The sequence below is a fragment of the Metaclostridioides mangenotii genome (assembly GCF_017873185.1).
GTDB lineage: Bacteria > Bacillota > Clostridia > Peptostreptococcales > Peptostreptococcaceae > Metaclostridioides > Metaclostridioides mangenotii.
In genome coordinates this window covers 346,030-461,372 of sequence record NZ_JAGGJX010000002.1, presented here as the reverse complement: position 1 = coordinate 461,372, position 115,343 = coordinate 346,030, and the positions used below count along the sequence as shown (strand labels likewise).

Here is a 115,343-nt window from a genome sequence, read left to right as displayed (position 1 = left end):
TTGATTATTTTGTAAACTGTTTGCTCTCACTAAAATCTCTCCTCTTACATATATTCATGTCTATTATTTTCTTTTAATTGATTTACAATCTCTTTGACATCTTGAGCTTTATCTTTTCTACAAACCATAACTGCATCATTTGTAGAAACTACTATTAAATCGTTTATCCCGATTGTGGTTATAAGCTTATCATCAGAATAAATTATAGAATTGCAAGTATTTATAGTGATGTTATCTCCTCTTTTGATATTGCCTTCTTCATCAGTAGGGTATATTGCCCCAAGTGAATCCCAAGAACCAACATCACTCCATCCAAAATCTCCAGGAACCACTGCAACATCATTGCTTCTTTCCATAATACCATAATCTATAGAAATTGATGGTATTGTAGGATAAATTTCTTTAATTTTTTTTGATTCTTCTTCTGTTCCTATATACTGAGATATCTCTTCAAGCTTTTCGTAAACTTTCGGAAGGTATCTTTTGAAATCTTCAAGTATTTTAGATACTCTCCATACGAACATGCCGCTATTCCAAACGTATTTTTTTGAATCAACATATTCTTTAGCTTTCTCAAAATTTGGCTTTTCTACAAATTCACATACTTCAAAAGCTCCATCCCCGATTTTAATTTCTCTATTGAAGTTTATATATCCGTATCCAGTTGATGGAAAAGTAGGTTTTATTCCTATTGTAACTAATTTATCGTTATTTTCAGCTACATTTATAGCTTTAATAAGTATTCTATTGAATTCTTCCTCATCCTTAATATAGTGATCTGCGGGATAAACACACATAACACCATCGCCGTATTTCTTCATTATATTAAATGCTGCAAAACCAACTGCTGCTGCAGTGTTTCTAGCTGAAGGCTCAAGTAAAATATTATCATACACACATTTGTTTTTAACTATATCTTTTAAAGCACCCACTTGTCTATCATTAGTAACTATAAATAAATTCTTCTTTGGCGCTAAAGTCTCTATTCTATTAATAGTTTCATTGATAAGGGCATCTTGTCCACTTAAATTGATAAGTTGTTTAGGTACTTCTTGTCTACTAAGTGGCCAAAATCTAGTTCCGCCACCACCAGCCATTATGACATTGTATATCTTCATCTACATTCTCTCCTCATCACTATATAGCATTCACTATATTAAGCACATCTTCAACTAATTTATTTAGCTTGTCGTCTGTCTTTGTTTCACTTTCTGAGTTTACTCCAAAATAGAACTTGATCTTTGGCTCGGTCCCAGAAGGTCTAATTGCTACCCAAGATCCATCTTCTAATATGTATTTTAACACATTAGATTTAGGAAGGTCGTCAATTCCTTTGTTGTAGTCATTTGATTTTTCCACTTTTATATTTGATAAAGTTTCTATATTTGAATTTCTAAAGTACTCCATAATTTCTTTTATCTTTTCAACACCCTCGATACCTTTAAGTGTAAAAGATTTTAGATCTTCTTTATAGTAACCGAATTTATTGTATGTATCAATTAAAGCATCGTACAAACTCATGCCTTTAGATAAATAATAGGCAGTCATTTCACATATCATCATAGATGCAACTACTGCATCTTTATCCCTTGCATGTGTTCCAATAAGATATCCATAGCTCTCTTCATATCCCATTATAAATGTTCTATTTCTATCTGCTTCAAATTCATTTATTTTTTCACCTATAAATTTAAATCCTGTAAGAGTATTTAAACAGTCAACCCCATAGCTATTTGCTATCTTAGCACCTAATTCTGAAGTTACGATAGTTTTTATTATTGTAGGATTATTTGTAGGAAGTTTGTTTTCTTCTACTAGCCCTTCTATTATATACCTAACTAGAAGCGATCCTGTTTGATTTCCATTTAATACAATATACTCTCCGCTCAAATCCTTTACTACAACACCAACTCTATCACAGTCGGGATCTGTTCCAATAATTAAATCAGCTCCATCTCTTTTAGCCATATCTATAGCTATATCAAATGCAGATCTTTCCTCTGGGTTTGGATATTTTACTGTAGAAAAACTTGGGTCTGGAAGCTCTTGCTCTTTTACAACAGAAACATTTTTAAATCCAACCTCTTTAAGTATCTCTCTTACCGGAATGTTTCCTGTACCGTGAATCGGTGTATATATAACTTTCAGATTTTCACTGTATTTGTCTATTATATCTTGTCTTAAAACTTGTTTTTTAACTGCATCTAAAAAAGCTTTATCAATATTCTCTTTAAGTACTATTATTGACCCATTTTCTAATGAAGCACGAAAATCTACAGTGCGAATTTCACTGTAGTCTTTTATTTTATCAACTTCTGATATTATTTCATTTGCTACATCAAGACAAACTTGTCCCCCATTACTATCGTACACTTTGTATCCATTGTACTCTTTTGGGTTGTGACTAGCTGTTATAACTATTCCCATAATGCAGTTTAACTCTCTTACAGAAAAAGATAGCTGTGGTGTAGATCTTAAATCGTCAAATAAATACGCCTTTACTCCGTAGGCTGCTAAAGTAGTAGCAACCTCAATAGAAAACTCCTTTGACATAAATCTACAGTCGTGAGCAATCACAACTCCCATCTCTTTTCCTCTGTCACCTGCAGTCTTGAGGATATAGTTAAGCACGCCAAGAGTGGCACGTCTAACAGTGTATATATTCATTCTGTTAGTACCTGCACCTACTACACCTCTTAGACCTCCTGTTCCAAACTCAAGGTCTTTATAAAATCTATCTTCAATTTCTTTATCGTCGCTTTTAATAGCAACTAACTCTTCTTTAGTATCTATATCGATAAAAGGAGAATTGATCCACTCCTCATATTTAGCTCTGTAGTTCATCATATCATCCTTTCAAATTATCTTTTAATCAGCTTGTCTTTACCTTTTTTAACCATATCAAAAACTAAGTCAACTTCTTCAACTTTCATAAGTGTAATCATTATCAAGTATAATATTGCTCCACTTATTGCAGCTGCAGAAACAGATAATATCTCATTTACTAATCCTCCACCGAGAATTACACCCAGTTCTTTGTATATAAACCAAGCTACTACCCCCATAACAGCTGAAGCTACAAGACTCTTTAGTCCAGTCTTTACTATCTTCATTCCACCAAAGTGACCTTTCTTTCTCCTTAAAGAAAAGAATAAAAGGCTCGCTGTAATTATTGATGAAATACTAGTAGAAAGTGCTAGTCCAGCATGTCCTAAAGGTTTAATCAATATTAGGTTTAGTACTATATTTATAGTAAGTGCAATACTGCTATTGATCATCGGAGTCTTTGTATCGGTCATAGAATAAAATACTCTGTAGAGCACATCCCTAATACCACAAGCTAAAAGCCCCAACGAGAACAATTGTAGAGCTATAGTAGTAAGCTCAGTTGATGTAGCATCAAACTTACCTCTTTCAAATAATATTCTAACTATTGGCTCTGCCAAAATAATAAATCCAACAGATATCGGCAACACCACTAAAATAACACAGTTAGAAGACTTCACTATAGTACTTATAAATCCTTCTTGGTTATCATCATTAGTTAGTTTAGCCAGTTTTGGATAAATAACAGTTATAATCGAAGTAACAAATAGCGCTAAAACAAAGTCATTTAATTTACTTGCATAGTTTAAAGCTGCTAGTCTACCATCGCTTAAAGTTGTGGCAAGAAGTCTATCGACGTAAGTATTTATCTGTCCAATAGAAACACCGAGTAACATAGGCATTACTAAAATACCAAGTTTTTTAATCGATTCATCTTTTACATTTATATATGCCTGATACTTGTAGGACTTTTTCTTAGCAAATGGAATTTGAAAAATCAGCTGACTCGCCATCGCAATAAGAGCTCCTATAGGCAAAATGTATATCTTTTGAGTAACACCACTTATTATTATAGCTGAGATTAGTATAATATTGTAAGGTAAACCTATCAAACTCGGAACGGTAAAACTATCATTTACTTGTAAATACGATCCGATTACCTTACTTCCACTTATGAAAAGTACTCCTGATATCATAATTTTTGTGAAAGTCACTGCCGCTTGGAACTTTTCTGGATTTCCTGCAAACCCTGCAGCAAACACTGTTACAAACTGCTCTGTAAATACAAGTCCTAGTATAGCTATTATAATAGCTAAAACATAGCATAGGTTTAGCACGTTGTTTGTAAACTTCAAAGCTCTTTCTTGACCGTGTTTCTCTCTAGTTTCAACGTACAATGGTATATATGTTGTAGCAACTGCAGACCCAATTATGGCAATTATTAATCCCGGTATATTTAATGTAAGTACAAATACATCGGCATATGCTCCAGTACCATAAAAGTTTGCAAATATTTGCTCTCTAAAAAAACCTAATACTTTAGAAAGCATCGTAGCAATCATAATCCACGCTGCTGCCTTAGCTGTTTTTGACATCTTATTTCTCCTTATCTAAGTTAAACTCTCAATAACACTTCAAACTGTCAACTAAATGTCTTGAAAGCTTAAAGGGTCCCTCAACTCTATTTTGTTTCATACTTAATACCTCTAAATGTAACTATTAATAATAATAACGTTAGTATTGCCGAAGAAATAAAAGTTCTGCTTATAAATACGTTTAAAATACTATAAGGACCTACCTCTTCACCAACTTGGATTATTTCATCAACTTTATTGTCTTTTAAAAATTTCTCTTGTACATAACTAAAGTTTTCATTGCAAATAAGAATAGGCGTATTCTCCTTTGCAGCTACCACACCAAGAGATATGTATTCGTTTACATCTGCACGACTACCAAACTCTAAGTTAGCAGTATACACCTTTTTAATATCTTCCTCTTTATAAAATCTATTGATTAAGTCAACATTAGTATCAGACTTATTTATCTCTCCAAGTATATCAAGATTTTTAAATCTATTTTCTAGATCAGCAGTAAACTTTTCAGATTCACCTACTGCATATATCTCTTTGAGTTTTTTACCCTCTAAAAAATCCATTACATTATCAAAGTTTTTGTCATCCGCCCAGATTATAGGATAATGGTTTTTAGCTGCATAAGAATATATAGATAGTGCATTTTCTAGCCCTGTACTAGAACTAACTATAAAAGCCTTATCGAAATCTTTAGTTCTATATATTTCTCTAGCCATTTTAAGAGAAGTATCATATCTATCTTTTCCTCTAATTCTCTCAACATTCATTCCCATCTTTTCCAAGCTTTTTTCAGCATCCCTAGATACAGCATTTAAACCACCAATAATAGTAATGTTCTCTGCTCCAAGTTGCTTTATATAGCTTCTAGTTACACGCCCAATATTACCATTTTTAGTTACAACTATCGGAGCATCTTTAGCATATGCTAGAGGAGTCGCACCGATACTGTCTACTATAGATCTCTCATTTACAAGAATAACCTCTTTAGATTTTTTAAATACTTTCTTATTTAGATCAGCAGATATATCTTGCACTTTTCCATCTATCACTTCTTTTTTAGCTGCATCATATGCATTGATACACGTTCCCGTAAATATAAAAATCGATAAAGCTATAGATAATGTAGCAGAAAGTTTTTTTATCATAAATTCTCAAATCCTTTTCTAATTAGTCTCATTTTTAGCAATAAAAAAGCTCTTTTTAAAAGAGCTCAATCACTGATTGTAATCTAATATTTAAAATTATCTAGCTCCGTCTCCTGTAAAAATTACTTTAACAGTTCTAAGGAGTATTTTTAAATCAAGCAGTACACTCCTATTTTTTATATAGTAGATATCCTCTATAAGTTTTTCTTCAGGAGTAACTTCGTACCCGCCATTTACTTGAGCCCATCCTGTAAGTCCTGGTTTAATTGCAAGCCTATTGATAAATCCAGGTATTTCTTCATTGAACTGAGCAGTAAAGTTTGGTCTTTCCGGTCTCGGCCCTATAAGACCCATATCTCCCTTTAGTATGTTAAATAGCTGTGGAATCTCATCAATTCTAGTTTTTCTAATAAATTTTCCAACCTTTGTAATTCTAGGATCATCTTTCTCTGCCCACTGAGCACCATATTTTTCCGCATCTAACCTCATAGATCTTAATTTATATATATAGAAGCTTTTGCCGCATTTTCCTAGTCTCTCTTGTTTATAAGTAATTGGTCCTTTGTCATCTATCTTAATAAGAATTCCAAATATCGCTATTATAGGTATACCTATTACAAGTCCTAATAAAGATAAGACCACATCTAGTATTCTTTGATACACATCAAAAAGAATCGATCCCCTAACCATACTGTAGTCAATCTCACTTGCAATCTCTTTATCTGCTCCTGGATAGTTCTGTAATTCAGCTATTTCATAATCTTCATTAGTATATCCAGACATCGCTACCTCCATCATTGGAATATTGTTTTTACATTTAACTTATTCATACATTATACTCAAATTTCTACACTTAATCAATATAAGAAACAGCATTGTAAATAAATTTTTTCTTTAAAAAAATACGTCGTTATAGGCAATTCATCACGTTCAAGCCTAAAACGACATATTTTCACTTTATTTTTTTAACTTTTTCGGCGTTTTTTTTTACATAACTTAACAAAAATATACTAAATTTTTTTCTTATTTTAAAGTATTAACTATCCCTTTACCTACTTGAGTTCCCATTTGTTTTACTTTAGCGCTAGTATTAAGTTTTGACATATCATTATAATTGTCTATAAAAGCACATTCTATTATTCTACTCATATCTTCCTCCTAAGTTTCCAAATTATAATTTATTATAGAAATACAATATAATAAATTATATTGTATTTCTATAATAAATTAGGAGAAAAGTAACATCTTTTGTAAAAGATGTTACCCTCCTCCTATTTATACTTATAGCAAGATATATATTAATAATGATTTTGCAATTACGCACTCATTAATTTAATGTCTTAACGATTCCTTTACCTACTTGAGTACCCATTTTTTTAACTTGTTCCTTAGTTTTTAATTGACCCATATCTTTAGCACTATCTATAAAAGCACATTCAACTAATATTGATGGATAGTTATTGTTTCTAAGAACATACAGGTAATCTGTATTAGGGCTATTGCTTAAAGCTCTAGTTTTTATTCCTCTGTTTAAATAATCAAACTCAGCTAAAATACTGTTTAGTATATTTGTAGCAGCAGTTTTTGTAGGACCGCCGTTTTTATCTTTAAGTTGGTAGAATACCTCAACTCCACTTGCTGATGCATTGAAAGAGTTGTAGTGAATACTTGTAAACAAGTCTGGTTTAACTTGATTAGATATAGCTGTTCTTTCACCTAGAGCCATTGTTTTATCAGTGTCTCTAGTCATTACAACATTTATACCTTGACTTCTCAAGTACTCTGTAGTTGCTAAAGCTGTGTTAAGAGTGTATTCTTTTTCTTTAGCTACACCATTTTGATTACTTACTGCCCCTGAATCACTTCCACCGTGTCCTGGATCTATTACTACTGTCTTGCTACCTGTACCAGGGTCTGGATTAGTAGTATGTTTAGAAAGACTTGTAGCTATCGATTGGATAACACTATCTCTCATTCCTCCACCTATTTGGTAAACTTTGTTTGCTTTTTTAGCGTTTAAGTTATTTGTATGGTAAGCAGAAATATAAGTTTTTGGAGTTATAAGTATAGGAGAATTTAACTTCGCTGCTAGTGGTCCAGCTGCGAGAGCATCAACTATTACATCTGATTTTGCAACTAGCATTGAATTGTACTCCTCTTGTGGATAAAAATAACTTATAACTTTTGCATTAGTCTCATGTCTATCACTACCTGAAACTCTGTGCTTGTATATATTTTGGTCAGAATTTGTAGGGTATGATGGAGTTATAGATGACATTTGATGGATAACATTTGTATCTATACTAGCCTCTCCACCTATAAAGTAAGCTGTCTCTAAAGCTTCACCCCTTAACCAAGTTAAAGTTTCAGCTGGTATTGCTTCTTTATTTGTAAGTATAATAGGCTGTTTATCTTGTCCTGATTTTGAAGCTATATTTAAAGCATCATACTCTTGGTATCCATTAGCTATGTACGCTTTTTTTACGTCAACAGTTTTGTCTAACTCTTTTGCAATCAATAATGATGTTGCCATTCTATCTTTTCCACCTAAACGTGTGCTCGTAACATTTACCGTAGATTTTATATCTGAAAGTGCCTTAGCAGAAACAGAACCCTCATCACCGATTATTATTACTTTACTAGGATTTAATCTCTTAATCTCTGTTTTAGTGGTGCTTGGTAAACCGTTTTTGTATGTTAGAAGTATTGGAGCATCATTAGCTGTAGCCAATGGAGTCGCTGCTATCCCGTCTGCACTAAGCTCTCCATTTACTATTATTACTGTCTTAGCTCCATTTGGATAAGTTTCTTTACTTATAGCAGAAGCTGTTTCGTATCTATCTACACCAGATAATTGAGTTATCGGTGCTGATGTTTTTTGCGTATATGAACGAAGGGCTTTTGGTGAATTTGCATCACTTATTATAAACTCTTGAGTGACATCGTAGTCGCTAAGTTTTAGACCCATATTTTGAAGATCTTTTTTATTTAAAACCTCAGATTTCTCTGGGTTGTTTATTTTTATGCTTTGTAGTTCCCAAACATTTAAGTACTCTGGATCTTTATTGTATTCGATCACGCCCTCATATTCACCAGTCGACTCATTGTAGTTTAGAGTTGCTTCAAGCTCCATATCATAACACAAGAAATTAAGCGTTATGCTGTCTGCATTTGGCTTTTCTTTAAATTTAACACTAGCATTTGACTTCGTTCCTAGAAGTACACTTTTCTTTTCTAAATTTATGTTTAAGTCTGAGTTGTTATTCTCAACTGTACTAGCATTAGCTACTATAGCTATATTTGGTGTAACCAACGCCATAGATAACATTCCGGTTGCAAATATTTTGTTTAATTTTCTCATAGAACCCCCTCCTAAATTACTCAACAATTTTCAATCTTTTTACATTATAGCACAACGAAATACAAATTGTAACATTTTTGTAATATCTTAAGAAAAAAAGTAACAATTTTTACAATACTTGTTAATATTTCCCGAAACTACTCGAGTTCAGCATATTTACCATAAATTACCACTTGTATTTATTAACTATATTTTGATAACTATATCCTTTTTATACATAAACATCATCACTATCATCCAAATAATTAAGTAGCCAATAGCAAACACTAACGAATCCCAAGTCGATCCTGCCCAAGGCGTTATATATGTATAAGTAAAGTCCTCAATAAAATACAAAGAATTATAAGGCGGCGTACTCGATGTCACCACTCTGCACCAAAACAAAATCGCCAAACTTTCTGTGGCAACATAAACAAAAATTGGACTACTTCCAAGAGCGATAATAGGGGTAAATATCTTATTTACATTTAAAATATCACAAATAAAATACAGTATCGATAGAAATACACCATAGCTACCAGCTGTAAGCAATACAAAAGAGCTCGACCATAGTCTCTTATTGTACGGAAAATAGTTATTGAAGTATTTAGATAACAACAGCAAAACTATCCCAAATGCTAATATCAATAAAAATTTCTTGTATTCTCCTAGCTTTTTATTATTTACAATACTTCCTATACTGCATCCGAGCATACCCGACGCTATCGCTACAAAACTAGTAAGAAATCCGTCTGGTTCAAATTCAGGTTTGTACAAATGACCTTTAAAGAAGTACATGTCCACTCTTTGAGCTAGAGATCCTTCCATTTGGAAACCATAAGGCTTTGCTATAAAATAATAGCCAACTACAATAAAAGCAGATATAGCAATCATAGACGTGATTATAAACAAATCTTTCTTTTTAGCTTTTCTCATAAAAAGATAGACAAAGCTAGTTACAAAGTACACTAGTCCCATTCTCTGAAGCACACCTAATATTCTAATAGTGTTTAAATCCTGATTCTTTAAGTAATTCAAAAATATACCGAATAGAATAAGCATCACGCTTCTTCTGATTATACTTAGAGAAATCGTAAGTGTAGAATCATTCCTCTTCAATCTGCTATCTATAGATATAGGAATAGTAACCCCTAATGATATTACGAAGAACGGAAATGCAAAGTCCGCCAAAGTAACCCCGTTCCATACTGCATGTCTAAGTGGTGGATAAACCCTCTGCCAGATCGCTTGATTATTACCCACTATCATAAGGCCAATAGCCAAGCCCCTTATTACATCTATTGATTTAACTCTTTTTCTAGTTTTAGAGTCTTTGTTAGACTTTCTAGAATAACCCGTTTTTTTAGTTTTATTTGATCCTTTATCCTTATTCTGATATTTATCATTATCTTGATACTTATCTTTAGTTTGATTCTTGTCTTTATTCGAATTGCTACCTTGCTTTTTATTCTTGCTTCCAGTACTGCTTCCTTCTTCGTAATCCAGACTGTTTAGATCTTTAAGAACATCTCTACCATCAACTGATTTTCTTGTTCTCCCGAAATTGGTTAACGCATAACTCATAAAACCACCACCACAAATAAATTTATATAAAGTCTAAAAGGCCCACTGAAAATACAAATTAATTTTCAATGAGCCTTTGTTTTTCTAATTTGGAGCATGTATATACTGTATCTTATTGCTTTCAAGAGAATCGAACAATGGCTTTACTGAATGGTACCCTATCGCATATCTACGATCTTTTGGATCCCATTTCTTATACGCCTTTATTGCTTTGAATAACTTCTCTTCATCATTATTTAAAACATTCCAAGATTTTATATCTGGTTTGTCTTGTTTAAATTCTTCATATTTATATGGCTCTATATAGAATCTTAAATCTTTTATCTTTCCTTCTTCATACAGCTCTAATGCTGCTTCGCCCAAAGCTCTGTGGTCATTTTGAGTCATCATATCACCAAAAGGACTGACAGTCTTGACCTTTGCATTCGGATATTTTTCTAGATAAGATAAAATCATCTTTCGAGCCTTTTCTTTTGTCAAACTTCCATCTACTGCTCTATCATTATCAGCGTGGATGTTTTCTTTTTTTACACCTAAAGCCTCACAGCTTTCTTTGAACTCAGTATCTCTATAACTAGAGAACTCTTTTTCTGTAAGGTAGTATCCATGAAATCCTAAGTGGAAAGAACATGTACCATCTTCTTTAAGTACTTTTCTAACAGATGACTTAGATCCATCAGAGCAAAGTATAACATGGGTATCGCTAATTTTTGCGTGCTCAATTATAGCATTTCCCATACTAAGAACTTCATCATCTTGATGAGGTGTAAAAAATAAAGTTGTATCCATCATCATTTTTTATTACCACCCTAAAATACTTGCTAATTTTGTGTAAACAGCTGATTTTATTCCATTACCTATTTGTACAACTGTCCCCGGTTTATTTTCTTTAGACTTTATAGCCTTCTCTTGAGAATCAGTCATTTGATCTGTCGCAAGAAGTATTGGTCCATTATTCGCAGCTAAAGGTCCTGCTGCTAGAGCATCTATAAGCATATTATCATTACCATATCCATCTTTAGCTACATACAGTGTATTTATATCAGTATAGTAGTTTTCTATAACTTTAGCATTGGTATCGTGTCTAGTCTCTCCTTCAACTCTATCCACTTTGCTATCTTTAGCAACTAACTTAAGGTCGTTTTCAAGATCTGAAGAAACGTTACTAGTTCCACCGATTATATCTATCTCTTTGTCTTTAAGCATAGTCATAGAGTCCTTAGATAATCCTGTCCAACCATTAACTATTATTGGAGAATAATCTTCAGCAGCCTTTGCAGCTATACTCATAGCATCTGCTTCACCTTTTGCTCCGACAACATAAGCTTTTGTAGGTTCTGATACCTCACCCATAACTTTAGCAACTTCTAGTGAAGTAGTATGTCTATCATCACCTGCTAATCTCTCAACATTTTTAGTTATGCTTGTAAGTTGTTTTTCAGCTTGCTTAGAAACGGCTGACTCTCCACCAACAATGTATATGTTAGCAGATGGATTAGATTTTATTACTGATTTTATGTAATCTAAAGTAACTTGTGGCACCTCAGTATCTGAAGCTAGAAGTATTGGTGCAGATTTCATTTTTGCAAATGGAGTTGCTGCAAGTCCATCAACTATCTTACTTGAGTTAACTATTACTATATTATCTTTAAGTCCAGATTCTTTAGCAATCTCTATAGCTGTTGAATATCTGTCATCTCCTGCTAATACGTTTACTTTAACATCATTATTAAGTAAAGCATTTCTTGATTTTTCAAGAGTTGTTAAGTTTGTACTCTCTATAGTTAATTCTATAGGGTTTCCTTCTGCATCTATGTATTTAACTACGTAGTTGTATTTCCCTGTTTTCTCGTCTTTTTCTGAGATATCACTTATTTTTTTGTCTTTGTCTTTTACTATCTCAACACCTTTTGCTGATAGTCTGTATCCATCGTATATATCTGAAGCTGGTAAAACTGCTAGTTCTCCATTTTTGATAGTTACTTCTTTTATTATTTTCGATGGTATCTTAACTGGGTCAGCATCTCCTAGTTCAACTATATTCTCAACTTTAAATTTATCATCAAATTCTATCTTATTACCTGCTTTATCTAAAGGTTGAGCTTCTAAATTAACTTTGTTGTCCCCAACTTTTAAAGTTATAGTCTTTGTAGTCTTTCCTGTTTCTGTTTTATCCACTAAAGTTATTTCTAATATTTCTTTAGCTTCATCTAAAGATACTGTTACAGTTGCTTTTCCATATAGGCCATTAGTATTTTCTTTAATTAAACTCTCTATATTTTTAGCTTCTTCTGATAAATCAGCTAGAGTTTCATATTCTTCAACTGCTTTTGAAGTTATCTTACCATTTACTTTGGCATGACCTTTATCAGTTATTCTAACAACCAATTGAGCATTGTTTGGAATAGCTGCTATTTTCTTTTTAAGGTCTTCTGTATCTTTCATAACTGCTCCATCTGCCTTAATTTCATAAACTGGCAGAACTGTTTCTCCTGGAGCATTGTATTCTAAGTTTATATACTTTGATTTAATCTCTGATATAAAACCCTCTGATTCATTTACTGTTATTGTCTCTTTGTCAAACTCTGGCTTTTCCTCTGCGGCAAACACTGGTGCTACTGATGTAGCTACTGTTGCTCCCGCCATTACTATTGCAAGGTATTTTTTATTCATACGCTTACCTCCTTATATTAGATTAGTTCTAATTCATTCATTATATTACATTTTATAGTAGCTTTCAACATTTTTGGGACTATTAACCTTATATGAGAAAAAAAGGTTACAAATTTGTAATATTTTTCAACCTTAAGTGAATTATTCAATAGACATTTAAAAATCTTTATAGTATAATAGCTAATAGGAAGAAAGAAATTTCAAACATCTCTTTTTTTCCGTATTACTCACACGAAAAAAGAGACCGATCATTCGGTCTCTTTTTTTTATTTGTATTTATATTTTAAGTCGGCTTTTAAAGCCGACTATTTTTTATTTTTCTACTTATTCAACCTCATCAAACTTATACAAGTATTTTATAGTGTTTATTCTTATATTGTCATTTAATTCATCAAACATTTGGAAGCCTTCGACCTCGTATTCTTTAACTGGATCTTTTTGTCCTATAGCTCTAAGCCCTATATACTGTCTCAACTGATCCATAGCATCTATATGTTCAACCCAATATGAATCAACTACCTGAAGTAATACTTTCTTCTCAAGTTCTTTTACTCTATCTATACCAGTAACCATCTTTTTAAAATCGTAAACTTTCTTAGATATATCATAAGTATACTCTACAAGCTCGTCCACACTCATGCTGTCCATATCTGGAATCAGTATAGTGTTTATTGGCATAAAGGCATTGTAAAGATATTTTAAATATCTAACGTAATCTCTATTTTTAGTTAAGTACTTCTCAGCAGCTTCTTCAATTATGCTTCTAACCATCTTTTGAATTTCTTCTGATAAGTCTATATCATCAAGGACTTTATCTCTCTCTCCATAGATTATCTTTCTCTGCTGATTTATAACATTGTCGTACTTAAGTACATTTTTTCTTATCTCAAAGTTTTTACCTTCTATTCCTCTTTGAGCTCTCTCAATATTTTTAGATAGATTTTTACTTTCAAGAGCTTCATTTTCATCGCCTTTCATTCTAGACATTATCTTCTCTATACTCTTACCACCGTACAGTTTGATAACCTCATCTTCAAGACTCACGAAGAATCTAGATGTACCAGGGTCACCTTGACGACCTGAACGACCTCTCAACTGATTGTCTATTCTCCTAGTCTCATGTCTCTCTGTACCAATTACATAAAGTCCCCCAAGAGCCTTTACTTGTTCCTCTTCTTCTTTATCACCAGCACCTAGAGAAATATCAGTCCCTCTACCAGCCATATTAGTGGCAATAGTTACCGTATCTAATTTACCTGCCTTTGCAATTATAGCAGCTTCTTTATCATGTTGTTTTGCATTAAGCACTTGATGTTTAACGCCTTTTTTCTTCAACATCTCTGAAAGCATTTCTGATTTATCTATAGAAACCGTACCAACTAGTATAGGTTGTCTAGTTTTATGTATTTTTATTATCTCTTCAACTACTGCATTGTATTTAGCTTTTTCTGTTCTAAATACTTTTTCCTGCAAATCTGCTCTAAGAATAGGTTTGTTTGTAGGTATTTGGATAACGTTCATATTGTATGTAGATTCAAATTCAGTCTCTTCTGTTTTGGCAGTACCTGTCATTCCTGATAGCTTTTTATACAATCTAAAGAAATTTTGGAATGTAACAGTAGCCATTGTCTTAGACTCATTTTTAATCTCTACTCTCTCTTTAGCTTCAACAGCTTGATGAAGACCGTCAGAATATCTACGTCCATCCATGATTCTTCCTGTGAACTCGTCAACTATAAGTATCTCTCCATCTTTAATTACATAATCAACATCTTTATCCATAAGCTTGTGAGCTCTAAGAGCTTGGTTGATATGATGGTATATCTCTAAGTTATCTATATGTGTTAAATTTGTTAGACCAAAGAACGATTCAGCCTTCTTCATACCAGTTTCAGTCAAGTTAGCATAGTTGTCCTTTTTATCTATTTCGTAATCTTCTTCTTTTAATGTTTCGATAAGTACATTTGCTTGTTGATAAAGAGCTGTACTTTCATCACCTTGTCCAGAAATTATAAGTGGAGTCCTAGCTTCATCTATAAGTATTGAATCTACCTCATCGACTATTGCAAAGTTAAGCTCTCTTTGAACTTTATCATCTTTTCTAGTAACCATGTTGTCTCTCAAGTAGTCGAAACCAAACTCATTATTTGTACCGTATACAATATCACAGTTGTATTGTGCTTTTCTAAGAGATGGGTCCTGATCTTGAATTATAACGCCAACGGACATGCCTAAGAATTCATAAACCGGTTGCATTTGCTCTTTATCACGTTGTGCAAGATAATCGTTAACTGTAATTACATGTGCACCTTTTCCTTCTAAAGCATTTAAGTATACTGGAGCTATGGCAACTAATGTTTTACCTTCACCTGTTTTCATCTCTGCAATTTTACCTTGGTGAAGAACTATACCACCAATAAGTTGAACCTTGTACTGTCTCATTCCAAGAATTCTTCTACTAGCTTCTCTAGCAACAGCAAAAGCTTCAACCATAATATCATCAAGTGTTTCACCTTTATTTAATCTATCTTTGAAGATAGCGGTCATACCTTTTAACTCTTCATCAGTCATCGCCTGAATCTTTTCTTCAATATCTTCTATCTTATCTACTATATGATTAAGTGATTTAATTTCTATTTTATCCGACTTATCTACAATTTTATCTAATATTGACATATTCATTCCTCCTGTTAAAAATCTACAGTATCTATTATACATTAAATCAATAAATAAATCTTCTTTTTGGTTGAAGGAAAACGTGTTCTTATTTAAGGATTTAATTAATAGACATTTTCTGGAAAATATAGTATAATCGTCTTACTTGAAATAAAGTGGTTACATCTTATATTTCAGGTATTTCTCACAGAAAAAGGAACTAATATCGACAACGATATTAGTTCCTTTTTTATTTCTTTGCAATAAAAATAAATAAAGATTAGGTATTAACCTAATCTTTATTATTAAATATATATAATTTTCTAGTCTATATCGTTTATAGCATCCCAAACTTTATCGGCTATTCCGTATCCGATTTGGTATTTTTCATAATCTAATGTACCAACTTTTTTATCAAGAGATTTTAACGCTGATATTTGCTCACTGTTTAATGCATCAGTAGCTAATACAACAGGGTTTGCACCAGCTATTGCTCCAGCTGGTAAAGCATCAACTAATCCATTGTTGTCAGATTTAGCAACATATACTTTAGTAAATGCACTTGTTTTATAGAATTCATTTAAAACTTTAGCATTTGTACCTTGTCTATCGTCTCCAGCTAATCTTTTTACTTTACTAGTTATTTTTCTAAGTTGAGTTTCAACACTAGTTGGAACACTGTTATTACCACCAGCTATATATGCATCTGATACATTTTCTTGGCGCTTTAACCATGATTCTTGATCAGCAGTTAAACCATTTTCATCAGTCAATAATATAGGACTATTTTCATTAGCTGCAATTCCTGATACTGACATAGCATCCGCTTCTGCACGTCCACCTGCTACAAATACTCCATCAACAGCAGTCATTTTTTTAGCAACTTTCAGTGAAGTCTCCATTCTGTCACTTCCTGAAATTCTTTCAAAACTTATAAATTTATTATCTAATTGTTTTTCAACATCTTTAGATACTGAAGAAGTACCACCCACTATAAATACTTTTCCACCAAGTGCTTGTATCTCATCCATAGTATCTTCTGATATTGAATCTTTACCTGCAAATAATATAGAAGCACTATTAGCTTTTGCAAATGGAGTTGCAGATAAACCATCGGCTATTGCATATCCAGAAACTAATACAACATTTTTAATAGCTGGAGTATCTTTTCTATTTTGCTTACTTATTTCTATTGCTGTTGCTTCTCTGTCTAAACCAGCTAAAGTATTTATATCTAAACCTTCAACTGCAGATAAATCGTCAACTATTGAAGCACCATTTGCTTTGAACACTTTTGCTAATGCTTTAAGTTCTGAAGAAGTTCCTTTAATTGTTAAGTTAGTAAATAAAGATTTTACATCACTTTTTTCAGTAGGTACATTTAATCTTAATTCACTAGTAGTTAATGTACCGCCAACATCTCCACCTGGTTTAGTTGACTCATGATATTCTTTTATAAACTTAGCTATTTCGTTACCCTCTTTAGTAAGCATTTTAAGATCTTTGTTATATAAAGTATTAGCATTTACATTTTCTGCTACATCTTTATTAACAATTGTAAATTCTTTTGGATCTTCTTTATCATCATCATCTATATTAGATTTACTATATTTTAATCCTTCAATAACAAAGTCATCAGGATTAGTAACTATTTTACCGTTTGCATCTAACTTATTTTTGTTACTGTCTTCTTTAAAATCTATATCAACTTTTAAATCAGCTCCATCTGTAACTAATGTTTTTAATTCATCTTTCTTTATTTTAATTGTTTTATTTCCTGAATTATTTAAAGTTAATAGTATATAATCTTTTCCTGATTCTACACCAGTATCTACAGTTTTAAACAGAGCTTTTGATACTACTCCGTCTTCCTTATTTTGCTTAAGGTCTCCTTTTGCATCAAAGTGTAGTGCTTTTATAGCATCAATTTTTGTTTTAAGTTCTGTCATTTCAGCAGTGTCATATTTTTCAACTGTATAGTCAACAATTTTATCGTCAACTTTTGTATGACCAATTTTATCTACAACAGATAAAGTAAATGTATCTGCATCTGTATCTAATGCATTTACTACTTTTTCAAAGTCTCTTATCTTAGCTATAGTAGCTATTTTCTTAGCATTTTCATCATCTTTTATATCTAATCCAGTTAAAGCACTTTGATTTGATATATCTGTAACATCTGCTGTAACAGTATAGACACTTTTTCCAGCTAATCCCGGAGTATTTAACTCATCTTCATCGTTTACATATCTTGTATCAAGATATCCTTCTACTTCGTTCTTTAGGTCTGACATTTTTGCGCTATCTTTAGCACTTATTGTTTCACCATCTAATGATTTTGCAGTATCTGCGAATACTGGAGCAACAGAAGTTGCAACTGTAGCTGCAGCCATTAATACTGCTAAATTTCTTTTTTTGCTCATAATTTTATTTCCTCCCGACAATTATATTAATTACATCTCTTTTTATGTAAATTAACCGTTGTTTCTCGTATTTCTCACATATCTATCATATACTAAATTTTTCAGTATTTCAATAGATTTTACCATTTTTATTTCCTTAAATATGAAATATAATTAAATTTTACTAATTGTTTTTCCTTTTTTAACCACTCTTACTTTGCTATTTTTTATTCTTTATGATCTTTCTAACATTAGTCTCTGACATATGAAATTCCCTTGCTAATTCTCCATAGTTTTTTCCGTTAAATCCCTTTAAAATCAACCTATCACGTGATTCTCTCAAAATACACTCTTGTGTCGGTAGATATATATGCCCTCCTCCCCATTTCTTACTTAATTTTAGTAGATCCTCAATTCCCAAAACTTTTAATATTTCTCTAATATTTGTTTTCACATCTTCTTCTCTAAATTCTTTTATTAAATCTCTAATATCGTTCATATCTATCCCCTCCTAAGTATATTATTTCTTATATGTTTCTATTACATATTATTTTTAAATAACTTAAATTGTTGATAGTATTTTACGTCATTTGTTGCTAACGATATACATTTGATTTTAATTTAGTATTCAAACTTCACCTTTAATAACTACATTATACATTATCTATAGCCGATTTTTTTGTATACATGTCCCTCATATTCCTATTTACTTATATTTCGCACAATTCTTTTTACACTGTTACTGCTTATCCCGTACTTTAGTGCCAATTGATTTGAATTAACACCATTGTATTTTTCTATTATCTCTCTATTTCTAGCCTCTCTAATTATACAACTGTATATAGGTATGTACATATTTATACCTCCATAAAGCTTAGATAATTCTAAAAATTTTTCTATACCTATAACCACTATCATTGCATGAAAATTTTCTGGTATATCATCTAATCTTACTAACATATAATTCCCTCCAATCTATTTTATTGATTATATTTTAGCCCTATATATCCAATAGTTAAATATAAATTAATTGGACAAACTTTTTTAAAATATATTTTAATAACTAGTGTTTTAACTACATAAACACATATCTTGCTATCATAAAGTTACAAAGTAATTGTGCACATACTTTGAATAAAATTAGGAGGTAATTTTATGGCTATTGTTTCAACTAAAAATTCATCTAGTATAAAACTCAGTTTGGATTGTGGTATTGATGAGAAAGGAAAGACTATAGTTAGTAGTAAATCATTTAATAACCTTAAATTAGATGCTCTTGATGATGATATTTACGAAATCGTTGAATCTATTATGTCTTTACAGGATTTCAAATTATTACAAGTTAATAAAATAGATAATGCAACTTTATCTAAGTAGTTTAAATATAAAATTATATTATGGAGGTATTGTATGGAAACTAAAAGAAAGTTAGTTCTGAGTTTTAAGACTTCTGCTGATAAGTCTGCATCAATTTCAATTGATAATCCTAAGAGTGATATAACTGAGGAAGAGATAAAGTCTACTATGGGGTTGATACTTAGTAAAAATATATTTGCTGTTGATGGAAAGGATTTCGTTTCTTTAGTTAGCGCTAAGGTTACTGAGACTGATACTACTGTTTATGAGTTAGTTTAGGTAGGTGATTCTATGTTTGATGATATTCAATTTCTGATCACGAATGTTGGCTTTCCTATCGCTTTGTGTATGTACTTGCTTATTAGGATAGAGGGTAAGTTGGTAGGTCTTAGCGATAGTATTGATAAGTTGGCTATGAGTATATTGGAAATAAAATGAAAATATATAAAGCCATTGAGGAAAATCCTCAATGGCTTTAATTTTAACTATATTTCAACATTTACTTCTATAGTATATGTTTCAAATGGATTCCCACTATCAGCAGCACCATTATATACTTTCACTATTATGTGTCCTTTTGTTATTTTTTTATTAGGTATATTAACTTTTCCACCTGATACAGTTGCTCCAAAATCAGTCTCAACTTTCACTTTCGCAAGTGGTGTTGCACCTATATTAAATGATCCAGACGCTTCTTCTTCACCTGGGGTATATATAACTTTACCACTTTTACCAGATATAGTTAAACCTTCTACAACGTTTTCGCTATTTTCATTTGTAATGTTAAACAAATTATTTATAACATCATATTCACCAGGTGCTTTATCTTTATCATAGTTCAAAGTACCTATAGAATTTGCACTTATTTTTGTTATTTTAGGAGTACTATCTTTAACTACTACGTTAAAAGTATCTTTTAATGATCCCTTGTAATATAGCTTTATACTAGTGCTTGTGCTCTCACTATTACTAGTATTTTTAACTGCTGTCACTGTTATTTTCCCACCACTTTGTGATACTGTTGCAACATCTTCGTTAGAAGACGCTACATAATATCCATTTTCAGGTATTGAAGTCGCAGTTGTATCGATATCAGATACAACTGTATCGTAGAAATAATTTGAATTGTATCTATTTAAATCAAGATCTACAGTTTTATCTCCTACTACATCATATACATCAATTTGATTATCTTTACTAACGCTGTCAACTTGATCAATTTCAAGTTTCCATCTATCAACATCGTTATCCTCTAATTTCTTAGTATTTACATTTAAAGTTGCATATGTTTTATTAGTATCTTTTACAGTAAATGATCCTGATCCTGAATTGACTGCATCAGCTTTTACTTTTACATTTAATTTTCCTTCTTCATTAGTAACTTGTGATTCTTTTTCCACTGGTAATACAATAGTTGCTATTTCTTTTCCATCAGATAAAACTTTTTCTGAACCTTTAAATATTCTTTCACCTTTAATCAGATCGCCATATTGATCTTTAGCTGTTGCTACTACAGTAACCTCTTTATCTAAACCTACATAAACTGTAGATGGTGAAAATGTGAGTGTATTGAATTTTCTAGCTTCTGATGATACTGTTAAATTTATTGTTTTACTTACATTCCCATTTGATACAGTTATAGTTGCAGAACCAGTTGATTGAGCTTTTAGCTCTTTTGTAGTTTGGTTAACACTTATAACTGAACTATTAGATGAAGTCACTTTAAAGTTATCACTTTTTAGAGTATCATTTGATATATCAACAACATTCCCATCAGTATCTTTACCTTTAATATCCACAAGATTAGCAGTTTCATCTACGACTAATTTTGTGCTATCTAATTTTACCAAATTACCTGTTTGAACTTTAAAAGATGTTATTTCACTGTATAAGTTACTTTTATCAACTACCTCAAAGAACAGCTTGTTACTCTTTAACACTTTAGATCCATTTGTTAGAGTTACCTCATAACTATATATCTTTCCTAATTCAAAAGCTTTTTTACCTTCTTCTCCAGAACTAGTTCTTAATTTTCCATTTTCAGATGTCATTGAATTATCAATTGCTAATCCAGTTTTATCATAGAATACCTTGTCATTCGCTTTAAACTCTATTTTCCATCCTAAAGATTTTAACTCATCAATAGATTTTGTTTGAGATCCGTTAACTGTGAATTTAAGGTATTGGATACCTCCCACTGATATTTCTGAAGTAGTAGTTTGAACACTATTTACTTCTGAGCTGTATGTAAATGACAACTCCATAATTTTTCCTAAATTACTTGTAACTTTAACAGAATTAGTTCCACTAAATGCATTATTAAATACTATAGTAGCTTCTGTACCATCAGAATTAACTGTGTAAGAACTAACTGTATTTCCTGATAATGATACTTTAGATTTATCTATAAGATTTAAGTTTGAACCTTTTATTTTAATAGTTTTATAATCTACTACTGATACACTTGTTGCATTAGATTCTGCATCAGCTTGAGTAGCTTTTATTTGATTTACAGAATTAGCAGGTATACCCATACCAATTTGAGTCATCTTACTAAACTTCTTGCTAGCTAATAAAGATTGTTGAGAAGTGTTTATGCTGTTTCCAACTAAAACAATTGGATTACCATTTTTAGCTGCTAAAACACCTGCTGCTAAAGCATCAACTATCTCGTCATTAGTCTTAACAAATCCTGACTTAGCTACATATACATTGTTCCATGAAGCTGCTGTGTAGAATTCTTTTATAACTGCAGCATTAGTGTCGTGTCTGTCTGCTCCACCAAGTCTAGTTTTAGTTCCTGGTAATGTGTTCATAACTGTATCAGACACTGAGTTATTTGATCCTATTACATAAGATTTTGAAACACTTTCTCCGTTTACAAAATCTTTACTTGCTGAACTTAATCCACTATTTTCAGCTAAAAGTATTGGCATTTTTTTGCTTGCCGCTGGTGCTGCAACACTTACAGCGTCAGGAATACCTTTGTCCCCATTTACTACCGCTATTTCAGATACATCTTGTATCTTGTCCAATTCTTTAGCTACAGCTAAACTTGTGTCGTATCTAGATGCTCCACTTATTCTGTTTACTGTTATTCCCATAGCCTTTAGGTCGTTTACTACTTGGTTAGATACTGAATTTACTCCACCAACTATGTCGACATTTTTAACATCCATAGCTTTAAGTCTGTTAGCTGTTGCTGGTGATAGTTTTCCAGCTGCTGTTATTAGTATTGGCGCATTTTTTGAATATGCGTAAGGAGTAGCTGTTAAAGCATCAACTAAGCCTTTTTCCCCATTGATAAGTATCGCACGATCAGATTTTGACCATCCGTTTTCACTTATTTTTATAGCTGTTTCATATCTATCATTTCCACCGATAGTTGTTGACGTTACTTCTGCTGCACTAGCATTAACTGTAAACGATGTTAATACCATCGTAGTGGCAAGTAACTTCGATACGATTTTTTTTCTTTTCAACATTAATTTTCACCCCATATATTAAGATTTTACTTCTTTTACATATTTATTCCATCATGGAATATTATAACTTATTTGGTTGTACATAGCAACAATTCCATATTTTTTCCCTTTTATTTTTGTGGAATTTTAGTGTTTTTGAAAAAACTTTTAAATATTTTACATATGTTCCTGTAACTACCACTGACTTTATTTCTCTTATACATTTTTCTGCAACATGGTATAATTAAAGTAAATAATGGAAAATACCAAATGTTTAGATTATATTTAAAATTGGAGGGATTTGTATGTTTAAAGAAATGAGAAGAAAAGACAGAATGTTAAGTGTTGATGAGGCAAAAGATATCCTAAAGAATTGCGAGTATGGAGTTCTTTCTTCAATAAGCGATAACGGTTATCCATACGGTGTTCCTGTTAGTTATGTTTATTTCAATGATGCTATATATTTCCACAGTGCTAAAACTGGTCACAAAATCGAAAATATTAAAAACAACGACAAAGTATCATTTAATGCAGTCGGTAATACTGAGATACTTCCAGGTGAATTCACTACCAATTACGAAAGTGTAATTGTTTTTGGTACAGCTAGTGAGGCTTTAGATGATGAAAAATACGCTGCTCTAATGGAGCTTATCAATAAATACGATCCTGATTCTAATATTACAGACAAAGGTAAAAAATACATAACAGCTTTAACTGAGCAAACTTATGTGGTAAAAATAACTGTAGATCATATTACTGGAAAATCTAGACGCTAACTTTTAATTATCCTTAAGCTTTTAAAGCTTTTGATTTTAATTAAATACATTAAATTACTTCATAAAATCGTATACTATAAATGATAATTAAAAAGCTGTATCTTAAATATGTAACTTTATTTAGGATACAGCTTCTTAAAATTTAATACTTTCTATTTCCGTTTTTCTTTCTATTTCTTCTATATAGAACTAACCCTGTTGCCGATACGCCTATAACGCCTGCTCCAATTGCCCCATTAGTTTTTGCATCTTCTTTTCCTCTGTCGTATTCCTCTTTAAGGTATTCTTTTGCTCCAAGCACTGCTGTTTCTACTTGGAATTCCTCTCCTTTTAAACCTTTTTGGTAAGCTTTTTCGAGCTCTTTATCTAATCTCTTTTTACCGTTTTCGTACCCGGCTTTATACCATTTAGAGTGTTTTTCATTTTTTATAGAACTTTCTTCTGATTTAGCCTTCTTGATTGCAGCTTTAAATCCTCTTTCGTTAAATTCTTTTTCTATTACTTTTTGGGAACTGTTGTACCCATCTATGTACGCAGCTTTAATTTCTTTATTTATATCCTCTTCAAACTCCATCATAGGTTTGTCTTCAGCGCCGTCTTGCTTTCCAATTGCCTTATACTCTTCTTTTTTCTTAGACTTGTACTCTCCAAAACCTTTCTCGTAACCTTCTTTAAATGATTCTAATAATATCTCTTTTGAATAAGGATTTTCTATATCTTCTCCTGTAACTCCAAGGTTGTACCCTTTTTCAGAAGCTTCTTTAGCGTCCTCTTCTACTTGTTCAAGACCTCTGTTGTACCCTTCATTGTATCCGTTATTATAATTATCTACATAACTTCCTGAATACGACGAAGTGTCACGGCCAGCTCTAGAGTATCCATTTTCATACCCTTTATCAATTCCCTCTTTTTTAACTCTTTCTTTATCTTTTTCCTCTTGTCTGGCTTTAGCTTCTGCTTCCCTCATTGCAGTTTCTTCAGCTCTTCTTTGTTCTGATTCTCTCGAGCTTGCTGAATTTCCAGAAGAACTAGATGATCCAGATGAACTAGATCCGCCGCCTCCATAAGGACATCCATTAGTATGTAAATGTGGACCATAACCATGATGGTAATGATAGCTTCCAAGACCAGACTTGTTCTTATAGTCGTGATGTCCTCCTGAAGAATCTGTCCTTCCAGAGTGAGCAAAAGATATACTTCCAAAACTCATCAAAGAAACAGTCAAGATTACAGCAAAACACCTATTTTTAGATTTTCTCCTCAAAAAATTCACAAAAACTCCCCCAATTCATCCTTAAATTATCTCAAATCATCTCAGATTATACCAATAATTGGTATCCGTTACAAATAAATCGGAAAATATTTAATATACGTAACTCTAATACGGCTAGCTATTATAGCTATAGAAATTACTATATAAAAAATTCATCATTGACAATTAGATAATAAAGCAATATCATAAAATTGACATAAATAAATTATTAACAAACAGTTCTATAAATTAACCAATTGAAGAGGAGATTGTCTATATGAAGATGAAAGGCTTTGCAATGTTGGGAATAGGAAATGTTGGTTGGATCGAAAAAGATGTTCCAAAGTGTGGTAATTTAGATGCAATTGTAAAACCGCTAGCCGTTTCACCATGTACATCTGATATACATACAGTATGGGAAGGTGCAATAGGTGAACGTTCTGATATGATTTTAGGTCATGAAGCTGTGGGTGAAGTTGTAGAGGTCGGAAGTGAAGTTAAGTCCTTTAAAGCTGGGGATAAAGTAATAGTTCCTGCTATTACACCTGATTGGGGATCTCTAGAAGCTCAAGCAGGGTATTCAATGCATTCAGGCGGTATGCTAGCTGGTTGGAAATTTTCTAATTTTAAAGATGGAGTTTTTAGTGAATACTTTCATGTTAATGAAGCTGATGCAAATCTAGCTCTAATTCCTGAAGGTGTTGATGTAGCAGACGCTGTTATGCTAAGTGATATGGTTCCAACTGGATTTCATGGTGTAGAATTAGCTGATGTCCAATTTGGAGATTCAGTTTGTGTAATAGGAATCGGGCCTGTTGGTCTTATGGCTGTTGCTGGAGCAGCGCTTAGAGGTGCTTCTCATTTATATGGAGTAGGTTCACGTGCAAACTGTGTAGCTGCTGCTAAAGAATATGGTGCTACAGATATACTAAACTATAAAGAAGGTGACATAGTTACTCAAATTATGGAAAAAACACATGGTAAAGGTGTTGATAAAGTTATAATTGCAGGAGGAGATAATGATACTTTTGCACAAGCTATAGAAATGCTAAAACCAGGCGGTAGAATAGGTAATGTAAATTATTTAGGTAGTGGCGACTATATAAAAATTCCAAGAGTTGAGTGGGGTTGCGGCATGGGCCATAAAGTAATAGCAGGAGGTTTAATGCCTGGTGGTAGATTACGTATGGAAAAACTAGTATCTTTAATGGAAACAGGAAAGCTTGACACAAGCAAGTTATTAACACATAAATTCAATGGCTTTGACCACATGGAAGAAGCTCTTATGTTAATGAAAGACAAGCCTAAAGATTTAATTAAACCTGTAGTTATACTATAGATTTAATTAAACAAAAAATATAAAACAATATATTTAAGCTATCTAATGTTATAGTTTACAAATAAGTGAACATAACTTAATAATAAAATCATTTAAATTTTTAAGGCGATAGCTATTTAAGCAATCGCCTTTGTTTTTACCCATATTCTTTTATTTATATTTTCCTATCCTATCAATCTAAGTTTACACCTAAATTACGTTCTAATTCATTCCACACATCGATTAATGTATTATCCTCATAAATCAATCGATCCAGCTCATCAATTCTAAGATCTATCTCATTTCGTTCTTTTTCTGACATAAGATTTTCTGGAACGGTGCCTGCTTCTATTTCTAATTCATTAACCGATTCTTCAACACCGAATTCTCTAATCTTCGTTTCTAATTCGTCTCTCTCTTTGAAATTATTTGATTTATCGATAAATATTTTAATCAATTTATCATGAATTTTATTGGTTTCTTCATCCTTACTTCTAAACTTAGAAAATTTCTCTCCCATTTCTTTATACTTTTTTTCATTGATTTTATAACTCTCTAATAGTTTTTGATACTCCTCATTTTCTGGGGTCTTCTCAACGTATTCTTCTTCATCATGTACATACGTATAATCACTAATGTATTTTCTCGATTCATCAAGTACTAAATTGATTCTCTCTTTATATTTCTTATTAGATAATATCTCTACATTTTTGTCTTTTTGATTATTTCCTGTATCATTTTTACTATTACATCCTACCGTAAATACCAACAACAACATCGATGCAACTATTAATATTTTTCTCATAAAAATGCTCCCTCACAATTTAAATTTGTACAAATTCATCTCATTTCACTAAAATTATACCAATGATTGGTATCTATTTCAATTTGATCGGCAAAATTTTCAAAAACGTAAAAAAGAATAGCATGTGTATTGGTGGTCATTTTAAATCTACTTATGACCACCAATACATATGCTATTCTCACTATTCTCTATTTCTATAATTTCAAATACGAATCTCTTTTTTATTAACCATGTACTTTTTAAAATCAAACCTTCTCATACTCACAAGTCTGTATACCTTTTTCTTTGAACTTTCTTTTTTTACTTGTTTAATATGGATCACAAGTGTAATAAGAGCACTCAATGCTACAAATGCGTAGAAGTTTAAAATTCTACTTATAAGCATCGCTGGTATCAGCATACTTCCGGCAAAGAACACCTTGAACATATTCAAAAATCCAGTTTCAGATGCTCCTACTGCTCCTGGAAGTGGAAGTGATGATACAGCAAGCGTTAGTATAGCTTGAACAGCTATTATATCTAATACTCCATATCCTGATAAGTTAAATGCCTTGTAAACGAAGTAAGGTACTAAGAACATCGATGTTACTTGAACTATAGTTATAACACAGACTTTAAACATCAAAGCAGGGTTTTCCTTGATATGCTCTGCTCCTTTTTGGTACTCCAATATCTGCTTATCTACAGCATCCATTGCTTTATCTATATTTTTTACTATCTTAACTTTAGCAAGTATTTTTACTAAAAATATAATTGATGTATTTACAAATTTCTTAGAAAACACTATCCCTATCATTCCACCAATTAGGATTACATTTGAAACTACTCCGTATATTATAAGTATCTTCATAGCTCCAATATCCTCTTTTACAAATGAGTATCTCACTAAAAACATTATTCCGGCGTATAGTAGAGCTACTAGTTGGTGAAAAACAGATAGTATTAAGAGTGTAAGCGATGAATAGGATATATTTATCTTATCCTTATTCATATAATAGACTTGAGCTGGCTGACCTCCAGATGCTGAAGGTGTTATTGCACTGAAGTAAAACCCTACAAATGAATATCCTAGTCCTTTAAACAGTGATACTTTTTGTCCTAGTGATTTCATAATTATATTGATTCCTACAGCTTCACAAGCTAGGTACAAAAACATCATAGAAAATCCGATCAATATATAAACCGGGTTTATTTTTTGAATAACACCTATTAGCGATGCGAATGACTGATCCTTAAAGATGTAATAACTTGTTATCGCCATAAGCAATACCATAAATGTAAGACTTCCTATATATTTATTGTTATTGTTTTTGTTATTTTTTTTAGTAATTGCTTTTGAGATTATATATTTTTTCTTCTTTTCTACTTTTTTGTTCATACTTAGCTCCTTTCTGGTGTAACAAATCTAAATCCAGATGCCTTGAGTTCAGGTAGAGCTATTTTTAAAGCTTCAATCATCCTTCTAGGTGCTCCTTCAGCTCCTCCTGAATTTTCTCCAGCATCGTGGAGACATATTATTGAGTTTCCTTTAATTCTTTTTTTAAGTCTTTCAACTATTACTTCTACTGTTGCATCTTTTTCCCAATCTTCTGCCATTACATCCCAAAGTATAACTTTTAAGTTGTGTTTGTCTGCAAAACTCATTGAAAATATATTTGTATGTCCCCATGGTGGTCTGTAATATTTTACATTAACACCTAATTTTTTCATTATATCTAAACTTTCATAAAAATCTTTTTTAGTATACGAGTAGCTGTACAGCCAAGCATTTTTATGCTCTAAAGAATGTATTGCTACTTCGTGACTTTCATTTAGCATCCTCTCAATTATATCCGGATTTGATTTTGCGTTGTTTGCAACTACAAAGAAAGTTGCCCTCACATTTTGTTCATTTAAAAGATCTAGTAAATCGCTTGTATACCTCGGATCAGGTCCATCATCAAATGTAAGCATGATCTTCTTTTTACCTTTAGTCTTTTTTACTATGTTATTATTATAATGCTTATTGTAGTATGTTGGTAGTACCGAATGTAGTAAAAATATAATAAATATTATAATACATCCTATCGATATAAATTCAATTATATACATCTAGTGCACTCTCCTTGTGACTCGCTATCTAGATAATCCAACATCTCTATTAATCTAAAATCGTCCAAGTCTTCTTTTATAGATTTTAAATTTTTCTTAAATGTATTTAAAAGCTCGTCATCGTAAATAATCTCTTTTATATTATCTATATGTTCTTTTGGATTTTTGCTTAATACTCTTCCTATGTTCTTATCTAGAATAAAAGCTGCGTTATTAATCTCATGTAGTAAAAATGGAGAAAATACAAGTAGAGGAAGTTCGGAATGTATTGTCTCAAACAATGTAATTCCCCCTGGTTTTGTTATTATAAGGTCTGCATCTTCCATATATTTATCTACATGGTTAGTGTACCCTAATACTTCTATGTTTTTGTACATAGAGTGTAACTTGTAGTACATTTTCTCATTATTTCCTGTTATTACTGTTGTTTTTACACCTTCTAAATCGTTTAGATCTTCATAAAATTTATTTAATTTTGGAAGAATTCCAAGTCCGCCTCCCATTATAAGTATGTTTTTTTCGTTTTGGTCTTTATCTTTTCTGTCTGTATTCTTAAATTCTCTTCTAACTGGTATTCCGGTTACTAGTATTTTAGAAATATCTATTCCTTTTTCAATTAATTCATCTTTAGTATATTCATCTGCAACTAAATAGCAATCTGTATTTTTGCTGAGCCATTCTGAATGACTACTTAGATCTGTTATACATGTAAGCAGTGGTCTTTTATCTCCTGTCTTATCTTTGTATTTTGAAACAAGCTGTGAACAAAATGGAAATGTAGATATAATCACAGTTGGCTTTATTTCATCTAAAAGCTCATCTAGTTTTTTTAGAAAATGCTCAAATACAAATGGTGTTGAGTCTATTTTTCCATTTTCTGTAAATCTGTAAAATAAATTATATAGTTTACTTCCTTTATTTACTAGAACATTAAAGGCTTTATACATTGTATCTGTGTATTCTGGCATAATATATTCAAATATATCTTCTACAACTGCTTCAGATCCAAAGTACAAATCCTCTATCTCTTCAGCTAATGAATTAGATGCTGAAAGATGTCCCATACCAAATTTACTTGTTAGAATTAGTACTTTCATATTTCTCATCCTTCCTTTAGCAAAAATGAATTATAAATCTTTATTTACTCGTCGCTTCGACTGAGTTCGATATTTTATGTTTTTTATCGATTAACTTCACTATGTAATATTATCTGCTATATATAATATTTTATTTGCTAAATCTTTAGAAATACTTAATATAATTCTTAAGAATTCTTAATTTTTTTAAAAGCACTGATTTCTAAGTGTTTCAGAGGTTTATATTTTTATTTTATTAATCTCCAGTAGAACTAATCGGAATTCCAATTTCAACCAAAAATTCTTTTTCGTCTTTAAAGATGTTTAAGAAACCATTGTGATTTTTTACTATTTCTTTACAATTTTTTATACCTATACCAAAACTTTCCGATTGATCATTTGATTTAGAAACTTGGTTCGACTGCTTGATAAGCAGAAAATTTTTTGTCATGCTTGCTGAAAATTCAATCGGAGCATTTTTATCTGCATACTTTATTATATTTGAACAAATGTTGGTAAAAATCCTTCTAAATTGTGTTATATCTATATCGATATGTATTTGCTTATGCAATTCATTTTTTACATTTACCTCAAAATTATTTTCCTCTAGATCAAAAGTTGTGTCTAGTATAAGTTGAAATATAAACTCGTTTGCATTGATTCTCTTAATTTCATAATCGATATCTTCCGGCGATGACACAAAATGTATAAACAGATTTTCAGATAGATTCTTAATCTGATAAGCATTTAACCTTGCATTTTCGATGTATTTATCCAACTGCTCTCTGTCTGAATACTTTTCGTCTGCAATTAGATCCAGATAACATATCACTGATGTTAGAGGAGTCCTTATATCATGAGATATAGATGTAACCATATCTCTATTTTTTTGCCTCATTTCACTCTCAAGCAGAAGTTGATCTGTAATCACGCCACTCATTTCGTTTATGCTTTTGGCAAGAGAACTCAGCTCATCATTTCCTTTTACTGGGATTCTGTATTCTAAGCTTCCTGACTCTGCAATCTTTATTCCCTGTTCAATTTTTTTGATGTACTTTATATTTTTGCTAAACAGTAAAAGGAAAGTTGATATAAATGCTATAGCTAAAAAAGCAACTGATGCAGCATTTATAAAGTTTTGATACCTCACGTTAAAAAATGCAGTTATTGTAACTGTCGCAGTTGTATCTTTAAACTTCAAAGAGTAGTTATTCATAAGATCGTTGTTTTGAAGTTCTCTCTGTTCATCTTCATCGGAAATTTTCTTAGGGTAGTTTACTGTGTCGTACAAAATTTTCTTATCTTTGTGTATATTCATATAAACATACCATTTGTCATCATTCCAATAAGATAACATATCTCCATCGCTCGATTTTAACTCGTTGTCATCAATATATAACTGGAGATCATCAACTAATCTTGTTAGACGACTTTGTAAATAGTGCTTTTCTTCAGCGGCTTTAGTGACCGTGTTTTCTAGCATATTATAAAAAGGAACATTTAACATAAAGGCAACTATCACAGACACAACTATATAAAATAGAATCTTCCAACCAAGCCTAGAAGGTTTTAAATGCTTAATCAATGTAGTACCCCTTTCCCCAAGCAGTCTTAATGTACTCAGGATCTTGCCTGTCCTTTTCTATTTTCTTTCTTAAATTCCTTATATGTACCATTATAGTGTTATTTGCTGTGTAAAAATAAGGTTCATTCCAAATACTTTCATAGAGGTTTTTGGACGAAAACACCTTCTTTTTATTTTGAATCATAAGGGCAATCATATCGTACTCTATAGTTGTAAGCGATATATTTTCCCCTTTTAGTTTCACTTCTTTAGTATCTAAATTTATGCTGAGATCTCTTATTATAATTTCCTTAGACTCATCTTCTACATTTTCTACATTTATCCCTTGGTATACATAATATCTTCTGATAAGTGATTTAACTCTAGAAGTAAATTCAGAATAAGAAAATGGCTTAAGTAAATAATCGTCTCCACCTGATGAAAAACCTATAACTTTATCTGATTCCTGGGTCTTTGCTGTTAAAAATAGTATTGGAGCATTAGTTTTTTCTCTAATCTCTCTACATGCTGCAAATCCATTTTTTACAGGCATAACTACATCTAATATTATAAGGTCTACATTTTCATCAACCAAATCTATAGCTTCCTGACCATTGGTAGCTTTTAACACTTTATATCCTTCACTAGAAAGCAGTATATCTACTATTTCAATTATTTCAGGACTATCATCAGCAACTAGAACTGTTTTTTGCAAGTTCTCACTCACCTTATCACCTCTTTACATAAAGTTCACACCAATCTTGTTTATTTTTACAAAACTGTGCGAACTTTTATCTTCATTATATTTATACCATATTCACTTAATTTTTCACAACTCAACAACATTACCTTTTAAGCTGAATAACGATGAAGCTAATTTTCATAAACTCCATAAAACTCTTGTGTTGCATATATAGTCTTATCTGATTTAGTAGACATACCAAATCCCATTATTTTAAATCCCGGATGAAGCATATTTACTCCACCATCTGCTTCACTTCTTTTCCATTGATCCAACATCGACTGCGCTATATTATTTGCATCTCTTTGTGTGTACACGTATTTATCGCCAACTTTATATTTAAATAAATTTTCCCCTTGAACGATTACATGACCTTCTGGGATAGGTGACCAGTCAAGGTACTGCATAAATGTCGAGTAAGAATTTTTTCCATTAATTACATGTGACATTGTATTATTTTTAGCCATTAGTTCCGACCAATCTCCAGCTAGTCCTTCTAGCCTCTTTGCTTGTGAAAGGACACTTTGACCATTTTCTTGTCTATATATATTGATTAAGTTGTATAGATGATCTTTTACCCTCTTATTAAGAGTTGGATTATTTATATCGAAGTAAAATCCTTGTTCATTCGGTTTATTATTTGTAGCTGTATTTATACTTTGTTGAACCGCAACTTTATCGATTCCACCTAGGACTGTAAACTTATCAGAGTTTTTTAGTATACTCTTGTCACTGTTATTATGAACTAGGACAACTGGTTTATTTTTAGCCAGTGGAGATACTGTAAGAGCATCTACAAGGTTGTACGCTTGGCTCAAATAAACCTCGCTATAGTCTTTATAGAACCACTGTATTATCTTTTTATTTGTATCAAATCTGTCTATTCCGCCAAGTCTTTTAGCACCTATATCACTTACAAACTTGTCGCTTAAAGATAGATTAGATCCTATAGCATATCTATTTAGTCCATTTAGATCAAAATCTGTACTTTTTCCTTCAGTAAGGATTATAGGAACCCCATCTCTAGAAGCGACCGAAGATGCACTTATTGCATCGGCTTCTCCTTTATACGCATTTGCAAATATAACTTTGTCTATACTTTTTATTTCTTTAATCTTATTAGCTATAGCTAAACTCGTCTCGCATCTATCTTTACCAGCTAATCTCTCTGTCTCAATACCCTTATCTTTTATCACCGTTTCTACTTGTAAGCTTATAGTATCTTCAGTACCAATTATGTATACTTTTTCAACACCATCTAATTTACTCATAGTCACTGCTGGAATTTGGTTTTGTTTGACAAGAAGTATAGGTGCATTTTCTGCTCCTGCTAAACCACTTGCACTAAGACCATCAGCCAAAGTTTTATCTGAATTTACTATAATCGCGGTCTTATAACTCTGCTTAGAAGCTATTAAAGCGGCTGTTTCGTACCTATCACTTCCCTTTAACTGATCAACTGTCGAAAGTGCATTTGATGAACTCGATGCTCCAATTACAAACGAAAGTGTCAAACCAATTGTTATAATTAATTTTTTATTCTTCATATAGATCCCCCTCATATATCAAGTTGTATACTTATGTATACTTGTTTCCATAGTGCTGATCTCTGCTTCAGATAATTTTAATTTTAGCTTTTTATCCAAATCTTGGATAAAAGAATAAGTCTGTGTTAACCCAACTAACACAGACTTATAATAAAATTATATTACAATTTCCTAAAATTGGCAAAAATTAATAATATAATAGTCATAGGATCATAATTTATATAGATGAAAATGTACAAAAAATAAAGAAGCACCCGAACGGCTATTCGGATGCTTCTAATATAAACTAAAACATTTATTTTATTTAGGATCAACGCCTATAGCCTAAAATGGTTGTTCCTAAAAAATTATAGAGAATCGATCATCTGATGTGCCATTTTAACCAATTGCTCTTGTGTAACATCTGAGTCCATCGCAGTAAACATATAGCTAATTCCATTTTGAGTCCAACTTAATTGTTTAAACTCTGATATCTCTACCTTGTCACTTCCAGAACTAAATATATATTTACCTGACGCCTTATCTTTCTTGTCCTGCTCTGTCATTTTGTAATCCTCTGGTAATACTTTGTATGTAGATGATAAGTAGCTTAAAGAAATATCTCTGTAATTTCCTACATGTTCAGCTTCTTGTGAATCTTCTCCTAAATAACCTTTACTTATATTAAGGCTTATCTTATCTTCACCCTTATTGTAAACAAAATCCACAGCCTCTTGTTCTCCTAAACTATTTCCATTGTCATCAAAAATTTCATTCTTTACTTCATGACCGCTTTTAAACTCATACCCTGTGTCAAATTTCTCAACTAATTTAGGCTCAAACTCTAAATCTTTATTTATTTTATCTGCACTAGGCATTGAATAATACGTCGGTATTACACTTGAACTACTTACTATAGATGCTATCTTACCAGCAGCAAATACAGTTGTCCCAATCGCTAAAGTAGCTATTAATGCAATCATAACTCCCCTTTTTAAAGGTATCCTTCTAAATATTAATCTATTATTCATTTCATTAATCTCCTCTTTATCCGGCAAACAATTTAAGGTATTGTTCACCTTATTATGAAAACTTTCGGGTGGATCAGGAAAGATATTATTCCAATTGTCTTTATTCATAATCTACCTCCATAATCTCTAACCTATTTTTTAATAGTTTTCGTCCTTTTGCCAAACGACTTTTTACGGTTCCGGCAGGTATTTTCAAAATCTGTTTAATTTCTTTTACAGAATAGCCCTCAACATAATAGAGGACAACAGTAATTCTAATTCGCTCAGGAAGTTTTTTAATAGCTAAATACAGCTCACTAAAATCCTCTTCATCCTCAGCCTTTACAAATTCAAAACACTCCTCATAAGATACATTTGCTTGTTCCCTACGCTTCAATCGGTAACATTCATTTAAGAGAATCCTAATAATCCATGTTTTAAAATACTGTTCCTCTTTCAATGTATTTAATTTTTCATAAGCTTTTAAAATTGCACTTTGAACCGCGTCCTCGCAGTCCTGATCTACACTCAGAATAGTCTTAGACACATGATATAAAGTACGTTCAGCTTCAAGGACTCTATCTATAAATAAATTTTTATTCAATTAGCTTCCTACCTTTCCTAGCAAACCGTAGCGCTACTTATTTGCTTCTTCACTAATTAGATGCTCAAGGATGTGAAATGGTTCATTTTATTTTTTTATTTTTAAATTAATTAATTTATCAGTTTTAAGTTTATTAATTTGGTACAAAAAACAAAGCCGGAAGCTCCACCTCCGACTTTATAATAAATATAATTTCTTATTTTCCTCGCGTACTACCGCAAGGATTTACAAACAAAAATGCTCGATCAATTGGATTTCGCGGCATTTTATTTCGCAACGTAACATTGGCATGAAGCCAAATTCAATTGATCGAGCATTTTTGTGGCAAGGCCTTACTATCTTTCGCACTCTTGATTTGCAACCGTACAAGAAGTTTTGCAAGCTGATTGACAAGAAGTTTGACATTCTCCGCATCCACCTTTTTCAGCACTTTGCTTCAAAGTAGCTCCTGATAATGTTTTTATGTGTTTTTTTTCCATGACTATACCTCCATAACGATTATTCTCTACTGATTATAACACAAAATGGTATTTCTGAAAATCTCTATTTGAAGTTGACGCCTAAAACTCCACCAATACCTCCTGCCGCTGTCATTAGAAGGATTCTATAAAGCATTGAAACTTCAAATACAAAATTCTCTTGTACTAGAAAAACAGTCAAAAACACGCATACTATGTACATCATACCAACCAATAAACCATAGAACATACCTTTTTCTTTAATCTTCTTAGACGCATAAAATCCACCAAAGGCTGCAGATATAGTAGTTATAAAAGATGCCGCCATGGTAATGGTCTCTCCACTCATGTTTGTGAATGTCAAAAACAAGTTGTATATTAGAATTATAGCTAAAGTCATAATATATGCAAAACCGAGACCTTTAAAAATATAATTTGATTTTTCCATTAAAAAACCCCCTCCTGAAATAAATATATTCAAGAGGAGGTGTTTAAATTACTTTTCTTCTTTGTCTTCTTTAACTTCTACTTCTTCTTTTCTAGATTCAACAGTTCCTATAGCCCATTTTTGGAATGGTACTTTAGTTCTACTTGGACCTATTTCAAGAGTTAAGTTGTCTTCATCAACTTTAGCAACAGTTGCTATGATTCCTCCTATAGTAGTGACTTTGTCACCTACGTGAAGGTTTTCTCTCATTTCTTTTAGTTTTTTATCTCTTTTCTTTTGAGGTCTCATCAATAAGAAATAGAATAAACCGAATACAACTACCCATACAGCTATTACAGGTATTAGTGATTGTTGTGGCATGTTTTTTTCACTCCTTGTTCTTCATAATTTTATCTTGTTAATTTAAATTATGCCTTTTAAAGCTTTATAGAGTATTATACATTAAATCTATAATAATTCATAGTGCAAAGCCTATAATTCGTACCCATATTTTGTAAAAAACTCTTCTCTAAAGTCTAGTAGTCTATCTTCCATAATTGCCTCTCTTACTTTAGCCATAAGGTCTAGCAGGAAGTGTAAATTATGAGTCGTTATAAGTCTCGCACCTAAGATTTCGTTAGTCTTAACCAAGTGTCTTATATAAGCTTTTGTGTAGTTTTGGCATGTATAACAACTACACTCTGGGTCTAATGGTGTGAAGTCCTCTGCGTAACTTGCGTTTCTAACTACTACTTTTCCTTGGCTTGTCATAGCTGTACCATTTCTAGCTATACGAGTAGGAAGTACACAGTCAAACATATCAACTCCTCTTATTACTCCTTCAATAAGGTCATCTGGACTTCCAACTCCCATAAGATATCTTGGCTTGTCAGCTGGCATAAGCGGTGTTGTATATTCAAGTACTTCATACATCAACGGCTTTGGCTCTCCAACACTAAGTCCTCCAATTGCATATCCAGGTAAATCTATAGACGTAATTTCCTTAGCAGATTGTTCTCTAAGGTCTTTGTACATTCCACCTTGAATTATACCAAATAACGCTTGATTTTCAGTATTATTATGGGCTTCTTTACATCTTTCTAACCATCTTGTCGTTCTTTCAAGAGAATTTTTTACATAATCTCTATCAGCAGGATATGGAGCACACTCATCAAACGCCATCATTATATCCGATCCAAGTGCATTTTGTATCTCCACTGCTTTTTCTGGTGTTAAAAAGTGCTTTGATCCATCTAAGTGAGATCTAAACTCGACACCTTCTTCTACAATTTTTCTAAGCGGTCCTAAACTAAATACTTGGAACCCTCCACTATCTGTAAGTATAGGTTTATCCCAGTTCATAAATTTATGAAGACCGCCAGCTTTTTTAACTATTTCATGTCCCGGTCTCATGTACAGATGATAAGTGTTGCTTAGAATTATCTGTGATCCAATCTCTTTTAGTTCTTCTGGTGTCATACTCTTAACTGTCGCTTGCGTCCCAACAGGCATAAAGATCGGTGTATCGATTACGCCGTGTGGTGTGTGTAGCCTTCCAAGTCTAGCTCCACTCTGCTTGCAAGTTTTTATAAGTTCATATCTTACTGCATTCATATTTTTTCTCCTAACCATTAGTAACTCTAAATTAATTCTTTTAATTCTTATGTTAATTTTTATATTATTTTATTAATTCTTTTTAATTTCTATGTGAATTCTAATATTATTTATTAATTCTTTTTAATTTCTATATTAATTTTTATATTCTTCTTCATATTTCATATTGATTTCCTCAAGCATCTTGTCATTGCACTTTTCCTTTATTTCATTTTTCTCTGTCATATAGCTTCCCCTTTGAATTAAGAATCTCTTTATTGCAAAAAGTCCACCCATAGCGATTACTCCTAGTAAAACGTCCATCATTCCATCGTTTTTAGGCAACAACAGCATTTTTCTCGCTATTGCGTACAACAACGCCTCAATAAATGCGCCTGGTATATGAAGTGAAAGCATTATAACAAGCTCTACCCCTATTACCAATAGAAGTACTTGGCCTAGGATATTATTTAATGTTTGATATTGAACAATATTCTGAAAATCAGTGATGTATTCAAACCAAATCAATCTGAATATATCCATAATTCCCAGACATATAGTAAGTAAAACTACTACTGCTAGAATTTTTTCAAGTATTAACGCGACCTTAAGCACCTTGCTATTGCTATTTTTAGTTATTTCTTTCATAGATAACCCCCTTCAAATCTGACCTTTTGTATTTTATATTCTTCAGTTTGACATAAACTTTTAATAGTATTAACTATTTTATAATCATTGCGTCCCCAAAACTGAAGAATCTATATTTCTCCTCTACAGCAGTATTGTATGCGTTTAGAATATTTTCTTTACTGCTAAGTGCACTTACAAGCATTATAAGTGTCGACTCCGGTAAGTGGAAATTAGTTATAAGTTTATCCACAATTTTAAACTCATATCCTGGATATATAAATATCTCAGTCCATCCGCTTGTTTCTTTTATTATGCCTTTTTCTTTACTAGCCGATTCAACAGTTCTACAACTTGTAGTTCCAACACAGACTACATTTTTTCCACCTTTTTTAGCCTTGTTTATTTTATTGGCAGCTTCTTTGTCCACCATATAGTACTCTGAGTGCATATGGTGTTCTAACACATCATCTACTTTAACTGGTCTAAATGTCCCAAGCCCCACATGAAGCGTAATAAATGCAATATCAACACCTTTTTTCTCTATTTTATCTAAAAGCTCTTTAGTAAAATGAAGCCCTGCAGTAGGTGCTGCTGCAGAACCGCTGTGTTTAGAGTACACTGTTTGATATCTATCTTTTTCTTCCAACTTTTCAGTGATATATGGAGGCAATGGCATGCTTCCCAGCTCATCAAGTATCTCTTCAAATATACCGTCGTAGCTGAATTTAACTATTCTAGATCCGTCTTCTCCCATTCCAACTACTTCACTGATTAGTTTTCCTCCACCAAAAGAGAATTTTGTACCTATTTTAGCTCTCTTACCTGGTTTAACCAATGTTTCCCAAGTATCATCTTCTGTTCTTTTTAATAACAAGAACTCAATCTTTCCACCAGTATCAACTTTTTCTCCAATAAGTCTCGCTGGAATTACCTTTGTATTATTTAATACTAAACAATCACCTGGGTTTAAATAATCTATTATATCTTTAAATATCTTATGTTCTATTTCGCCAGTTTTTTTATCAAGAACCATAAGTCTAGAACTAGATCTATCCTCTATTGGAACTTGAGCAATAAGCTCTTCTGGCAAATCAAATTTAAAATCACTTGTCTTCAAAACTAAACTTCCTCTCAAAAAAAATTTCACCTTTTTATTATAACAAAAAAACTACATGTCGACTACTGGAATACAACTTAAAAAAGTCCCGTGCAGTCTATTTATCACGGGGCTTTTCTATATTTAAGTGTTTATATGCTAAAGGCATTGCAGACCTTCCTCTTGGACCTCTATTGATAAATCCAAGCTGTAATAGGTACGGTTCAAAAACATCTTCAATAGTATTTCTATCTTCACCTATTGATGCTGCAAGTGTATCAAGTCCTACTGGTCCTCCTCCAAATTTTTCTATTATTGTGTGCAGTAGCTTTTCGTCTACATAGTCTAGACCGAGATCGTCTATTCCAAGGAGCTCCAACGCATCTTTGGCTATTCCATTGCTTATTATCCCATCTGATTTAACTTGAGCATAATCTCTAACCCTTTTAAGCAATCTATTGGCGATCCTAGGAGTTCCCCTTGAACGTTTAGCAAGCTCCAAAGCTCCTGATTCGTGTATCTCTGCATCTAGTATTGAAGAAGATCTCAAAACTATCTGTGCAAGTTCATCAACAGTATAATAATCTAGCTTGCAAATTACTCCAAATCTATCTCTTAAAGGATTTGTTAGCATTCCTGCTCTAGTAGTAGCCCCTATAAGAGTGAATTTTGGTAGATCGAGTCTTATACTTCTCGCCGATGGTCCCTTACCTATAATTATATCCAAGCAAAAGTCCTCCATTGCAGGGTACAGCACCTCTTCAACAGTTCTATTGATTCTGTGAATTTCATCTATAAAAAGCACATCATTTTCATTTAAATTTGTAAGTATCGCCGCCAAATCTCCAGCTCTCTCAATAGCAGGGCCCGAAGTTATTCTAAGGTTAACGCCCATTTCATTTGCTATTATACTGGCAAGAGTAGTTTTTCCAAGTCCCGGCGGTCCATAAAGCAGTACGTGATCTAACTGTTCGCTTCTAGACTTTGCGGCTTGAATAAATATACTAAGCTGCTCCTTTGATTTTTCCTGCCCCAAATATTCTTCTAGAGTCTTAGGTCTTAAACTGTTTTCTATGTCTACATCATCAGTTTGCATAGAAGATGTAATTATTCTATCTTCGTCATCAAATTCGTTCATAAATTTTCCTCCCCTCTAAAATATAGTTAGCTATTTCGTCATTAAATAGGCAAGGGATTTTTTGATTATATCCTCGGTATTTAATCCGTCCTTTTTACAGTTTTGAACAGCTTCTTTTGATTCCATCGGACTGTAACCAAGCGCTATAAGTGCTTCAACGGCTTCATCTTGTGAAACAAGTATAGGCTTTTCAGAAAACAGTGTCGGTTCAAATGCCACGCTATCTTTATCTATCTTATCTTTAAGTTCTAGTATAATTCTCTCTGCTGTTTTTTTACCTACTCCAGGTGCTTTTGAAAGATTAGCTATATCATCGCTAAGTATAAATGCACCTAGTTTTGCGGGAGTCGAAAACGACAGAATAGCTAGTCCAACTTTTGGACCTATCTTAGATACTGAAGTCAAAAGCTCAAACATCTTAAGCTCTTCTTTAGTAGAAAATCCGCAGATAGTTAAATCATCTTCCCTTACTATTAATTTTGTATATATTTTTGCCTCTTTTCCAACTCTAACATCCGCAATAGTGTTAGAAGAAGCATTTATCTCATATCCTATATTATTATTTTCAATAACTATGTAAGTCATGTTTATCTCTTCTATAATTCCCTTTATATAATTAAACATATTTCCCTCCTATATTTTTCAGAGTTTTTTCAAGCTTATTTGAATGTGCATGGCAAATTGCAACTGCTAATGCATCGGCAACATCATCCGGCTTTGGTACAGCTTTTAAATTCAAAAACGCTGTAACCATCTGCTGTACTTGTGCTTTTTGTGCTCTACCATACCCTACTACCCCTTGCTTCACCTGAAGTGGAGTGTACTCATAAACCGGCTTGTTGTTGTGAGAACATGCAAGCATAGTAACCCCTCTAGCTTGTGCAACAGTAATAGCAGTCTTAACGTTTTTGTTGAAAAACAGTTCCTCTATTCCAACTTCATCTATATTATAATTTTTTATTATTGTGTCTATTCCTTTGTACACTAGCTCCAATCTTTTACATACATCCATATGTGCAGGCGTAGTGACTGCTCCGTAATCTATCGGAGTAAATTTATTGTTTTTGTATTCCAGTACTCCATATCCAACTATAGCTATCCCTGGATCTATTCCCAAGATTATCATAAAATACGTCCTTCCCCAATTTATAAAACATGTTTCTTAGCAATATATTTTATGCTGTTTTTATTTAGCAACAAATACAATCACTTTTTATACTATCAAAATTTAAATCTTCTATCAAAAAATTTAAATCTTCTTTTAAAAAACTTTAAATTCTCTATTACAAAACTTATGTTCTAAATAATTATACCATAAATACAAGTTAAAATATTCCTTAACATATATTATGTAAATAAAAAGGTGAAAATAAAAAAGAACTACCTACTGTACTTATATTTATACAAAGATAGCTCTTCTATTTATAAACTATTTATACTATAAATCAATTAACCCTTTACCCTATGCCTTCAATATACTGTCAAAATTCTAACTTGTAGATTTTACTCTAACTCAAAATTATACTCTAAATTAAAGATGTCTTCTAGCTTGCGAAATCCTCTAACCTAGCATACGCTTCATCTTCAGTGTCCATTATTACACCTTTTTTAATTTCTTCCTGCACTGTTTTAGGCAGTGAATCCATAGTTATTTTAGTTTTTTCAACTAAACTTTTCTTTCCATTTTTGTCGTACTTATATAGAGCTATATGTCCTTTATCCGTCTCTATTGCATATTTTCCACGTTTAGAATTATCACTCATTGTATCGACTTTATCATCAGATTTGTATTCAGCATCCTCTAATACAATCTCTTCTTTTGATAAACTCTTTATAATTTTTCCAGGATATTCATTTTTAAAGTAATTTTTTATTTCATTTTCTGTTTTGCCCAAAACTTCGTTTGGAACTACTCCAGCCATTATATAAGTTCTTTTGTAATTCGTCTCTGTCTCGCCTTCATTTTGAAGCCAAACTTCACAGTCTTGATTTAAATCGTAAGGCATTTGAACTTTAGCTTGTTCAATATTTGCTGTATTTTTGATAAGCATATCCCTTGATGCAGTTCTAGATCCTATATAAAATCCACTTCCAAAAACTATAATTGCTGTTGCTACATAAGCAGATATTTTGCGATAATTAAAACTTCTTCTTTGCTCAAACAATATATTCGCCTCCTTTTTTAATATTCTTTCCAAATGGGAGGCTTTTATACAATTTATGTAAATAATAAGCAAAAAAATGTTGATCTTGTTATACTTATAAATCTATTTGGACATACTTCTATTAAGAAAGATTAGGAGGTAAATTTATGTCTAAAATTAACTGTAATGTAACAAACTGTTCTTACTATGATAACAATGTCTGTTATGCTGAAAAAATAAATATTTCTGGTAAATCTGCTCAAAAAAGTGAGAGCACTAACTGTAGCTCATTTTTAGAAAAAGAACACTACAGCAGATTGACTAACAATACTAACAACGGTCAGACTGATCTAGTTTGCAATGTCAGCTCTTGTGAGCACAATGGAAATGGAGATGTCTGCAATCTTCAAAATATCCAGGTTGAACCTAATACCGATAAGCCTGTTATATATTCTGAGACTTATTGTGGGAGTTTTGAAAGTAGAATGTAAATCAATTTATAATATAATCGATTTGTAAGTAGTTATACCACTATATTTTAATTGAAATTTTAAGTATTATTTTATGCGATTTCAATGAGCATGGTTTATATAAAATTAAACTATAAGCTTTGAGAAGGCGTAAAATAATACTTTTTTATTTGTTTCTTTATAGTTATACCTCACCTTTTATTAATTGCAAGAATAGTATAAAATTGTGTTAAGCTATACAACTATTTGGGAGGGATATATAATGGTTTCATTTGCTACATTAAAAGAAAGGTCGAGAAATCAGTTGAAAGGGCACTTGCCATCGGCTATACTCGTAGTTTTTTTATCAACTATAGTGCTAACTGTAACGGAAAGATTTGAAGGTTCATCTGACACGAGTTCACTCATTGTCTATATACTACTTAGCATCTTTTTAGCTGCACCTATATATGTCGGCAAGATTAAGTTTATGTTGGATCTTGCTTTGGGTAAAAATCCTAAGATATCTGAGATATTATTTGGCTTTAAATATTTATCTAAATCAACTTTTTTAGGGGTTGTTTCATTAATAGGATCTTCTGCTATATCATTTATTTCTTCATTTTTAGGTTATTTAATAACATCAACTTTCAGTGGAAATATATTTCTACAATTACTAGTTATTATCTTTGGAATATGTCTGATTGTCGCTTCATATTATATTGTAGTTCTATTTTCTATGTCTTATTATATGCTCAGCGCAAACCCAGATATGCCAATTACAAGCTGTATTAGTTCAGGAATGGATTTAATAATTAAAGGTCATGTACTAGATTATCTATTGCTTGGTCTAAGTTTTATACTATGGATTATCCTCCCTATAATATTAGCTAGTTTTTTATTTAATATAATTTGGATTGTAATTATCTTGTGCGTGATTCCATACGTACTCTGGTTATCTGCTTATATAGAAATGACTTACATCAATTTTTATTTAGAACTAAATAATTCTACAATTGAATAAAATAACAATAGGAAAAGTATGCGATTTAGTATAAATACCGCATACTTTTTTTATTTATTCTTTTTCAACTTAAGCCGCAAATCCATAATAAGTCTGACAGTACAATTTTTACTGTAGCTTCTGGACTTTATAATTTTATCATCAGTTAAATTTACTCCTAAGTCCAACCTACAAATTCATTCTAAGCCTGATCATATCCAAGCATTCGATTCCATTTTCAACTATCTTCTCAGTGTAGTTGTTTTTAAAAAAATCAACATCAACTCCAACAATCCTAAATCCACACTTCTGATAAAAGGCTAGTTGAGAAATACTTGAATTTCCAGTTCCAACTTCCAGGTATTTTGCTCCTTTATCCTTAGATAAGAGCACTACATCCTCAACCAATAGTTTGCCAATTCCTGTGCTTTGGTGTGATTCTTTTACTGCTATATTCACAATCTCTAAAGTATCAAATGACTTTCTAGCAAGCAAATAAACTCCAACAGTCTCTTTATCCGCAATAGCTATATGACATTCTCCTTCTTTTAGATATCTTTCTACCATATCAATAGATGGATCAGCTAAGTAAAGTAAATCGTACGGTATCGTATCATTACTGTCCATCTTTCTTATTTCAATATTCATTGTAATCCTCCGTCGTTCATCTATAATTTTATTCTATATATTTTAGTACATAATCAAAACTTATGTAATTATCTAGTCTTTAGTTAATTGTAAATCTTAAAATGATTATAGTCTATATTAATTTAAGTGAAAAACTCCCCTATCTTCCTACATATGATTTTCCAATATTTTGAGATCTCACCAAAGCCATTTTCTTTATCTGATGAAATTGTCGGTATTTCCTGGGGAATATTATCATCTACTACACTTAATATAGTTTTATATATCTCATTTTGTCCTTTTTCGTTTGGATGAATATCAAAGTAAGCCATATTAGTCATTACATCCCTGCTATTAGATTTAAATACGTTATAAACATCTGCAACCAAATAATTATTTTCATATGAATTTCGTTTTATTGAACGATTAATTTGACTTATGTATATGTCTGCAACACTCGACATTGGCTTTAAAATAGCAGTTTCTGTAAACGGATTGTATAAAGTTTGTACTACTAACTTTACTTCTGGGTTTTGATCTTTTATATGCTTTATAATTATAGGGAAGTCTCTGTCAAACTCTCTAAGCCCATCCTTTAATTTCCCAGTTACTTCTGGCGATCTCAAACCTTCAGGTGTAAGTAAATCTACGAGGGGTTCTGGATTTAATCTAACAGCCCTTTCAATCTCATAGGATGAGGCATTATCAGACAAACCAAGAGATTCTTTAATTGAATACATTAGAGGTTGTAATAGATTATTTCCACCAATTGATAGAGTTATAACTTCAGAACTCCTTATATATCTGTTTATATCCTTATCATTAGATCTAAAAATATCAACTAAGTCACTGCTATCTATTCCATTTACAGCTAAATTAATCGACCTTTTATTTATACTTTTCGCAAGTTTTTTTGAAAATTTCTGCTTTTCTTTATCTTTTAGGCCTACTCCAGTTGAAATTGAATCTCCCAAAACCACATATTCATATTTGCTTTGTTCAGCATATACACTGATACCGATTGCGATAGTCAAAAAAGACAGCATAAATGCAGTCAGAATCCTTTTTAATAGTCTAATCAACTTAACTCCTCTTCTCATATTAATAGTCTTTTTAATAATTTTATAGAAATTTATTTTCTGCATCGTTATAAAACTATATGTAAATCGGCATTTATATATTAATATTATAAATAAATATAAATTAAAATGTTTTAAATATATTCAAAACAATTTTAATTTATTTTTCTAAAATTGATAGATTCTTGCGATTGAATTCGTATTAATAGACAAATACATAAATAAGCTTATTGGAACTGGAGGAAAAAATGAAAATTCATGAAAACAATTTTATTTCAGAATTAAGAAATAAAAATGAAAAGGCCTTATATTTTGTAATCGACAACTACGGTTGGATAATAAAATCTACAGTAAAAAAATCACTCTACAATCTTATCGGACATCAAGAGGAATGTATAAACGATATCTTGCTCGCAATCTGGGATAATATAGATTCATTTGACGAAGATAAAAATTCATTTAAAAACTGGGTAGCTGCTATATCAAAATACAAATCAATAGACTACCAGAGAAAATACTTAAAAAACTTAAAGGATGAAAATATTGAAAATACTGAACTTGTTTCACCTGAAAACTTACTTGAAAAAGTTTTAGAGAAAGATGTTCAAAATAATCTAGAGAAATTACTAGCACCTCTTAAACCTGAAGATAAAAAGATTTTTCTAATGGTTTATTTAGAAGAGAAAGACTTCGATGAGATCAGTGAAGAGCTTAGAATTTCAAAAAGCATTCTTTACAATAGGTTGTCAAGGGGAAAGAAAAAACTAAAAAACACAATACAAGATATTGAAACTAGGAGGATATAAAATGAAAAACGATATAAATAAAGATTTATTATACCTACTTAATGAAACAGAAATAGATTTAGATGAATTAGATCAAAACGATTTTACAGATATAGAAACAAAAAAGGTCAAAAAGAATTTTAAGAAAAGCTTAAACAATAGGAATAAGAAAAATAAAAACTTTAAGAAAGTTGCAGTGGCTGCATCAGTATTAATTTTATCAGTATCTCTTTTAGCTAGCAACTCAGGTGGACGTGCGTGGGCTAGCATCAATATATTTGTATCCAACATGGCGTCATTCATGGGCTTGGATGAAAATTTAGACAAATACAGTACAGTTGTAAATAAAGAAATTACTAAAGATGGAATCACAGTTAAATTAAATGAAGTTATATTAGACGACAAGTTTCTAGTTGTTTCAACTAGCTTCTCAAGTACTGAAAAAATTAAAGACTACTTATTTTCATCTGCAAGTATATCCATCAACGGAAAAGATATCTCAGAAGGAGCGCGCGGTTCAGGTCAAGGTATAGACGAATATACACATCAAGAAATTATTAATTACAACCTAACATCGGTACCTGAAGCTGGTGATATAAATGTAAAAATAGTCTTTGATAAAATCTCTATTGATGACAAAGAATACAGTGGTCCGTGGGTATTTAAATTTAAAACTAATGGAACGGAATTAAAGAAAGACACTCAGGCTTTAACTTTAGATAAAAAGATAAATGTATCTAAAGATCATAAAATAAAACTTGAGAAATTCACAAGTAACAGCCTTGGACAAAAAATATATTTTACATTCGATAAAAAAAGTATAAATGGATATGATATGAATTTAATTGGTAAAGATGATTTAGGAAATGATGTTACATTTGAATTTGTAACAGGTAACCAAGAAGGAGGTATGTTCGAATATTCCAATCTAGATTCAAACTTAAACAAAGACGCTAAATCGTTAACACTAACACCTTACGCTGTCAAAATGCCAGAATCAAGCGGAAAAATGCCAGATCAATCAGAATACAAAAAAGTAGGAGAGGTCTTTACAATAGACTTAACAAAACTATCAACAAATAAATAGCAGTTTAATATAAATAACTAATTCAAAAAAATAAATGGTCAGGAAGCTTTTGATACATATCTGTATCAAGCTACCTGACCTTATTTATACGTCTATTATTTTTTATCTAATTTATTATTTTCTAATTTACTCTCATCCGATTTCCCAGCAAATTGACTGTTGTAAAGATTCTCGTAGAACCCGCCTTTAGCTATCAACTCATCGTGAGTCCCTTGCTCTATTATACTTCCCTGATCCATAACTAGGATCAAATCAGCATTTCTAATAGTAGAAAGCCTATGAGCGATAACGAAGCTAGTTCTGCCCTTCATAATGTTCTTCATAGCCTCTTGAAGCATTATTTCTAATCTTGTATCCACCGAACTTGTAGCTTCATCTAATATAAGTATTGAAGGATTTGACAAGAATGCTCTTGCTATAGTAAGCAATTGTTTCTCACCAATTGAAATATTAGATCCTTCTTCATTTATTAGCATATTGTAACCATCTGGAAGAGTCTTGATAAAGTGGTGTACATTAGCTCTTTTCGCAGCTTCTACAATTTCTTCCTTAGTCGCTCCAAATCTTCCGTACTCAATATTTTCATATATTGAACCACTAAATAACCAAGTATCTTGAAGAACCATACCGAATAGAGATCTTAAATCTTCTCTAGGCAGGTCTCTAATGTCAATTCCATCGATTTTGATAGCTCCACCTTTTACATCGTAAAATCTCATAAGTAAGTTTATTAAAGTCGTTTTACCTGCTCCAGTTGGACCTACGATTGCTACCATCTGACCACTTTTAACTTCGGCATTTAAGTCTGTTATAAGTAAATTATCGTCTTTATAACCAAACTGAACATGCTCAAAGCTTACATTTCCTTGTAATTTAGTCACATCTTCATTGGTTTGTACATCTTCTGTCATCTCTTCTTCTTCAAGTATCTCAAGAACTCTATTAATAGCTGCATATGCAGATTGAATTATTGTAGATAATTGAGTTACTTGTGAAAGAGGTTGGTTAATTTGCCAAATATAACGAATAAATGCTTGTAAGTTACCTATAGAAAGGCTTCCTGATATAACATTTAATGATCCTACAAACGAAACAGCAACTATTCCAAAGTAAGTTAGTAAAGATATAAGTGGATTCATCAAACTCGATATAAACTGAGCTTTAAATCCGTAATTACGAAGATTGTTATTTGCTTCTTTAAATTCTTCTATAGCATCTTCTTCTTTACCGTATAATTTTATTTCATTAAATCCAGTGTACATCTCCTGCACTTTTCCATTTAAAACACCAAGTGCATCTTGTTGATCGTTAAACTGGGTTTGTGATTTCTTAACTATAAATCTAGATATAAAGTAACTTAACGGTATTATTAGCAATGTAAAAAGCGCCATCTTTACATTGATAGTAAACATCATCCCTATTGCCAATGAAAATACTAGTATTCCGTTGACTATCTGTATGAAACTCTGTTGAAAGGCATTTGATATAGTATCAATATCGTTTGATACACGACTTAGTACATCCCCTAGACTATTTTTATCAAAATAACTTATTGGAAGCCTTCTTATTTTACTTTCAACTGCAGTTCTAAGATCTCTTATACTGCTTTGGATCGCATTTGCAAGTAGACATCCTGCACTGTAGTTTAGTATTGCTTTTACTATATAAATTGCAGCTAATATCCCCATTATTTTTAAAATATATGTGAAATTAACCGAAGCTCCTTCTACACCCTTGTATATATTTATTGCATCTTTAGCTAGTTGAGTAGTTATCATTCCCTCTATTCTAGGGTCGATCGAATTCAAAATTGCCGAAGTAATTACGAAAAATATCGCAACTAAAAATGAAAATCTGTAGGGTTTTATGAAAGGAGATATTTTTTTATAAGTTGAACCAAAGTGTTTTACTTTTTTCATTAACCCAATTCCTCCTTTTTAAGTTGTGATGTAGCTATTTCGTAGTATATTTTCGAATTTTTAAGAAGTTCTTTATGTGTTCCAATCGATACTACTTCTCCCTCATCTAAAACTATTATTTTATCAGCATCCATTATAGAACTTATTCTCTGAGCGACTATAAGTACTACTGAATCTCTAGTTTCTTCTTTTAATCTAGCTCTAAGTACAGAATCAGTCTTAAAATCAAGTGCTGAGAAGCTGTCGTCAAATACATATATTTCTGCTTTTCTCACTAAAGCTCTCGCAATAGAAAGTCTTTGTTTTTGACCTCCAGATACGTTTGCTCCACCTTCACTCAATTCTTCATCGAACTTTTTAGGTTTGCGTTTTATAAAGTCGTACGCCTGAGCTACTTTAGCTGAATACTTAATTTCGTTTTCATCTGCATTTTTTTTACCAAATCTTATATTGCTTTCTATACTTCCAGAGAACAATAAAGCTTTCTGTGGTATAAATCCTATCTTTTCCCTAAGAGCATGTATATCGTACTCTCTTACATCTACGCCATCTACTTTTATACTGCCATCTGTAACATCGTAAAATCTAGGTATTAAGTTTATAAGCGAACTCTTTCCACTTCCTGTACTTCCTATAAATGCTACCGTTTCTCCTGCTTTTGCTGTAAACGATACATTTTTTAATACATCAGCCTCTCCATCTGGATACGCAAATGTAACATTATTAAACTCAAGTAGTCCTTTGATTTCTGTCTCTTTTACACCATTTTCTGGATTTTTGATAAGCGGATCTGCTTCAAGTAGCTCCTGAATCCTACTCGCTGATACAGCTGCTCTAGGATACATGATAAACACCATAGAAAACAACATTATTGAGAACATAGCGTGGAATAAATACTCCAAAAATGCTACTAATTGTCCGACTTGTAGTGTTCCATTATTTATTTTTCCACTCGATACCCAGAATACTGCAAGTATTGCAACGTTTAAAATTAAGAAAAACGCTGGTTGAGTAATTGCCATAAGTCTAAATAACTTTTTTGATACCTTTGCATAGTACTCGTTTGTTTCTGCAAATCTTTCTGTTTCGTATTTATCTTTTCTAAAAGCCCTAATAACTCTGATACCAGTTAGATTTTCTCTTAAAATTCTGTTTAATTTATCGAGACTCTTTTGCTGATTATCAGATATTTTATGAGAAATTTTTGCTATAATTAACACACCAAGGAATATAAAAGGTATTGTAGCCATAATGATTAATGATAGCTGAGCACTTGTGATAAATGTCATAATGATACTTATCAAAAATACTATTGGTGTAAGAAAAGCCAGTCTGAGTAGAATATTTACAAAGTTTTGAAGTTGGTATACATCGTTTGTAGTCCTAACTATCATCGATGAAACTCCAAATTTGTTGTACTCAGTATGTGAAAATTCTTGTGATTTCTCAAATATGTTATTTCTTATGTCTCTAGCGATACCTGTAGATACTTTAGATGAACAGTATCCTAACAGTATACTACCGAACCCACCGACTAACGATATAAGTATCATTACTAATATCATCTTCTTTATATAAGAAATATCTCCATTAGTTATTCCATTGTCTATGATTTTAGCAAGTACTGTAGGAATTCCTAGTTCAACAAGTGCAAAACTAAATACTCCAACAAAGTTAGCTGCTATTAAAAGTTTATAATTCTTGAGATATTTTAATATTAACTTCATCTTACAACTCCTCTCTCTAATTTAATATTTCACTTAAACTGCCTATATATGTACTTAAGTTATCCGTATTCCAACTACAAAAAAAGAGATAGAGTCGACTTCCCCCTAATCTCTTAAAAATCCCAAGCCACAATTTGTTTAATCTTATAAATTTTACCATACAGAAATAACAAAGTCAATTTATTGCGTTTTACTTTTTATTTCTTTTTATCCTTTATTACGTATGGTTTCTTCTCTTTATACTGCTTCTTATTTCTTATTACTTCTTACTTTCTAATGTCTGCCCAATTATCTGTTTCATGATGTCTTTATTTAATGCTCCAACTGTATAACCATATATTTTTCCATCTTTATCTATCATAAAAGTTGTCGGATATGAGTTGATGTTGTAATTATCAAAAACCTCACCCGTTTTGTCAATAACAGTTGGGAAAGTGTAGTTGTTTTGATCTAAGTAGTCAAAAACATCTTTTTCACTCTGATCGTGAGTCCCTGTTACTCCGAGAATAACAACCTCTTCTTTATTTAAGTTGTATTCCTTGTATAGCTCTTCTATATGCGGCATCTCTTCTTTACAAGGAGGGCACCATGTCGCCCAGAAGTTTAAAAACACTACTTTTCCTTTGTAATCAGATAGTTTATGTTCTTTTCCATTTTGATCTAAAAGTGTAAAATCAAATGCAGGCATCTCACCCGGCTCTGCTTCATCACTATTCGAATCAGCTACGCCGTTCTGGCTATCTGAATTATTTTTATCATCTTTATTTTCTGTATTGCTATCATTCTTATTGCTACCATTAGTATCGTTTTTATCTGATTTCTGAGATATATTTGATTGGTTGGTATTGGTATTTAGATATCCTGTTAAAGAATTTATCCAACCTGTGTAAGTCATAACCCCCATTATTATAAGGATAACTCCTCCAATTTTAATAGTGTACTTTACTATATGTTTCTTTTTATCTATAAATTGTAGAGCTTGTGTTGTAAATAATCCTAAAAATATAAAAGGTATTATAAAACCTATTGTGTATACCAAAACTAGTACATTTCCAGCAATAGCACTCTTTGCACTTGAAGCTAGTATAAGTACTGAAGATAATACCGGCCCAACACATGGAGTCCACGCAAAACTAAATGTGAATCCCATAATAAATGCAACGATCGGATTCATTTTCCTTAAGTTTTGATTTATATTTATCTTAAAATTCCTATTTAAAAAATTGAAATTTATAAATCCTATTTGAATCAAACCTAGTACTATAATTATAATCCCGCCAATTCTACTAAATATCAGCTTATTGTCGCTAAAAAATCTACCTAGTGCAGAAAATGAAAGCCCCAATATGAAAAATGAAACTGAAATACCTAGCACAAAGAACAATGTGTGAAATAACACTTTGCCCCTTTCATATGTAATATTGCCATTTAAATCTTCTTTTTTAGCATTACCAGCCAAATAACTCATGTATATAGGTATAAGTGGAATCACACAAGGTGAAAAAAACGATATTATACCTTCGACAAATACAAGAAAAAAATTTATGTTCCCAATTGAAAGAATATTTTCAAACATTTATTACCTCCCCAAATTTAGTTATATCAATGCACTCTTTATTTTTTATACCCTTAAATATATTTGTTAATTGCATAATTAAAAAATATTAACTATTGATATACACTTAACATACACATATAATTATATTATAGGTTTTATTTAATTTAAGCAATAAGTTAAAAAATCCTAATTCTTTTTTAGCATAAAATAAACCTAGAAAATTTAAAATGGTTGGGAGGATTGATAGAAAAATGATCTATGCAATGATTATTTGTTCTATAATTTTACTTTTATGTATAGCCTCGAGCAAGCTGCTCTATAGGTTCGGTATACCAACTCTTGCAATATTTATAATACTCGGGATGCTATTTGGATCTGATGGTATAGTCGGTATATACTTTAGCGATTATGAATTATCGAGACAAATTTGCTCTTTTGGTTTAGTATTTATAATGTTTTACGGTGGTTTTGGTACCAATTGGAAAGCAGGAAAGCCTGTATTTATTCCAGCATTACTCATGTCGACACTCGGAGTTATAATTACCGCGTCACTTACCGGTATGTTCTGTTATTTCGTTTTAAAAACTTCACTTCTTGAGGGATTATTAATCGGTTCAGTCGTTGCATCTACAGATGCAGCATCAGTATTCGCAATTTTGCGTTCTAGAAAATTAAATCTAAAAGATGGCTTGGGATCTCTACTTGAGATAGAAAGTGGCAGTAACGATCCAATTTCATATATGTTAACTGTAATCATAGTTTCTCTTATGTTAGGTAATGGTGAAGCATCCGTTTTATCAATGTTATTTTCACAAATAGTATTTGGACTTCTGATAGGCTTTATACTCGCCAAAATTACAGTTTTTACTCTTCAAAAAATAAATTTAGAAATAGATGGACTTTATCCAATTCTAGTAACCGCAATAGTAATACTTGGGTACGCTCTAAGTGAAACAGTCGGTGGCAATGGATATATATGTGTATACTTAATAGGTATAATCGTTGGAAATAGCAATATTCTTAACAAACGAAGTCTTTTTCACTTCTTTGATGGGATTTCGTGGATTATGCAGATAATGTTGTTCTTTACGTTAGGATTATTATCTTTCCCATCAGAAATACCTAAAATAATAGCTCCAGCTGTTATAGTATCGATATTTATGATATTCGTTGCTAGACCAATAGCAACTTTCTCAATACTTAGTTGGTTTAAGTTCCCAATTAAGCATCAACTATTCGTATCTTGGGTCGGACTTAGAGGTGCTGCATCAGTTGTTTTTGCAATATACGCAGTCTCTTTTAATATAAACCTAAATCAGGATATATTTCATATAGTATTTTTCGTAGCGCTGTTCTCAGTATTAGTTCAAGGTACTTTAATACCTACTTTTGCTAGAAAATTAGACCTTGTAGATGACAATGAATCTATATTCAAGACATTTACAGACTACGAAGAAGAATCTTTAACTCATTTGATGGAAGTTGAAATTACAAAGAGCAGCCCTTGGGTAAATAAGACCCTTTCTGAAGCTAATATTCCTCAGAGTATTCTAGTAGTTATGATTAAGCGAAATAAGAAAGCTATTGTTCCTAAAGGTTCTACTAAGATTAAATTAGGCGATGTGCTTGTATTAAACGGCATTGATTTTGATAAGATTCCTGTATAAAATATCGAAGTAAATCATATTGATGATCTTTAAAAATATCAAACGTAACGATATGTAGCAATGAAGTTCAGTAAATTCAAAATAATAAGTAATGATAACTTAAAACAACTAGGGATGTAAAGATAATCAGCTATTTAAGATAGGTTTTACCTAACTTTTCTAATTATCTATACATCCCTAATTTATTGTGAATACCTTATTATTTCACATGTATGTTCTCTAACTACTCTATCTTATAGATATATTCTACTTTATATATATAATTACGTATTTATATTTTTAATAAAACTTTCTATCCACACCTATTATACAGCCGTATTCTGGGTGAACTGATTTCACTAGATTTGTTATATTCGCTTTTATTTCTTCCTTAGTAATATTTCTGTCCAACTCATTTGGATCTACTACTACATCGAAAATTAGATTCTTCCTTTTACCTTTACCCACTATCCTAAAATCATGCATCGATAGTATATAAGTATTTTGCTTTAACATATCTTCTAGTTCTTGTCTTGTTTCATATATTTCTTCATCTTGAACGTTTACTGGGTCCATATGTATTACTAAGTATATTTTTAGTTTTTCTGACAATTCTCTTTCTGCTGTATCAATCACTTCGTGTATATCAAGAATATCTTTATCCGATGGAATTTCAGCATGTACAGATGCTATACTTTTTCCAACACCATAATTGTGAATAATTAGGTCGTGAACACCGATCACCATATCATATGACATCAATCCGTCAACTATTGAGTTTACAAGTTCTTCGTCTGGAGCTTCCCCAAGTAGTGGATTTATTGTATCTTTTACTAGTGTAAATCCTGCATATAAAATTAATAAAGAAACTACTATTCCAACATATCCATCTACTGGTATTGTTGTATATTTAGCTGCTAAAAATGATAGTACAACACAGCTTGATGTAACAACATCTCCCATTGCATCTAGAGAAGCTGCTTTTAACGCTGAAGAATCTATTTTTTTACCGATAAATTTATTAAATCTGCTCAGCCATATTTTGATCAATATAGACATAAAAAGTATTATAAATGGTATCATTTCAAATTTTATAGGTAATGGATTTAATATTCTTTCCACTGAAGACTTTATGAACTGAACCCCAACCAACATAACCATAAATGCAACTATAAGCGCTGATAAGTACTCAAGTCTTCCGTGTCCAAATGGATGCTCTTCATCTGGGGGCGCACATGAAAGTTTAAAACCTACTATAGTTATAACTGACGATGCCATGTCAGATAAGTTGTTAAATGCGTCTGCCATTACAGCTATACTTGAAGTAAACAAACCTATAGCTAACTTGAAGGCAAACAGCAAAAAATTCATAAAAATCCCAACTATCCCCGCTAGATAGCCGTATTTATTTCTTACATCTTCATCTTGTATATTTTCATTGTCTTTTACAAAGGATTTTACTAATAAGTTTGATAACAATTTCATTCCTCCTCATATTCGTATTACTCAATTATTATTCAATAGTTAATAGAGATATAAAATCTCATCTTTTATATTATACCCAAAGTGTTTGTTAATTTACCTTATTTTGAGTTGAAAATGTATTATATCATAAATATAACAATATTTACTATAATTTACTATTTATATTTGCTAATTATCTGAGAAAACTATAAACTATATTTAAGGTACAAAAATAATATTTATATGGGGTGATAATAATGGTAAGTAAAAAATTATTTGACAAGCTAAATGCTCAAGTGAATTTCGAGATATATTCTTCATATGTTTATTTAGCTATGGCATCTTATGCTGAATCTATTGATCTAAGCGGTTTCGCTAATTTCTTTAGGGTTCAAGTTCAAGAAGAACTGTCTCATGCAATGAAGTTATACGACTACATCTTCCAAAAAGATGGGATGGTTACTTTAGAAGAAATACCTAAACCAAAAGCTGAGTACAAAGATATTCTAGAAGTTATAGAAGAAGCTTTTGATCATGAAAAATTAGTAACTAGCAAAATATACGACTTAATGGACGTTGCAACTGAAGAAAAAGAACACGCTACTAAAAGCGTACTTCAATGGTATGTTGACGAGCAAGTTGAGGAAGAAGATAACTTTCACAACTTAGTTAAAAAAGTCAAAAGAGCTAAAGACAACCAAGTCGCTCTTTACATGCTTGATGACGAACTTGCTCAAAGAGTTTACGTTCCTCCAACTACTACAAACAATTAATTACTATAACAAGTAATATAAATTTTAATTCTTTAAATTTTTAAGGGGCTATCCAATTGGACAACCCCTTATTTACGTGAAATTTTCTAGCTGAATTTAATTTTTTAGACTAATTCATTTTTTGTTTTTCCTATCAAAAGCTTTAGATCTATTGTTATTTCATTTATATTTGAATCCAATATATCTTCCAACTTCTTCAGTGGAATATTTGATGTCATCGGTGTCATTTTCAGTAAATCTTTTAGCGTCTTTTTATCTATTTTTATGGTGTATTTAATCCGCTTCTCGTAGACTAATTCTAAATTTTCCTCAAATTTATTTACTATTTTTTCATTTGAATAACTCTCTCTTTCTATATATCCAGTTAGATTTCTTCTTATTTCTTTTAAGTATCCTTCCTCTGGAACTACTTTTATTACTATTCCTAAGGGATTTAGTATTCTTTTAAATTCACTGTAGTTTGCTGGTGATAAGACATTTAAAATTATATCTATTTCTTTATCCATTACTGGTAAATTTGAAAGGTCAGTTACACACCAGAGTATGTTTTCTTCATCCATAGCAGATATTTTAATCGCTTCTTTAGATATATCTGCTCCAATTAGATTTGTTTTATCTGATATTTGTTTTACTTTTGATAGGTAATTTAGCAGATACCCTTCTCCGCTTCCAGCATCTAGTATACGACTTATGGAATTGCTCTTTATATTTGCTGTTATTATATCCGAAATTTCTTTAAATAGAGCGTTGTAAACTCCGTAAGTGTATACGCTATTTCTCGCTTGGAATAACTCTCTGTTGTATATATCGCTTTTCTTTGTTTTTAAGAAATTGAGATATCCCTTTTTTGAGATATCGAAGCAATGCTTACCCTTGCATATTAGGCTGTTTCCTGTAATAATGTCAAACCTGCTAAAACATTGTGGACATCTCATTGTATATTTATTTGTTTCTAAATTATTTTTTACTCTGTCTAATTTCTTTATCTTTATTCTGTCTAATTTCTTTATCTTTCTTATTTCCATTGCACAATCTCCTTCTATTGATAAACTGATCAATTTACGGGATTGCGCCTATTATAATAGTTTTACTAAGATGATAGCCACAAACCCGTGCTATCCTCTCAATCTTATGTAATAAACCATTTTAAGCCTCCTATACAAATTCTTTTAGTTAAATTTAGTTAAATCTAATTGACTTTCCTAAAATCTATTTTGTAATTACTTCTATTATATCTCTAAAACCCCAGTATTACCATGGCTTCTTACCATTTAACCAACCGTTATTTTTCCAGTAATCTGAATCTACAGCAGTCCAAGTATTTCCCTTCTGCATTTTAGACACCATACCAAACAAAATACGAGTCAACACTTTTGGACTCTTACCTTTACTTACATTCCATTTGTATATTTCTTTGCATAACTTATCCGTATTTTTATTTAATTTTGGATCATTGTATATTTCATCTTTCGACTTCGCTAAAACCCTCAATCCAATTGTTTTATATCTTGAAACCCCCCAAAATAAAAAGTTATTTTTAAATGTTTTGTTTGTGTGACCAATTCCACCTCCTGCCGCTGATGAGATTCCAACCGCAAATTTATTAAACATCTCTTTCTCAGGTCTATGCAGCATCCACATATACGCCATATGATCTAAAAATGATTTCATACTTCCACTTACATCAAAAACATACACTGGCGAACTTAGAATAATCACATCTGCCGATAAAATAGACTCAATAATTGGTGATAACTCAGTATAATGTGGACAACTTTCCTTGCTTTTCAAAATACACTGCATACAGCCTGTGCAGAATTTATTGAAATCTTTTGCTAAAAAATATTCTACCTTGTTTACTTCTGTCATTTTGCTTAATTTATCTGTTAAAACCTCTACACATCTATGTGTATTGCCGTTTTTATTGCTTGCATTTATAACAGTTACATTCAACACTACTCCCCCTTATTTTCTACTGTACAAATCCTAAATCCCTTTCCCATTATACTCTCTATTGTAAGCATCTTTCTAAACTTTAGAGCGCATTTGTTACATATATAGTATTCAAAAATTTTATATGTGATTTTTATAAGTTCCTCTGTACCTATATGAGCATAAATAGAAATATTTGCGTCTTCTACTGAATAAGGAAGCACTAAGCCCTCGTAAAGCTTTTCTTCTTTCTTAGAGTAATATTCTACTATATAATCAAATATACTTTACTTACTCTTAAAGTGATAGTATATTGAGCTCTTTTTTATCCCTAACACCTTGCTATTTCTCTTACAAAAACAGCGCTATATCACTTTTTAGAAAACAAGTTAAACGATTCATAAACTATCTTTTCTTTAGTATCCATAATAATTAATATAATTAGCAATAAAAAATAGCTGTATCAAAAGCGAATTTTTTACGCTAATGATACAGCTACATAATGTATTAAGTTATTGAACTTTCTTAATAGGATAATAAAAATATTCTCTAATCGATCTAGTTATATTCATGGCAGTGTTGCCGCATAATACACTATCCATCGTGTGCTCTTTTATTTTATCGTATTTTTCAAATATTTCTTGTGCTAGTTCAAAGTCATTGTATACTTTCCAATAACCACACATCAAACATTTTTTATCAGAGCAATCTATAAAGTCTTTTACATCTTTTATAGGTATACCTAAAAATAATCCAAGCTCATGTGGGCAGTGGTATTTTGCATACCTAACTTTCAATTTATCGATGTAATCTTCTACGCTTCCATTTTTATAACCTAGTCCCGTTAGAAATTTGTTATTCTCGTATTGAGACACACACTCCTCTATAGATTTAGAATCGTAAATCATCAGTACAACCACATCGTTGTTTTCACGTAACTCTGTAAATTTCAAATTAATTTCAGCAATAAAATCTTTTCCGTATTTTATCCATCTGTTGTATAGCATATCGTTTTTCTTTTTGATAGTTATAGTAGATGCTGGCTTTAAATGAGAAATCACGGGAGAAATTGAATAAAGCAAAAACATTTCTATGTATTCTTTATCTGAGAGAGAGTTCAGTTTATCGTAAAAATTTAAATACTTCATACTTTATTTATTTTGAAATCTTTCTTCCAAACTCTTTGCACTCTTCAGATGTTGTATCATCTGGATCGTTGTTTACTATTAGACCATCATCTATTAAAACAGCTCCATATCCAGTTATTCTATCTTGCCAATCTCTCATCCATTGGCCATCTCCCCATCCGTATGATCCAAATAAAGCTACCTTCTTATTTTTTACCTTATCAGCTATACTCTCCAAAAATGGTTCAAATTCGCCCTCTTCTAAAACCTCATCTCCCATTGAAGGACAACCTAGAATAACTATTTCCTCATTATCAAATATATCAGGATTGGCGCTTTCTACGCTTATTACCTCAGCAGTTTTACCGTTTTCTTCGATCCCTGATGCAATTAAATTCGCCATCATTTCTGTATTTCCTGTTCCTGACCAATATACTATTTTCATATCAACAACCTCCATATTTATATTTAATTAATATTGAAATTCATTCTCAATCATTATTTTAGATTAATTAGTTTACATTGTCAATATAAATTTTTAAAAATTATTGAAACTAATTTTTTATCGCCAAAATCTTTCTGAGAATCATTATCCGCATAAAAAAAAGAATCTATATTCTTTCTATAGATTCTTTAATATTCTTAGTATATTCTCCACCATGATAACAAATTATTTTTTTGATATCATAGTTTAGTAATTTTTTAGCTGATTTTTTTGCTAGTCTATTGTCTATATTAGTTCTTGGATTTGCTGTTAGTAAACGCCCTTTGTAAAGAACGAGCGCATCTCCAGTAACCAATGTCTTACTTTCCTTTAAATAAACTGAAATATGGCCAGGCATATGCCCTGGAGTTGATATTATCTCTATTCCTCCACACCAGTCAAATGAATCTCCTCCAGTAACACATCTATCTATTTTAACTTTTTTAAGAATAGTGAACTTTTTCTTTGCGTGCTGGTTCATTACCCTTTCAGTCCTAGACATTGAATTTCTCCTAGACCTTGCGTTTACAATCCTTAACGAAGTTTCCTCACCACTTATAAATCTCTTGTCGTAAGAAGAGGAAATAGTTTCTATATTAGGATACTTTTCTTTAAACTCTGCTAAAGCCCCGAAATGATCAAAATCATGGTGTGTAATTATTATCTTTGTCAGCTTGCTTAAATCAATGCCCTTTTTTAAAGCAGCATTTTCTAATAAATCCAAACTCCCAGGATATCCACAATCTATCATTATCATGTCATTATCATCGCTAATTATTACTGGAAATATTCGGTCTACATGTTTATTTAGTATAAAGTCAAATTCTATAACTGATATTTTGCTCATCTTGTCGTCCTCTCAATGGTTGTAATTAATTCAAATTATGTATAATTAAATCAATATATTTTTTTAAATCAGATTTGCTTTGTAAAATCTAAATATAAGTTATTTAAAAATATCCAATAATAAATTATATCACTTTTTAGATAAGATGAACAATACTAGTAATAGCAATAAGTCTGTTATTTTTTTATCCATTCTTTTTGTTAATTTTTTATTTCGCTATTATTCATATGTTTCTTTTATTTAGCTTTATAAATTATTTTTTGAATATCAATCTTTTTATCCTGCATTTTATTTTTTATTAAGAAGTCTTGAGTCTCTTCTAGTGACTGTATATCTTTATCTGTTATATCTATATTGAAATCATACCAAGAATACATTTCTTTAGTTTCTTCAACAGTTAAATCTACTTCTTTTGCTACTTTTTCGATAACTTCTTCACTATTTTTATTCATATAGTCTAAAGTCTCTTTTTCAACTTTTTTAAATCTTTCTACTAATTCAGGATATTTTTCTGCAAATTCTTTGCTAACAGCTGTAACTATTATTCCATCAACTAAACCTTCACCATTTGTAACAAGTGTGCTTCCAGAATTTAAGGCTTTAAGAGCTGCTGGCCCTGCTAATAATGCTGCATCAACACTACCATCTGATAAAGCTGTAGACGCCTCTGGTATCCCCATATTTAAAAACTCGACATCATCTATAGTCTTACCTTCTTTGTCTAATGATGCTACTAAAACTTGATGAAGGACTGTTCCTTTAGGACCCGCTACCTTTTTACCTACTAAATCTTTGGCTGATTTTATTGAACTGTCATTAGTTACAATCATAAACCCTTTTGGAGATCTACTGTATGTATTTAAAATTTCTAATTCAACGCCATTTGAAGCCGCTATTAATGCAGATGTTCCACCAAGTGCATGAAGAAAATCTATTTCTCCAGCTGCTAATGCTTGTGTCTGATCTGGTCCAGATGTTATCTCATGGAAGTTAACTTTTATATTGTCATCTTTGAATTCTTTTCCAAATAAATCATCACTTTTTTGTAAGATAGATGGTACATTTAGTGGTGCTTTAACATAGGTTAAATTTATTTCCTTTGGATATTCTACTGTTTTTTCATTGTTGTCTTTTCCTTCTTCTGCTGTTTTTCCACAACCTACCATAGCAACAGTAAGTGCTAAAACTGTAATACCTGATAATAACTTCTTAATTTTCATATGTATACCCCTTTGTTATTGTATTTATATTATTATTTAAATCGCTCTTATTTAGTTACTTCTTTGTATTTTGTTTTATCCCTATCTATTTCTTTGTATCTAGACTTGTCCTAGTTGCACTATGTATTTTGCCTTGTCCTAGTTACTACTATGTATTTTGCCTTGTCCTAGTTACTATTATGTATTTTCCTGTCCTAGTTGCTTATTTATATCTTGACTTGCCTTATCTATTTTCTTTATATTTTGCTTATCCTTTTAAAAGACTTAATATATCCTTTTTTAAAACGATAAAGTGCTCAGATGTCAAATCCCTATCATAACCTTTATCTATATTGAGCTCTATTAACTTCTTATCTTTTGAAAATACCACTATTTTTTTACCAATTTTAAGAGCTTCGTCTATATCATGAGTTACAAATATTACGCCTTTATTAGTAGACTCGTGTATCCTTATAACTTCATTTTGCATGTCTATTCTTGTAAAGTAGTCTAGTGAAGAAAATGGCTCGTCCATTAGCAAGATATCAGGATCAAAAGAAAGAGCTCTAGCTATACTTACTCGTTGTGCCATCCCGCCGGATAATTCATTTGGATATAAATTCTTAAATTTCTGTAAATTCATAATATCAAGATACTTATCTACATCTACATTTCTAAATTTTCCTTTAGGTTTTATTAACTTACTTATAAAACCGTATGAATTAAAATTCGATTTGTCATTATGAAATGAAATGTTTTCACTCACATTTAGCCAATACATAAGTCTGCTTTCTTGAAATACAAAACCCACTTTAGGTTTGCGTTCATTATTATCTTTCTTAAATTTAATTTCTCCGTGGCTTATATCCTCTAGTCCAGCTATAACCCTAAGTAGTGTAGTTTTTCCACATCCACTAGCTCCCAATATAACAGTTATATCGTTGCTATCAATATCTAATGAGACATCATTTAGAACAGTATGCCTACTATCGCCGATATTATAGTATTTGGATACATTTTTAAGTGTATAGCCAGAACTAATCATATGCCTCTACCGCCTTTCCTTTGCCTACCTTTTTAACCAGTTTAGAAAAAATATAATCGGTTAATATACCTAAAACCCCAATTACTATTATCCCTACTATTACAACATCAGTTTTAGACATCTCTTTTCCATCTGATATTAGATATCCAAGTCCTGACGATGCTGCAACAAGTTCAGCTCCTATAATAGCTCTAAAACTATAACCTAGGGCTAACTTTAATCCTATAGCAATATCTAAAATCGCATTTGGTATAATTATTTTAAATATTATTTGTAGGCCTGTTAGCTCAAATATCTCGCCGACTTCAACCAGCTTTGGGTCGCAATCTCTTATACCTTTCAATGTATTTGTAAATATAGGGAAAAATGATGCTAAAATTATTATTATTATCTTAGATTTTTCTCCTATACCAAACCACAGTATAAGCATTGGAATAAGTGCCAAAGGCGGTGTATTTCTAAGGAAATTTATAAGTGGCTTGAAGTATTCATAAGCATTTTTATGTACGCCAAAAAATATTCCAAGAGGTATTCCTAAAATTGCACTTATAATAAATCCTACAATTACTCTCTTCACACTCGCATAAATATTGATAAATATTGATCCGTCAATTATCATATCTATAAAAGTTTTAAACACTTTTTCTGGAGGTGGGAGTATATAGCTATTCCATACACCAATCTCTGTTACTACCTTCCATGCAATAAGTATTACTACAAATATTATAATTCCTCTTAACTTTTCTAAACCTATAGGTCTTCTAGCATTTTCCTTCATTTATAAACCATCTCCATTATTACATCCATCTTTACAGTAGAGCATCTCCACTACTTCAACTTTGCTCTTAGGATCCTCAATTATTTTTCTAACCTCTTTAATAATTACCTCTTCAGATGAAATCTCAATTACATTTTCAAATGAATCCCTAAAAAATCCTAGAGGTATAGGAGAACTTTCTATTTTTCCTAATGATAGTATTTCTTCACTCTCAGCAAACTCCTTCCATGTATAGAAAAATAGATTTTTTTTATCTTTAAGTCTATCTTTAGCAAAATCTCTAAGCTGTGTACATGGACAGGTTATTATTAATATATCATCATCTTCTTTTATGTATTTATCGTATAGGACTCTAGATGTTCTGATTAGAATTGGCTCTATGTTTGGAGTATCGAATGGATCAGTCATAGCGTTTCTCTTTAAAAGGTCTATAGCTTCTGGACATCTACAGTCTAAGATCGTCTTATCAGTATATTTCGAGTGCTTGATATACTGATTTCTCACGTATTCAAGTTGAGGATCACAGTTAGCAATTATGTAATCTCTATCTATTAATCCATTTTTTATAGAATCAAATTTGTTGCCATACATCTTTTCTGCTACTGGATTAATCCATATACATTTTTTCATTTTATCCCTTTTTCCTTTCGTAATTGATATTAAATATCATTATCGATTCAAGTATATTAAAATAGTCGAACTTTGTCAATAATTATTATATTAAAATACAAATACTATCAAATACTATATACCCATATATTTATAATTTAAATTAAACAATAAAAGTACCTAAAGTTTATAATTACTGAAAAACTTTAGGTACTTATATATAAATACTTAAAAAATCTAATTTTTATTGATTATATTGCATATACACTAATAATACTACTATCTTCTATCATCTAAATCATTATTTACAATAAAATACTTTTGGTTCTTTTCTAACCGGTGGATCCAATTCTTTTCTCATATATCCCATTGAAAGAGTCGTAACTAATTCATAGTTTTCAGGCACATTATATTTTTCTTTAAATTCTTTAGTATTGCAAACATGTTCAGCGAACCCAACCCAACACGTACCAATTCCCATAGAATGCGCCGCAAGCATTATATTTCCAGCTGCTAGGGTACAATCATACACATGCCAGTGAGAATCTGTGTTTCCAAATATAAGCAATAAATAGGGGCTCCTATTGAGTAAACTCATCTTAGGATTGTGCAACCAAGACTCGTACTGTTTAAAGTAAGGCAACTTCTCTAAATTATCAGCTACATATTTCTTTGTTATATCATTTAGTTTATCAATTTCTTCTTTGTCCTTAATTATTACAAAACCCCAGGGCTGTTCATTCGATCCAGTAGATGCTTTTACTCCAAGATTCAATAGTTCGTTAAATGTTTCGTCCGTTATTTCCTGATCTGTATAAGAACGACCACTTCTTTTGTTATTGATACACTCTAAAATATCCATTATACACACCTCTTTACTTTTATTTGTTAGCTTACCTACTTACATTTACCTACTTATATGTACATATTTCTCTATGTACAATTATATATTAGAAACATTAGATTGTAAAATGATAGTAAAAAATGGGTGATGCATTGAAGACATGCTTAGTATGTATAGTATATGTAAATTTACACATAAGAATAGATTTAGACGCAAAAATGAACCTCTAAAAATTAGATTTTTAGGTCTAACTTTTGGGGGTTCATTTCAATAATCTATCTTTTTATATAAAAAAATACATATTATTTTTTTAACACAAATGCTATTGTTGATAAATATTATTTTCCCAAATAGCTATATTCTATAAATTAACTATTTGTGAAGATCCCTTTTAAATATTTATTTAATAGTCTATGAGAGTTTATCATATTTTCATAAGCGAAAAATTTATTCTTCTATCGGTGTAAGAGATGCTTGGAAATGTCTAAGAATTGGTGGCTCCCAAGTTATTTTGTATCCTTTTACTGTGTGAGCTCTTTCTTTTATTGCTATAAGAGCATCTGCCATCACATCTATGTGGGCTTGAGTATAAACTCTTCTCGGTATAGCAAGTCTCGTGAATTCAAATTCAGATTTAAGTTGTTCACCTGTATCTGGGTCGTTACCAAGCATGTAAGAACCTATTTCACAAGTACGTATTCCTGCTTCTTTGTATAATTCTACTGCAAGTGCTTGACCTGGGTACTCATTATAAGGTATATGAGGCAATAATGCCTTTGCATCTACGAATACCCCATGTCCACCTACTGGTGATTGATAAGCTATTCCTGCATCATCAAGTTTAGCTGCTAAGTATTCCATTTGACCTATTCTGTATCTTAAATAATTTTCATCCAGACCTTCATACAAACCTATCGCAAGGGATTCCAAATCACGTCCTGATAAACCTCCATATGTAACGAATCCTTCAAATGAAATAGTGCGAGCTTTAGCTGCTTGAAATAATTCCTCGTCTTCTTTTATTCCTAATAATCCACCCATGTTTACAATAGTATCTTTTTTAGCACTCATAGTAAACATATCAGCATAGCTAAATATTTCTCCTATTATATCTTTTATAGGTTTATCTTGGTATCCTTCTTCACGTTTTTTTATAAAATAAGCATTTTCTGCATATCTAGCAGCATCTATACACAATGGTATATTGTTCTTCTTACATATTTCAGATGTTTTTCTTACATTTTCTACTGAAACAGGCTGACCTCCAGCAGAGTTATTAGTTATTGTCATTATTACAATACCTACATTTTCAGCTCCATATTTTGCTATTAATCTTTCTAATTTCTCAGTATCCATATTTCCTTTGAATGGTACTCTTAAAGTTGGATCTCCAGCTTCTTTAACTACACAGTCTATAGCTCTTGCTCCAGTTAATTCAACATGCGCTCTTGTTGTATCGAAGTGCATATTTGATATAGAATATTTTCCTTCACCCATTAGAAGTCCAAATAGAACTTTCTCAGCAGCTCTACCTTGGTGAACTGGCTGTATAAATTTATATCCAAATATATCTTGACCTGCCTCTATAAGATTGTAATAACTCTTTGCTCCAGCATAAGCCTCGTCACCCCTCATAACTCCAGCCCATTGTTCTTGACTCATTGCGTTTGTTCCACTATCTGTCAGTAAATCTATATAAACGTCTTCACCTTTTAAATTGAATAAATTATATTTTGCTTCTCTTATTCTTTCTTCTCTTTCTTCTTTCGACAACATCTTGATTGTCTCAATCATTTTAATTCTGAATGGTTCTGGCACATACTTTACACTCATTTTAAAATCCTCCTATTATCTGAATTCTTTATATTATATTAAGGGAATAGTCTTAAAATTCCTTAATATGATAAACTACTCAAGATAACTTTTCCAATTTTATGAATATAATTTATTATAAATGTTTATTAATTAAATTAATCATAAAGAGCGTCAACTTCGACTATCAAATATTCCCCTGCTTGAATTTCTACTTTTTCCTCGTTGTTATCACTATATAAATGTAAATAAGTAAATATCCAATCGATATTCTCACAATTGTATAAAGAATTTATTTTATAAATTAAGTCTATATTGTGTATAATGGAAATATAATCAAATTAATTTTGATATAGGAGGCATTTATTATGAATCAAAAGACAAATGTTATGAGATTATTAGACGGCAAAAAAATAGCTTACAAATACCACACATATGCAGATACTGATGCCATAAGCGGAATAGAAGTAGCCACTGTATTAGGACAAGATCCTAAACACGTTTTTAAAACCTTGGTTACGCAAGGCAAATCTAAGCAGAACTACGTTTTTGTAGTTCCTGTTGAAAAAGATCTCAATCTAAAAAAAGCAGCTCAAAGTGTGGGCGAAAAATCTATCGTCATGATTAAATCAAAAGATTTACTCGCTTTAACTGGATACATTCATGGAGGTTGTTCTCCTATTGGAATGAAGAAATCATTAATCACTGTAATAGATAAGAGTGCTGAAGAACTAGATACAGTTATTGTGAGCGGTGGCAAGATAGGATATCAGGTAGAACTTAGCTTGGATGATCTTAAGAAAGTTGTTAATTTTAAATTAGAAGATATTACTGATTAAATAATTTATTGGTGTATGAACCCGTATAATTAATATTTATATTTAATCTTATTCAAAACAAAACTGCCTTAAATTTTGTGTATAAAACAAAATTTAAGGCAGTTTCAATTCAAAAGTCTTTATTTTATTTCCATTTTACCATCATCGATAAGTTTATCTGCAACCCACTCAGCAACTTCACCTGTAATTTTTATACAGTGCTCTTTTCTCTCAGGAGACATAAAGTTATCTCCATTCCATTTTTTAGTTATTACTCTACAACATGTTGATCCGTACTCTTTTTTTATAAAGTCGTGAAGATCCTTTGAAAGTTCAAACATCTTAGGGTCCATAGCTTCGCCATGTACTCTTCCGTAAACAATACCAAGGGCCATTTCTCCACCAGATACTGCTCCACAAAGACATTGAGCTTTTCCTAAACCTATTGGAAAACTTGATGCCATTCTAGTTATTTCTGGGCTAAAAGGTTGTCCTAGTGCATCGTTTAATGTTTGTAAAACAGCTTCAGAACAGAAGAACTCCCCTCTTTTAAAGTATCCCTCGGCAGTGTTTTTCACTTCCTCCAGGTATTTATCTTTTGAACATACTGCATTTGCTTCCATTTTATTTCCCCCTCATAATCTATTATTTTTGTATTTTCTTTATATTTTCATATCATTTTATATTTATTTTTCTATATAAATTTCTTTATATCTTTATTTCATTTTATCTATATTCTTTACATTTTAATTTCGTTTTTATAAATATTCTTAGTATTTTGTATCCTGTATTTTGTATACGAGCTATTTATGCCTTGCTTTCCACTGCTTTTTCAGTTTTCATCAAACTCATCATATATAAAACAAATACATACAATACTAAACAAATCGCTATAATTTCCTGTGCTTTAACAATGTATACAAGCCAACTTATTTCATTACCTGCTTTAATTAAAAATCCATTAAGTTGTTTTGTTGCAATGGCACTAATAACCATAGGGAACGTAAAACTTGAAAAACTCGGATAGAATTTCAATTTTAATAACCTTGGCAAATAAGATAAAGCTATAAGATAAAATACAATTGAGAAAGCAAAAAGTAGGTATACAATCGCCATGCTTTTATTATCAAAACTGTTGATATATCCAGCCAATAACAACGATCCTGGTGCCGCTAATATAATTATCGTAGGTAGCGTAGGTTCTGGCATTTCTTTTACAACCCAAACTCTCTTTAAAATAATTGGAATAAGTATTAAATAAGTTATAAAACCGAACCAAAATGCAATTTTTCCAACTGCAATTTGTTCAAACATTGGTGCTGTTACACTTGCAACAACAATACCAACATAAACAATAAACCAAGATGGGAATACTTTCTTTATTGAGAAGTCAGTTAAGAATTTCTTACTAAATAAAATCATAAGCACTAGATGCCCTACGACTCCAATCCACCAAACTGCAAGTCCTATTGTCGGTGAAATTGGCTTTATATATGTCGCAAATAACATTGTCGCCATAGTAATTGTAAGAAATACGCTTCCAATCAAAGGGTTTTCTAATTGCTCCTTAACTCCCTTTTGAAGCACTATCAGCTTCAAAACATAAATCGCATATAAAATAAATCCTATAATTCCAATAACATTTCTAATTGAATCTCCATAGGATTGAAGCAGGTTTCCTAAAGCAAAAATTGATAGTATTAAACCCGCCATAGGAATGGGATATTTCTTTAATAAGTTCAATTCATACCTCCTCATTTTTTAAATTTAGTTCACGTTTAAATTATAACAAATTGGGTTAATATAAAGTCGAAATAAGCAAAAAAAGAATGTATTATAGTAAATTGCTATATACTATAATACATTATCGTTAAAATCTATACATTTGTTTTTGTCGAAAATATTTCTATTTATATATTTATTATATCAAGTTTCTTTCAATTTCCGTTTTATATAATATCCCCGTTTTTAGTTAAAAATAGTTGTTTCGGTGGATTCATAGTAGCAAATTGCATAGGTGATAATACAGCCGCATAACTCCCAGCATTTGTAACCACAATAATATCTCCTACATTTACTTTTGGTAAATCTATATTATCCGCAATAACATCAGTAGATGTACAAAGGTTTCCAACTAGTGTTACAGTTTCACATTCTACCTCGTCAACCGGTTTAGTTTCTACTTTATTATTCAATAGAATAAACTCAAAGGCATTTTTCTGTGTAAACAATGGCTCATTTCCACATGGATTTTCATCTCTTGAGTAACTCGTTATCAAATTTGCAAGAGAAGGTCTTATAAAGCCATTCAGTGTATTATCAAGAATCACAAATTTCTTTTCATAAGAAGTCTTTATATCTAATACCTTAGTTGCATAAACACCACTTTTACAAACAGCATAACGACCTGTTTCAATATAAATTTTTGCTCCTGATAGCTTCTCTTTAAACTCATACAACAGCTCTGAAGTTTCTATTCCCAGCTCTCTAGTATCCAGTTCTTCATCCTGTTTAGAATAAGGTATCCCTAGCCCTGAGCCTAAATTAATGAACTTAAGTTGAATACCTAATTTCTCTTGAACTCTATATGATAAATCAAACACCTTTCTATAGTATTCTTTCATTACTTCAACATTTAGTTCCTGACTACGTGAGTGAACGTGTACTCCAACAATCTTTACTGCATTAAGACCTTTTAACCACTCAAGGTTATTATAAATATCTTCTTCATCTATTCCAAATTTTGAAGGCGTACCGCTATCAGAATAAAATGTAAAATTAGGATTGATTCTGATACCTATATCTACAACAGTATTATTTTCATCAGCAATCTTGTCTATTCTCTCTATTTCTGTTAAACTATCAGCTATAATAACTGATTTTTCCATAGAATTTACTATATCGAAATCAGTTTTTCCAGGAGCAGAGTAGTATATTTCATCCTTTGATAGACCATGTTCACTGCTTATTTGTACCTCCCCAAGACTAGCTGCATCTGCACCAAACCCCTGTGAAAATACTGTTTTAACAACATGTTTATGTGAATTACTTTTTATTGAATACAAAAACTCTACCTGTGGAAAATTATTTTTAAGACGTTGTGTATACTCCAATATAATATTTTCATCATAAAGATAGAAGCTATTGTACTCTTTCGCCTTATTTAAAATAACCTGCTTGTTAAACATTACGTCACCCCTTTATTCAAAGTTACAGTAATTTTACCACTGCTATACCTATAAAGTAAAAGCTATCTCAATATATCTATAAGATCCTTTTTAGCTGCAACAGAAGCTGGTACTACACTAAATACTAATCCTATAAATGCAGATACACCTATGGCTAATGATATTGTAAATAAATCAACACTAACTGATATATCTAATATTGCGCCAACTATATATGCAAAACAGATTCCAAGTATATATCCTATTACCCCACCTATCAAAGTCAAAGTAAGACCTTCTAAAAGAAATTGCATCCTTATAGTTTTCTCTGTTGCACCAAGAGCCCTCCTTACACCAATTTCCTTTGTTCTCTCTGCAACCGATATATACATCATATTCATAACCCCAACACCAGCAATAAAAAGAGATATCCCAGCTACTGCTGATATAAAGTATGTAATTGTTCTAAGTATTTTACCTACACTATCCGTAAGCAGCGACATATCAAATGGTTGATAATCACCCATATTTCTCATGCTCCCAGACTCTTTAAGTAGGTTTACAGCATCTTCTGTAACTTCATTTGGAGCATAACCATTTTCTAGAGTTAAAACTATCATAGATGTTGTATTTTCTTTTTCAAAATAATCAAAATATACATTCTTAGGTATCAATATATTTGACTCAGGCATTGAAAACATACTATCAGCCTCTTGACCTTTATAAACGCCTACAATAGTGAACAACTGTCCATCCACTTCCACACCCTTCTCTAACGAATTCTCAGGTGATTCATACATATCTTTAGCTGTCACACTATCTAGAATAGCTACCTTATTATGTGTTTCATTATCCACTTTCATAAGATTTCTACCTATAATAATATCTCTATTTGTTTCGTCAACTAAATCTATTTGCTTTTTTTCTATTTTTTCTTTCACAAGTATATCTTTATAAACCGAATTATTATCATTATCAGGATATGACACTTTTTTGACACCATCTAGACTTTTTATAATATTTAAATCCATATCTTGAAAAAATACAGCATTGCTCTGGTATAGAGACTCACTGTCTGGTATAAACTGTATATTTACTTCTACTTCATCGGTTTCGTTATTAGTAAAATTTTTTATTGTATCTTTTTCAAATCCTCTACCTATTGCCATAATAGCAATCACAGAAGCAATTCCAATAATTATTCCAAAAGTAGTTAAGAAACTTCTCTTCTTGTTGTTTTTAATAGATTTTAGGGAGGATCGCCAGATTACATATAATCTCATCTAATCAGCTCCCTGTCCTCAATTATTTCACCATCACGAATAGTTATAACTCTAGAACAATATGAAATTAGCTCAGGGTTGTGAGTTACTAATATTACAGTAACGCCTTCTTTATTTAGCTCTACAAATAATTTCATAATTTCTTCGGATGTAACAGTATCAAGTGCTCCAGTCGGTTCATCTGCTATTATAAATTTAGGTGAGTTTATAAGTGCTCTCGCTATTGCCACACGTTGTTGTTGACCACCAGAAAGCTGTTTTGGATAGTTTTTTTCCTTTCCATATAATCCGACCTTCTCTAATATGCTATAAACTTTATCCTGAGTCTGATGAAGTCCATATCCATTATAAAGAAGTGGTAGCTCTAAATTTTCATACACTGTATTATTCTCTATCAAACTAAAGTTTTGAAATACAAAACCAACTGTATTATTTCTAATCTTCGATAATCTATCATCATCACTTGAAACTAGGGATTCATCTTCAAAAAGATATGTCCCCTTAAATTTCTTATCGATAAATCCAAGTAGATTTATTAGAGTTGACTTGCCAGAACCAGATGGCCCTATAATAGCAACCATCTCGCCAGAATCGATATGAAGATTGACGTCTTTTAATACATGTAGTTCCTCTTTTCCAGTATGATAGTATTTATTAATATTCACTAAATCAATCATTGGACTTCACCGCCGAATTATCAGACTTCAACTCAATCTTATCTCCATCTTTTAATTCTTTATCAGGATTTGAAATTATAACATCTCCTTCTTTTATTCCCTCTAAGACAACTATCACTTCATTTTTTGTCTCCGTCTTTATAGGCTTTTTGATCACTTTACCTGATATATATAAATAAACGTATTCTTTATTACCTTCTTTTATCAAAGCTTTTTTAGGTATACGCAGCTCATCTATTGGAAGTTTAATCTGAACACTGTATCCATACTGTACTGGACTATCTAGTTCCACAAGAAATTTATAATTACTTAGACTTCCTGTAGAATTAGCTTGATTATCACCTACATTAATTTCTGTATCCGGCAACTGATTAATTTGTTTAATTTGTCCTCCGATTTCTTCTTTTTGACTTACTGGGCGAACTTTAACCCTTTGGCGAAGTTTTATACTATCATAATCGTATTCAGATATGATCCCTTCAACGACCACATTTTTACTTATAATTTTTATAACTGGAACAGTTGGATCAGTCTTTCCTTTCTCATTAACAGAAACTATTCCACTAATCTCAGCTGTAACATTTTTATTTGCTTTCTTTCGTATTGAATCAACAGATTTACTTGCATCTTTATAATCTAATTTAGCTGAACTAAGTGCACTTTCAGACTGAGTAACTACTGAATTCTGAGCATCCAACTGTTCTTCATACTGATTAATCGCAGCTTTTAGCTCTTGTTTCTTCTGTTGACCTTCTGATGTACTAGCATCGATATTACCTAACTCATTTTTTGACTGTGATAACTTATTTTTATAATCTTTAACCTTTGATCTAGCGTTATTTAAATTATTTTTAGCGCTATCTACAGATATTGATAATTTCTTCAAAGAGTTCTCTTGAGCATCAGCTTCAGATTGGATTTCTTCATTCTTATAACTTAAAATTGCATCTCCCGATTTAATTTCCTGACCATCTTTTACAAGAATATCTGTTACTTTACCTAAAGATTGATCATAAAATACACTGTATACTTTCTCAGCAGTGACAAAACCTTTAAATAATAGCGGTTCGGGTTTTTCAATTTTATACGATGTGTAAGCGTTATCATTATTACCTTTTTTCAAGTTAACATAAACAGCTGAAATAATTATCGCTAGTAAAGCAACTACACCAGCTACTATACTTAAATAAATCTTTTTTTTCTTCGTCATTCGTTTCATATTTTTAAGTTTCATTATTTATTCACTTTCCTAAAGATTATTTTTCTGTGTTTTTACTTAATAACTATATCGCAATAAATTAACACTTATAATAAGCATTAATTATTCTTCAACGTCAGCTTTGAATAAATGTACTAAAACAAGTACAGCTGGTATAGTAAGTATAATAGGTGTAACTATACTGAATATTTGCATAAACAATATTGCATTCTCCATTCCCTCCACATTAGGTATACTTGATGAATTACTCCCAGTAAATAACCCATAGATTATATTGAAAACAGTATAAATAATTGCAATATAATAAGGATATTTTGGAGTTGTTTCTTCATTTTTTAGATTTTTATTTGCCCTGAAATACATAACCAACAAGGCTATACTGATTAATAATGTAGCTATAATGGTAGCTTTATATCCTATACTTGTAATTTGTTTATATAATTCTATACCAGCATCACCCATTTGATCATATGTAGCTTTATTTGGGTTCAATAAACCCGGAATTCCAATAACTCCAAAGACAACTCCTATTGATTTCAAAACAAGTAAAACTTTATTCCAAGTTTTTGCTTTTTTAAGATGTAATTTAATTTCTTCACTAACTTCATTTAAATTTTCTAAATTATCCATTCTAATCCACCCTTTATTTAAATTAATAGGTAAATTTTAACACCTATTGATTAAAATATTAACACACCAGAATTTAGATTTCAATTATTCAGTCGATTAAACTCAATTTTTGTAATGATCATTTATTATATATACTATTTTTATAAAATTTATTAGATTCATAAATGTAAATTAAGCTTGACAATATATATTAAGTTTTACAAAGGTAGGTTTATGTACTTCTAAATTATTTCCTTCTTTGGATCACCTCTTTTTATTCTATAATAATGACACCAAATAATGACACTTCTGTATCTGTATATATTGTTTTTACTTTAGTTAATAATCTAGTGCCATAAACAACATTATGACACTAGGATATTACTATATAATATATACATGCTTTTTATTAAGAAATTGTAGCCCCATTGGCATGTTATAATATTGGTAAATAACGGGAAACAGTTAAGTACTTACGATAAAATTAAAGCCCTTAATATCTAATAAATGGATTTTAAGGGCTTACTATATATCTTTTAATATATTTTTAAGGATTAGTTGCTTATAATAAGAATGGTTAGAAGTAGTACAAGGCATCTTGTTAAAAAATCATTAATAAAACAACAAGTAGTATGATTTATGGTGTATTTCTAGATAAATAAAATCTGGACAATACATTTCTGTATACTCCAGATTTTACATATAATATATTTTTATTAGACGTCACGTCAAAGTCTTAAATTGATTAGACAGAACCTAATCAATTTCATTATTTTCCTTTATAAATAATAGTTTTCCAGATTTTAATCCCCATATTTCATCCAAATACATACATACTTTTTTTGAATGAGTTACGATAATAACACATTTATTATGATTATGGGCTAATGACACTAAAATATCCATTATTTTTTCTTCAGTTTCATTATCTAAATTTCCTGTTGGTTCATCGGCAATTATTATATCTGGATCATGGGCAAGTACCCTGGCAATTCCTATACGTTGCTGTTCACCACCAGATAAATTTAAGATTTTTCTATTAGCTGTATCAACATCAATTCCAACGTCTTTTAGTAAATTATAAATATAATTATTTTCATCTTTTTTCTTTACATCACTTATATTCATCGATAATAGTATATTTTCTTTAGCTGTAGCATTTAAAAGTAAATTATATCCTTGAAATATAACTCCAATATCATTTGCTCTATATAAATCCCTATCTATTGACTTTAAGCTTTTATCTTTGTATAAAACTTCTCCCTTAGCACATGTATCAAGGCCTGATATTAGAGAAAGTAATGTACTTTTTCCTGCTCCTGATTTTCCTACTATCCCATAAACTTTTCCTTTTTCAAAGTTTATATTTATATCCTCAAAAACATCTTTCTTCCCACCTTCATATCTATAACATACATCTATTAAACTCAATAAACTCATATCTACCTAATTCCTTTCTGATAATATTTTTCTTGGTTCAAACCTCATTATATATACAATTCCAATACCAATAGATATTGCTCCAAGTAATAGTGCTATTAATATTATTCCCACAATTGCTTCACTGCTAAGATGTACATTTAAATTAGTTATTGGATCTACGTTTGGAGCTGATCCTCCGCCAAACATCACCATTCCTCCAGATGCACTTTGATTTTGAGCCTCTATTTGAGTTTTTAAGAGAACATTTGAAATTGATTGGGCAGATAAACTAGCAATAGACAATCCTACAACTAATGAAATAGCTATTGTAGATAATGTTTCGAAGATTAAACCAAGTGCAACCTTACCTTTTTTCATTCCCATTGCTCTAAGAACACCAATTTCATATTTTCTTTCACGAATTCCTAAGATAGATATTAAAATTAAAATACTACCGCCAAAGCATAGTACTAATATCATAAACATGTTGGCTATCTTTTGTAATCCTTCAACAGGCTTAACAATTTCATCATAACTTTGAGAATCTGTTGATACATCATATAACTTATTTAATCCCAATTTATGTGCTTCTTCATTAAACTCACTTAGTAAGTCTGGATCTTTTAAGAAGAATTTCGCATCTACTGAAATTAAATCATTATTTGTTTTTACTTTGTATGGTTTTAAAGTATCGAAAGTTGTAATAATTTCATTTTTTCTATTCATCATAGGATGCTTAAAGCCATAATCTTGAGATTTAGTTCCATCATAATAAATTCCAGAGATAGTTAGTTCTAATGGATCATATTTATCAGGATCATCTGGGTTTTGAACTTTAAAAGTATCTCCTACTTTTAGATTGTTTAATTTAGCAAACTCTTCACTAACTATAGCTTCGCCATCTTTCTCTGGCATTTTACCATCAGTAATTTTCCTATCACCCTTTTTAAACTCTTCTAATCCTGCAGAATTAAGTCCTCCATTAATAGTTAGATTAGGCTCTTTTGCATTTACAGATCTTTCTTTTCCCCCAGTAACAGCTCGTCCAATATTACTAGAATTTTTATTATTTTTTTCATATTCATCTTGGTCTAGTGCTTTAAGCTTATCACTATAACCACTGTAACTTGCAGTAAATATTGTCTCTTTTAAATATTCCGATTTAGACAATTTTTCTAGTAAATCATATTTAGGACTAATGGATTCTACTGACTCTGTACCATCTTTTTGTGCTTTTTCCATAATTTTTTCTGGATCAGCCTGAATAAATACTTCTGAACCAAATCGATTTTTATAATCTTTTATGATTTCACCCGAAGTAGTATTTATAACAACTGAAATAGCTACACATGAAAGTATCGCAATCATTATAACACCAAGTAAAATATTACGACCTTTATTCCTCGCTAAATTTTTTAGTGCATTTTTTAAAATATACATCCTTTAACTCTCCTTTTTCAACTTTGATTGTAAACACAGTATAACAAATTAATTGTTTACTCAATGTTAACCCTCGCACTAAGGATTAAATATAAAATAAAAATTACTTTTTATATTCAGAGAAGGATAAATAGAAACAAGATCCTTTATTTATTTCACTATCTACAATTACAAAACCATCACATAAATCACACACATGGGACACTAAGCTTAATCCTATTCCATAACCATCCTTATTTAATTCATTAATTCTATATTTATTATCAAATATTTTTCCAATAGAATTTTTATCCATACCTATTCCATTATCTTTTACTGTAATAATAACACTATTATTTTTATTTTTAACAGATACTTTAATAGATTCTCCACCACCATATTTCACTGCGTTATCAACTAAATTACTTATCGCACGATATATCCACCTTTCTTTTGCTAAAATTATAGTATTACTTTCATCATCAAAATCAAATTCAATATTCTTATATGTCTTACTATATTCATCGCAAATAGATGCGCAAATTATGGAAATATCTACTTCTGTCATCCCTTTATCAACTTTTACATCACTTAAAGTTAAAATATCATCTATACTATCTGAAATATTATCTATGAATTTAATATACTCTTGATTATTATCTATTTCTAAATTAGTCCTTAAAATCGCTATAGCATTTTTTTGTTCATGCGATAAATAGGAATTTAATCTTTTATATTCATCTAAAGTTTGATTAAATTTATCCTTTATATTTTCATAGGCAATACCAAAAGATTTACTTACCAAAGCTGGATCAAAATCGTCCTCCAGTGTATTAAGCTTATTAACGATATTTCCAATTTCCTTATCATGAATCTTATTTAAAATTATCCACAATAAAACGGATGATATTATAAAAATAGAAAAAGACATCAAAATAGTACCTGCTATATTTTCAAATCCACTTCTTAAATATACTCTTCCAACTTCCCCTAAATCCGTTAATCGTACTGATGGTGAGTTTATCCAATAAGGATAATCTACATTTTCATATATGTTTCTTAATCCATTACTTTGACTTTGAACATTCATTCTCTCAACAATTTCTCTATTTGCTGTAGCAAAATCAACAATATAAACTTTAGTAGCTTTTATATGTTTACTTTCTTCTAAATTACTAAATGAACTCTTAACCCCATAAATCCCAAAAATCACAACTAAAGTTAAAATTAAAGAGTATATAGTTATAACTAATCCACTTTTTAAATTTTCTCTACGCATAAAATATATCCCTTTCCTCTTATATTTACTAAGACATCATCCCCATAGACATTGCTTAATTTCTTCTTAAGCCTTGCAATATGTACTCTTAATACAGACGAAAATGGATCAAAATCTTCATCATATATATGTTCTGCAATTTCCTCACTAGATACTACCGCCGGATGTTTATAACAAATATATTCTAAAATATCAAATTCTTTAATAGACATTATTACTTGTTTATTATCTATATGAACAGTACGGGTAATCGGATTAAGCTGTAGCTTACCTATGTTTATTATTGGATTTGTACGACCATGAAATCTTCTTATTACAGCATGAATCCTTGCTCTTATCTCTAATAATTGAAATGGCTTTGTTATATAATCATCAGCTCCAGTATCTAACCCTAAAGCCAATTCCACTACCTTGTCCCTAGCTGTAATGATAATTACTGGGGTATGTATTGAAGCTTTGCGTAAACAGCTTAATACTTCTATTCCGTCCATGTCTGGAAGATTTAAATCTAAAAGAATAACATCATATTCATTAACAGTTGCATTTTCTTCACCATCCTGCCCTGTATTTGAAACATCTACTTTAAAATTCATTCTTTCTAAACCAACCTTCATAGAATTAGCTAATTCTATATTATCCTCTATAACTAATATACGCATTTTTGTTCCTCCTAATATACTATCTAAATATTAACCTTTTTCGAAATTATAACCTAACCTTAATTATTCATCAAATAATTAAAACTTACTAATTAATTTATAAATAACTAAAATAGCTCTAAATCATGAATTAATGCACTTTAATATTCTATAATTTGCTAATACTAGTCGCACAAAATAAGATATTACCATTAAGTTATTATAATATCTTTTAATATTGAATTTTAGCCATGTCAAAATATTTTTTCATAGATAATTTGAAATATTTTTATAATGTAAATTATATTTTCATTGAATTTGGATTTATTTGTATAATTGTTTTATAATTAAGCTAGTTACAAAATATTTTATCGACTAAAACTAACTGAATGACAAATACATTATATAGAACTATTATCTCAATGAACATATGATTGATTTATAGAAAGGGAATTTTATGAATATAGTAAGCAACTTAAAAACTATCGAAAAGAATTTAATATATCTCAATGGATCTAGCTGAAATAATTCATGTTTCTTATTATTTCTGTATTTAAATTTGTTAAAATTTAATAGCTCTATTTTACTGTCAACTGTACTTTTTATAATAACCTAAGTTGGATTTAAGTTAGAAAATCATAGAATATTAAATTAAGTATCATTATTTTATGCTTTTTATTTTCTTTAGCAAATTTAGGCTTAGGATTATATCAGTTTAATATAATTAGTTTCTAAATTTAACTTTAGGGACTAGCTATGTATTTAAAACAATTATAAAGCCCTTAATATCTAATAAATGGATTTTAAGGGCTTACTATATATCTTTTAATATCAGTTTAGGGGATAGTTGAAGATTATATAAAAGGGAAACTGATGCAATAGATATGAATTAGCATCTGTTTCATTTTCAGCTTATTTTTATATATACAGACATAACATCTTACTAAAAAAATTAAAATAGACAAAAAGAAATTTTTAGTAGAAGACATCAGGAAGTAGGAAGTAGATAACATTAAACAACATTATGGCACTAGACTATTACTATATAATATATACATGCTTTTTATTAAGAAATTGTAGCCCATGAGTCAGGCATGTTATAATATTGGTAAATAACGGGAAACAGTTAAGTACTTATGATAAAATTAAAGCCCTTAATATCTAATAAATGGATTTTAAGGGCTTACTATATATCTTTTTTTTAAAAAGAGTAGTTTGCTATAATTAACATATTAAATATTTAGGAGGATTAGAAGAATGATAGTTTTAATTGCAGGTAGCTCACAGAATTGTCTTTAAGCGTGTTGATTAACTATCAACACGCCTATTTGTTTTATCTTTTTGAATAATGAAATACAGCAATTCCATCACTAACGGTGTATTTATCAAGATGAAGTTGTATTGTCGGGTTGTTTCCTAAAAACAGCGGACGGCCTTTTCCAAGTATCGTTGGAATTATTCCCACAATATATTCGTCAATAACATTGGTCTTGACAAAGTGATCTATCAGACCGCCCCCACCAAACAGAAATATATTTTTACCGCTGTTTTTTTCTTTTTTAAATTTACTAACAATATCGTCACAGATAAAACGAATATCACCCTCATCTTCTTTCTTTTCACTGGTAGCTACATAAACCGTTTTTGTTGGGTAATCTTTGGCAAAGCCCTGATCATAGCAGTTTTTGCCCATAACAACGATATCAATACCCGAAAGGAACTCTTCAAACTCACTTCTTTCATTTGTATCAATAGCGGTATCGCCTTGTCCCACAATCCAGTCAAAGCCGCCATTTTCATCAGCAATATATCCATCTATGCTGATAGCTAAGTTCATAATAATTTTTCCACTCACTGTAACTTCTCCTTTATAAACTCTATCAAGTACTTTTCGGTTAAACTGTTTCAGTTTTCAGCAATCTGCTGAGGCGTTACATCTTGCAAGGCTTATTCTTCACCTCCATTTACATAGGTTGCCATGAAATTTAGTATTTCCTTGAAAACAGCTTTTTTATCTTCGGAAAACGCCTTTTCCACTTCATCCAATATAGAGTGAGTTTTTGTACTATGGCTGCTCATCTTTACCTTATCGGATAAAGAAATGTAAAAGAACCGCTTGTCTTGTGTAGACTGCACTTTTTGAATAAGCCCCAACTCTTCCAACTCGTTTACCTTTTGGGTTACGGCAGAACGGGAAAGCCCTAATTTTTCTGCCAGTTCACTAACCGTCGTTCTTTCGCTGTGTCCGATGACAAACAAATGTAGAATATTGATATAACTGGTTTCTTTACCCCAGTCGCTGTTTTTCATCTCGTTATATTGATCCATATCTACTGCCCGCATGAATCGCTCAAATGCTTCTCTCATAGAACACCTCCATATATAATAGTTTCAAATATTAAACTATTATATCAATAATAAATAAAAACATCAAGTAGTTTCATTTTTGAAACTACTTGATGTTATGTACTAATGGCGCTTCTTATACATCCAAAATCGTCCACATACATAAGGCGCTGTTACTCCAATATAGCAGGAATTATATTTCTTTCAATCAGCAGCCACCTGTCTCGTGGCCATCTTGTAATGGACGATTTATCTAGCTTTATATTTTTCTCCTTAAAACGAATCATAGAACACTGTTACTCCTATATCGAAACGTTTATCATGTAATGGATGAGGAACGCTCGTTTCGTCGGGATGGCCAATTGGTAAAATAGCAACTGGAATAATATTTTCAGGCAACTCAAAAACTTCCTTTATCTTCTGAGGATCAAAATGTCCTACCCAGGTGCTGCCTAATCCTAAATTGGTGACTTCAAGCATCATGTGAGTAGCAACAATGCTTACGTCTACCTCTCCCATATCTTTACTGTCATACGACCTTTTCCAACTGACGGTATTATCATAGCAAATCAACAAAACTAAAGGTGCATGGAAGTGGTATGTGGTACAGGTTTTTAGTTTACTCAAAGCATCCTCAGTATCTAGCACAAGAATACGCTGCGGCTGATAATTTACAGCCGTTGGAGCAACTCTACCTACTTCCAAAATCAAATCCAATTTTTCCTTTTCTACTTTTTTGTCACAAAACTTTCGAACAGAATATCTTTCTTTTGCTAATTCTAAAAAATCCATAGTTCTACCTCCATCCATTTCGTTTCAATCGTCCTAAAGGACAGTTTTCATTTTTACTTGCGCAGGGCACTTTTCTCCGCTTATAAACCACTGGCAGGTTCTGCATTCAAAACAGGACTTATAGTCGTAATTTTTCAAAGACTTTATTAGGAATGCTGCATCAGCTAAAAACGGCCTTCCATATGCCACAAAATCACACAAACTGTTTTCAAGTAATGCATTTCCCGTGTTCAATGTTCTGATATTATTTACAACGGTCACTGGGACGCGTACATGTTTTTTTATCTGAATACCTGTATACACAATCTCATTGTATAGAAAGTCACTTGGGATTTTCGGCTTCCTATCAGTGGGTATACCGGAGGAAATATGCAGCAGTTCTATCCCAATAGTTCCAATGCCTGTGCCGTTTGAACGTCAAGTTCTAAATCATCATTCCAGCCCATACGGTAGGAAACAATAAAATCATCATTCGCAAATGCTTTGATTTCTTTGACAATCTTTTTTACCAGTAGCAGTCTTCCATTGATATCACCACCGTATTGATCTCCCCGTTTATTTGATAGAGGGGATACCACCATATTAAGGAAAAAGCCATGAGCACCATGTAATTCTATTCCGTCACAACCGGCCTGTTTTCATAGTTCTGCTGCCCTAACAAACTCATTTTTGATTTCTTCCATATCATCTTCTGTTAATTGATCGATTGAATCCCCATTATGATAACCTATACTGGGGTAAGCAAGTTGTGCAAAAAACTTCGTTCCATTGCTGTGACATGCTTCTACTAATTTTTTTAGAAAGACTATATGCGCATTTGAATAGACTGCTGCACCTCCATCTAACATTTTCTTAGAAGTTACAGAAAGGGATTGGCAAATCATAAGACCCATTCCACTAGATGCCCTTTGTAAATAGTGATGTAGCAATTCATCACCCATAACTCCATCTATGCATGGAAACAAACCAAAAGGAACCATTGGAGACATTACTATTCTGTTCTTAAAGTCAACATTTTTTATCTTAATTGAATTTAATATTTTCATTATTACTACCTCCCAATTAAGCAATATGCATACACTTGTATTCCCCTCTTATTTTAATTATAATTAATGCAAAATGAAAGTATGCACATTTTAGTAGTATACTTACTTACTAAAAGTAGAGAGTTATTGCATGGATACATTATGTCGCAGTAAACAAACACCTTTTAAATATACAATCTCTATAATAAGCGGCAAGTGGAAAATGAGAATTATATACGAGTTAGGCTGTGAATCCATCTTAAGATATGGAAGCTACACCCTGTTACTTTGGTGTAGCGGATCTCGTAATAATTTCACATTAAACTCTTCCTGCAGGATCATTTTTAAATGATACATGAGTAGATGGCTTATAGATTACAAGAATTTAACAAATATTATTCCAATAATCGTCAATACTATAGCGGCAATCCTTCTATTATCAATTTTTCTTTTTTGTAAATTAAACATTCCAAATTGATCAATTGCTAATGCCATAATCATTTGCCCCAATAAAAAAATCATTGTAGTTGCAACCGATCCAAGTACAGGCAATAAGATAATGTTACCTGTTACAATAAATATTCCAAATATACCTCCTATATATACCCAAACAGGGATACGTTTTTTTTCAGCGTCATACATAGGAAACTCTAAACGACGTTGAGTAATCAATATCAAAATAAGCAAGATAATTGCACCAACGAAAAAAGAAATAAAAGCAGCTCCTAAAAGAGAGCCAGTAGCAACACGAAGTTTTCCATTAATAGCTGTTTGTAATGGTGGTAAAAAACCGGCCAAAACACCTAAAATTACCCAAGTAATTTTACTACTCTTTTTCTCTTCTTCTAACTCCATAGTTAAATCTTTTTTCTTTTTAGATTGAACTAATGAAATAGCTAAAATCATAATGATAGCTCCGATTGATCTAGTAATACTAATAGGATTAGCTGGTACACCAAACCACTCAAAGTGATCGATTAGAATTCCCACAATCATTTGGCCAGTTACAGTTATTATTGTTGTAACTGAAGCCCCAAGTTTTGAAAATAGAATGATATTAGCAACATTAAAGCCAACACCAGCTATTGCTCCACCGATAAAAACATACAATGGATATGAAAAGTCAATCCCAACACTAATTCCTATTGGATCTACTATTAAATTTATAATTAGTAGTATCACCGATCCTAATGAAAATGCGATGAACGCAGCTGTTAAAGGTGTTTTTGAGTGAGAGCTCAAACGAGCACTTATAGATGCCTGAATGGGGAAAAACATTCCGATAATTATACCCATAATTAAATAAAGTATGATTTGCATAAATTTACCTCCATTTACTTTTTAATTCTAATGATTAGGATTAAAATTATTTTCTAAAATAACAATCATGTCAGTCTTTTAATTCTACCGTTCAAAGTATAGACAGATAAATAGACTTTTTCTATAATACAGTTTTATATTTAGAATTGATGAAAGATATTTAACTCAATTAAATTTGCTATTTATCCATGCCTATTTAAAACTATAATTAAAAGATATAAAAGACTCTTTATATCTGTAATGCATTTAAAAAAAGAGTGGATTATAAATCCACAGGTATTCTCTTAACAATATCTGATATTTTTTGATTCTTTAACTCCTCCTCCATTTTTTCCTCTGCCGAAAGCATTACTTTTTTTATAACACATTCTGAATAAGAATCTAAACAGCAATCAAATAAAGATGTTTTACCTTCAATAGCATGTATGATGTCCAAGAATGAAATATCTTCCCAATTTTGACTAAGGGAATAACCTCCGTTAACACCTGAAGAAGAATTAATCATTCCTTCCTTAACTAACTTAGTCAATATTTTAGACAAATACGTCGGAGAAACTTTTTGTTTTTCTGCCAACTCCTGTACACCGACAAGTTTATTGGGTGTATCCATTGCAAGAAAAAGTATGGTGTGAAGGGCATAATTTGTAGCTTTTGAATACTTCATAATGTATAAATCACCTCCAATAAAAGACTTAATATATCTATATTATCTTTTGTTCTGTCATTTGTCAAATAGTTTTTTGTGTACTTAGTGTTATTCCACCTTTTCAAATATTAAATTTTCTTTTAAATAAGCTACTATTTTTCCAGAATCAATATTATGCCCCTTGAAAGATATAGTTAATGACAGTAAAGTTATTCGAGGGAGTGAGCCCTCAATTTTTATATATTAATACAGAGTCCATAATTTCTCACTATATATAACATATTATGATAATTAGTAAAGGAATTTTAGATTCTTTGTAGAATAATATATATTAAAGCATTTACAAATAATATCATGTAGTTAAAACTAACATTGGTTTACAATTAGCCTTATTTAAATTACTTATAAAATAATATCACGGAGGTCAGGGGGGATTAAGTATGTCCAAAAGACTTTTTTCATATTTTATTCAGAATTTAATAGTGGATGATCTACTATGTTAGAATCAAGTATTTATTGGTCAACTCTTTTGGTAATTACTACAATTATAGAGTTTTCAGTCTTTAGATTTATCTTAGATAATATTAGTAATCTAATAAAAAGTAAAAAGATAGTGAATCTGTCTGTAGCTGGTGCCATTTTCATATCTGTTTATATGACATCAAACAATTTTATGTCGGACTTTAAGATAATAATACTTATTTTTATGACCTTTGCACTATACAAATTTAATTATGAAACTTCTATAGGTAAGAGTCTAGTTGTTAGTGTTATTTTCTGGTTAATGATAACAGGTATTGATTTAATGGGCAGTAGTATAGTTGTTATATTGAATTCAATTGATAATATGAATCTATTATTAGAATACAACGCATACAGATTAGAATTTATTATTTTAACCAAATCAATATTATTATTAATTATACCTATAGTAAAAGGTATTAAATTATCTTTTGAAATAAGTAAAAAAGAATATTTTTTTGTATCTATTCCTATTTTAACCAATTTATTAGTAGTTGGTGTGATTATATATTTTTTATTTGATGAATCAGTGACAGTTAACTATAATATTAGAATAATGATATTAATTATATCTATAATTTTGCTAATTTCAAATATATCTATAATTTTCATAATTTCTAAGATAGTGAAAGCAAATGAGCTAAGACATGTGAACAAGTTAATGAAAGTAAAAATTGGATTTCAACAAAAATATTATGTAGGCTTACAAAAAGCACAGTTAGGTATAAAAACTTTGTATGATACTCAAAATGATATTTTGGATATAATTCTTACTGAGAAAAAATCAATTTGCGATAATAGCAATATAAAACTTATTGTAAATATTGATTTCTCAATATGCGATTTTATCGAAACATCTGATATATGTAATATATTTTCTAATATGGTAGAACATTCAATAGAATTCTGTAACAAAGTAAAAGGTAAAAGTGTACATAAGAAAATTAAAATTTCGGGAAAAGTTGTTAATAATTTTTTTGTTATTAAATGCGTTAATACTATTGATCATCTTAAATTAGTTAACAACACAAATACAAATGAAATAGATTTCTATGAAGATGTAGGAATGAATTCCATTAAACTTTCACTTAAAAAGTACAGTGGTGAGGTTGTTATAACATCTGAAAAAGAGTTGGTTAAGACAATACTTCTACCATTAGTTAAAAATTGTACTGATTTTAAGCCTGAAACAAATTAATGACATAAGAGAGGTATGGAAAAATGGTTGAGTCATATGCTAATAAAATTACTTTATATTTAATTAAAAAAGAAACAATTGATGCTGATGATTATGAGCTTTATCAGTATGCTTTTGAAACAATAGTTGCTTTAATCATGCAGTTATCTACTATATTAATAATAGGATTTGCTTTAAATAGATTTACTGAGACTCTTTTATTTTTAGTATTTTATTGCCCAATTAGACAGTTCTCTGGTGGATTCCATGCTGAAAATTATAAAAGATGTTTGCTATTTTTCGTTACAATATATATAACTAATATATATTTGATGAATAAGTTAATTAGTATGAAGTCAACTACAGCTGTTATAGTACTAGCTTTTATAAGTTTTATTGGAATATGCTTTCTTGCTCCACAAGAGCATAGACATAATCCTTTAAGCAGTGAAGAAATAAAAAAATATAAAAAAATAGTAATGTATTTGTGTAGTTTTTTATTAATAATTTCAGTAATAGGTATTAATTTCGTACTAACATATGAGTATGCAATGTACTTATCGTCTGTTATAGTATGGATTTTTATAATGTTAATTTTAGGTCTAATCAAGAAAGGAGTGACTAACTTATGAAAAAAGATGTAATGTCAACATTATTAGAGGGGGTTGGTTCTTTGGCAATGAGTACTCTTAAATTATCAGCTAACTCTACTTCTGCAGTATTATCTCACCAACCAAAACTACCAAAAAATTTAAATCAATTTAAGAAAAAAAGTGAGTAAAAAAGTGAGTAAAAAAATATAAAGGGCTGTCTCAAAAATAATTTTTGAGATAGCCCTTTATATTTTCAGGCGAATCTTATTGATTAAAAATTTACTGGTATACCACACATTTGCCAATTTCTATTCTCCTTTTTCCAAATGTTTTGTGTTTTGTATAGTACTCAATTTCTCTGTCAAAGATTTTTCAACTCTAAATGATTTTAAGTCTGAACGATTTTTACTAAACTAACTAGTTCTTGTCATAATTTTTTCCAGATAGCTTATATGTTGTTCTAGAAACACCCTATTTTTCAGCAATTGCCTTTATTGGCATTCTAAAAGCCCTTAAAATCTAATAAATGGATTTTAAGGGCTTACTATATATCACTATATCTTTTAATGTGTTTTTAGAAGCTAGTTAAATTTCTCTTTTAAAAACGGCTAAACCTTCCATCAAATGTATATGAACTAATTCCCAACCTTCTCTACCTAACGGATTGAAAAATTCTTCTAGTGCTTCTGCTTTATTTTTACTTGCTAATTTTATATTAATACCATCTTGAGCATATAACTGTATAAATTTATATTCAAATTTTTTCATTTGCCATCTCCTTTTTAATCAATATTATATCAAATAAAGTTATCCTCATGCTAATTATTACTAGTAATTTTTAAATTTCAGTTTAGGAACTAGTTTAGAAGTAGTACAAGGCATATGGTTCCCAAAGATGCAAATATATTAATAACTTTATTAAGTTTTAAATCTGATTTAAATATTTTATTAAGTATAAAGTAGATTAAAATTCTATAACTCCGCATAATAAGGGGCAAACTTAATTATTTTAAGTTTACCTTATTATTAATAAAGTTATAATGCTCTATTTTCGATTTTAGCTATCGACCCGATTGTCTCAAGATTATTTAGTGTGTCTTATTTCTCTCCCACTATAATTATACCATAAATATATATTTTTTTTTAGACTTGGAATATGGCTCCATTTCTATATAATTTATAGATAGGATTAAGTTAGTTAGTTAATTTATATATTCAAGGAGGATATACGATGAGTTTAAATAGTTATGAATGGAATCTTGAAAATGAATGGTTGCAAAAAATTCTTAAAGAGGCTAAAAGACAACTTGATAAAAAACGTGATACTAAAGATAAGTTAAAAAAAGAGGCTATAGAAACACAAAGAGAACTATGGGATGACTTAGGGTCTATTTCTATAGAAAATGGATTAGATCAACTTTCAGATTTCATATCATATATGGATATTATGAAAAATCAAAAAAGAAGCCATGAGTTTACCCAAAAACTTGAAGCAAAGTATGAAAAAATGCTTATATCTCCTTATTTCGGTAGAATTAACTTTGTTGAAGAGAATGAATCCGTTACTCAAAAGTGTTATATTGGATTATCAAATCTTATTGATGAAGATTATGATTTTCTTGTGTATGACTGGAGAGCACCTATTTCAAGTATGTTTTATGACTATGAAACTGGACAAGCAAGCTATGAATGTCCAGAAGGGGTAATCTCTGGAGAAATCACTGGCAAAAGACAATACAAAATCATCAACGGAAAAATTGAGTATATGTTCGACAGTAATCTAAGTATTGATGATGAAATGTTACAAGAGCTTTTGAGTAAAAACTCTGATGATAAAATGAAAGGTATAGTTACAACTATTCAGAGAGAGCAAAATCAAGTAATTCGTAATGAAGATTATAAAAATTTAATTGTACAAGGAGCTGCCGGAAGTGGAAAAACTTCTGTAGCACTTCATAGAATTGCATATTTACTATATAAACACAAAGATACAATAACACCTCAAAACATAATAATATTTTCTCCAAATAATATTTTTAACGACTATATTTCAAATGTATTACCTCAACTTGGTGAAGACAATATGTATCAAACTACTTTTAAAGACTTTATGCATAAAGAGTTAAGTAATGAATTTAAGAAAGAGACCTCTTCAGAAATGATGGAATATATACTTGATTCAAATGAAAAATTAACCTATCAAAATAGAATTAAAAATATAAAGTTTAAAACATCAATAGAGTTTATGAACATTTTAAAACAATATATAAATTACTTGGAAACAATAGATAGAGATTTTGAAGATATTATTGTAAGAGATAAATTAATAATTTCCTCTGAAGGTATACAAAAGCTATTTTTAAATGATTATTTAAATCTACCACTTAAAAGAAGATTGAAAAAAATAAAATCAAGAATTATCTTTCTTATTGAACCATATGAAAAAGCTTGGATTGATGAAGTATATCAAGAACTTGATGAATCGGGAGATTTTATAGATAAAGAAGAAATGATAGAAAAAAGTACATTAATTGTAAAGAAAAAGTTAAAAGATATCTATGCTAAAATTTCACAAATGACAGAATTTAATTTAATCGAGATTTATAGAAACCTATTTAAGAATTTAGATACATTTTTAAATAAAATAAATATTGAATATGATAAGAATTTTATAGATCATATAAAGACTTACACAATAAATAATTTAAATGCAAAGAGACTTTATTATGAAGATCAAGTTGCACTTTTATACTTAAAAGGGGCACTTGGGGATATTCCAAATACATCACAAATTAAATATGCAATTATAGATGAGGCACAAGACTATACTCCTCTACAATATGAAATATTTTATCAACTTTTTAAATCTGCCAATATGACTATATTAGGAGATATAAACCAATCAATTAATCCATTTATGAATGTTGGAAATTATAATAATATTTATAATATATCAAAGAGTGACACTTGCATAATAAACCTAACAAAAAGTTATCGTTCAACAATGGAAATCACTAAATTTTCAAGAAATCTTCTTCTCGAAAATATAAATGACGAGTATGTTGAAAGACATGGTGATGAGCCTAATGTTATTGGTTTCTCTGATGAAAATTCTATGAAAAAAAAGCTTATTGAAGATATAAAAGATTACAAGCAAAAGAATTATAAATCTATTGGTATTATTACAAAAACAGCACGTGAAACTAGAGATGTATATAGCTTATTGAAAGCAAATGATATCGATGTTAAATCTATAAAAAAAGATGATGACGAGTATACAAATGGTGTATTAGTAATACCTTCATATCTAGCTAAAGGTCTAGAATTTGACGTAGTTCTTATATATGATGCAAGTAATAAAAATTATAACAGCGAAGATGAAAGGTTACTCCTTTACACTTGTTGTACAAGAGCTCTTCATGTATTAAATATATATTATTTAGGGGAAATTACTTCTTTGTTAAAATAATAACTTTCAATTATAGAGGGTTTATATACTATACAACAATTAGTTGATAATGATTTTAATGCTTTTTTCTTGCAGTTAAAATACAATACCTCCTTATATTACACTTTTTATAACACTGTTATGCATTAGTATAATATAAGGAGGCTAATTCTAAAATCTATTTTTTAAAATCTAGTTCTTCATATATTTAAGAATGAGTTGTCCATCTATTATGTTTACCACTTTATCTGCATTACCTGAGATGCTTTCATTGTGAGTAATCATAATTAATGTCTGATTGTATTTCTTTATCGATATTTTAAGCAGCTCGACTACTTCTTGTGTTGTCTTTGAATCTAAATTTCCAGTAGGTTCATCTGCCAATATCAAGCTTGGTTTAGCAGACAAAGCTCTTGCAATAGCTACCCTTTGTTGTTGACCACCTGACAGCTGATTTGGCAAGTGATCTTGTCTATCTTCCAATCCTAGTGTAGTTATAATTTCATCCAGATAATCATTATCTATATGTTTGTTGTCCAACTTTAGTGGGAGTTCTATATTTTCTCTTACGTTTAAAACTGGTATCAAGTTGTACTGTTGAAATATGAAACCTACCTTTTGTCTCCTGTACTTCGCCAGTTCTTTATCTGAAAGGCAACATATATCTCTACCGTCCACTTTTATTGTTCCCGAGCTTGGTCTTTCAAGCCCTCCTACCAAATGAAGAAATGTACTTTTTCCACTTCCGCTCGGTCCTACTATTGCGACGAACTCGCCTTTTTCTATGTTTAGGTTCGCATCTTTTAATGCTCTAACTGCTGTTTCTTTTTTTCCGTATATTTTACTTAAATTTATTGTTTCTAATATGGTCATAGTTCTTCCCCCTATTCTACAATATTTATAGATTCTACTATATCGACTTTCTTGATTTTTCTGGCTGGTATGTACGTCGCAAGTAATCCTATTATTACGTTTAATGCTATTAAAATTAGATAGATTTTGTAGTTTATTGCAAATTCCATTCCATATTGTTCAAATCCGTAAGTTTTATACATTCTCAATTGCATTATCAATCCTAATACTGTGACCACTAAACTCGAAATTATTCCATACAAAATCCCCTCATAGGTTATCATATTCTTAAAATTATTTTCCTCTAATCCAACCGCTCTAAGCATTCCAAATTCACTTGTTCTTGACGTCAAACTGTAACTTATACTATTTATTATATTGAACATACTTATTACAAAGATTACTGCTACTATTCCATAATTATATATTTTGCTTTTTAAAGCCATCTTTTGTGAGTTTTCTTTGTCCTTTGCTATATCAATTGTCAATACCCCAGTTTGTTTTCCACTTATTTTACCTAACTGTGTATTTATTGACTTTCTATCTGCTCCTTTATCCATATTGGCATAAATAATACTGTAGTTGTTTACATCAGTCAAACTACTCAGGTAATTATCACTTACAATCACATCTACACTTTCACTTGTATACAAATTATCATCTGCGTATGGATAGTCTACAATGCCCCCTACTGTAAACTCAAATTCTTCATACTCGTAATTATCTTGTCCTTTCCAATAAACCTCTGGGTCTGCCTTACCTTTTGGCATTTTCACCTTTATAGTATCTCCAATTTTTATATCCATCAGTGGTTTACCTGTATTATGATTTACTACGTCACTACGCCCTTTATATGGTTCAACTACATATGGGTTATATACTATAGCTGTATTATTATTTTTCATTTTATTAACATCAATTTTCCCTTCTACTAAGTATTTACTTAGAGAATTAAGCATACTAGTATTAAACCCTTTGAGTTTTTGCTTTATCAATATATTGTCGCTATCCTTATCATTCATCAATAAACCATCTAAAACTTTTTTGGTATACATTCCTTTCTCCCTGTTTTTAAAGTAGTTTGGCTCTAATATATCTTTTTTATTTGCAACCATCCTAGTATAAAAAATTTTAGCAGCTTTCACTTCGCTTATTCCTTTAATTTCTTCTATTTTTTTTACCTGACTAGCATCTATCCCTGAATTTTGATCTATTGCACCATTTGCACTTAACACAAAATCCCCATTCATAAATGTCTCCATATTGCTTACCTCTTTCATCTTATCGCCCCTAGAGAAAGCATAGTCTGTCTTTATAATCATCAACCCTCCGATGGACATTGATAATATTATAATAATAAAACCAACTTTATTTCTGAATATATTCTTAAAAGAGATCGATTTTGTAATATCTAAATTTCTTCCTATGATTGTTACTAACTTGCTTATTTTAATATTTTTATTCGATCCAAAGTTTCTTCTTATAGCTTCTACGGGGCTTATCCTTCTTATCTTCATGAAAGTAAATAAACTTATCATAAAAACCAGTAACAATGTACAACCTACAGATAGTATAATTACATTTATAGGAATTATAAAAGGCGTTGTCTTTAAAGCTCCATAAAATTGCACATTTCCTGACAGTTTATTAAATATTTGAGCCCCTGCCATACCGATTAGTATTCCAATAGGCATTGCAAAAGAACTCAATAACAATAGTTCATACAACATCATTTTAAAAATCCTTGTGTTTGTTGCTCCAATAGCCCTTAGCATCCCATAATCCCTTATTCTCTGATATACAGATATACTATAAATACTATATATTACAAATGCAGCAAAAATACTAACTGATATCGCAGTGTTTCTGCTTTCATTATCAATAGCTCCGTTATTTGATACTGAATCTACAAGCATTCCATTGATACCAACATTATCTTTTTTATCAACCATTATCATATTTGATAAATCATCAATATTTTTTCTTATTTCTGATCCTTCTTTAAATTCTACATTAGCTCCTATTTTATTTCCCTTATATGTATCTAGAGATAAAAACATTTCACATCTTCCAACACTTTTATCCTTGTATCTATCTTGTAAAATCCCTACTATTTTAAAAGTTTCTGTTTTTTTCTTCTCATATAACTTAAAAGTTATCTCTTGATTCAATTTTGGTTCAAGCCCCATACTGTTTAAAATCCAAGCTTCGACAACTACCTCGTGATCTTTTTGTGGAAACCTTCCCTTAACTATCTTTGAGTCACTTTTCAGATAATTTTGATCAGCATAAACAAAATTTATAGGTATTTTTTCCCCAACATCTGTTGATGCGTAATAAGACTCTATACCAATACTTTTGATCTCTTCATTTTGTATAATTAGTTTCAATTGATCGCTATTTATATCTTTATACCTAACATGATATATTCCCAACTCCCTCTTCATCAAGTCTAGATCAGCCTGCTGAGCACTTCTCGCCAAAGTACCTACCCCTACAATAAGCGCTGTTCCCATAACAATACTCAATATAATGGCTATAGATCTAGCTTTGTAGCTTTTTATATACTTAAACACGAGATTTAAATCATTCTTCATTCGCCTCAATTCCTTTCCTATTATTTAACTTAATTATATAAACTAAAAAATATTTATCAAACTTCCAATTTGCTAGATTTTATAACTTATTTGTATCAAATCCCCCAACTAAACTCAATAAACTGCACTGTATTTGTAGATTTCCACTTTTTACTTATTATTTTATAAATGATATAATTCAAATATCAAACGAAAGAGGAGGTGACGGTTATCAACACGCTTGTATATCCTTTATTGTCATTAGCTTTATTTGTTATTGTCGGAATTATATCAAACAGATTTACATTTTTTAAGAATTTTAGTTTTATGAAAAAAGCTTGTTTTAGCGCCATCATCTCGATAGCATCTACCATTTTAATCTCCAAAATATACAATAATATATTTGATATATTTAGAGGCGAACTATTTTTGCTCGGTCAATTTTTAACTATACTTACAATAATCTCAATCCTTATGTGCATTTATATAGGATTTAAATTTCTATCTCTTCTTGAAAATTTAAATGAACAGGATTTTAACTTGGAAAAGCAAGAAAATAAACTAGAACATAAGGACAATATTATAGCTAAACTAAGAAGTCAAAAACACGACTATCTAAAACACCTTCAGATCGTCTTTTCTCTAATTAACACCGACCTGATTGACGATGCTAAAGAGTATATAAAAAATATATCAAACAGCTTTAAGACACAAAAGTCACGCTACGGAAATGTGTCGTATATTGATGCTATAGCTGCATTAAAATATGAAGAATGTTTACTGAAAAACATAAAATTCGATATGTACATACAAGATTTTATAGATAATTTAAGTATACCACCAAATGAAATGAGCTCAGTACTTATTAACATAATTGACAATGCTATCGATGCCCTGTCTACTGTCTCAAAAGAGAATAAATACATTAAAATTTTTATATATGAGGATGAATTTCAGTACGTTATATCTATAAAAAATAACGGACCTAAGATTTACAATACGAAGGGTATTTTTGAAGAGGGATTTTCTACAAAGGACGGTAAAGATAGGGGTTATGGACTTTTTGCTATAAAAAATATACTCGAAAAGTACGGTTACTATATTTTTGTAAATAGCGATGAATTCTTAACTGAATTCACTATCTTAATTCCGAAATACATATAATATTATGGAGGCATTATGATTAAAGTTTTAGTTTGCGATGATGATAAAGCAGTAAGATATGATATAGAAAATATAATAAAAGAATCTGGACTAATAGACTATGTAAAAAAAGTCGATGACGGACTAAAAGCTATAGAATTTATTAAGTACGAAAAGATAGATCTGCTGATAATAGATATTGATATGCCACATAAAAATGGAATCGATGCCGCAAAGGAAATCAAATCTTTGGACAAAGATGTACACATAATATTTGTAACTGGATTTTCTGATTACAGCTTAGAGAGCTTTAAAGTGCATCCTATAGATTTTATCGTAAAGCCATTTACCAAAGAAAAAATACTCGACTCTTTAAATATTGCTATCGACCAAATAAATTCTCATAAAATAGCAGAAAGCAGTATTATTGAAGACAGTTTATTTGTGTACAAAATTAGAAAACAGATTCACATGATAAACTTCGACGAAATAGTTATGTTTGAAAAAAAAGCTAGAGCAGTGAATTTATACACTAAAGATGAGGACATTGTTAAGTTTTATGAGAATTTCGATGAGCTTTCAAAAAGACTTCCTCCCAACTTTTTTGCAACTCATAAAAACTATATAGTTAATTTAAAACTCATACATAAAGTAATTCCCATAAACAAAAACTCCCTAGAAATACGTTTTATAAACTTTCAAGAGAGCGCTACTTTAAGCAAAGCTTTAGAAAAAGAATTTCTGTACAGATTTTACAGAACTAAGAAGTTTTAGATATTGATTTTTCAGCAATCATAAGAAATAGTCAATATCTTTTAATTGTGAGAAAATTTACAATATATATATTTTTTTATAATTTTTTATTGACTTATAATTTTTTCTAGATTATAATAAATCTTAACCAAAAAAGGCACTTAATTTTGCCAAACTAATATCTAAAAATATGAATGGAGGGTAATTATGAATACTTTAATAAACAAACAAGCACGATTTAGTTTTAATAGCCAATTTATATTGGGTTTGTAACTAAGTTATTATTTTGAGAAAAATATGACATAGATACAAGCCCCTTATGACTTATCAAATTTTCGGGATTGTATCTGTGTTGGCTATTTGTTTATAGGGGGTTCATTATTACTATATATAAAGTCACACGGACTACTGTGTGGCTTTTTTTGTATCTAAAATCAAGCCACGTGAAAGTTGTGCTATGTGGCTGTATAAATTTTTAAGCCACATGGTCTCACCGTGTGGCTTTTTTGTATCCAAATTTTAAAGGAGTGTTTAAATTTATGACAGGAATTGTATCAGTACTCATTCAAAGTTTAATTTTATCTATAATGGCAATTGGGGTCTATATATCTTACAAGATCTTAGATTTTCCAGATATGACAGCTGATGGTAGCTTCTCTCTCGGTGGAGCTGTTATTGCAATATCTCTTGCAAGCGGTATGTCCCCAATACTAGGAACTATTTTAGCATTTACTTGTGGGCTTGTCGCTGGACTTGTTACAAGTGTATTACACATAAGGTTTAAGATTACCAACCTACTTTCAGGAATTTTGGTTATGGGTATGCTCTACTCTATAAATCTTGGAATAATGGGAAAATCAAATATGCCATTATTCACTTACCAAAACCTATTTAACAGTAAATTATCACCGTTAATACTTGCAATAACATTTGCAATAGCTTGTAAAGTTATTCTAGATTTATTCCTAAAAACAGGTCTTGGCTACACTTTAAAAGGAGTTGGCGATAATCCACAAATGATAAAGTCGCTTGGAGTAAATATAGACAGAATCAAAACTCTAGGCCTTATGATATCCAATGGATTAATTGCTCTTTCAGGAGGATTATTTGGACAGTTTCAAGGTTTTTCAGATGTGAATATGGGGATAGGAACATTGGTACTTGGAATAGCTTCAATAATTATCGGAATGTCTCTATTTAAAAAAATTGTGGCTATAAAAGCTACTACAGCAATAATAATCGGAACTTTTATCTACCAGTTCACAATATATCTGGCTATAAATTTCGGTCTAGTTTCAGCTGATAATCTAAAACTTATAACATCAGTTGTAATAGTACTGTTCCTAACAATCGGTAACACAGGAGCATTTGCAAATAAACATAGAAAGTCTAAAAAAATTGAAAAAAGAGGTGTTGTAGATGTTGCAAATTAGAAATATATCAAAAACTTTCCCAAACCCATATGGAGATCCAAATACAATATTTGAAGGCATTTCTCTTGATATAGATAGGGGTGATTTTGTAAGTATCATAGGAAGTAACGGAACTGGTAAATCTACTCTTTTAAATATAATTTCTGGATTTTTAAAAGAAACTTACGGAGATATAATTTTGGATGGAGATAACCTAACAAGTTTTCCAGAGTACAAAAAGACCCAGATAATAAGCCGAGTTTTTCAAGATCCTGGCATGGGAACTTGCCCATCAATGACAGTAAGAGAAAATATTTCTCTAGCACTCAATAAGGGAAAGCTACTTAATTTTAAAAAATGTCTTAGACATAAAACTGATACTATTGAAAAATTGCTAGAAGGTGTTTCTCTAGATTTAAAGAGATTTTTAGATGTAGAGGTTAGGTATTTGTCAGGCGGCCAGAGGCAAGCTCTATCTTTGATAATGTCTAGTATTACAAACCCAAAACTACTACTTTTAGATGAGCACACAGCAGCACTCGACCCAAAAACATCAAACGAAATTATAGAGCTTACTGACAAAATAGTTAAAGAAAAACACATTACGACACTTATGGTAACCCACAATCTAAAACATGCTATCGAATACGGAAATCGACTTATAATGCTTCACAAAGGTGAGGTAGTTTTAGATATAAGCGGTGAAGAAAAGAAAAATATCACTATCGAAGAAATACTAAGCAAATTCGAATACGCTGTTTAAAGCAATATATATCTAAATAAATATTCTAAATAAAATCTAGGAGGATAATATTATGAAAAAATCAAAAAAATTAGCAAGTTTAATTCTAGTTGGGTCACTTGGTGTTTCAATGCTGTCGGGATGTTCGGATAGTCCATCAAATAAAAATGGTGAAATTAACAAAATCCAGACAATAGGTATAACACAACTTGTAGAGCATCCCTCTCTAGACAAAACTAGGGAAGGTTTTGTTAAAGCTCTCGAGGACAATGGCTACAAAGATGGAGAAAATATTAAAATAGACTACCAAAACGCACAAAATAGTATACCAACAACACAGACTATAGCGTCTAAATTTGCATCGGATAAAAAAGATTTGATCTATGCTATTTCTACTCCATCTGCACAGGCAGCTTACAATGCGACTAAGGATATACCTATAATGATAACTGCTGTAACAGACCCAATCGAAGCTGGTTTGGTAAAATCGTTAGAAAAACCAGGAGGAAATGTATCTGGAACATCAGACTATATATCTATTGATAAAAACTTAGAGCTTGTAAAAACATTTGTACCAGAAGCTAAAACAATAGGTGTTCTTTACAATACCAGCGAAGTAAATTCTAAGATTCAGGTTGATAACCTAAAAGAATACGCAGAAAAAAATAACTACACAGTTGTTGAAAAAGGTGTGTCATCTTCAAATGAGGTAAATCAGGCTATGTCTAGCTTAGCTGGCAAAATTGATGCACTTTATGTTCCAACAGACAACTTAATAGTTTCATCTATGCCAATAGTTTCTAAAATAGCTAATAGCAATAAAATACCTGTGATAGCTTGTGAAGATGGTTCTGTATCTAGCGGTGCTCTTGCTTGCCAAGGTATCGACTACGAAAAATTAGGGTACAAATCTGGAGAACTTGCGATTAAAGTATTAAAGGGCGAGAAAATATCCAACATACCGGTTACTACACTCGATGAAACTCAAATTATTGTTAATGAGGACACTCTAAAAGCTCTTTCATTAGATAAACCTGAAGACGATATAGTGTACATTAAAACTCAAAGCAATTAATTCTATGAATATATCTAATCTGCTTATAAAATACAAAACTATTGGAAATACTTATATGTAAATAAATTGTTTTAAAAGGAAGGTTATTTATATGGAAAATTCAATGTTTTGTTACCAGTGTGAACAAACTGCTGGTGGTAAAGGATGTACAAAAGTAGGTGTTTGCGGTAAAACCCCAGACATCGCTTGTATGCAAGACTTATTAATATATCAACTAAAAGGTATTTCGTCATATGCAATGTTACTGATAGAGAAGGGCGAAAAAATAGACAAAGATATCGTATCATTTGTAGAAAATAGCTTATTCACTACTCTTACAAATGTAAACTTTGATGGCGATGCACATGAAAAAATGCTTAGAAAATCTCAAGAGATCAAACAAAGTCTAAGAGAAAAATGCGGTGAATCATTAAGCGACAATGAATATGCAAGTTACGATTTAAGCGAAAACAGAAATCAAATGTTAGAAGATTCTATAAGAGCTGGTATAATGTTTGACCAAAATCTGGATGCAGACATACGTTCACTGAGACAGACAATTCTATATGGTCTTAAGGGAATGAGTGCTTACAGCCACCAAGCTAGAGCATTAGGATTTTATAGCGATCAAGTTGATGAATTTTTCTTTAGAGCCTTAAAAGCAATTATAGACGATGATATGGCACTAGAGGATCTTATAACATTTACAATGAAAACTGGTGAAATAGCAGTAGCCTGTATACAAAAACTTGATGAAGCTAACACTACTACTTATAAAAATCCAAAACCTCAAAAAGTTAATGTAAAACTTAAAAAAGGACCTTTTATAGTAGTATCTGGTCACGATCTTAAAGATTTAGAAATGATACTTAAACAGACTGAAGGAAAAGGTATAAACGTATACACTCACGGTGAAATGATTCCATGTCATGGATATCCTGAATTAAATAAATACAAACATCTAGCGGGTAACTTCGGTGGAGCTTGGCAAGATCAACAAAAAGAATTCGATAATTTACCTGGATGTGTTCTTATGACGACTAACTGTCTTATGAAGCCAAGAGATTCATACAAAGATAGAATCTTTACAACAAGTGTTGTAGGTTGGGATGGACTAAAATATATTGGTAAATCAGAAAACGGAGAAAAAGATTTCTCTGAAATAATTGAAAAAGCACTAGAGCTTGGTGGATACAATGAGGATCAAGAGCCACACGAAATACTAGTTGGATTTGGTCACGAGGCAACACTTAGCAATGCACCAGCTATAATAGACGCTGTTAAATCAGGGAAATTAAAGCACTTCTTCTTAATTGGAGGATGTGATGGAGCTAGACCTGGAAGAAATTATTATACAGACTTTGCAAAACAAGTTCCAAAAGACTGTATAATACTTACACTTGCCTGTGGTAAATACAGATTCAACAAACTAGACTTTGGAGAAGTTGCAGGTCTGCCAAGACTACTCGATGTAGGTCAATGTAACGATGCGTATTCTGCAGTTAAAATCGCACTTGCATTAGCAGACGCATTTGATACAGATGTAAACGGACTACCGCTTTCGATTATATTGTCATGGTATGAGCAAAAAGCAGTAGCTGATTTACTTGCACTTCTATCACTAGGAATAAAAGACATATACCTTGGACCTACACTTCCAGCATTTATAAGTCCAAATGTTCTTCAGTATCTAGTTGATACGTTCAATCTAAATACTATAAGTACGCCAGAAAAAGATCTAGCTACTTGTCTAGGAGTGCCAGCACAATAATGATATAAATATAAAATGGAATGGATACCCCATAAATTTTAATAATTATGAGGTATCCATTTTTATATTAAAGCACTTCTCTTTTCCCTAAATATAACAAAGCCTGTTTATATCTATTAAATACATTTTCATTATGTCCGTAATTATCCCATTCAAGTGTTACATTAGATGTACCAATTTGCGATTTAAAAATCTTATAGGACTTTTCAACACACTTTGTTATGTCCTTTTGAGCTGTGTACTTTTTATTTCCCTCCCTAAGTCCAGCTATTATAAAAATCTTTACATTCTCATTTAGTATTTTATTTGCCTCAATAAAGTCTATCCACCCCTTAAACCACTGTGATCCACATATACTTACAATTTTTCCGAAACAAGAATATTTATATATAGAAAACAATGATATTAAACCACCTAATGAATAACCTATCATAGATGTATCTTCAACCTCCGTACTTGTATTGAAGTTGCTATCAATAAATGGTTTTAATTCATCAACAATAAAATCTAAATAAACTTCCCCTTTACCTCCAAAAGGCTCAAACTTCTCGACTAAGGCTGGTGCCTGCCAAGGAGTATACTCGCTCAACCTATTTTTAGATGATATCCCCACTATAATGTGCTCTTTATATAAATTTTGTTTTTTATCTTTTTCTTTTTCTTCTTCCTTTTCTATTTCTTCCATAATTCCAAACAATAATTTTATAAACGTGTCACCGTCATGCACGTACACAACAGGATAATTCCTATTTTGTTCAACGCTTTTATTGTACGATTCTGGAAGATACACAAAAATCTCTCTTCCAAATTCTATTAAATCTATAAATTTACCGCCCATCATCTGCACCTCTTAAACCTAATTTTTATTTCTATTTTTCACCCTACTTGGAGATATACCGAAGTTTTTCTTAAATAACCTGCTAAAGTAAAACTCATCTGTATATCCAACAGCTTCGGCTACTCTTTTAACTGAGTACCCCTCTTGCTCTAATAGACGGCTCGCAACACTCATTCTGTACTTAATTAAGTAGTCTATTGGTCTAGTTTTAGTGCACTTGTAAAACAGATATGATATTCTGCTTGATTTTACTCCAAATACTGTCTCAAGCTTTGATAGGGATATTTCCTTCATGTAGTTTTCAGTAATGTACTTTGTTACTGCAGAGACCAATGCTCTCTCATTGTCGTATTGTTTATGGGAGAACCCTTCAAACAGCTCCTTTAAAAATAGGTTGACCCTGATTTGTAGCTTAAATCTCGACATTAGCTCCGATTCATAAGATATATCTAAAATTTCATTTAGCTCATCTATTACATCGACATAATTATCGACTTTCATTTCAAACACAGTGTTCATATAGTTTGAAGTTTTAGATCTAGGATCAGAAATGTAATATATATTAATATGGTTAAAATTCTCATTCCCTAAGACCTCAAATGATATTTTTTTATCCGGGCATACATGTAAAAATTTACCTGGCTCTACTGTGTACATTTCATCATCCAATATAATATTTGCTCGTCCACTTATTGGAAATATAAATGCTGATAGATTCGTAGTATAGCTGTTTTTATCTAAAGTTCTTTTCTTAACAAAATAACTTACTCTATCTACTTGATATGGATCATTATTAAATTCAACTAACACATCATGCGCTTTAACTGAATTATCGATTGTATGCTTTTTTACATATTTTATTTCCGTATTCATCAAATAAACTCCTTCCATTAATCATTTCTATAATTTAAATCCCACTTACTTTTTAATTCTTACTTATTTTTAAATTTTATTTAAATATATGTCTATGTATTTTTAATATTTGTCCATCTTTACAGATTTGTTTATTCAAACTTATTAAATGGTATATTATAATATTCCTTGTAAATGATAAACATTATCATATATATACCATTACACATGATAACACTTATCATTTATATTATTATAATACACACTTTAAGTATACACAAGAAAGGAGAAATATATGGAAAGTATTCAATCTGCGTCATTTAAGAAGAATCAGCAAAGAAAAATTATTTTTTACACAATATCATTTTTTCTTGTTATTCTTTTATTGATTTCAGTTGTATTATCTGTTTCCAAAGGCTCTTTAAACATAGATCCATCTGTTTCATACGGTATATTAATTAATAAGATCTTTGGTATTGGTAATTCAACTGCTCTTATAAATGATGCAAATTATAATATAGTCTGGATGATTAGATTTCCTAGAGTTATTCTAGCTCTAATTGTTGGTGCAGGTCTTGCACTTTGCGGAACTATTATGCAAGCTACTGTCCAAAACCCTTTAGCTGAACCCTATATACTCGGGATTTCATCTGGGGCTTCTTTAGGGGCAACTTTTTCGATTATGCTGGGAGTAGGATCTTTTAACCTACTCACAATTAACGGAACTTCATTTTGGGCATTTATAGGAGCACTTATTTCTGCAACTATGGTTTTACTATTATCATCACTTGGAGGTAAAATTTCATCAGCTAAATTAGTTCTTTCAGGGACTGTTGTAAATGCTCTTTGCAATGCCTTATCCAACTTTATTATCTCTATGGCAAGCAATGCTGAGGGAATGCAGTCAGTAAAGTTCTGGACTATGGGATCTCTTGCAGGCGCGAAGTGGGGAAATATTTTGTTTCCAACAGTGATTGTAGCACTGTGTTGCATATTTTTCTTACTCCAATCTAGAAATCTCAACTTGTTGCTTATGGGTGATGAGTCGGCTATCACACTTGGAATAAATCTAGTATTTTATAGAAGATTGTATATGATAATAACTTCTCTACTTACAGGAGTTTTGGTTTCTGTCTGCGGAATTATAGGGTTTGTCGGATTAATCATACCGCATATTACTAGGTCGCTGGTCGGATCTGACCACAAGAGACTGACTCCTATATCGATACTTCTCGGATCGATATTTATGATCTGGGCTGATGTAATAGCTAGAACTATAATTCCTAATTCTGAACTTTCAATAGGTATAATTACTGCAATGGTTGGATCGCCGTTCTTTGTATACATACTACTTAGACGAAGTTATGGATTCGGTGAAAAATAGGAGGTCTGATATGGATTTACAAATTAAAAACTTAGAGGTAGATATATCTACTAAGAAAATCATAAAAAATGTATCCTTTTCTGTTGAGGACAGTGAATTTGTTGGATTAATTGGACCTAATGGAAGTGGAAAATCAACATTATTAAAAGCTATTTATCGAGTTTTAAAATATACATCTGGTTCAGTATTTTTAAATGGGCAGGACATGAAGAAAATCAATCCAAAAGATATAGCAAAAAACTTAGGAGTTGTCAGCCAGTTTAATAATATAAATTTTGATTTCAAGGTCTTAGATGTAGTCTTGATGGGGAGAAGCCCTCATAAATCTCTACTTCAAAGTGAAAATGAGGGAGACTACGATATAGCTATCGACTCGCTAAAGAAAGTCGGCATGGAGAATTACGCAGATAGGGGCTTTTCCTCTCTTTCAGGGGGTGAAAAACAGCGTGTAATTTTAGCTAGATCTTTAACCCAAAAGCCTAAGATTTTGTTACTCGATGAACCTACTAATCATTTGGATATAAAGTATCAAATTGAAATTATGAATGTAGTTAAAAAGCTCGGTATATGTGTATTAGCAGCTTTACACGACATAAGCTTAGCATCACAGTACTGCGACAAAATAATAGTTTTAAAGGATGGCAATATAGTTACACAAGGTACACCTGAAGATGTAGTTACATCTGAAATGATAAAAAGTGTATACGATATCGACAGCTATATATACAAAAATCCTGTAACTGATACACTTTCAATATCTTACTATTAAATAAATTAAATACAAAGTGGCATTAATGCTTCTAAATATATTACAAGGAGAATTTAATATGAAAAAAACATTAGTACTTTTTACAACAATGCTAGTAACTGCCAGTATATTGACTGGTTGTACTAAATCTACAAAGAGCGAAGAAAATGACAAGAAAAATAATACATCTTCATCTGAAACTGCTTCACTTAAAACAACATACCCTCTTACTATAAAAGCCTTTGACGACAATGGCAATACATACGATCAAGTCTTCAAAGAAGCGCCAAAAAGAGTTGTTACAAACAATCAATCTTCAACTGAATTGCTTTTAGATTTAGGACTTAAGGATTCTATTGTGGGAACTGGAGATTTGGACAATAAAATTATGGATAAATTTGAAAATGATTACAAGGCAATTCCTGTAGTAGCGGAAAAAGGACAAGTTGCTAAAGAATCAGTTTTAGGTACCAATCCAGACTTAGTTATAGGAAGAGCTGCATCATTTACTGATGACGCATATGGTACAATCCCTACTCTTAACGATATGGGGGTAAATACATATGTACAATTAGCTAGTAAAATGAATACTGAACAATCTTTAGAAAACATAATCACAGATATTAAAAATATAGGTAAATTATTTGATATTCAAGAAAAGGCAAATAAATATGCAGATAACCTTCAATTAAAATTAGATGAAATAAAGGGTAAAATCTCTGATATAAATTCAGATCCTAAAAATGTAATGATTATGGTTAACTACAATGATGGACAGTTTGGTGTATTTGGAGCTAATGCCTCTCTACAATCTAAAATGTTGGAGACAATAAATGCCAAAAATGTAGCTGACAAGGGCGGTTCACTATCCATCGAAAACTTAATTTCTCTTAACCCAGATGCTATAGTATATGTAAAGGCCAACAAAAATTCTGCCAACGATAAAACTGCAGTAAAATCTCTTTTAGATAACAATCTCATTCAAAATGTAACTGCTATCAAAGACAAAAATATCATCGAAGTTGAATATACTGAACTTATGGGTTACAGCTTCAGAAACTTTGATTGCATAGAAACAATAGCAAAAGGATTATACCCTGATACATTTAAATAAAATTCTTTATAATTAAATTCAAGGTAATTGTTCTTAAATATATTTTTTGTTGAAAAAGTGGTATAACTTTATTTTATAGAGCTATACCACTTTTCAGACTGTCGATAAAATAAAAAAAATTTGTTAATCAGCATAAAAAATAGCGTATAATCCTTATTAAAGGACACACGCTATTTTTTATATTAATTTTTATATCTACTTAAAATAGACATTTAATTATGCTTTTATATCTATCGTTTTATTCAGTTATTTAGTAGCCACAATAATTGAAGACATTATATACTCACCTACATTTAGGTTATGTCCCCACTTAGCAGCATACTCTTCCGATACCTCTTTAGTTTCAATTCTAATATTTTTAAATCCTGACTTATTCAGATAAAACTCTAATTCTTCAACTGAAGATGCCCCTGTAACTCAGCCACAGTAAAGTTTTTCGTCTTGTTTCATCTCGTCCGTAAGATCCTTCATTAAAACTATATCCGAAATCGCAAGTCTTCCGCCATTTTTTAGCACGCGATGAGCTTCATCATAAACCCTTTGTTTATTTGGAGATAAGTTTATTACGCAGTTTGATATAATTACATCTACAATCCCATCTGCGACCGGTATATTTTCAACTTCACCAAGTCTAAAGTCTACATTTGAGTAGTTATTTTCATAGGCGTTTTCCCTCGCTTGACTTAACATCTCTGGTGTCATATCTACCCCTATAACCAAACCATTACCACCAACCTTTTTTGACGCTATAAAGCAATCAAAACCAGCTCCACTTCCTAAATCTAGAACTGTCTCACCTTCAGTGATATTTGCTACTAACTGCGGGTTTCCACATCCAAGTCCAAGGTTAGAACTTTTTGGTACCGTATCTATATCTTCACTTGAGTATCCTATACTTTTAGAAATATCTTCACTTGATCTCTCGATCTTCTCTTCTTCCGTAACTAATTTTTTATATCCATCTCTAACTATATTCTTTAGTTCCTCATTGCTAAATTTACTCATGACTATCTCCCCTCGATATTTTTAATAAACTATTTTAATCTCATATGAAGAATTGGAAACGGGTTGTTTGAATCGTCCAACTCACTTCTATCAAACTCTTTAAATCCTAGATGTTTATAGAAACCAACCGCTTGAGGGTTTTGCTCATTTACATCAACAAACCTTGCATATAATTTATTTATTGCATAGAGCATTAATTCCTTTCCAATTCCTTTACCCCTAACATCTGGGCTGACGAATAACATCTCTATCTTTTGATTTTCTACTCCCACAAATGCTTTTATATGTCCATGCCCGTCTCTTGTGCAAAAAAGATGATCAATTTGTGAAACCCCTTCTTTTACTACTGGAATAAGGGTTTGTATATCGCTTTCTTTTAAAAACGTATGCGTCGCTCTAACAGATCCTTCCCATACATTAATCAATTCTGTCTTTACATCGTCTTCTATATTATTTAATTTTTCAATCGAGAATTTACACATATCTATCTCCTTTTACATATCCTTATAAGCTAATTATACACAAAATTCGTTAGTCATTATAGATAAAATAAATATAATTCAAATCATATATAGTGATTTACATTTATTTTTCGATATAAAAATTACAGCAAAACTCTTAGCAAGTATCACTAAAAGAAAACTAATAATATATTCCAATTATTGTCCATTCTTTCACTCTTCTATCTATACCTTAATGTAAGCTGTCCTCTATTTTTATAACTCTATCTACCCAACCTCTATAAAATTTTTCTTCATGTGAAACCAATATTATACTACCCCCGAAATTTTTTAAAGCGCCCTGCAATTCCTCTTTTGTATCGCTATCAAAGTGATTTGTAGGCTCATCTAAAATTAAGAAATTACATGGTGATAGAATCAAGCTACAAAGTTTGACTTTCGACTGCTCTCCACCACTTAAAGTTGAAATCTCTCTCAGCACATGCTCTTCTTTAAGTCCACATCTTGCCAATGCTTTACGAACTTCTTTTGTATTCATTTTAGGATGAGAATCGGATATAATATCAAGCGGTGTGTTATTAGGATTTTTCCATACTAAATCCTGCTCGTAATAACCAAACTTAACTTGATCCGAAAACTCAAAATCTCCAGATATACTTGGAATTTCATTTATCAATGTTTTTATCAAAGTTGACTTTCCAATTCCATTAAAACCGCTAATTACTATTTTTTCACCTCCAGAAACACTAAGATTTAGCTTTGGAAGCAATGGATAATAGTAACCAACCTCTAAATCCTTAGCAATAAGCACATTACCTCTAGATATCTCAGTTTCGCTAAATCTTATAGAGACTTTATCTGTAAAAGTTGGTGCTTTGATTCTTTCGACTCTGTCCAGTTGTTTTTGTCTACCTCTAGCCATTTTCGAATTAACTCCTGCCTTATTTTTTCTTATAAAGTCCTCTGTTCTTTTAATCATCCTCTGCTGAGACTGATATTGTCTTAGATAGTCCTCCCTCAAATGCATTTTCTGATTAAGGAACTCTGAGTATTTACCACTGTATTTTTTTATTGTTCCAAATTCGATATCTAAAATTCCAGTTGAGATTTTTTCCAAGAAATCAAAGTCATGCGATACAACAATAAATGCTCCCTTATAATTCTTTAAATAGTCAGACAACCACTCAACGTGTTCTTTATCGAGAAAGTTAGTCGGCTCATCCAAAAGTAATACTTCTGGTCCAGATAATAGTAATTTTGCTAAAATAATTTTTGCTCTTTGTCCCCCACTGAGTTCTCCTACAATGCTATCTAAACCTATAGTATCTAATCCAAACCCATTAGCTACTTTACCAATCTCGCTATCAATAGAATAAAAATCATGTAAATCCAGTTGCTCCTGGTAATTTGATGCCCTAATAAGTTGTTTTTCCTCTCCAGTAGACGCAAATTCTTCATACAATGCGTTCATCTTTTTTTCTAGTTCGTAAAGCTCTGAAAATGCACCCTGTAGATAGCTTAAAATTGTAATTTCCTTATCTACTTCTGCGTATTGATCTAAATGACCTACAGTTATGTTTGACTGCCATTTTATATCCCCCTCATCAGGAACGACTTCTTCCAGCAGTATTTTGATAAGAGTACTTTTTCCAGCACCATTTTGACCAACTACTCCTACATGCTCCCCTTTATACAATTCAAAATCCGATTTTTCATATAATAACTTATCCATAAAAGAATGTGATAAATTACTTACTTTTAATAAACTCATTTTAATTCTCCTTAATTTAACTAATATAATCTATTTAATTTATTTTTAAATAAAAAACAGAGGTGCGGCGAAAAGTACGCTGACCTCTTTTAAACAATAAAAGGCCACAGACAAGCATTGCTGTCTATGGCCTCTCAATCTATTTAATATCTTCTCGATAAATGGGTAATTTTAATTAAACATAGCAAAAACTACATTTTAATTAAACAGGCATAGCAAAACTATACTCTTATCCATTTATCGATGAAGATAGTAAGCTCTAAGCTTCAAGATTAACCTCTACACAACGCTTCATCGTATACATTTGTGCAGAGTTAGGTTTTGTAACAAATTTTAAATATTTTTTACTAATCATTTTTTTCACTTCCTAATATTTTTATACAACATTATAATACAACATTTTCTATATATTTTCAACCATATGAAATTTATCTATGTACAATTAAGCTATAGACAGATTTATATGCCTATAGCTTATAATAGAAAATAGCTTAAACAAAAGTTTAAATATATTCTATTTGATAATTTCTAAACAATAGTTTCTATTGTATACATAATACATTTTAATACAGTGATATATTCGTTTAAATAAATGCCTATGAGAGATTAAACTTAGAAAATAAATTCAAGATTTTTATGATACCAATTATTCTTAAATAGAATTTAGAAAGTAGGTGGTGTTATTGCATATATTACTTCACAATAATCATCGCATGTCTCCCACTTGTGATTTGTATGTGGAGGTATTCTAACGCTATCCCCACAATTTAATTTGATTACTGAATTCATTATGTAAAGCGTTACTGATCCTTCTGATACATATGCAACCTCTTCACCTTTATGGTTAGAAAGTTCCTTTGAAGACGACTTATGAGGTGGAATTTTCATCATCGAAAACTCTATTGCCCCTTTAAAATTTGGTGTAAAAAGTTCATATACAATACTATCGTCTTCTGGAGACAATAACTTCCTTCTATTGCCACTTCTTACTACTAGATCTTCATTTGAATCATCGTTTATAAAAAAATTAAATAAAGGTATATCTAGGGCATAAGATACTTGCTTTAACGTGTTAATAGATGGATTAGCTGTTCCTTTTTCTATTTGACTAAGTAAAGATGGAGTTACTCCTGTTAAATTCGCCAGCTCTTTTATAGTCAAATCCTTCATTTTTCTGTACGTAGTAATATTTTTTGATATGTCTACTTCTACCATTTATAAACAACCTCATTTTTATATATTTTATTTTACTGTTATATTAAGATTATATCAAGATTGTTCAAATTTGGCAATTTAATAGATTTCCCAACAATTTAACATCGTTTAATTTAATTCAATATTATTAATTTTAATTAAATTAAATTAATTACTGTTAATTTATAGTAAATATAATTGTTTTTTATTGTAAAAAATATTTAGTCGTGTCAAATTTAATTATATTTTTATGTATAATGTTAAATTTTCATAGTCTTTATCGTTTAATATATTTAAAAGTTCTATATTGCTATAGAACTTTTAAATATTAAAAATATCTCATTGATAAAGAAGTACTATATCATAATTTGGAGCTACAATTCTAACTACTGTCCAAACTATACCATACATAGTTAAGTTGTAGTTACCCCAATAAATTTGTCTATATACTGTAAAAAATCTTTTCTTTTTTGTAATGCTTCTTTTTTGGTGTGTGCACAATGTAACCATTTGACATTTTTTATACCTACACCTTTTAGATTAGTTTTAATAAAAAGACCTTTAATTGGGTTCCCTGCAAAATATTTTAAATACCATTTAGGTGAGTTCGATGTTGTTATAACGGTTGTCTTTTTAATATTTGTTAATAATCCTTTTAATCCTGTACTTGTTTCTATATATGCAAAATCTTTCAGCATTACCTTATCTAGAAATCCCTTTAAGATAGCTGGAACATCAAACCACCAGATAGGAAATATTATTATTAATTCTTCTGTTTCTTTCAATATCTTCTGGTATTTCTCCACTAAAGGATCCTTATGTTCTCCTCTTGAATATAAAGCAAGTTCGCTTTCTGTAAGGACAGGATTAAAATTATCCTTATTTAAATCTATCAAAGTATAATATTTATTGTTTTTTTCTAATCTCTTTATAATTGTATCTAAAATACTTTTATTAAAGCTTCCATGCCAAGGGTGTGCTAATATGATAGTCGTCATTTTCAATCTCCTCCTAATATATTGTTTAAATCTAAACTAATTTTTTGCCGGATTCAAATGCTTTATTTAACGCTTTTTCATTTTCATAGCATTGTAAATCATATGTGCTTATATTGATGTTTTGAACAAATTGAATACTGAGCATTTCGGATATCAATCGTATTGTATTAACAATATTTTGTACACCTGAACTTGCTTCATTACTATCACCGTATGTTGTTAGCAATACTATTCTTTTTTCTTTAAAAAACTCTTTATCAACTGCATATAGTCGGTCTAAAAATCCCTTTAATTGTGCAGTCATATTAAATACAAATACTGGTGTTGCTAAAACTAGAACATCAGCATTTTTAATTAGAGGATATATATCATTCATATCATCTTGTAAAACACATGCACCGACTCTTTGACATGAATTGCATCCTATACAGTTTTTGATATTTTTATTTTGTAAGAAAATATGATTTATTTCTGCTTCACTATCAGCATGTTGTATTCCCAATACAAATTGATTTAAGATATGTGCTGTATTCCCTTTAGATCTTGGACTTCCTAAAATAGTTAATACATTCATATATATTACTCCTTTCTTAGGGCGGATATTATTGATGTTTTAATGCACACATATGCACTCAAATAACAAAGAAAAAAGACAGTATTGTCTAATTTTCAATCAAGTCTTTTAATTTTGATGTTGTAGTCTCAAATTTACCTATTATAAATTCACTGTTTATTTCATAAATTGTGCTTCTACCTTGCTTTGTTTTAGTCACAATTTCATAACGATTCATTAGCTCTAAATGTCTTGAGATTACAGAACGATCCTGTGTAAAGTTTTCAGCGATTTCTTTGATACTCTTTGCGCCGTTTATAGCAAGATACTTCATTATTTCACTTCTGACAGGCTCAAATAAAGCCTTATAAAATTCAAAATCAATCGCATCTTCTATTTCTTGCGAACAATTTGTATTTGAAGTTGTGTATTTGCTTTCATCATTCATATTATCACCCTATATCAATTATATGTGCACACTCATGCACTTGTCAAGAATTAATATGAAATGAATGCCTCGCTATTTGCATCTGATTGCTGTTCTTTATTTGTTTCATTTTCTGATTTTGCCTTAGAACCATCCGCTTATGTGCATCCAACTAATGCTAAAACTGAAATCATAAATATAGTCAATAATAGTTTTCCCTTTTCATTTGTTTCTCCTTTGTCTTATGTCTTTATTTAAAATAAAAAATGCTGTGTCGATAAACACAGCAACAAATAAAGCATAGAAATGCTAAACATTGCCTTCTTAAACCCGAATAAGTATTGCATGTGCATAATGAGCATGAGCAGGTCTTCTGGCTTAAACATAAAACATTATTTTTAACCTTTCCAGATTATTCTAGTGGCAATAAAAAATAACTCTGTTATCACAGCAGCGGGTCTGCGTGGGATTTTAACTTAATGATTTTATTTACAATATCTATTAATAGCTGCTTCAAAATTTTTAACATGTACTTCTTCATCTCTAATTATTCTTTCTAATACTTGTTGGACATAACCATCGCTAATCATAAGTATATGTTGTCTATAGTTTGCTATTGCTTGTAGCTCTGTTTCTAAATCATTCTGTAACTGGTCACATATTTCAAATCCGTATTTCACAAACCCTCCATACCAGTAATCACCGTTGGTACTCGCTGATCCTCTATATACAGGTTTCCCGCCAAGAAGTACGATCAACCTGGAAAGTACCCTCATATGCCACATTTCTACATCAGCTATTTTAGTCCACATATTAATAAGATATGGATCTAAATTCACAAAATCAGAAGCGTGAAATCTATATTGGTTTACTGAAGTAAATTCGCTTATAACTCCTGCAAAATCATCCATTATTATCTCTGCAAAGTACGGGTTCGGCCCCTCTACTCTTATTTCTGGATAAGGAGCAAAAGATTGGAATACTTCTTCGCTCCCAGTTACACCTTGAATTACTGGTCCACCTTGATTGCCTTGTACACCTTGAGGACCTTGAATTCCTTGACCATCTGCCATAAAATTTCCTCCTTTATTAATTAATATCGCTATAAATTATGTATCACTATATAGAATATATATGTAATAAAGGAGGATTAAATACAATATTTGTCTATATAGTATCTTTATCTTTCCTCAATTCAATTGTAAATGTAGTTC

The 115,343-nt window shown here is 30.9% G+C and carries 111 protein-coding genes, 1 pseudogene and 1 riboswitch (2 of these 113 only partly in view); of the genes and pseudogenes, 25 read left to right on the top strand and 87 right to left on the bottom strand.

Annotated elements, in window-relative coordinates:
* From J2Z43_RS08245 to J2Z43_RS08175, 15 genes are all read right to left on the bottom strand, one after another.
* Positions 1-30, bottom strand: partial view of a polysaccharide polymerase gene (locus J2Z43_RS08245; RefSeq protein ID WP_209456737.1) — the start only. It extends 1,128 nt beyond the left edge of the window; 30 of the gene's 1,158 nt are visible here — the first part of the coding sequence; the start codon lies at positions 28-30; its stop codon lies beyond the left edge, outside the window.
* 14 nt (positions 31-44) lie between these two features.
* Positions 45-1,118, bottom strand: a complete 1,074-nt coding sequence (locus J2Z43_RS08240) for a mannose-1-phosphate guanylyltransferase (RefSeq protein ID WP_209456736.1) — start codon at positions 1,116-1,118, stop codon at positions 45-47.
* 19 nt (positions 1,119-1,137) lie between these two features.
* Complete coding sequence (locus J2Z43_RS08235) at positions 1,138-2,844, bottom strand: phospho-sugar mutase (RefSeq protein WP_209456792.1); 1,707 nt, start codon at positions 2,842-2,844, stop codon at positions 1,138-1,140.
* Positions 2,845-2,861: 17 nt separating this feature from the next.
* Entirely contained in the window at positions 2,862-4,421 is a 1,560-nt protein-coding gene (gene murJ, locus J2Z43_RS08230; protein WP_209456735.1) for a murein biosynthesis integral membrane protein MurJ, read from the bottom strand.
* An 86-nt stretch (positions 4,422-4,507) separates the two neighbouring features.
* Entirely contained in the window at positions 4,508-5,563 is a 1,056-nt protein-coding gene (locus J2Z43_RS08225) for a cell wall-binding repeat-containing protein (protein WP_209456734.1), read from the bottom strand.
* Positions 5,564-5,659: 96 nt separating this feature from the next.
* Positions 5,660-6,346, bottom strand: coding sequence for a sugar transferase (locus J2Z43_RS08220; protein ID WP_209456733.1), 687 nt, complete (start codon positions 6,344-6,346; stop codon positions 5,660-5,662).
* 240 nt (positions 6,347-6,586) lie between these two features.
* Positions 6,587-6,712, bottom strand: coding sequence for an N-acetylmuramoyl-L-alanine amidase (locus J2Z43_RS08215; RefSeq protein WP_209456732.1), 126 nt, complete (start codon positions 6,710-6,712; stop codon positions 6,587-6,589).
* Between the two features lie 178 nt (positions 6,713-6,890).
* Positions 6,891-8,924: an N-acetylmuramoyl-L-alanine amidase gene (locus J2Z43_RS08210; protein ID WP_209456731.1), complete on the bottom strand. Its 2,034-nt coding sequence runs from the start codon at positions 8,922-8,924 to the stop codon at positions 6,891-6,893.
* Positions 8,925-9,110: 186 nt separating this feature from the next.
* Positions 9,111-10,487, bottom strand: a complete 1,377-nt coding sequence (locus J2Z43_RS08205; protein WP_209456730.1) for an acyltransferase family protein — start codon at positions 10,485-10,487, stop codon at positions 9,111-9,113.
* Positions 10,488-10,571: 84 nt separating this feature from the next.
* Positions 10,572-11,282 (bottom strand): PIG-L family deacetylase, encoded by a 711-nt coding sequence (locus tag J2Z43_RS08200; protein ID WP_234926200.1) that lies wholly within the window; start codon positions 11,280-11,282, stop codon positions 10,572-10,574.
* Positions 11,283-11,288: 6 nt separating this feature from the next.
* Positions 11,289-13,160 (bottom strand): cell wall-binding repeat-containing protein, encoded by a 1,872-nt coding sequence (locus J2Z43_RS08195; RefSeq protein ID WP_209456729.1) that lies wholly within the window; start codon positions 13,158-13,160, stop codon positions 11,289-11,291.
* A 324-nt stretch (positions 13,161-13,484) separates the two neighbouring features.
* The gene (gene secA, locus J2Z43_RS08190) at positions 13,485-15,836 is read right to left on the bottom strand and encodes a preprotein translocase subunit SecA (RefSeq protein WP_209456728.1); all 2,352 of its coding nucleotides are present in this window, start codon (positions 15,834-15,836) and stop codon (positions 13,485-13,487) included.
* Positions 15,837-16,138: 302 nt separating this feature from the next.
* Positions 16,139-18,238: a cell wall-binding repeat-containing protein gene (locus J2Z43_RS08185; protein ID WP_209456727.1), complete on the bottom strand. Its 2,100-nt coding sequence runs from the start codon at positions 18,236-18,238 to the stop codon at positions 16,139-16,141.
* A 199-nt stretch (positions 18,239-18,437) separates the two neighbouring features.
* The gene (locus tag J2Z43_RS08180; RefSeq protein WP_209456726.1) at positions 18,438-18,716 is read right to left on the bottom strand and encodes a Mor transcription activator family protein; all 279 of its coding nucleotides are present in this window, start codon (positions 18,714-18,716) and stop codon (positions 18,438-18,440) included.
* Between the two features lie 203 nt (positions 18,717-18,919).
* The gene (locus J2Z43_RS08175) at positions 18,920-19,177 is read right to left on the bottom strand and encodes a Mor transcription activator family protein (RefSeq protein WP_209456725.1); all 258 of its coding nucleotides are present in this window, start codon (positions 19,175-19,177) and stop codon (positions 18,920-18,922) included.
* A 195-nt stretch (positions 19,178-19,372) separates the two neighbouring features.
* Here J2Z43_RS08175 and J2Z43_RS08170 point away from each other — a divergent pair, with 195 nt between their 5' ends.
* From J2Z43_RS08170 to J2Z43_RS08160, 3 genes are read left to right on the top strand one after another with little or no spacing between them, the layout of a single operon-like run.
* Positions 19,373-19,594, top strand: coding sequence for a DUF1659 domain-containing protein (locus tag J2Z43_RS08170; protein ID WP_209456724.1), 222 nt, complete (start codon positions 19,373-19,375; stop codon positions 19,592-19,594).
* A 33-nt stretch (positions 19,595-19,627) separates the two neighbouring features.
* Positions 19,628-19,852, top strand: coding sequence for a DUF2922 domain-containing protein (locus tag J2Z43_RS08165; protein WP_209456723.1), 225 nt, complete (start codon positions 19,628-19,630; stop codon positions 19,850-19,852).
* Positions 19,853-19,864: 12 nt separating this feature from the next.
* Positions 19,865-20,011 carry a YvrJ family protein gene (locus tag J2Z43_RS08160; protein WP_077065772.1) on the top strand — a complete coding sequence of 49 codons (147 nt, stop codon included), beginning with the start codon at positions 19,865-19,867 and terminating at the stop codon, positions 20,009-20,011.
* Positions 20,012-20,058: 47 nt separating this feature from the next.
* On the opposite strand, the gene J2Z43_RS08155 is transcribed toward J2Z43_RS08160, so the two are convergent.
* Positions 20,059-23,058 (bottom strand): cell wall-binding repeat-containing protein, encoded by a 3,000-nt coding sequence (locus J2Z43_RS08155; RefSeq protein ID WP_209456722.1) that lies wholly within the window; start codon positions 23,056-23,058, stop codon positions 20,059-20,061.
* A gap of 284 nt (positions 23,059-23,342) precedes the next feature.
* On the opposite strand from J2Z43_RS08155, the gene J2Z43_RS08150 reads away from it, so the two are divergent.
* Positions 23,343-23,813, top strand: coding sequence for a pyridoxamine 5'-phosphate oxidase family protein (locus J2Z43_RS08150; protein ID WP_209456721.1), 471 nt, complete (start codon positions 23,343-23,345; stop codon positions 23,811-23,813).
* A 142-nt stretch (positions 23,814-23,955) separates the two neighbouring features.
* Here J2Z43_RS08150 and J2Z43_RS15270 read toward each other — a convergent pair whose 3' ends face one another.
* Positions 23,956-25,086 carry a YHYH domain-containing protein gene (locus J2Z43_RS15270; protein ID WP_330617485.1) on the bottom strand — a complete coding sequence of 377 codons (1,131 nt, stop codon included), beginning with the start codon at positions 25,084-25,086 and terminating at the stop codon, positions 23,956-23,958.
* Positions 25,087-25,342: 256 nt separating this feature from the next.
* Between J2Z43_RS15270 and J2Z43_RS08140 the strand changes: the two genes are divergently transcribed.
* The gene (locus J2Z43_RS08140; RefSeq protein WP_330617484.1) at positions 25,343-26,404 is read left to right on the top strand and encodes an NAD(P)-dependent alcohol dehydrogenase; all 1,062 of its coding nucleotides are present in this window, start codon (positions 25,343-25,345) and stop codon (positions 26,402-26,404) included.
* A gap of 172 nt (positions 26,405-26,576) precedes the next feature.
* Here J2Z43_RS08140 and J2Z43_RS08135 read toward each other — a convergent pair whose 3' ends face one another.
* The 19 genes from J2Z43_RS08135 to J2Z43_RS08045 all read right to left on the bottom strand — a co-directional run bounded on the left by J2Z43_RS08135 (position 26,577) and on the right by J2Z43_RS08045 (position 43,308).
* Entirely contained in the window at positions 26,577-27,188 is a 612-nt protein-coding gene (locus tag J2Z43_RS08135) for a hypothetical protein (RefSeq protein ID WP_209456720.1), read from the bottom strand.
* Between the two features lie 202 nt (positions 27,189-27,390).
* Entirely contained in the window at positions 27,391-28,566 is a 1,176-nt protein-coding gene (locus J2Z43_RS08130; RefSeq protein WP_234926197.1) for a lysylphosphatidylglycerol synthase transmembrane domain-containing protein, read from the bottom strand.
* Positions 28,567-28,568: 2 nt separating this feature from the next.
* On the bottom strand, positions 28,569-29,279 hold the full coding sequence (locus tag J2Z43_RS08125; protein WP_209456719.1) for a polysaccharide deacetylase family protein: 711 nt from the start codon (positions 29,277-29,279) through the stop codon (positions 28,569-28,571).
* On the bottom strand, positions 29,270-30,376 hold the full coding sequence (locus J2Z43_RS08120; protein ID WP_209456718.1) for an MGDG synthase family glycosyltransferase: 1,107 nt from the start codon (positions 30,374-30,376) through the stop codon (positions 29,270-29,272). The genes J2Z43_RS08125 and J2Z43_RS08120 overlap by 10 nt, the downstream gene beginning before the upstream one ends.
* A 235-nt stretch (positions 30,377-30,611) precedes the next feature.
* On the bottom strand, positions 30,612-31,940 hold the full coding sequence (locus tag J2Z43_RS08115; protein ID WP_209456717.1) for a HAMP domain-containing sensor histidine kinase: 1,329 nt from the start codon (positions 31,938-31,940) through the stop codon (positions 30,612-30,614).
* Positions 31,933-32,646, bottom strand: coding sequence for a response regulator transcription factor (locus tag J2Z43_RS08110; RefSeq protein ID WP_209456716.1), 714 nt, complete (start codon positions 32,644-32,646; stop codon positions 31,933-31,935). Before J2Z43_RS08110 ends, J2Z43_RS08115 begins: the two co-directional genes overlap by 8 nt.
* A gap of 146 nt (positions 32,647-32,792) precedes the next feature.
* Positions 32,793-34,208 (bottom strand): cell wall-binding repeat-containing protein, encoded by a 1,416-nt coding sequence (locus tag J2Z43_RS08105; RefSeq protein ID WP_209456715.1) that lies wholly within the window; start codon positions 34,206-34,208, stop codon positions 32,793-32,795.
* A gap of 347 nt (positions 34,209-34,555) precedes the next feature.
* A complete protein-coding gene (locus J2Z43_RS08100) occupies positions 34,556-35,218 on the bottom strand; it encodes a hypothetical protein (protein ID WP_234926194.1) in 663 nt (220 codons plus the stop codon).
* Positions 35,219-35,318: 100 nt separating this feature from the next.
* Entirely contained in the window at positions 35,319-35,801 is a 483-nt protein-coding gene (locus tag J2Z43_RS08095) for an RNA polymerase sigma factor (protein ID WP_209456713.1), read from the bottom strand.
* A gap of 335 nt (positions 35,802-36,136) precedes the next feature.
* The gene (scfA, locus tag J2Z43_RS08090) at positions 36,137-36,280 is read right to left on the bottom strand and encodes a six-cysteine ranthipeptide SCIFF (protein ID WP_065365606.1); all 144 of its coding nucleotides are present in this window, start codon (positions 36,278-36,280) and stop codon (positions 36,137-36,139) included.
* A 64-nt stretch (positions 36,281-36,344) separates the two neighbouring features.
* Complete coding sequence (locus J2Z43_RS08085; RefSeq protein ID WP_209456712.1) at positions 36,345-36,707, bottom strand: TIGR04086 family membrane protein; 363 nt, start codon at positions 36,705-36,707, stop codon at positions 36,345-36,347.
* Positions 36,708-36,755: 48 nt separating this feature from the next.
* A complete protein-coding gene (gene yajC / locus J2Z43_RS08080) occupies positions 36,756-37,067 on the bottom strand; it encodes a preprotein translocase subunit YajC (protein WP_209456711.1) in 312 nt (103 codons plus the stop codon).
* Between the two features lie 111 nt (positions 37,068-37,178).
* Positions 37,179-38,300, bottom strand: a complete 1,122-nt coding sequence (gene tgt, locus J2Z43_RS08075; protein WP_209456710.1) for a tRNA guanosine(34) transglycosylase Tgt — start codon at positions 38,298-38,300, stop codon at positions 37,179-37,181.
* 135 nt (positions 38,301-38,435) lie between these two features.
* Positions 38,436-38,927: a phosphate-starvation-inducible PsiE family protein gene (locus tag J2Z43_RS08070; protein WP_234926191.1), complete on the bottom strand. Its 492-nt coding sequence runs from the start codon at positions 38,925-38,927 to the stop codon at positions 38,436-38,438.
* 73 nt (positions 38,928-39,000) lie between these two features.
* Positions 39,001-40,026, bottom strand: coding sequence for a tRNA preQ1(34) S-adenosylmethionine ribosyltransferase-isomerase QueA (queA, locus tag J2Z43_RS08065; RefSeq protein ID WP_209456709.1), 1,026 nt, complete (start codon positions 40,024-40,026; stop codon positions 39,001-39,003).
* Between the two features lie 97 nt (positions 40,027-40,123).
* The gene (gene ruvB, locus J2Z43_RS08060) at positions 40,124-41,143 is read right to left on the bottom strand and encodes a Holliday junction branch migration DNA helicase RuvB (protein WP_209456708.1); all 1,020 of its coding nucleotides are present in this window, start codon (positions 41,141-41,143) and stop codon (positions 40,124-40,126) included.
* 30 nt (positions 41,144-41,173) lie between these two features.
* Entirely contained in the window at positions 41,174-41,767 is a 594-nt protein-coding gene (ruvA, locus tag J2Z43_RS08055; protein ID WP_027701337.1) for a Holliday junction branch migration protein RuvA, read from the bottom strand.
* Positions 41,760-42,269, bottom strand: coding sequence for a crossover junction endodeoxyribonuclease RuvC (gene ruvC, locus J2Z43_RS08050; RefSeq protein ID WP_209456707.1), 510 nt, complete (start codon positions 42,267-42,269; stop codon positions 41,760-41,762). The genes ruvA and ruvC overlap by 8 nt, the downstream gene beginning before the upstream one ends.
* A gap of 418 nt (positions 42,270-42,687) precedes the next feature.
* Positions 42,688-43,308: a hypothetical protein gene (locus J2Z43_RS08045; protein WP_209456706.1), complete on the bottom strand. Its 621-nt coding sequence runs from the start codon at positions 43,306-43,308 to the stop codon at positions 42,688-42,690.
* Between the two features lie 146 nt (positions 43,309-43,454).
* Here J2Z43_RS08045 and J2Z43_RS08040 point away from each other — a divergent pair, with 146 nt between their 5' ends.
* A complete protein-coding gene (locus J2Z43_RS08040; RefSeq protein ID WP_209456705.1) occupies positions 43,455-43,778 on the top strand; it encodes a DUF1540 domain-containing protein in 324 nt (107 codons plus the stop codon).
* A 241-nt stretch (positions 43,779-44,019) separates the two neighbouring features.
* Positions 44,020-44,760 carry a DUF975 family protein gene (locus J2Z43_RS08035; RefSeq protein WP_209456704.1) on the top strand — a complete coding sequence of 247 codons (741 nt, stop codon included), beginning with the start codon at positions 44,020-44,022 and terminating at the stop codon, positions 44,758-44,760.
* 168 nt (positions 44,761-44,928) lie between these two features.
* On the opposite strand, the gene J2Z43_RS08030 is transcribed toward J2Z43_RS08035, so the two are convergent.
* Complete coding sequence (locus tag J2Z43_RS08030) at positions 44,929-45,387, bottom strand: GNAT family N-acetyltransferase (protein ID WP_209456703.1); 459 nt, start codon at positions 45,385-45,387, stop codon at positions 44,929-44,931.
* A gap of 122 nt (positions 45,388-45,509) precedes the next feature.
* Complete coding sequence (locus tag J2Z43_RS08025; RefSeq protein WP_209456702.1) at positions 45,510-46,448, bottom strand: SGNH/GDSL hydrolase family protein; 939 nt, start codon at positions 46,446-46,448, stop codon at positions 45,510-45,512.
* 245 nt (positions 46,449-46,693) lie between these two features.
* Between J2Z43_RS08025 and J2Z43_RS08020 the strand changes: the two genes are divergently transcribed.
* A complete protein-coding gene (locus J2Z43_RS08020) occupies positions 46,694-47,251 on the top strand; it encodes a sigma-70 family RNA polymerase sigma factor (protein ID WP_209456701.1) in 558 nt (185 codons plus the stop codon).
* 1 nt (position 47,252) lies between these two features.
* Entirely contained in the window at positions 47,253-48,317 is a 1,065-nt protein-coding gene (locus tag J2Z43_RS08015) for a DUF4179 domain-containing protein (RefSeq protein WP_209456700.1), read from the top strand.
* 95 nt (positions 48,318-48,412) lie between these two features.
* Here the strand turns inward: J2Z43_RS08015 and J2Z43_RS08010 are convergent, their stop codons facing one another.
* From J2Z43_RS08010 to J2Z43_RS08000, 3 genes are all read right to left on the bottom strand, one after another.
* Positions 48,413-50,236, bottom strand: a complete 1,824-nt coding sequence (locus J2Z43_RS08010; RefSeq protein WP_209456699.1) for an ABC transporter ATP-binding protein — start codon at positions 50,234-50,236, stop codon at positions 48,413-48,415.
* Positions 50,236-51,963: an ABC transporter ATP-binding protein gene (locus J2Z43_RS08005; protein WP_027701328.1), complete on the bottom strand. Its 1,728-nt coding sequence runs from the start codon at positions 51,961-51,963 to the stop codon at positions 50,236-50,238. Before J2Z43_RS08005 ends, J2Z43_RS08010 begins: the two co-directional genes overlap by 1 nt.
* 259 nt (positions 51,964-52,222) lie before the next feature.
* Positions 52,223-53,539: a cytochrome c biogenesis protein/redoxin gene (locus J2Z43_RS08000; RefSeq protein ID WP_209456698.1), complete on the bottom strand. Its 1,317-nt coding sequence runs from the start codon at positions 53,537-53,539 to the stop codon at positions 52,223-52,225.
* Between the two features lie 233 nt (positions 53,540-53,772).
* Here J2Z43_RS08000 and J2Z43_RS07995 point away from each other — a divergent pair, with 233 nt between their 5' ends.
* Complete coding sequence (locus tag J2Z43_RS07995; protein WP_209456697.1) at positions 53,773-55,188, top strand: potassium/proton antiporter; 1,416 nt, start codon at positions 53,773-53,775, stop codon at positions 55,186-55,188.
* 279 nt (positions 55,189-55,467) lie between these two features.
* Here the strand turns inward: J2Z43_RS07995 and J2Z43_RS07990 are convergent, their stop codons facing one another.
* Positions 55,468-56,652 carry a cation diffusion facilitator family transporter gene (locus J2Z43_RS07990; protein ID WP_334299288.1) on the bottom strand — a complete coding sequence of 395 codons (1,185 nt, stop codon included), beginning with the start codon at positions 56,650-56,652 and terminating at the stop codon, positions 55,468-55,470.
* A 236-nt stretch (positions 56,653-56,888) separates the two neighbouring features.
* Between J2Z43_RS07990 and J2Z43_RS07985 the strand changes: the two genes are divergently transcribed.
* Positions 56,889-57,404 carry a ferritin gene (locus J2Z43_RS07985; RefSeq protein ID WP_209456695.1) on the top strand — a complete coding sequence of 172 codons (516 nt, stop codon included), beginning with the start codon at positions 56,889-56,891 and terminating at the stop codon, positions 57,402-57,404.
* Between the two features lie 104 nt (positions 57,405-57,508).
* Here J2Z43_RS07985 and J2Z43_RS07980 read toward each other — a convergent pair whose 3' ends face one another.
* From J2Z43_RS07980 to J2Z43_RS07925, 12 genes are all read right to left on the bottom strand, one after another.
* A complete protein-coding gene (locus J2Z43_RS07980; RefSeq protein WP_209456694.1) occupies positions 57,509-58,429 on the bottom strand; it encodes a putative RNA methyltransferase in 921 nt (306 codons plus the stop codon).
* 226 nt (positions 58,430-58,655) lie between these two features.
* Positions 58,656-59,357, bottom strand: a complete 702-nt coding sequence (locus J2Z43_RS07975) for a flavodoxin family protein (protein WP_209456693.1) — start codon at positions 59,355-59,357, stop codon at positions 58,656-58,658.
* 2 nt (positions 59,358-59,359) lie between these two features.
* Positions 59,360-59,560, bottom strand: coding sequence for a hypothetical protein (locus tag J2Z43_RS07970; protein ID WP_209456692.1), 201 nt, complete (start codon positions 59,558-59,560; stop codon positions 59,360-59,362).
* Between the two features lie 288 nt (positions 59,561-59,848).
* Positions 59,849-60,484, bottom strand: coding sequence for a DUF3793 family protein (locus tag J2Z43_RS07965; RefSeq protein WP_209456691.1), 636 nt, complete (start codon positions 60,482-60,484; stop codon positions 59,849-59,851).
* A gap of 7 nt (positions 60,485-60,491) precedes the next feature.
* Positions 60,492-60,908, bottom strand: a complete 417-nt coding sequence (locus tag J2Z43_RS07960; RefSeq protein WP_209456690.1) for a flavodoxin — start codon at positions 60,906-60,908, stop codon at positions 60,492-60,494.
* A 166-nt stretch (positions 60,909-61,074) separates the two neighbouring features.
* Complete coding sequence (locus J2Z43_RS07955; RefSeq protein ID WP_209456689.1) at positions 61,075-61,794, bottom strand: MBL fold metallo-hydrolase; 720 nt, start codon at positions 61,792-61,794, stop codon at positions 61,075-61,077.
* A 236-nt stretch (positions 61,795-62,030) separates the two neighbouring features.
* Positions 62,031-63,014: an NrtA/SsuA/CpmA family ABC transporter substrate-binding protein gene (locus J2Z43_RS07950; RefSeq protein WP_209456688.1), complete on the bottom strand. Its 984-nt coding sequence runs from the start codon at positions 63,012-63,014 to the stop codon at positions 62,031-62,033.
* A 247-nt stretch (positions 63,015-63,261) separates the two neighbouring features.
* On the bottom strand, positions 63,262-64,038 hold the full coding sequence (locus J2Z43_RS07945; protein WP_209456687.1) for an ABC transporter ATP-binding protein: 777 nt from the start codon (positions 64,036-64,038) through the stop codon (positions 63,262-63,264).
* Entirely contained in the window at positions 64,031-64,816 is a 786-nt protein-coding gene (locus J2Z43_RS07940) for an ABC transporter permease (RefSeq protein WP_209456686.1), read from the bottom strand. The genes J2Z43_RS07945 and J2Z43_RS07940 overlap by 8 nt, the downstream gene beginning before the upstream one ends.
* A complete protein-coding gene (locus tag J2Z43_RS07935; protein ID WP_209456685.1) occupies positions 64,817-65,446 on the bottom strand; it encodes a hypothetical protein in 630 nt (209 codons plus the stop codon). It lies immediately after the preceding gene.
* 280 nt (positions 65,447-65,726) lie between these two features.
* Positions 65,727-66,287 (bottom strand): nitroreductase family protein, encoded by a 561-nt coding sequence (locus J2Z43_RS07930; protein ID WP_209456684.1) that lies wholly within the window; start codon positions 66,285-66,287, stop codon positions 65,727-65,729.
* Positions 66,288-66,716: 429 nt separating this feature from the next.
* Entirely contained in the window at positions 66,717-68,102 is a 1,386-nt protein-coding gene (locus J2Z43_RS07925; RefSeq protein WP_209456683.1) for a tryptophanase, read from the bottom strand.
* A gap of 347 nt (positions 68,103-68,449) precedes the next feature.
* On the opposite strand from J2Z43_RS07925, the gene ybaK reads away from it, so the two are divergent.
* Positions 68,450-68,920, top strand: coding sequence for a Cys-tRNA(Pro) deacylase (gene ybaK / locus J2Z43_RS07920; protein WP_209456682.1), 471 nt, complete (start codon positions 68,450-68,452; stop codon positions 68,918-68,920).
* A gap of 119 nt (positions 68,921-69,039) precedes the next feature.
* Here ybaK and J2Z43_RS07915 read toward each other — a convergent pair whose 3' ends face one another.
* From J2Z43_RS07915 to J2Z43_RS07835, 19 genes and pseudogenes are all read right to left on the bottom strand, one after another.
* Complete coding sequence (locus tag J2Z43_RS07915; protein ID WP_027701311.1) at positions 69,040-69,522, bottom strand: C-GCAxxG-C-C family protein; 483 nt, start codon at positions 69,520-69,522, stop codon at positions 69,040-69,042.
* Between the two features lie 184 nt (positions 69,523-69,706).
* The gene (locus tag J2Z43_RS07910) at positions 69,707-70,642 is read right to left on the bottom strand and encodes a TDT family transporter (protein ID WP_209456681.1); all 936 of its coding nucleotides are present in this window, start codon (positions 70,640-70,642) and stop codon (positions 69,707-69,709) included.
* A 206-nt stretch (positions 70,643-70,848) separates the two neighbouring features.
* Positions 70,849-72,087 (bottom strand): diaminopimelate decarboxylase family protein, encoded by a 1,239-nt coding sequence (locus tag J2Z43_RS07905; RefSeq protein ID WP_209456680.1) that lies wholly within the window; start codon positions 72,085-72,087, stop codon positions 70,849-70,851.
* A gap of 62 nt (positions 72,088-72,149) precedes the next feature.
* Positions 72,150-73,349 carry an ABC transporter permease gene (locus J2Z43_RS07900; protein WP_209456679.1) on the bottom strand — a complete coding sequence of 400 codons (1,200 nt, stop codon included), beginning with the start codon at positions 73,347-73,349 and terminating at the stop codon, positions 72,150-72,152.
* Entirely contained in the window at positions 73,346-74,026 is a 681-nt protein-coding gene (locus tag J2Z43_RS07895) for an ABC transporter ATP-binding protein (RefSeq protein ID WP_209456678.1), read from the bottom strand. The genes J2Z43_RS07900 and J2Z43_RS07895 overlap by 4 nt, the downstream gene beginning before the upstream one ends.
* A complete protein-coding gene (locus J2Z43_RS07890) occupies positions 74,019-75,260 on the bottom strand; it encodes an efflux RND transporter periplasmic adaptor subunit (protein ID WP_209456677.1) in 1,242 nt (413 codons plus the stop codon). The genes J2Z43_RS07895 and J2Z43_RS07890 overlap by 8 nt, the downstream gene beginning before the upstream one ends.
* Positions 75,261-75,347: 87 nt before the next feature.
* On the bottom strand, positions 75,348-75,875 hold the full coding sequence (locus J2Z43_RS07885) for a hypothetical protein (RefSeq protein ID WP_051599177.1): 528 nt from the start codon (positions 75,873-75,875) through the stop codon (positions 75,348-75,350).
* Between the two features lie 735 nt (positions 75,876-76,610).
* Entirely contained in the window at positions 76,611-77,294 is a 684-nt protein-coding gene (locus tag J2Z43_RS07880) for an ABC transporter ATP-binding protein (RefSeq protein WP_209456676.1), read from the bottom strand.
* Between the two features lie 6 nt (positions 77,295-77,300).
* Positions 77,301-78,716 carry an ABC transporter permease gene (locus J2Z43_RS07875; protein WP_209456675.1) on the bottom strand — a complete coding sequence of 472 codons (1,416 nt, stop codon included), beginning with the start codon at positions 78,714-78,716 and terminating at the stop codon, positions 77,301-77,303.
* Between the two features lie 103 nt (positions 78,717-78,819).
* Entirely contained in the window at positions 78,820-79,974 is a 1,155-nt protein-coding gene (locus tag J2Z43_RS07870) for a sensor histidine kinase (RefSeq protein WP_209456674.1), read from the bottom strand.
* The gene (locus J2Z43_RS07865; RefSeq protein WP_209456673.1) at positions 79,956-80,633 is read right to left on the bottom strand and encodes a response regulator transcription factor; all 678 of its coding nucleotides are present in this window, start codon (positions 80,631-80,633) and stop codon (positions 79,956-79,958) included. Before J2Z43_RS07865 ends, J2Z43_RS07870 begins: the two co-directional genes overlap by 19 nt.
* 1,312 nt (positions 80,634-81,945) lie before the next feature.
* Positions 81,946-82,467: a dihydrofolate reductase family protein gene (locus J2Z43_RS07860; RefSeq protein WP_209456672.1), complete on the bottom strand. Its 522-nt coding sequence runs from the start codon at positions 82,465-82,467 to the stop codon at positions 81,946-81,948.
* Positions 82,468-82,559: 92 nt separating this feature from the next.
* Positions 82,560-82,979 (bottom strand): MarR family winged helix-turn-helix transcriptional regulator, encoded by a 420-nt coding sequence (locus J2Z43_RS07855; RefSeq protein WP_209456671.1) that lies wholly within the window; start codon positions 82,977-82,979, stop codon positions 82,560-82,562.
* Between the two features lie 252 nt (positions 82,980-83,231).
* Positions 83,232-83,750 (bottom strand): nitroreductase family protein, encoded by a 519-nt coding sequence (locus J2Z43_RS07850; RefSeq protein WP_209456670.1) that lies wholly within the window; start codon positions 83,748-83,750, stop codon positions 83,232-83,234.
* 33 nt (positions 83,751-83,783) lie between these two features.
* The gene (locus tag J2Z43_RS14810) at positions 83,784-84,011 is read right to left on the bottom strand and encodes a hypothetical protein (RefSeq protein WP_234926186.1); all 228 of its coding nucleotides are present in this window, start codon (positions 84,009-84,011) and stop codon (positions 83,784-83,786) included.
* A gap of 119 nt (positions 84,012-84,130) precedes the next feature.
* A pseudogene (locus J2Z43_RS14805) lies at positions 84,131-84,373 on the bottom strand (oxidoreductase); the annotation flags it as partial.
* A 15-nt stretch (positions 84,374-84,388) separates the two neighbouring features.
* Positions 84,389-84,796, bottom strand: coding sequence for an oxidoreductase (locus tag J2Z43_RS14800; RefSeq protein ID WP_234926164.1), 408 nt, complete (start codon positions 84,794-84,796; stop codon positions 84,389-84,391).
* A 354-nt stretch (positions 84,797-85,150) separates the two neighbouring features.
* Positions 85,151-86,095, bottom strand: a complete 945-nt coding sequence (locus J2Z43_RS07840; RefSeq protein WP_209456669.1) for a DMT family transporter — start codon at positions 86,093-86,095, stop codon at positions 85,151-85,153.
* Between the two features lie 262 nt (positions 86,096-86,357).
* On the bottom strand, positions 86,358-86,759 hold the full coding sequence (locus tag J2Z43_RS07835; RefSeq protein WP_209456668.1) for an Rrf2 family transcriptional regulator: 402 nt from the start codon (positions 86,757-86,759) through the stop codon (positions 86,358-86,360).
* Between the two features lie 478 nt (positions 86,760-87,237).
* Here J2Z43_RS07835 and J2Z43_RS07830 point away from each other — a divergent pair, with 478 nt between their 5' ends.
* The 3 genes from J2Z43_RS07830 to J2Z43_RS07820 are packed head-to-tail and all read left to right on the top strand — an operon-like array spanning position 87,238 to position 89,221.
* Positions 87,238-88,461 carry a GHKL domain-containing protein gene (locus J2Z43_RS07830; RefSeq protein ID WP_209456667.1) on the top strand — a complete coding sequence of 408 codons (1,224 nt, stop codon included), beginning with the start codon at positions 87,238-87,240 and terminating at the stop codon, positions 88,459-88,461.
* A 23-nt stretch (positions 88,462-88,484) separates the two neighbouring features.
* Positions 88,485-89,072, top strand: a complete 588-nt coding sequence (locus J2Z43_RS07825) for an accessory gene regulator ArgB-like protein (protein ID WP_209456666.1) — start codon at positions 88,485-88,487, stop codon at positions 89,070-89,072.
* Positions 89,069-89,221: a cyclic lactone autoinducer peptide gene (locus J2Z43_RS07820; RefSeq protein ID WP_209456665.1), complete on the top strand. Its 153-nt coding sequence runs from the start codon at positions 89,069-89,071 to the stop codon at positions 89,219-89,221. Before J2Z43_RS07825 ends, J2Z43_RS07820 begins: the two co-directional genes overlap by 4 nt.
* 397 nt (positions 89,222-89,618) lie before the next feature.
* Here the strand turns inward: J2Z43_RS07820 and J2Z43_RS07815 are convergent, their stop codons facing one another.
* Positions 89,619-89,801 (bottom strand): DUF4177 domain-containing protein, encoded by a 183-nt coding sequence (locus J2Z43_RS07815; RefSeq protein ID WP_209456664.1) that lies wholly within the window; start codon positions 89,799-89,801, stop codon positions 89,619-89,621.
* A 463-nt stretch (positions 89,802-90,264) separates the two neighbouring features.
* Here J2Z43_RS07815 and helD point away from each other — a divergent pair, with 463 nt between their 5' ends.
* A complete protein-coding gene (helD, locus tag J2Z43_RS07810; protein ID WP_209456663.1) occupies positions 90,265-92,502 on the top strand; it encodes an RNA polymerase recycling motor HelD in 2,238 nt (745 codons plus the stop codon).
* A 171-nt stretch (positions 92,503-92,673) separates the two neighbouring features.
* On the opposite strand, the gene J2Z43_RS07805 is transcribed toward helD, so the two are convergent.
* The gene (locus J2Z43_RS07805; RefSeq protein ID WP_209456662.1) at positions 92,674-93,354 is read right to left on the bottom strand and encodes an ABC transporter ATP-binding protein; all 681 of its coding nucleotides are present in this window, start codon (positions 93,352-93,354) and stop codon (positions 92,674-92,676) included.
* Positions 93,355-93,365: 11 nt separating this feature from the next.
* On the bottom strand, positions 93,366-95,930 hold the full coding sequence (locus J2Z43_RS07800) for an ABC transporter permease (RefSeq protein WP_209456661.1): 2,565 nt from the start codon (positions 95,928-95,930) through the stop codon (positions 93,366-93,368).
* A 306-nt stretch (positions 95,931-96,236) separates the two neighbouring features.
* On the opposite strand from J2Z43_RS07800, the gene J2Z43_RS07795 reads away from it, so the two are divergent.
* From J2Z43_RS07795 to hcp, 6 genes are all read left to right on the top strand, one after another.
* A complete protein-coding gene (locus J2Z43_RS07795; RefSeq protein WP_234926162.1) occupies positions 96,237-97,073 on the top strand; it encodes a sensor histidine kinase in 837 nt (278 codons plus the stop codon).
* Between the two features lie 15 nt (positions 97,074-97,088).
* Positions 97,089-97,826, top strand: a complete 738-nt coding sequence (locus tag J2Z43_RS07790; RefSeq protein WP_209456659.1) for a LytR/AlgR family response regulator transcription factor — start codon at positions 97,089-97,091, stop codon at positions 97,824-97,826.
* 518 nt (positions 97,827-98,344) lie between these two features.
* Positions 98,345-99,238 carry an ABC transporter permease gene (locus tag J2Z43_RS07785; protein ID WP_209456658.1) on the top strand — a complete coding sequence of 298 codons (894 nt, stop codon included), beginning with the start codon at positions 98,345-98,347 and terminating at the stop codon, positions 99,236-99,238.
* Positions 99,225-99,980, top strand: a complete 756-nt coding sequence (locus J2Z43_RS07780) for an ABC transporter ATP-binding protein (RefSeq protein WP_209456657.1) — start codon at positions 99,225-99,227, stop codon at positions 99,978-99,980. Before J2Z43_RS07785 ends, J2Z43_RS07780 begins: the two co-directional genes overlap by 14 nt.
* Before the next feature lie 52 nt (positions 99,981-100,032).
* Positions 100,033-101,034, top strand: coding sequence for an ABC transporter substrate-binding protein (locus J2Z43_RS07775; RefSeq protein ID WP_209456656.1), 1,002 nt, complete (start codon positions 100,033-100,035; stop codon positions 101,032-101,034).
* Between the two features lie 91 nt (positions 101,035-101,125).
* Entirely contained in the window at positions 101,126-102,784 is a 1,659-nt protein-coding gene (gene hcp / locus J2Z43_RS07770; protein ID WP_209456655.1) for a hydroxylamine reductase, read from the top strand.
* 67 nt (positions 102,785-102,851) lie between these two features.
* Here hcp and J2Z43_RS07765 read toward each other — a convergent pair whose 3' ends face one another.
* Entirely contained in the window at positions 102,852-103,625 is a 774-nt protein-coding gene (locus J2Z43_RS07765; RefSeq protein ID WP_234926159.1) for an alpha/beta hydrolase, read from the bottom strand.
* Positions 103,626-103,640: 15 nt separating this feature from the next.
* Positions 103,641-104,495, bottom strand: a complete 855-nt coding sequence (locus tag J2Z43_RS07760; RefSeq protein WP_209456654.1) for an AraC family transcriptional regulator — start codon at positions 104,493-104,495, stop codon at positions 103,641-103,643.
* Positions 104,496-104,769: 274 nt separating this feature from the next.
* Here J2Z43_RS07760 and J2Z43_RS07755 point away from each other — a divergent pair, with 274 nt between their 5' ends.
* Genes J2Z43_RS07755 through J2Z43_RS07745 form a run of 3 tightly spaced genes read left to right on the top strand, consistent with a single transcriptional unit; the run spans position 104,770 to position 107,720 of the window.
* The gene (locus J2Z43_RS07755; protein ID WP_209456653.1) at positions 104,770-105,858 is read left to right on the top strand and encodes a FecCD family ABC transporter permease; all 1,089 of its coding nucleotides are present in this window, start codon (positions 104,770-104,772) and stop codon (positions 105,856-105,858) included.
* Between the two features lie 10 nt (positions 105,859-105,868).
* Positions 105,869-106,627 carry an ABC transporter ATP-binding protein gene (locus J2Z43_RS07750; RefSeq protein ID WP_209456652.1) on the top strand — a complete coding sequence of 253 codons (759 nt, stop codon included), beginning with the start codon at positions 105,869-105,871 and terminating at the stop codon, positions 106,625-106,627.
* Between the two features lie 58 nt (positions 106,628-106,685).
* Positions 106,686-107,720 carry an ABC transporter substrate-binding protein gene (locus J2Z43_RS07745; RefSeq protein ID WP_209456651.1) on the top strand — a complete coding sequence of 345 codons (1,035 nt, stop codon included), beginning with the start codon at positions 106,686-106,688 and terminating at the stop codon, positions 107,718-107,720.
* A 246-nt stretch (positions 107,721-107,966) separates the two neighbouring features.
* Here J2Z43_RS07745 and arsM read toward each other — a convergent pair whose 3' ends face one another.
* The 9 genes from arsM to J2Z43_RS07700 form a co-directional block, all read right to left on the bottom strand.
* Entirely contained in the window at positions 107,967-108,725 is a 759-nt protein-coding gene (gene arsM / locus J2Z43_RS07740) for an arsenite methyltransferase (RefSeq protein WP_209456650.1), read from the bottom strand.
* Between the two features lie 29 nt (positions 108,726-108,754).
* Positions 108,755-109,207: a GNAT family N-acetyltransferase gene (locus tag J2Z43_RS07735; protein WP_209456649.1), complete on the bottom strand. Its 453-nt coding sequence runs from the start codon at positions 109,205-109,207 to the stop codon at positions 108,755-108,757.
* 211 nt (positions 109,208-109,418) lie between these two features.
* A complete protein-coding gene (locus J2Z43_RS07730) occupies positions 109,419-110,957 on the bottom strand; it encodes an ABC-F family ATP-binding cassette domain-containing protein (protein WP_209456648.1) in 1,539 nt (512 codons plus the stop codon).
* A gap of 663 nt (positions 110,958-111,620) precedes the next feature.
* On the bottom strand, positions 111,621-112,172 hold the full coding sequence (locus J2Z43_RS07725) for a helix-turn-helix domain-containing protein (RefSeq protein WP_209456647.1): 552 nt from the start codon (positions 112,170-112,172) through the stop codon (positions 111,621-111,623).
* Positions 112,173-112,564: 392 nt separating this feature from the next.
* Positions 112,565-113,149 (bottom strand): NAD(P)H-dependent oxidoreductase, encoded by a 585-nt coding sequence (locus J2Z43_RS07720; RefSeq protein WP_209456646.1) that lies wholly within the window; start codon positions 113,147-113,149, stop codon positions 112,565-112,567.
* Between the two features lie 31 nt (positions 113,150-113,180).
* Positions 113,181-113,723: a flavodoxin family protein gene (locus tag J2Z43_RS07715; protein WP_209456645.1), complete on the bottom strand. Its 543-nt coding sequence runs from the start codon at positions 113,721-113,723 to the stop codon at positions 113,181-113,183.
* A gap of 88 nt (positions 113,724-113,811) precedes the next feature.
* A complete protein-coding gene (locus tag J2Z43_RS07710; RefSeq protein ID WP_209456644.1) occupies positions 113,812-114,150 on the bottom strand; it encodes an ArsR/SmtB family transcription factor in 339 nt (112 codons plus the stop codon).
* A 325-nt stretch (positions 114,151-114,475) separates the two neighbouring features.
* Positions 114,476-114,657: riboswitch (cobalamin riboswitch) on the bottom strand.
* Entirely contained in the window at positions 114,615-115,202 is a 588-nt protein-coding gene (locus J2Z43_RS07705) for a ferritin-like domain-containing protein (RefSeq protein WP_209456643.1), read from the bottom strand. It overlaps the preceding riboswitch by 43 nt.
* Before the next feature lie 94 nt (positions 115,203-115,296).
* Positions 115,297-115,343 carry the 3' portion of a HAMP domain-containing sensor histidine kinase gene (locus J2Z43_RS07700; protein WP_209456642.1) on the bottom strand. The gene runs 1,258 nt beyond the window's last position, so only the last 47 of its 1,305 coding nucleotides appear in the window; the start codon falls outside the window, past its right edge; it ends in the stop codon at positions 115,297-115,299.

Excerpts from the sequence above, each read along its gene's own strand:
- J2Z43_RS08215 (WP_209456732.1), bottom strand. The coding sequence starts at position 6,712 with ATGAGTAGAATAATAGAATGTGCTTTTATAGACAATTATAATGATATG.
- J2Z43_RS07790 (WP_209456659.1), top strand. The coding sequence starts at position 97,089 with ATGATTAAAGTTTTAGTTTGCGATGATGATAAAGCAGTAAGATATGAT.
- J2Z43_RS08120 (WP_209456718.1), bottom strand. The coding sequence starts at position 30,376 with ATGAAAGTACTAATTCTAACAAGTAAATTTGGTATGGGACATCTTTCA.
- secA (WP_209456728.1), bottom strand. The coding sequence starts at position 15,836 with ATGTCAATATTAGATAAAATTGTAGATAAGTCGGATAAAATAGAAATT.
- tgt (WP_209456710.1), bottom strand. The coding sequence starts at position 38,300 with ATGAATGCAGTAAGATATGAACTTATAAAAACTTGCAAGCAGAGTGGA.
- J2Z43_RS07965 (WP_209456691.1), bottom strand. The coding sequence starts at position 60,484 with ATGAAGTATTTAAATTTTTACGATAAACTGAACTCTCTCTCAGATAAA.
- J2Z43_RS08100 (WP_234926194.1), bottom strand. The coding sequence starts at position 35,218 with ATGAATAATAGATTAATATTTAGAAGGATACCTTTAAAAAGGGGAGTT.
- J2Z43_RS08195 (WP_209456729.1), bottom strand. The coding sequence starts at position 13,160 with ATGAATAAAAAATACCTTGCAATAGTAATGGCGGGAGCAACAGTAGCT.
- J2Z43_RS07870 (WP_209456674.1), bottom strand. The coding sequence starts at position 79,974 with ATGCGTAGAGAAAATTTAAAAAGTGGATTAGTTATAACTATATACTCT.
- J2Z43_RS07840 (WP_209456669.1), bottom strand. The coding sequence starts at position 86,095 with ATGCAAATCATACTTTATTTAATTATGGGTATAATTATCGGAATGTTT.
- J2Z43_RS07885 (WP_051599177.1), bottom strand. The coding sequence starts at position 75,875 with ATGGATAATTTAGAAAATTTAAATGAAGTTAGTGAAGAAATTAAATTA.
- J2Z43_RS08000 (WP_209456698.1), bottom strand. The coding sequence starts at position 53,539 with ATGTTTGAAAATATTCTTTCAATTGGGAACATAAATTTTTTTCTTGTA.
- J2Z43_RS07985 (WP_209456695.1), top strand. The coding sequence starts at position 56,889 with ATGGTAAGTAAAAAATTATTTGACAAGCTAAATGCTCAAGTGAATTTC.
- J2Z43_RS07955 (WP_209456689.1), bottom strand. The coding sequence starts at position 61,794 with ATGAGCAAAATATCAGTTATAGAATTTGACTTTATACTAAATAAACAT.
- J2Z43_RS07815 (WP_209456664.1), bottom strand. The coding sequence starts at position 89,801 with ATGAAAAAATTTGAATATAAATTTATACAGTTATATGCTCAAGATGGT.
- J2Z43_RS08205 (WP_209456730.1), bottom strand. The coding sequence starts at position 10,487 with ATGAGTTATGCGTTAACCAATTTCGGGAGAACAAGAAAATCAGTTGAT.
- J2Z43_RS07705 (WP_209456643.1), bottom strand. The coding sequence starts at position 115,202 with ATGGCAGATGGTCAAGGAATTCAAGGTCCTCAAGGTGTACAAGGCAAT.
- J2Z43_RS07905 (WP_209456680.1), bottom strand. The coding sequence starts at position 72,087 with ATGTTTAACAAGCAGGTTATTTTAAATAAGGCGAAAGAGTACAATAGC.
- J2Z43_RS08005 (WP_027701328.1), bottom strand. The coding sequence starts at position 51,963 with ATGAAGTTAATATTAAAATATCTCAAGAATTATAAACTTTTAATAGCA.
- J2Z43_RS07710 (WP_209456644.1), bottom strand. The coding sequence starts at position 114,150 with ATGAATGATGAAAGCAAATACACAACTTCAAATACAAATTGTTCGCAA.
- J2Z43_RS07825 (WP_209456666.1), top strand. The coding sequence starts at position 88,485 with ATGGTTGAGTCATATGCTAATAAAATTACTTTATATTTAATTAAAAAA.
- J2Z43_RS07865 (WP_209456673.1), bottom strand. The coding sequence starts at position 80,633 with ATGCGTATATTAGTTATAGAGGATAATATAGAATTAGCTAATTCTATG.
- yajC (WP_209456711.1), bottom strand. The coding sequence starts at position 37,067 with ATGCCACAACAATCACTAATACCTGTAATAGCTGTATGGGTAGTTGTA.
- ruvB (WP_209456708.1), bottom strand. The coding sequence starts at position 41,143 with ATGAACGAATTTGATGACGAAGATAGAATAATTACATCTTCTATGCAA.
- J2Z43_RS07835 (WP_209456668.1), bottom strand. The coding sequence starts at position 86,759 with ATGAAGTATTCAAAAGCTACAAATTATGCCCTTCACACCATACTTTTT.
- J2Z43_RS07850 (WP_209456670.1), bottom strand. The coding sequence starts at position 83,750 with ATGGATTTTTTAGAATTAGCAAAAGAAAGATATTCTGTTCGAAAGTTT.
- J2Z43_RS08175 (WP_209456725.1), bottom strand. The coding sequence starts at position 19,177 with ATGTTAGTAAGATTAGATGATATACCAGAAAATTTTCATGCAATGATA.
- J2Z43_RS07880 (WP_209456676.1), bottom strand. The coding sequence starts at position 77,294 with ATGAGTTTATTGAGTTTAATAGATGTATGTTATAGATATGAAGGTGGG.
- J2Z43_RS08085 (WP_209456712.1), bottom strand. The coding sequence starts at position 36,707 with ATGGAAAAATCAAATTATATTTTTAAAGGTCTCGGTTTTGCATATATT.
- murJ (WP_209456735.1), bottom strand. The coding sequence starts at position 4,421 with ATGTCAAAAACAGCTAAGGCAGCAGCGTGGATTATGATTGCTACGATG.
- J2Z43_RS08165 (WP_209456723.1), top strand. The coding sequence starts at position 19,628 with ATGGAAACTAAAAGAAAGTTAGTTCTGAGTTTTAAGACTTCTGCTGAT.
- J2Z43_RS07785 (WP_209456658.1), top strand. The coding sequence starts at position 98,345 with ATGACAGGAATTGTATCAGTACTCATTCAAAGTTTAATTTTATCTATA.
- J2Z43_RS07930 (WP_209456684.1), bottom strand. The coding sequence starts at position 66,287 with ATGGATATTTTAGAGTGTATCAATAACAAAAGAAGTGGTCGTTCTTAT.
- J2Z43_RS07715 (WP_209456645.1), bottom strand. The coding sequence starts at position 113,723 with ATGAATGTATTAACTATTTTAGGAAGTCCAAGATCTAAAGGGAATACA.
- J2Z43_RS08170 (WP_209456724.1), top strand. The coding sequence starts at position 19,373 with ATGGCTATTGTTTCAACTAAAAATTCATCTAGTATAAAACTCAGTTTG.
- J2Z43_RS08135 (WP_209456720.1), bottom strand. The coding sequence starts at position 27,188 with ATGAGAAAAATATTAATAGTTGCATCGATGTTGTTGTTGGTATTTACG.
- J2Z43_RS08070 (WP_234926191.1), bottom strand. The coding sequence starts at position 38,927 with ATGAAAGAAATAACTAAAAATAGCAATAGCAAGGTGCTTAAGGTCGCG.
- J2Z43_RS08150 (WP_209456721.1), top strand. The coding sequence starts at position 23,343 with ATGTTTAAAGAAATGAGAAGAAAAGACAGAATGTTAAGTGTTGATGAG.
- J2Z43_RS07990 (WP_334299288.1), bottom strand. The coding sequence starts at position 56,652 with ATGAAATTGTTATCAAACTTATTAGTAAAATCCTTTGTAAAAGACAAT.
- J2Z43_RS08220 (WP_209456733.1), bottom strand. The coding sequence starts at position 6,346 with ATGTCTGGATATACTAATGAAGATTATGAAATAGCTGAATTACAGAAC.
- J2Z43_RS08015 (WP_209456700.1), top strand. The coding sequence starts at position 47,253 with ATGAAAAACGATATAAATAAAGATTTATTATACCTACTTAATGAAACA.
- J2Z43_RS07875 (WP_209456675.1), bottom strand. The coding sequence starts at position 78,716 with ATGTATATTTTAAAAAATGCACTAAAAAATTTAGCGAGGAATAAAGGT.
- J2Z43_RS07940 (WP_209456686.1), bottom strand. The coding sequence starts at position 64,816 with ATGAAGGAAAATGCTAGAAGACCTATAGGTTTAGAAAAGTTAAGAGGA.
- J2Z43_RS07855 (WP_209456671.1), bottom strand. The coding sequence starts at position 82,979 with ATGAGAGAAGCATTTGAGCGATTCATGCGGGCAGTAGATATGGATCAA.
- J2Z43_RS07745 (WP_209456651.1), top strand. The coding sequence starts at position 106,686 with ATGAAAAAAACATTAGTACTTTTTACAACAATGCTAGTAACTGCCAGT.
- J2Z43_RS08140 (WP_330617484.1), top strand. The coding sequence starts at position 25,343 with ATGAAGATGAAAGGCTTTGCAATGTTGGGAATAGGAAATGTTGGTTGG.
- J2Z43_RS07935 (WP_209456685.1), bottom strand. The coding sequence starts at position 65,446 with ATGAAAAAATGTATATGGATTAATCCAGTAGCAGAAAAGATGTATGGC.
- J2Z43_RS08105 (WP_209456715.1), bottom strand. The coding sequence starts at position 34,208 with ATGAAGAATAAAAAATTAATTATAACAATTGGTTTGACACTTTCGTTT.
- hcp (WP_209456655.1), top strand. The coding sequence starts at position 101,126 with ATGGAAAATTCAATGTTTTGTTACCAGTGTGAACAAACTGCTGGTGGT.
- J2Z43_RS07890 (WP_209456677.1), bottom strand. The coding sequence starts at position 75,260 with ATGAAACTTAAAAATATGAAACGAATGACGAAGAAAAAAAAGATTTAT.
- J2Z43_RS07720 (WP_209456646.1), bottom strand. The coding sequence starts at position 113,149 with ATGACGACTATCATATTAGCACACCCTTGGCATGGAAGCTTTAATAAA.
- J2Z43_RS07980 (WP_209456694.1), bottom strand. The coding sequence starts at position 58,429 with ATGGAAATAAGAAAGATAAAGAAATTAGACAGAATAAAGATAAAGAAA.
- J2Z43_RS07960 (WP_209456690.1), bottom strand. The coding sequence starts at position 60,908 with ATGAAAATAGTATATTGGTCAGGAACAGGAAATACAGAAATGATGGCG.
- J2Z43_RS08125 (WP_209456719.1), bottom strand. The coding sequence starts at position 29,279 with ATGTATATAATTGAATTTATATCGATAGGATGTATTATAATATTTATT.
- J2Z43_RS08040 (WP_209456705.1), top strand. The coding sequence starts at position 43,455 with ATGTCTAAAATTAACTGTAATGTAACAAACTGTTCTTACTATGATAAC.
- J2Z43_RS08240 (WP_209456736.1), bottom strand. The coding sequence starts at position 1,118 with ATGAAGATATACAATGTCATAATGGCTGGTGGTGGCGGAACTAGATTT.
- J2Z43_RS08035 (WP_209456704.1), top strand. The coding sequence starts at position 44,020 with ATGGTTTCATTTGCTACATTAAAAGAAAGGTCGAGAAATCAGTTGAAA.
- J2Z43_RS07755 (WP_209456653.1), top strand. The coding sequence starts at position 104,770 with ATGGAAAGTATTCAATCTGCGTCATTTAAGAAGAATCAGCAAAGAAAA.
- J2Z43_RS07915 (WP_027701311.1), bottom strand. The coding sequence starts at position 69,522 with ATGGAAGCAAATGCAGTATGTTCAAAAGATAAATACCTGGAGGAAGTG.
- J2Z43_RS07945 (WP_209456687.1), bottom strand. The coding sequence starts at position 64,038 with ATGATTAGTTCTGGCTATACACTTAAAAATGTATCCAAATACTATAAT.
- J2Z43_RS07725 (WP_209456647.1), bottom strand. The coding sequence starts at position 112,172 with ATGGTAGAAGTAGACATATCAAAAAATATTACTACGTACAGAAAAATG.
- J2Z43_RS14800 (WP_234926164.1), bottom strand. The coding sequence starts at position 84,796 with ATGAAAATATTAAATTCAATTAAGATAAAAAATGTTGACTTTAAGAAC.
- J2Z43_RS07805 (WP_209456662.1), bottom strand. The coding sequence starts at position 93,354 with ATGACCATATTAGAAACAATAAATTTAAGTAAAATATACGGAAAAAAA.
- J2Z43_RS08155 (WP_209456722.1), bottom strand. The coding sequence starts at position 23,058 with ATGTTGAAAAGAAAAAAAATCGTATCGAAGTTACTTGCCACTACGATG.
- J2Z43_RS07750 (WP_209456652.1), top strand. The coding sequence starts at position 105,869 with ATGGATTTACAAATTAAAAACTTAGAGGTAGATATATCTACTAAGAAA.
- J2Z43_RS07800 (WP_209456661.1), bottom strand. The coding sequence starts at position 95,930 with ATGAAGAATGATTTAAATCTCGTGTTTAAGTATATAAAAAGCTACAAA.
- J2Z43_RS07895 (WP_209456678.1), bottom strand. The coding sequence starts at position 74,026 with ATGATTGATTTAGTGAATATTAATAAATACTATCATACTGGAAAAGAG.
- ruvA (WP_027701337.1), bottom strand. The coding sequence starts at position 41,767 with ATGTTTAATTATATAAAGGGAATTATAGAAGAGATAAACATGACTTAC.
- J2Z43_RS08235 (WP_209456792.1), bottom strand. The coding sequence starts at position 2,844 with ATGAACTACAGAGCTAAATATGAGGAGTGGATCAATTCTCCTTTTATC.
- J2Z43_RS07730 (WP_209456648.1), bottom strand. The coding sequence starts at position 110,957 with ATGAGTTTATTAAAAGTAAGTAATTTATCACATTCTTTTATGGATAAG.
- J2Z43_RS07900 (WP_209456679.1), bottom strand. The coding sequence starts at position 73,349 with ATGAGATTATATGTAATCTGGCGATCCTCCCTAAAATCTATTAAAAAC.
- J2Z43_RS07795 (WP_234926162.1), top strand. The coding sequence starts at position 96,237 with ATGAAAAAAGCTTGTTTTAGCGCCATCATCTCGATAGCATCTACCATT.
- J2Z43_RS07820 (WP_209456665.1), top strand. The coding sequence starts at position 89,069 with ATGAAAAAAGATGTAATGTCAACATTATTAGAGGGGGTTGGTTCTTTG.
- J2Z43_RS07775 (WP_209456656.1), top strand. The coding sequence starts at position 100,033 with ATGAAAAAATCAAAAAAATTAGCAAGTTTAATTCTAGTTGGGTCACTT.
- J2Z43_RS07925 (WP_209456683.1), bottom strand. The coding sequence starts at position 68,102 with ATGAGTGTAAAGTATGTGCCAGAACCATTCAGAATTAAAATGATTGAG.
- J2Z43_RS07760 (WP_209456654.1), bottom strand. The coding sequence starts at position 104,495 with ATGAATACGGAAATAAAATATGTAAAAAAGCATACAATCGATAATTCA.
- ybaK (WP_209456682.1), top strand. The coding sequence starts at position 68,450 with ATGAATCAAAAGACAAATGTTATGAGATTATTAGACGGCAAAAAAATA.
- J2Z43_RS07765 (WP_234926159.1), bottom strand. The coding sequence starts at position 103,625 with ATGATGGGCGGTAAATTTATAGATTTAATAGAATTTGGAAGAGAGATT.
- ruvC (WP_209456707.1), bottom strand. The coding sequence starts at position 42,269 with ATGATAATCTTGGGAATAGATCCAGGGATAGCTATAGTTGGATATGGA.
- J2Z43_RS08030 (WP_209456703.1), bottom strand. The coding sequence starts at position 45,387 with ATGAATATTGAAATAAGAAAGATGGACAGTAATGATACGATACCGTAC.
- J2Z43_RS08225 (WP_209456734.1), bottom strand. The coding sequence starts at position 5,563 with ATGATAAAAAAACTTTCTGCTACATTATCTATAGCTTTATCGATTTTT.
- helD (WP_209456663.1), top strand. The coding sequence starts at position 90,265 with ATGAGTTTAAATAGTTATGAATGGAATCTTGAAAATGAATGGTTGCAA.
- J2Z43_RS08180 (WP_209456726.1), bottom strand. The coding sequence starts at position 18,716 with ATGAACGATATTAGAGATTTAATAAAAGAATTTAGAGAAGAAGATGTG.
- J2Z43_RS08185 (WP_209456727.1), bottom strand. The coding sequence starts at position 18,238 with ATGAGCAAAAAAAGAAATTTAGCAGTATTAATGGCTGCAGCTACAGTT.
- J2Z43_RS08020 (WP_209456701.1), top strand. The coding sequence starts at position 46,694 with ATGAAAATTCATGAAAACAATTTTATTTCAGAATTAAGAAATAAAAAT.
- J2Z43_RS08160 (WP_077065772.1), top strand. The coding sequence starts at position 19,865 with ATGTTTGATGATATTCAATTTCTGATCACGAATGTTGGCTTTCCTATC.
- J2Z43_RS07830 (WP_209456667.1), top strand. The coding sequence starts at position 87,238 with ATGTTAGAATCAAGTATTTATTGGTCAACTCTTTTGGTAATTACTACA.
- J2Z43_RS08210 (WP_209456731.1), bottom strand. The coding sequence starts at position 8,924 with ATGAGAAAATTAAACAAAATATTTGCAACCGGAATGTTATCTATGGCG.
- J2Z43_RS08010 (WP_209456699.1), bottom strand. The coding sequence starts at position 50,236 with ATGAAAAAAGTAAAACACTTTGGTTCAACTTATAAAAAAATATCTCCT.
- J2Z43_RS07735 (WP_209456649.1), bottom strand. The coding sequence starts at position 109,207 with ATGTGTAAATTCTCGATTGAAAAATTAAATAATATAGAAGACGATGTA.
- scfA (WP_065365606.1), bottom strand. The coding sequence starts at position 36,280 with ATGGAAAAAAAACACATAAAAACATTATCAGGAGCTACTTTGAAGCAA.
- J2Z43_RS07780 (WP_209456657.1), top strand. The coding sequence starts at position 99,225 with ATGTTGCAAATTAGAAATATATCAAAAACTTTCCCAAACCCATATGGA.
- J2Z43_RS08200 (WP_234926200.1), bottom strand. The coding sequence starts at position 11,282 with ATGATGATGGATACAACTTTATTTTTTACACCTCATCAAGATGATGAA.
- J2Z43_RS08130 (WP_234926197.1), bottom strand. The coding sequence starts at position 28,566 with ATGAACAAAAAAGTAGAAAAGAAGAAAAAATATATAATCTCAAAAGCA.
- J2Z43_RS07995 (WP_209456697.1), top strand. The coding sequence starts at position 53,773 with ATGATCTATGCAATGATTATTTGTTCTATAATTTTACTTTTATGTATA.
- J2Z43_RS07950 (WP_209456688.1), bottom strand. The coding sequence starts at position 63,014 with ATGAAAATTAAGAAGTTATTATCAGGTATTACAGTTTTAGCACTTACT.